Annotated in this window: 83 protein-coding genes and 1 pseudogene (2 of these 84 cut by a window edge); 49 read left to right on the forward strand and 35 right to left on the reverse strand. The window is 70.5% G+C overall.

Annotated features, from left to right (window positions below; translation table 11 throughout):
• A protein-coding gene (locus ACGFT2_RS23505; protein ID WP_393281421.1) for a class I SAM-dependent methyltransferase crosses the window boundary here: on the reverse strand, positions 1-239 show its 5' portion. Its footprint begins 655 nt before the window's first position; 239 of the gene's 894 nt are visible here — the first part of the coding sequence; it begins with the start codon at positions 237-239; its stop codon lies beyond the left edge, outside the window.
• Between the two features lie 289 nt (positions 240-528).
• Between ACGFT2_RS23505 and ACGFT2_RS23510 the strand changes: the two genes are divergently transcribed.
• The gene (locus ACGFT2_RS23510; protein WP_393281423.1) at positions 529-1317 is read left to right on the forward strand and encodes an SAM-dependent methyltransferase; all 789 of its coding nucleotides are present in this window, start codon (positions 529-531) and stop codon (positions 1315-1317) included.
• A 91-nt stretch (positions 1318-1408) separates the two neighbouring features.
• Here ACGFT2_RS23510 and ACGFT2_RS23515 read toward each other — a convergent pair whose 3' ends face one another.
• Positions 1409-2005 (reverse strand): TetR/AcrR family transcriptional regulator, encoded by a 597-nt coding sequence (locus ACGFT2_RS23515; RefSeq protein ID WP_393281425.1) that lies wholly within the window; start codon positions 2003-2005, stop codon positions 1409-1411.
• Positions 2006-2076: 71 nt separating this feature from the next.
• Here ACGFT2_RS23515 and ACGFT2_RS23520 point away from each other — a divergent pair, with 71 nt between their 5' ends.
• The gene (locus tag ACGFT2_RS23520; RefSeq protein WP_393281426.1) at positions 2077-3729 is read left to right on the forward strand and encodes an FAD-binding oxidoreductase; all 1653 of its coding nucleotides are present in this window, start codon (positions 2077-2079) and stop codon (positions 3727-3729) included.
• 189 nt (positions 3730-3918) lie between these two features.
• Here ACGFT2_RS23520 and ACGFT2_RS23525 read toward each other — a convergent pair whose 3' ends face one another.
• A complete protein-coding gene (locus ACGFT2_RS23525) occupies positions 3919-4281 on the reverse strand; it encodes a hypothetical protein (RefSeq protein ID WP_393281428.1) in 363 nt (120 codons plus the stop codon).
• Positions 4282-4741: 460 nt separating this feature from the next.
• Here ACGFT2_RS23525 and ACGFT2_RS23530 point away from each other — a divergent pair, with 460 nt between their 5' ends.
• Complete coding sequence (locus ACGFT2_RS23530; RefSeq protein ID WP_393281430.1) at positions 4742-6571, forward strand: protein kinase; 1830 nt, start codon at positions 4742-4744, stop codon at positions 6569-6571.
• A gap of 32 nt (positions 6572-6603) precedes the next feature.
• Here ACGFT2_RS23530 and ACGFT2_RS23535 read toward each other — a convergent pair whose 3' ends face one another.
• Both ACGFT2_RS23535 and ACGFT2_RS23540 read right to left on the reverse strand, forming a co-directional pair.
• Complete coding sequence (locus ACGFT2_RS23535) at positions 6604-9435, reverse strand: type 2 lanthipeptide synthetase LanM family protein (RefSeq protein WP_393281432.1); 2832 nt, start codon at positions 9433-9435, stop codon at positions 6604-6606.
• A 188-nt stretch (positions 9436-9623) separates the two neighbouring features.
• A complete protein-coding gene (locus ACGFT2_RS23540) occupies positions 9624-9824 on the reverse strand; it encodes a DUF6229 family protein (protein ID WP_393281433.1) in 201 nt (66 codons plus the stop codon).
• Between the two features lie 499 nt (positions 9825-10323).
• Between ACGFT2_RS23540 and ACGFT2_RS23545 the strand changes: the two genes are divergently transcribed.
• Positions 10324-10959, forward strand: a complete 636-nt coding sequence (locus ACGFT2_RS23545; protein ID WP_393281435.1) for a hypothetical protein — start codon at positions 10324-10326, stop codon at positions 10957-10959.
• Here ACGFT2_RS23545 and ACGFT2_RS23550 read toward each other — a convergent pair.
• Positions 10953-11708: a TetR/AcrR family transcriptional regulator gene (locus ACGFT2_RS23550; protein WP_393281436.1), complete on the reverse strand. Its 756-nt coding sequence runs from the start codon at positions 11706-11708 to the stop codon at positions 10953-10955. The genes ACGFT2_RS23545 and ACGFT2_RS23550 overlap by 7 nt on opposite strands.
• 138 nt (positions 11709-11846) lie before the next feature.
• On the opposite strand from ACGFT2_RS23550, the gene ACGFT2_RS23555 reads away from it, so the two are divergent.
• Positions 11847-13070 carry a saccharopine dehydrogenase family protein gene (locus tag ACGFT2_RS23555; RefSeq protein ID WP_393281438.1) on the forward strand — a complete coding sequence of 408 codons (1224 nt, stop codon included), beginning with the start codon at positions 11847-11849 and terminating at the stop codon, positions 13068-13070.
• Positions 13071-13166: 96 nt separating this feature from the next.
• On the opposite strand, the gene ACGFT2_RS23560 is transcribed toward ACGFT2_RS23555, so the two are convergent.
• Positions 13167-13517, reverse strand: coding sequence for a nuclear transport factor 2 family protein (locus ACGFT2_RS23560; RefSeq protein ID WP_393281439.1), 351 nt, complete (start codon positions 13515-13517; stop codon positions 13167-13169).
• 70 nt (positions 13518-13587) lie between these two features.
• Between ACGFT2_RS23560 and ACGFT2_RS23565 the strand changes: the two genes are divergently transcribed.
• Positions 13588-14466, forward strand: coding sequence for a LysR family transcriptional regulator (locus ACGFT2_RS23565; protein ID WP_393281441.1), 879 nt, complete (start codon positions 13588-13590; stop codon positions 14464-14466).
• A gap of 121 nt (positions 14467-14587) precedes the next feature.
• On the opposite strand, the gene ACGFT2_RS23570 is transcribed toward ACGFT2_RS23565, so the two are convergent.
• Entirely contained in the window at positions 14588-15781 is a 1194-nt protein-coding gene (locus tag ACGFT2_RS23570; protein WP_393281442.1) for an acyl-CoA dehydrogenase family protein, read from the reverse strand.
• 344 nt (positions 15782-16125) lie between these two features.
• Between ACGFT2_RS23570 and ACGFT2_RS23575 the strand changes: the two genes are divergently transcribed.
• The 9 genes from ACGFT2_RS23575 to phzG all read left to right on the forward strand — a co-directional run bounded on the left by ACGFT2_RS23575 (position 16126) and on the right by phzG (position 27169).
• Entirely contained in the window at positions 16126-16917 is a 792-nt protein-coding gene (locus ACGFT2_RS23575; protein WP_393281443.1) for a DUF4239 domain-containing protein, read from the forward strand.
• 241 nt (positions 16918-17158) lie between these two features.
• Positions 17159-17902: a beta-phosphoglucomutase family hydrolase gene (locus tag ACGFT2_RS23580; RefSeq protein ID WP_393281445.1), complete on the forward strand. Its 744-nt coding sequence runs from the start codon at positions 17159-17161 to the stop codon at positions 17900-17902.
• On the forward strand, positions 17899-20295 hold the full coding sequence (locus ACGFT2_RS23585) for a glycoside hydrolase family 65 protein (RefSeq protein ID WP_393281447.1): 2397 nt from the start codon (positions 17899-17901) through the stop codon (positions 20293-20295). The genes ACGFT2_RS23580 and ACGFT2_RS23585 overlap by 4 nt, the downstream gene beginning before the upstream one ends.
• A gap of 168 nt (positions 20296-20463) precedes the next feature.
• Positions 20464-21072, forward strand: coding sequence for a lytic transglycosylase domain-containing protein (locus ACGFT2_RS23590; protein WP_393281449.1), 609 nt, complete (start codon positions 20464-20466; stop codon positions 21070-21072).
• 492 nt (positions 21073-21564) lie between these two features.
• Positions 21565-22740, forward strand: coding sequence for a 3-deoxy-7-phosphoheptulonate synthase (locus ACGFT2_RS23595; protein WP_393281451.1), 1176 nt, complete (start codon positions 21565-21567; stop codon positions 22738-22740).
• A gap of 69 nt (positions 22741-22809) precedes the next feature.
• Complete coding sequence (locus ACGFT2_RS23600) at positions 22810-23433, forward strand: isochorismatase family protein (RefSeq protein ID WP_393281453.1); 624 nt, start codon at positions 22810-22812, stop codon at positions 23431-23433.
• Positions 23430-25409 (forward strand): anthranilate synthase family protein, encoded by a 1980-nt coding sequence (locus ACGFT2_RS23605; RefSeq protein WP_393281455.1) that lies wholly within the window; start codon positions 23430-23432, stop codon positions 25407-25409. Before ACGFT2_RS23600 ends, ACGFT2_RS23605 begins: the two co-directional genes overlap by 4 nt.
• 148 nt (positions 25410-25557) lie before the next feature.
• On the forward strand, positions 25558-26397 hold the full coding sequence (locus ACGFT2_RS23610) for a PhzF family phenazine biosynthesis isomerase (RefSeq protein WP_393281456.1): 840 nt from the start codon (positions 25558-25560) through the stop codon (positions 26395-26397).
• The gene (gene phzG, locus ACGFT2_RS23615) at positions 26390-27169 is read left to right on the forward strand and encodes a phenazine biosynthesis FMN-dependent oxidase PhzG (protein ID WP_393281458.1); all 780 of its coding nucleotides are present in this window, start codon (positions 26390-26392) and stop codon (positions 27167-27169) included. Before ACGFT2_RS23610 ends, phzG begins: the two co-directional genes overlap by 8 nt.
• A gap of 225 nt (positions 27170-27394) precedes the next feature.
• Here the strand turns inward: phzG and ACGFT2_RS23620 are convergent, their stop codons facing one another.
• Positions 27395-28492, reverse strand: coding sequence for a methyltransferase (locus ACGFT2_RS23620; RefSeq protein ID WP_393281459.1), 1098 nt, complete (start codon positions 28490-28492; stop codon positions 27395-27397).
• 230 nt (positions 28493-28722) lie between these two features.
• On the opposite strand from ACGFT2_RS23620, the gene ACGFT2_RS23625 reads away from it, so the two are divergent.
• Together ACGFT2_RS23625 and ACGFT2_RS23630 are read left to right on the forward strand one after the other, a co-directional pair.
• Complete coding sequence (locus ACGFT2_RS23625; protein WP_393281461.1) at positions 28723-29214, forward strand: PhzA/PhzB family protein; 492 nt, start codon at positions 28723-28725, stop codon at positions 29212-29214.
• A gap of 63 nt (positions 29215-29277) precedes the next feature.
• Positions 29278-30738 (forward strand): multicopper oxidase family protein, encoded by a 1461-nt coding sequence (locus ACGFT2_RS23630; RefSeq protein WP_393281463.1) that lies wholly within the window; start codon positions 29278-29280, stop codon positions 30736-30738.
• 250 nt (positions 30739-30988) lie between these two features.
• On the opposite strand, the gene wrbA is transcribed toward ACGFT2_RS23630, so the two are convergent.
• Complete coding sequence (gene wrbA, locus ACGFT2_RS23635; RefSeq protein WP_393281464.1) at positions 30989-31597, reverse strand: NAD(P)H:quinone oxidoreductase; 609 nt, start codon at positions 31595-31597, stop codon at positions 30989-30991.
• A gap of 141 nt (positions 31598-31738) precedes the next feature.
• On the opposite strand from wrbA, the gene sigJ reads away from it, so the two are divergent.
• Complete coding sequence (gene sigJ, locus ACGFT2_RS23640; RefSeq protein WP_393281465.1) at positions 31739-32674, forward strand: RNA polymerase sigma factor SigJ; 936 nt, start codon at positions 31739-31741, stop codon at positions 32672-32674.
• 71 nt (positions 32675-32745) lie between these two features.
• On the opposite strand, the gene ACGFT2_RS23645 is transcribed toward sigJ, so the two are convergent.
• The 3 genes from ACGFT2_RS23645 to ACGFT2_RS23655 all read right to left on the reverse strand — a co-directional run bounded on the left by ACGFT2_RS23645 (position 32746) and on the right by ACGFT2_RS23655 (position 35347).
• Positions 32746-33912, reverse strand: coding sequence for an alanine--tRNA ligase-related protein (locus tag ACGFT2_RS23645; protein WP_393281466.1), 1167 nt, complete (start codon positions 33910-33912; stop codon positions 32746-32748).
• Positions 33913-34168: 256 nt separating this feature from the next.
• Complete coding sequence (locus ACGFT2_RS23650) at positions 34169-34906, reverse strand: hypothetical protein (RefSeq protein WP_393281468.1); 738 nt, start codon at positions 34904-34906, stop codon at positions 34169-34171.
• Positions 34907-35062: 156 nt separating this feature from the next.
• Positions 35063-35347 carry a hypothetical protein gene (locus ACGFT2_RS23655; RefSeq protein ID WP_393281470.1) on the reverse strand — a complete coding sequence of 95 codons (285 nt, stop codon included), beginning with the start codon at positions 35345-35347 and terminating at the stop codon, positions 35063-35065.
• A gap of 199 nt (positions 35348-35546) precedes the next feature.
• On the opposite strand from ACGFT2_RS23655, the gene ACGFT2_RS23660 reads away from it, so the two are divergent.
• Complete coding sequence (locus ACGFT2_RS23660) at positions 35547-35948, forward strand: PPOX class F420-dependent oxidoreductase (protein WP_393281471.1); 402 nt, start codon at positions 35547-35549, stop codon at positions 35946-35948.
• A gap of 144 nt (positions 35949-36092) precedes the next feature.
• Here the strand turns inward: ACGFT2_RS23660 and ACGFT2_RS23665 are convergent, their stop codons facing one another.
• Positions 36093-37709: an ADP-ribosyltransferase domain-containing protein gene (locus ACGFT2_RS23665; protein WP_393281473.1), complete on the reverse strand. Its 1617-nt coding sequence runs from the start codon at positions 37707-37709 to the stop codon at positions 36093-36095.
• 187 nt (positions 37710-37896) lie between these two features.
• On the opposite strand from ACGFT2_RS23665, the gene ACGFT2_RS23670 reads away from it, so the two are divergent.
• On the forward strand, positions 37897-38574 hold the full coding sequence (locus ACGFT2_RS23670; RefSeq protein WP_393281475.1) for a macro domain-containing protein: 678 nt from the start codon (positions 37897-37899) through the stop codon (positions 38572-38574).
• Positions 38575-38669: 95 nt separating this feature from the next.
• On the opposite strand, the gene ACGFT2_RS23675 is transcribed toward ACGFT2_RS23670, so the two are convergent.
• From ACGFT2_RS23675 to ACGFT2_RS23685, 3 genes are read right to left on the reverse strand one after another with little or no spacing between them, the layout of a single operon-like run.
• The gene (locus ACGFT2_RS23675) at positions 38670-40133 is read right to left on the reverse strand and encodes an APC family permease (protein WP_393281477.1); all 1464 of its coding nucleotides are present in this window, start codon (positions 40131-40133) and stop codon (positions 38670-38672) included.
• Positions 40130-41701 carry a GMC family oxidoreductase gene (locus ACGFT2_RS23680; protein WP_393281479.1) on the reverse strand — a complete coding sequence of 524 codons (1572 nt, stop codon included), beginning with the start codon at positions 41699-41701 and terminating at the stop codon, positions 40130-40132. The genes ACGFT2_RS23675 and ACGFT2_RS23680 overlap by 4 nt, the downstream gene beginning before the upstream one ends.
• Before the next feature lie 56 nt (positions 41702-41757).
• The gene (locus tag ACGFT2_RS23685) at positions 41758-43224 is read right to left on the reverse strand and encodes an aldehyde dehydrogenase family protein (protein ID WP_393281480.1); all 1467 of its coding nucleotides are present in this window, start codon (positions 43222-43224) and stop codon (positions 41758-41760) included.
• A gap of 601 nt (positions 43225-43825) precedes the next feature.
• Here ACGFT2_RS23685 and ACGFT2_RS23690 point away from each other — a divergent pair.
• The gene (locus ACGFT2_RS23690) at positions 43826-45937 is read left to right on the forward strand and encodes a SpoIIE family protein phosphatase (RefSeq protein WP_393281482.1); all 2112 of its coding nucleotides are present in this window, start codon (positions 43826-43828) and stop codon (positions 45935-45937) included.
• Between the two features lie 108 nt (positions 45938-46045).
• Here ACGFT2_RS23690 and ACGFT2_RS23695 read toward each other — a convergent pair.
• From ACGFT2_RS23695 to ACGFT2_RS23715, 5 genes and pseudogenes are all read right to left on the reverse strand, one after another.
• A pseudogene (locus ACGFT2_RS23695) lies at positions 46046-46383 on the reverse strand (SDR family NAD(P)-dependent oxidoreductase); the annotation flags it as partial.
• A gap of 175 nt (positions 46384-46558) precedes the next feature.
• Positions 46559-47320 (reverse strand): GNAT family N-acetyltransferase, encoded by a 762-nt coding sequence (locus tag ACGFT2_RS23700; RefSeq protein WP_393281657.1) that lies wholly within the window; start codon positions 47318-47320, stop codon positions 46559-46561.
• Positions 47321-47418: 98 nt separating this feature from the next.
• Positions 47419-47826 carry a hypothetical protein gene (locus ACGFT2_RS23705; RefSeq protein WP_393281484.1) on the reverse strand — a complete coding sequence of 136 codons (408 nt, stop codon included), beginning with the start codon at positions 47824-47826 and terminating at the stop codon, positions 47419-47421.
• Between the two features lie 217 nt (positions 47827-48043).
• Positions 48044-48565 (reverse strand): hypothetical protein, encoded by a 522-nt coding sequence (locus ACGFT2_RS23710; protein ID WP_393281486.1) that lies wholly within the window; start codon positions 48563-48565, stop codon positions 48044-48046.
• A gap of 414 nt (positions 48566-48979) precedes the next feature.
• The gene (locus ACGFT2_RS23715; RefSeq protein ID WP_393281488.1) at positions 48980-50038 is read right to left on the reverse strand and encodes a S8 family serine peptidase; all 1059 of its coding nucleotides are present in this window, start codon (positions 50036-50038) and stop codon (positions 48980-48982) included.
• A 909-nt stretch (positions 50039-50947) separates the two neighbouring features.
• Between ACGFT2_RS23715 and ACGFT2_RS23720 the strand changes: the two genes are divergently transcribed.
• The 6 genes from ACGFT2_RS23720 to ACGFT2_RS23745 all read left to right on the forward strand — a co-directional run bounded on the left by ACGFT2_RS23720 (position 50948) and on the right by ACGFT2_RS23745 (position 62758).
• On the forward strand, positions 50948-51868 hold the full coding sequence (locus ACGFT2_RS23720; RefSeq protein ID WP_393281490.1) for an FKBP-type peptidyl-prolyl cis-trans isomerase: 921 nt from the start codon (positions 50948-50950) through the stop codon (positions 51866-51868).
• A gap of 569 nt (positions 51869-52437) precedes the next feature.
• Complete coding sequence (locus ACGFT2_RS23725) at positions 52438-54984, forward strand: LuxR C-terminal-related transcriptional regulator (protein WP_393281492.1); 2547 nt, start codon at positions 52438-52440, stop codon at positions 54982-54984.
• A 162-nt stretch (positions 54985-55146) separates the two neighbouring features.
• Complete coding sequence (locus tag ACGFT2_RS23730) at positions 55147-57813, forward strand: LuxR C-terminal-related transcriptional regulator (RefSeq protein ID WP_393281494.1); 2667 nt, start codon at positions 55147-55149, stop codon at positions 57811-57813.
• Positions 57814-58256: 443 nt separating this feature from the next.
• Entirely contained in the window at positions 58257-59234 is a 978-nt protein-coding gene (locus ACGFT2_RS23735) for a CinY protein (protein ID WP_393281496.1), read from the forward strand.
• Positions 59235-59517: 283 nt separating this feature from the next.
• Positions 59518-60660, forward strand: coding sequence for a GDSL-type esterase/lipase family protein (locus ACGFT2_RS23740; RefSeq protein WP_393281497.1), 1143 nt, complete (start codon positions 59518-59520; stop codon positions 60658-60660).
• Positions 60661-60718: 58 nt separating this feature from the next.
• The gene (locus tag ACGFT2_RS23745; protein WP_393281498.1) at positions 60719-62758 is read left to right on the forward strand and encodes a cellulase family glycosylhydrolase; all 2040 of its coding nucleotides are present in this window, start codon (positions 60719-60721) and stop codon (positions 62756-62758) included.
• A gap of 148 nt (positions 62759-62906) precedes the next feature.
• Here the strand turns inward: ACGFT2_RS23745 and ACGFT2_RS23750 are convergent, their stop codons facing one another.
• From ACGFT2_RS23750 to ACGFT2_RS23760, 3 genes are all read right to left on the reverse strand, one after another.
• On the reverse strand, positions 62907-63242 hold the full coding sequence (locus ACGFT2_RS23750; RefSeq protein ID WP_393281499.1) for a winged helix-turn-helix domain-containing protein: 336 nt from the start codon (positions 63240-63242) through the stop codon (positions 62907-62909).
• Complete coding sequence (locus ACGFT2_RS23755; RefSeq protein ID WP_393281501.1) at positions 63239-63739, reverse strand: hypothetical protein; 501 nt, start codon at positions 63737-63739, stop codon at positions 63239-63241. Before ACGFT2_RS23755 ends, ACGFT2_RS23750 begins: the two co-directional genes overlap by 4 nt.
• 547 nt (positions 63740-64286) lie before the next feature.
• The gene (locus ACGFT2_RS23760) at positions 64287-64625 is read right to left on the reverse strand and encodes a hypothetical protein (RefSeq protein WP_393281503.1); all 339 of its coding nucleotides are present in this window, start codon (positions 64623-64625) and stop codon (positions 64287-64289) included.
• Between the two features lie 273 nt (positions 64626-64898).
• On the opposite strand from ACGFT2_RS23760, the gene ACGFT2_RS23765 reads away from it, so the two are divergent.
• Together ACGFT2_RS23765 and ACGFT2_RS23770 are read left to right on the forward strand one after the other, a co-directional pair.
• Complete coding sequence (locus tag ACGFT2_RS23765; protein WP_393281505.1) at positions 64899-65564, forward strand: response regulator transcription factor; 666 nt, start codon at positions 64899-64901, stop codon at positions 65562-65564.
• Positions 65565-65587: 23 nt separating this feature from the next.
• The gene (locus ACGFT2_RS23770; protein WP_393281507.1) at positions 65588-66736 is read left to right on the forward strand and encodes a sensor histidine kinase; all 1149 of its coding nucleotides are present in this window, start codon (positions 65588-65590) and stop codon (positions 66734-66736) included.
• 202 nt (positions 66737-66938) lie between these two features.
• Here ACGFT2_RS23770 and ACGFT2_RS23775 read toward each other — a convergent pair whose 3' ends face one another.
• From ACGFT2_RS23775 to ACGFT2_RS23790, 4 genes are all read right to left on the reverse strand, one after another.
• Complete coding sequence (locus ACGFT2_RS23775; protein ID WP_393281509.1) at positions 66939-69617, reverse strand: LuxR C-terminal-related transcriptional regulator; 2679 nt, start codon at positions 69615-69617, stop codon at positions 66939-66941.
• A gap of 139 nt (positions 69618-69756) precedes the next feature.
• Entirely contained in the window at positions 69757-71100 is a 1344-nt protein-coding gene (locus tag ACGFT2_RS23780) for an MFS transporter (protein WP_393281511.1), read from the reverse strand.
• Between the two features lie 450 nt (positions 71101-71550).
• Entirely contained in the window at positions 71551-74343 is a 2793-nt protein-coding gene (locus tag ACGFT2_RS23785; protein WP_393281513.1) for an AAA family ATPase, read from the reverse strand.
• A gap of 15 nt (positions 74344-74358) precedes the next feature.
• On the reverse strand, positions 74359-74655 hold the full coding sequence (locus ACGFT2_RS23790) for a hypothetical protein (protein ID WP_393281515.1): 297 nt from the start codon (positions 74653-74655) through the stop codon (positions 74359-74361).
• Between the two features lie 1043 nt (positions 74656-75698).
• Here ACGFT2_RS23790 and ACGFT2_RS23795 point away from each other — a divergent pair.
• The 8 genes from ACGFT2_RS23795 (at position 75699) to ACGFT2_RS23830 (ending at position 89497) form a co-directional block, all read left to right on the forward strand.
• Positions 75699-76031, forward strand: a complete 333-nt coding sequence (locus tag ACGFT2_RS23795; protein ID WP_393281517.1) for an Lsr2 family protein — start codon at positions 75699-75701, stop codon at positions 76029-76031.
• A 355-nt stretch (positions 76032-76386) separates the two neighbouring features.
• On the forward strand, positions 76387-77457 hold the full coding sequence (locus tag ACGFT2_RS23800; RefSeq protein ID WP_393281519.1) for an LLM class flavin-dependent oxidoreductase: 1071 nt from the start codon (positions 76387-76389) through the stop codon (positions 77455-77457).
• A gap of 641 nt (positions 77458-78098) precedes the next feature.
• Positions 78099-80681, forward strand: a complete 2583-nt coding sequence (gene lanL, locus ACGFT2_RS23805) for a class IV lanthionine synthetase LanL (RefSeq protein ID WP_393281659.1) — start codon at positions 78099-78101, stop codon at positions 80679-80681.
• A complete protein-coding gene (locus ACGFT2_RS23810) occupies positions 80678-82036 on the forward strand; it encodes a cytochrome P450 (protein ID WP_393281521.1) in 1359 nt (452 codons plus the stop codon). Before lanL ends, ACGFT2_RS23810 begins: the two co-directional genes overlap by 4 nt.
• Positions 82033-85827 carry an ABC transporter ATP-binding protein gene (locus tag ACGFT2_RS23815; RefSeq protein WP_393281523.1) on the forward strand — a complete coding sequence of 1265 codons (3795 nt, stop codon included), beginning with the start codon at positions 82033-82035 and terminating at the stop codon, positions 85825-85827. The genes ACGFT2_RS23810 and ACGFT2_RS23815 overlap by 4 nt, the downstream gene beginning before the upstream one ends.
• Positions 85828-86088: 261 nt before the next feature.
• On the forward strand, positions 86089-87210 hold the full coding sequence (locus ACGFT2_RS23820) for an LLM class flavin-dependent oxidoreductase (RefSeq protein ID WP_393281525.1): 1122 nt from the start codon (positions 86089-86091) through the stop codon (positions 87208-87210).
• Positions 87207-88499, forward strand: a complete 1293-nt coding sequence (locus ACGFT2_RS23825; protein WP_393281526.1) for an LLM class flavin-dependent oxidoreductase — start codon at positions 87207-87209, stop codon at positions 88497-88499. The genes ACGFT2_RS23820 and ACGFT2_RS23825 overlap by 4 nt, the downstream gene beginning before the upstream one ends.
• Positions 88496-89497 (forward strand): MsnO8 family LLM class oxidoreductase, encoded by a 1002-nt coding sequence (locus ACGFT2_RS23830; protein ID WP_393281528.1) that lies wholly within the window; start codon positions 88496-88498, stop codon positions 89495-89497. The genes ACGFT2_RS23825 and ACGFT2_RS23830 overlap by 4 nt, the downstream gene beginning before the upstream one ends.
• Before the next feature lie 84 nt (positions 89498-89581).
• On the opposite strand, the gene ACGFT2_RS23835 is transcribed toward ACGFT2_RS23830, so the two are convergent.
• From ACGFT2_RS23835 to ACGFT2_RS23845, 3 genes are all read right to left on the reverse strand, one after another.
• Positions 89582-92257 (reverse strand): LuxR C-terminal-related transcriptional regulator, encoded by a 2676-nt coding sequence (locus tag ACGFT2_RS23835; RefSeq protein WP_393281530.1) that lies wholly within the window; start codon positions 92255-92257, stop codon positions 89582-89584.
• 728 nt (positions 92258-92985) lie between these two features.
• Entirely contained in the window at positions 92986-93486 is a 501-nt protein-coding gene (locus tag ACGFT2_RS23840) for an STAS domain-containing protein (protein WP_393281532.1), read from the reverse strand.
• Positions 93487-93603: 117 nt separating this feature from the next.
• Positions 93604-94116, reverse strand: a complete 513-nt coding sequence (locus tag ACGFT2_RS23845; RefSeq protein WP_393281534.1) for an ATP-binding protein — start codon at positions 94114-94116, stop codon at positions 93604-93606.
• Between the two features lie 276 nt (positions 94117-94392).
• On the opposite strand from ACGFT2_RS23845, the gene ACGFT2_RS23850 reads away from it, so the two are divergent.
• Positions 94393-95214, forward strand: a complete 822-nt coding sequence (locus ACGFT2_RS23850; RefSeq protein ID WP_393281536.1) for a class I SAM-dependent methyltransferase — start codon at positions 94393-94395, stop codon at positions 95212-95214.
• Between the two features lie 292 nt (positions 95215-95506).
• On the opposite strand, the gene ACGFT2_RS23855 is transcribed toward ACGFT2_RS23850, so the two are convergent.
• The gene (locus ACGFT2_RS23855) at positions 95507-95821 is read right to left on the reverse strand and encodes a hypothetical protein (protein ID WP_393281538.1); all 315 of its coding nucleotides are present in this window, start codon (positions 95819-95821) and stop codon (positions 95507-95509) included.
• Positions 95822-96206: 385 nt separating this feature from the next.
• Here ACGFT2_RS23855 and ACGFT2_RS23860 point away from each other — a divergent pair, with 385 nt between their 5' ends.
• Entirely contained in the window at positions 96207-96974 is a 768-nt protein-coding gene (locus ACGFT2_RS23860; protein ID WP_393281540.1) for a MerR family transcriptional regulator, read from the forward strand.
• Positions 96975-97694: 720 nt separating this feature from the next.
• Positions 97695-98219, forward strand: coding sequence for a GNAT family N-acetyltransferase (locus tag ACGFT2_RS23865; protein WP_393281542.1), 525 nt, complete (start codon positions 97695-97697; stop codon positions 98217-98219).
• A 159-nt stretch (positions 98220-98378) separates the two neighbouring features.
• Here ACGFT2_RS23865 and ACGFT2_RS23870 read toward each other — a convergent pair whose 3' ends face one another.
• Both ACGFT2_RS23870 and ACGFT2_RS23875 read right to left on the reverse strand, forming a co-directional pair.
• A complete protein-coding gene (locus ACGFT2_RS23870; RefSeq protein WP_393281544.1) occupies positions 98379-100007 on the reverse strand; it encodes an ABC-F family ATP-binding cassette domain-containing protein in 1629 nt (542 codons plus the stop codon).
• Positions 99985-101340, reverse strand: coding sequence for an MFS transporter (locus ACGFT2_RS23875; protein ID WP_393281546.1), 1356 nt, complete (start codon positions 101338-101340; stop codon positions 99985-99987). Before ACGFT2_RS23875 ends, ACGFT2_RS23870 begins: the two co-directional genes overlap by 23 nt.
• A gap of 1540 nt (positions 101341-102880) precedes the next feature.
• On the opposite strand from ACGFT2_RS23875, the gene ACGFT2_RS23880 reads away from it, so the two are divergent.
• The 9 genes from ACGFT2_RS23880 to ACGFT2_RS23920 form a co-directional block, all read left to right on the forward strand.
• The gene (locus ACGFT2_RS23880; RefSeq protein WP_393281548.1) at positions 102881-104611 is read left to right on the forward strand and encodes an alpha-glucosidase; all 1731 of its coding nucleotides are present in this window, start codon (positions 102881-102883) and stop codon (positions 104609-104611) included.
• A 36-nt stretch (positions 104612-104647) separates the two neighbouring features.
• The gene (locus tag ACGFT2_RS23885; protein ID WP_393281549.1) at positions 104648-105970 is read left to right on the forward strand and encodes an ABC transporter substrate-binding protein; all 1323 of its coding nucleotides are present in this window, start codon (positions 104648-104650) and stop codon (positions 105968-105970) included.
• Positions 105971-106073: 103 nt separating this feature from the next.
• Complete coding sequence (locus ACGFT2_RS23890) at positions 106074-106973, forward strand: carbohydrate ABC transporter permease (RefSeq protein WP_393281550.1); 900 nt, start codon at positions 106074-106076, stop codon at positions 106971-106973.
• Entirely contained in the window at positions 106970-107881 is a 912-nt protein-coding gene (locus tag ACGFT2_RS23895; protein WP_393281551.1) for a carbohydrate ABC transporter permease, read from the forward strand. Before ACGFT2_RS23890 ends, ACGFT2_RS23895 begins: the two co-directional genes overlap by 4 nt.
• 150 nt (positions 107882-108031) lie before the next feature.
• Positions 108032-109576: an amino acid permease gene (locus tag ACGFT2_RS23900; RefSeq protein WP_393281553.1), complete on the forward strand. Its 1545-nt coding sequence runs from the start codon at positions 108032-108034 to the stop codon at positions 109574-109576.
• Positions 109577-109944: 368 nt separating this feature from the next.
• Positions 109945-110640 carry a FadR/GntR family transcriptional regulator gene (locus tag ACGFT2_RS23905; RefSeq protein ID WP_393281555.1) on the forward strand — a complete coding sequence of 232 codons (696 nt, stop codon included), beginning with the start codon at positions 109945-109947 and terminating at the stop codon, positions 110638-110640.
• Positions 110637-112031, forward strand: coding sequence for a hypothetical protein (locus tag ACGFT2_RS23910; RefSeq protein ID WP_393281557.1), 1395 nt, complete (start codon positions 110637-110639; stop codon positions 112029-112031). The genes ACGFT2_RS23905 and ACGFT2_RS23910 overlap by 4 nt, the downstream gene beginning before the upstream one ends.
• A complete protein-coding gene (locus ACGFT2_RS23915) occupies positions 112028-113866 on the forward strand; it encodes a GMC family oxidoreductase N-terminal domain-containing protein (RefSeq protein ID WP_393281559.1) in 1839 nt (612 codons plus the stop codon). The genes ACGFT2_RS23910 and ACGFT2_RS23915 overlap by 4 nt, the downstream gene beginning before the upstream one ends.
• 384 nt (positions 113867-114250) lie before the next feature.
• Positions 114251-115343: the 5' portion of an ATP-binding protein gene (locus ACGFT2_RS23920; RefSeq protein ID WP_393281561.1), read on the forward strand. It continues 206 nt past the right edge of the window; the window shows 1093 of its 1299 coding nt (coding positions 1-1093); it begins with the start codon at positions 114251-114253; the stop codon falls past the right edge of the window.

Below are 115343 nucleotides of genomic sequence, written 5' to 3' on the forward strand. Positions count from 1 at the left end.
CCCGGGCCCGCGCCGAGAGCCCGCAGCCGGCGTGTGGTCATGGGGTCGAAGGCCAGCGCGGCGGCGTCGAGCCGCGCGGCTTCCCCCGGGCGGTCCGGCTCGAAGAGGTCTTCTCCGTAGCGCCCGTCCCCGGCGTCCCCGGCAGCCCGGGTGTCCCCGGCATCCCCGGCGCCCCGGCCGCCCGCGTCGTCGTCCCCGGTGTCCGCGCCGTCCGGCGAAGGCGACGGCGACCCGTTCACGACCACACCTGTCGTGCCGGTCCCCGGGCGGGCTGTGGCCGACCGGCCGGGTGGCACCCGCCCGGCCGAGGCCGGCACATGGCTCGCAGGAGCTTCATGTCCCGAACATAGGCCCACCGAACGCCGCTTGCCCGCCGCAGCTCCGCTGCTCGGCGAGTCCCAGCCGAATGGCGCAGCCGGACATCAGCGGCCCCGGACCCGCCAACGGCCTTGCGGGGTAAGGCGAACGGTGTGCGACACTCGTTGATCGCCAACATCCACCGGTCAACGACGCGCGACGGAGCCCGCCATGACGCCTGGCACCTCGATACCCCGGCAGATCGACACGAGCACGGCCCACCCGGCCCGCGTCTACGACTGGCTGCTCGGCGGCAAGGACAACTATCCCGTCGACGAGGCGGTGGGGGACAGACTTCCCCCGCAAGCCCGTGACGCCGCGCGACAGAACCGGGCGTTCATGAACCGCGCGGTCGCCTGGCTCGCCGGACAGGGCATCGACCAGTTCCTCGACATCGGCACCGGCATTCCCACCGAGCCGAACCTCCACCAGATCGTCCAGCACATCGTGCCGACGGCACGCGTCGTCTACACGGACAACGACCCGATCGTCCTGCGGCACGCGGAGGCCCTGCTCGTGGGCCGCCCGGAGGGTGTCACGGACTATGTGGAGGCCGATGTCCGGGACCCGGCCGCGATCATGGGGCACGCGCGCCAGATCCTCGACTTCAGCCGGCCCGTCGCGCTGTCCCTGATCGCGCTGATGCACTTTCTCGGCGACGACCAGAACCCCCATGCTCTGGTGCGCGAGATGCTGGCCGAACTGCCCCCCGGCAGTCACCTCGTGCTGTCGCACGCAGCGTCCGACATCCTCCCCGAACTCGCGGAACAGGTCACGGCCGAGTACGCCAAGGGCGGCATACGGCTGGGATTCCGGACGCGCGCCGGTGTCCTGCGCTTCTTCGAGGGCCTGGATCTGGTGGAGCCCGGGCTGGTGACCGCCCCGGAGTGGTTCAAGGGGACCCCGGCTCCCGCCCCGGAGGAGAGCGGCATCTACGTAGGCGTCGCGCGCGTCCGCTGATCCCACGCCCCTGCATCACGCGTGCGGCCCTGACGCCGCCGGTACAGCCGCGACGCCACCGCACCACCGGTACGGGCCGGCGGGGGGCCGCTCAGCCGGCGCCGAGCGCGGTGAGGAGCCGTACGCACCGGGCCGTCATCTCGGCCGCGCTCTGCTCGGGGTGGTCGGACCACCAGCGCATGACGGCGGTCACGGTGTACTGCCAGACGTGATTGAGCAGTTGGTGGTCGAGCGGGTCGTCGTGCCCGGCACGGCTGAGGAGCCCGGCGGCGCCCGCGGCGCCCATGGCGGCGAGCCGCCCGCGGTAGAGATGCACGGCCTCGCGCAGCTCTCCGGTCGGCGGGAGAGCCGGGTCGTAGAGGACGGACCAGGCGTGCCGGCACCGCTCGACCGTCGTGAAGATCGCCCCGAGGGTGTCCAGCGCGTGGTCCGTCGAGCCGCTGCGGGACCGGGCGGCGGCCACGGCGTCCACCAGTAGCCCGCCGACCCGGTGGACGCAGGCCAGGTACAGGCCGTCCTTGGAGTCGAAGTAGCTGTACACCAGCGGTTTCGAGATGCCCGCGCGCCCCGCGACCGCGGCGACGGAGACTCCCGCGTACCCGTGTCTGCCGAACTCCTCCACGCCCATGTCGACGATCTGTCGCTCCCGGTCCGCCCGGGAGACGCCCTTGGTTCCGGCCTTGCCCATGAGGGCCACTCTAGCCCACCATGTGACCTAGAGGTAATTTACCCATGGGTCAATTGAAGGGGCGCGCCATCGTGACGCGATCGTGGTGGGGATGGGGAAACATCGAGGACGCGGTGTCCGGTGCCGAACTCCGCACGCTGCTGGCCCGGGTGCGAGCGCTGACACCGGGCGACCTCACCGAGCACGAGCCGCCGGACATCGCCTCGCTCGGCCTGCGAGAGCCCCGGGTGTCCGCACCCGCCGCGCTCGCCGGGCTGTGCTCCGCCGAGCCGGCCGACCGCGCCGCGCACGCGCACGGCAAGGCGTTCCGGGACGTGGTGCGCAACCTGCACGGGGATCTGCGCCACGTACCTGACCTCGTCGCCCGGCCCCGCGACGAGCGTGACGTGACCGACCTCCTCGACTGGTGCTCGGGCGAGGGGATCGCCGTCGTCCCGTTCGGCGGCGGCAGTTCGGTGGTCGGCGGCGTGGAGCCGCGCTTCGACGGTCACCCGGCCGTGGTCACCCTCGATCTCGAGCGCCTGGACCGGGTGCTGGAGATCGACCGGACGAGCCGGGCCGCGCGCATCCAGGCCGGCGTGTTCGGTCCGCATCTGGAGGACCAGTTGCGTCCCCACGGGCTGACCCTGCGGCACTTTCCGCAGTCGTTCGAGTTCTCCACGCTGGGCGGCTGGCTCGCCACGCGCGCCGGCGGCCACTACGCGACGCTGTACACGCACATCGACGACATGGTCGAGTCGATGCGGGTGGTCACGCCGAGCGGGGTCAGCGCGTCGCGGCGGCTGCCGGGCTCCGGCGCGGGCCCGTCGCCCGACCGGCTCTTCCTGGGCAGTGAGGGAACGCTGGGCGTCATCACGGAGGCGTGGATGCGGTTGCAGGAACGCCCCCGCTGGCGTGCCAAGGCGTCGGTGCGGTTCGACGACTACCCGGCGGCGGTCGCGGCCACCCGGGCCATCGCGCAGAGCGGGCTGCACCCGGCGAACTGCCGCCTGCTCGACGCGGCCGAGTCGCTGATCAACGCGGGTGTGAGCGTGGGCGGCGGCGTACTCGTCCTCGCCTTCGAATCGGCGGACCACCCGGTTCGCCGGAGCCTGGAGCGGGCCGTGGAACTCTGCCGCGACCACGGCGGAGAGCCGCTCGCCGATCCCCCCGGCGGATCGGGCGGTGACGCGGGCGAGGAGGCCGCCGGGACGTGCGGCGAGAATTCCGCGCGGGACTCCGGCGGGGGCGCGTCCGGTGGGTCGGCCGCGGAGACCTGGCGCTCGTCGTTCCTGCGGATGCCCTACCAGCGGGACGCGCTGGCCCGTCACTCGATGATCGCCGAGACGTTCGAGACCGCCTGCACCTGGGACCGGTTCGACGCGCTGCACCGGGCGGTCACCGAGGCGGCGCGGCAAGCCATGCGCGAGGTCACCGGCGCCGGGGTGGTCACCTGCCGGTTCACCCACGTCTACCCGGACGGCCCGGCACCGTACTTCGGCGTGTACGCACCCGGCCGCTGGGGCAGCACCGTGTCCCAGTGGGACCACATCAAGGCCGCGGTGTCCGAGGCGATCGAGGCGCACGGTGGGACCATCACCCATCACCATGCGGTCGGGCGCGATCACCGCCCCTGGTACGACCGCCAGCGCCCCGACCCCTTCGCCACCGCGCTGTCCGCCGCGAAGGCGGCCCTGGACCCGGCCGGCGTCCTCAACCCCGGAGTGCTCCTGCCTGCGCCGTAGCCCGCCGGAGGCCGGCACCGGGCCGCCGACGGGGTGGTGCGGGGCGCCGACCGGACGAAGCATGGGTGAGGACTGGAGTCGATCCCGGCCGGTGACGCACCGGGCAGGATCACGAAAGAGCACCGCCCCCCACATTCTGGATTTCCGACGTGGGGGGCGGCCCTCTCGTCCACTTCCGGGTGCCCCGGATCACCAGCCCTTGTTCACGGCCCGCCAGTGCCTGCCCGGCTTGCACTTGATGTCGAGCCACGTCGAGGGACTCGGCAGCAGGTTCACGTTCCGACTGGTCCCAAAATGATCGGAGTTGTAGAACGGAAGAGCCACGGACTGGAGTTGGTACCAGCTGGACTCGTCGCCGAACTGCCAGTCGTACACGTAAAGATTGACGTTGTAGTTCCACAAGGCATTGTGATAAACCCCCACTTGCTGCCAGTCACCCGTGCAGGTGCCAGACGGATCCTCTGCATGGGCGCTCACGGAGCCGGCCCCGAGTGCGGCGACAGCCATTGCGGCTGTAGTGACCGCCGCGCGAATCCTGCGTCCTGTAGACATTGTTTCCCTTTCCTGCAGAACCGATTCCCCGTGGGCGGGGAGCGTGCGTCGTATGTTTCCGAAAGTCGGTCCCCCCACGTGTGAGCTGTACGTCGGCGGAATCGTCACCCAGTCGTGCGCGACGGCTCTGGTCTCCCCGTCTACCGTCAGCGCCGTGAACGTGTCGAGCTCGCCCTCCATACAGAAAGGAGCGCCTGCCGAGAAGTAATCGAAGCGACCCGACGATCACTGAGGAAGAACATATTCTTCTCTTTCCCTCGGGGGGGAGTTCGGCTCCAAAATACCCAGAGGTGGCGGACGAGCGAGAGTACTCGTTACTCCCTTTTCGCTGAAGCCGACGACCTGAAGGTGGCCCGGCAGCGACGGAGGACGTGAAACGCCGCCAGGTCCTTCCTGCCGGGGCGTGCCCCCGGGGAGGCCCGTGCCGCCGCTGTCGGCGGCGGCAACTATGCTCCCGCGCATGAGCGGAGCGGGCAGCGACAGCGGCAGACGGGTGGTCGACGGACGGTTCGAGCTGGAGAAACGGCTCGGCGGCGGCGGCATGGGCATGGTGTGGCTGGCCCGCGACCTGGTGCTGCACCGCAGCGTGGCCGTCAAGGAGGTACGGCCCCCCGATCCGGACCTCGCCGAGTACGATCCGCCGGCCGCGCAGTTGCTGCGCGAACGGGTGCTGCGGGAGGCCCGCGCCCTCGCGCGGGTGGACCACCCCAACGTGGTGACGATCCACCACATCGTGGACGGCGGACCGGGAAGCTATCCCTGGATCGTCATGGAACTCGTCACCGGCGGTTCCCTGGCCGACCGTCTCGCCCAGCGGCCCATGGAACCCGGGGAGGCGGCGCTGCTCGGGCGCGAGGTGCTGGCCGCGCTGCGCGCGGCGCATGCCGCCGGTATCCAGCACCGTGACGTCAAGCCGGCCAACGTGCTGCTGCGGCCCGACGGCCGCCCGGTGCTCACCGACTTCGGCATCGCGGCGATCCGTGAGTCGACCTCCCTCACCGCCACGGGTTCGGTCATCGGCACACCGGACTACATGGCGCCGGAGCGGGTCTCGGGCCATGACGGCGGCCCCGCATCCGACCTGTGGTCACTGGCGATGATGCTGTACGCCGCCGTGGAGGATCACCATCCGCTGCGCAGGGGCTCGACGCTGGCGACGCTCGCCGCCGTCCTCAGCGAAGAGATCCCGCGACCGGTCCGGGCCGGCGCACTCACGGAGGTCCTGGTCCGGGTGCTCGTCCGCGATCCCGCGGCACGGCCCGACGCCGCGGAGCTGGACCGGATGCTGGACGCCGCGGCCCGCGCGACGGAACCGCCCACGTCCTACGCCCTCCAACCCCCGTCCACCGCACCGGCCTTCGGCCCCTGGCAGGCAACGCCCGCCGCCGCGGCCCCTGCCGATTCGGGGACGGGGATGCCCGCGGTACCGACGTCCGGCCCCTGGACGGGACCGTCCGCCGCGACACCTGCCGGTTCCGGGACGGGGACGCTCCCGGGCCCGTACGACGCCCGGCCCGCGTACACCGTGCCGTCCGGGCCCGGGGGCGCGCGTCCTTCCTCCACGGGCACGAGCACGAGCGTGGCCGTACGGCCTCGACGCTCTCCGCGCTGGCCGCTGGTGGGCCTGCCCGTCGTGGGAGTGGCTCTCGCCGGCGGCCTCATAGCGAACCAGTGGCCGGACGGCGGCACCCGCGCCTCCGGTGCCCCCGAGCCCTCCGGCTCCACCGCGTCGACCGTGCGCACACCGGCGCAGGGCGCTCACGACGGCTCCGCCACGCCGGCGCAGGGCGGTCACGACGGCTCCGCCACGCCGGCGGAGAACGACACGACCGGCAGGACGGACCTGCTGACCCCGGCCGGGATCCGCACCGCCGTCGCGGCCCTCACGAAGCAGACCGGCCGGGACCGGTTCGGAAGCCTGACGGTGTATCCGGACTACGTCTCCGCCGAACTGATGGTGAAGGGCAGCGACACCAAGTACGACACGTTCACCTACCGGGCCGGGCAGGGCGTGGAGAAGGGCATCATCCGCGGGTCGCTGATCAACACGACCCCGGTCACCCTGGACGGCTTCCACTGGGACGCGGTGCCGGCGCTGCTGCGCGAGGGCGGGAAGAAGCTCAAGGTCGACCATGTGACCACCCGCTACCTGGTGCTGAACCCGCCGGACACGGTCTTCGACACCCCCGCCGGGATGTCCGTGTACCTGAGCAACGCCTACAGCCAGAGCGGCTACCTGCAGGCGGACCCCGAGGGCAGGGTACTCAAGGTCATGCCCTACGACGGCTGAGCGAACGCCTCCCGCCGGACGGCGGGCACCGGTCAGTCGAGGAGCAGGGGATCGGGCAGGGAAGCCGACCGGTGCATGGTCAGAAGGCTGTGCACGACTCCCGAGAGCCCCGACATGAGGCTGGGGGAGAAGGCCTCGCGGGCCAGGCCGCCGACCGGGCCGCGCTCCTCCAGCCCGCTGAGGATCTCCGCGTCGAGATCGTCGGGGTCACCGAAACCCATCGACGTGAGGAACCGCCACAGACCCAGGTCGCCGTGGCACAGCGTGTGGCTCCAGCCGAAGCCCTCGGCGGCACAGGCCCGGGCGGCTCTGCGGGCCATGTCGAGATGGGCCGGATCGCCCGCGCGCCGGTACAGGTCGAGCATGCCGACGCCGACCCCGGCGCTGCCGTGGCACCAGCTGGTGAAGAAGTCCTCCTCGGCGCCGACGCGTACGTCGAGCCAGTTGCCCTGGCCGGGCCGCCACAGGGACTCCTGGAAGGCGAAGGCCCGTTCGGCGAGGTGGTGCCAGTCGCGCCGGTCCGCCGCGGTACCCGCCTCGCTCATCGCGAGCCGGGCCAGTGCCCAGCCGACGCCGGTGGCGCCGTGCGCGAAACCGCCGATGCCCTCCGGGTTGAGCCGGGTCGTCCAGCGGGCCCCGGCGGAGTCGACGCCGGCCAGCCGCGCCAGCCGGCGGCCGATGTGCGCGGCCGCGGCCAGCCAGCGCTCCTGCCCGGTCGCCTCGGCCAGACCGAGCAGCGGGACGATGCCGCCGGCCGCGCCGTTGAGCAGGTCCACCTCGATGTCGTCGTCGACGAGGCGCCCTTCGAGCAGCGCGGCCCGTTCGGCCGCCCGCGCGAGCGGCCACTCCTCGCCGAGCACCCGGTGCAACGCCAGCCACGTCCACACCTGTGATGCGGCACCGCTGAAGGCACCGGCCGACGGCGTGGGTGTCCGCTCCTCGGTGCCGATCAGGACGCGCAGCGCGCCCTCGAAGGTCTCCGGGACACCCGGAACCTCGTCCGCCCGTCCCGCCCGGACCTCGCTCAGGTACTCCGCGAGGGCCAGGGCCACTCCGCCCTGCCCCGTGTAGAGATCGGCGGGCAGCACCCTGATGGACCAGCCCGCCGGCGTGAAGACCGGGCTGATCCAGGTGACCGTGCCGTCCGCGCCGCGCACCGCCCCGTCGCACAGCCGGCGCACCATCAGCGCCGCCAGCCGCCGCCGGCGTCGCTCCCGGTCCCGGGCGTGCGGCCGTTCCGCGGCGGCCTGCACCCGCGCGGGCAGCGAACGCTCGTTCAGGTACGCGCCCACCAGGGCGTCCTGGATCACCGACTCCTCAAGCGTGAAGTCGGCGGTGGACCAGTCCTCGACCGTGTTCCGCACGGCGGCGGCGTCCACGGTGAAGCCGAACATCGGCACGTCACCGGCCAGCAGGTCGGCGATCTCGCCGTCGATGGCGGCGCGGTCCGTCGGTGCGCCCGGCAGCACGTCCGCGTTGCGGCGCAGGATGTCCCGGGCCCGCTCCACGGCGGCGGCCTCGTCGTGCAGCGACGCGGGGTGCCACAGCATCCGGCCGATGTCGACGTAGGCCTGGGTCGGCCGCAGGATCCGGCGCGCCCGGGCCCCCTCGAAGCGGCGCAGCAGGCGGCACGGGTCCACTTCGGGCCGGCGCAGATGGGCGGTCATCTCGCGGAAACCGGCCAGGATCCGGTCCCAGTACACGCTCAGCACCGGGGTCGGACTGGGATGGTTGACCGCGGTCGGCATCGCCACCATGTCCACCTCGAAGCGGGCCGCCGCGGTGCCGCCGTCCGCGATCACCGGGTTGGGGATCAGCGGCTGCTGGCCGGGCAGCGCCCCCACACCGGAGATGTCCACCCCGCCCAGGGCGAACCCGGTGCCGCGCACGGGCAGCAGACCGGTGCGCAGCACCGTCCGGCGGATGGCCGCGGCCGCCACGTCCACCGCGTCGCCCCGGCCGCTGGGCGGGAACGGGGCGGGGGCGTCGAAGAGCGTCTCGGCGTCCACGATCACCGGCACCGGGCCGGCCGCGACCATGTTCTCGGCGTGCATGTCGGTACCGCCGGTGAAGCGGAGTACGGCCAGCCAGTGTCCCATGTTGCGGTAGAAGGCGGCGAGTTCGGCGTTGCCCGCGCAGTAGCGGTGTGCGACGAACTCGGCCCAGCCGTAGCCGTCGCGTGCCACGGTGCGGGGCACCCGGATGCGTGCCTCCGGCGCCGGGGCACCGGGCAGATCCGTGAACACCTCGTCCAGGAGGGCGCCGAGAGCGACGTCCGCCTCCGACGGACGTGGCTTGTACATGACGGTCCCGCCGGTGAGGTCCACGCGGCTGACGGTCTGGCCGCCCCGGTGGCTGTCGCCCGCCCCGAACGCCACGGCACGGATCCGGCCCGCGGGCGCTTCCAGCAGTGGTGCCAGCAGTGCGCGGTCGGTGGCGAGCCGCTCCGCGAGATCGACCGTGGCCGCCACGGACATCCGGGCCACCGTGGCGATCCGCGGACCGGCGGCGGGGTAACGGCCGGCCAGCTTGTCGAGATAGCCCTCGGCACCGGCCTGTTCGATGAAGGCGGCCCAGGTCCCGGTGTCCGGCTCCGCCGCGGGCCGGGCGGGCCGCGGACCGGCGCCCCGGGCCATGCGCAGTGCGTGCAGTTCCACCAGGAAGAGCCGGGAGAGCTTGGCGTGCAGCGACCTGAGCAGTGCGGTGTGGCCCGCCTCCAGCAGCACGTCCCGCTCCTCGCGGTCCAGAGCGTCCACGGCCGTCAGCCGCCGGGCCAGGTCCTCCCGCCACGGGCGCGCGACGGCGCGTACAGGACCGGCGAACCACTCCGCCTGCTGTGCACCGTCAGGTGCGGATCCGCTCACCCTCCACCCTTTCTGCTCGTCGGCGCGGCATCGCCCGGTCGGGCGCGCCGTCGGAACGCGGAGCACGGCACGTACAGCGCATGGCCCCGTACCCGGATGCCCGGGACGGCCCCGCGGCGGCCGGCACGGTGCTCCGGGAACCCGCCGGTGCCGTGGACGACCAGCGGCACCGGCAGGACAGCGAGAGGTCAGCAGCACCAACTGCCGTGCGAACCGCTCGGGCTGGAGCAGAAGCCGTACAGGGAGTCGCTCGGGTCGGTCAGCGCGGCCTCCGCGGCGGCGCCGCCGACGTACAGCGGACCGGCGGGGTTGAGCTGGCCGTACGCGCTCTCCGCGCCGGACAGCCAGGCTTCGAGTACGGCGGCGGTGTGGACGGTGGTCTGAGACATCGGTGGCCTCCGAGGTCGCGAATGGGGGCGGATTGCCCAGCCCGAGTATCGCGGCGTCCGACGCCCCGTCAGCTCACTTATCCAGCCAGAGTGTTCGGCTACGCAGGGTAGATGTGTCCGGCCCGGCGCCCCCGTGACAGCGATCGGAAAGACATCTCACCGGCCCCGACACACCGGCGCCCCGTCACACGGCCGCCCCGTCACGCGGCCGCCCCGTCACGCGGCCCTCCCGTCACGCGGCCGCCCCGTAACACGGCCGCCCCGTCACCCCGCCGCCCCGACACGCGGCCGCCCCGACACGCGGGTCGGCCGAGTACCGGGTCGGCCACCCCTGCACTCGTCACGGCCGGCCGGGCACCCTGCCGGCCACGGCGCCGGCTGCTCCGAACGAGTGCCGGCGCCGCCGGACAGCGGACCGGTCCGGCGGCGGCCCGACTCGCGAGGTGTACCCGTACCGCCGACGATGAGGACAAGATCTCTCCCAGGCAAGGACGACCGCATGCCCTCCCTTCGCCGAAACGGACGTCACGGCGTCCGCCGCCCCTGGGCCCTGGCTTCGATCACCGTGACCTGTTGCTGCCTCGCGGCCGCGCTCACCGGATGCGGCGACGGCGGAGGTGGCACCGGCTCCGCGCCCAGCGCCACGCCCACCGCCCCGGACACGGCCTCCTTCAGCGGAACTCTGCCCTCGGCCCTGGCCTCCTCCGCGTCCTCCGCCGTCGCCTCCGCCCGCGCGTCGGCCTCGGCGGCCGCCTCCTCGGCCTCGGCGCGCGCCTCCGAGTTCGAGGCGTCGGTGTCGGCCGAGTCCGCCCGCAGGACCGCGGCGGCCGAGAAGGAACTCAAGAGCGTCAAGGGCCGAGGCAACGCCGTGTCCGAGGTGAGCATGACCGGCATGCCCAAGGCGCAGACCGGGGGACTGCTCGCCGTCCTGGTCACCATCACCAACAAGACCGACCGCAAGGCGTCCTACGCCGTGCAGGTCGACTTCGAGGACGCGGACCACCACGTCGTCGAGACCAGGTACACCGGCGCGGAGAACCTGGAGCCGGGGAAGAAGGAACAGCCGGTCGTCTTCAGTCACCAGCCGCCCGACGCCCGGCTCACGCCCCGCCTGGCCAAGGCGCAGCGCTACTGAGTCCGGCCGGACCGGTCTCCGGCGGCCCGCTCGGCGGAGACCGTGCACCGGGCGGCGGCCAGCTGTGCGGCGGCGCCGTCCAGCAGTGTGTCGAGGACGACCGGGTACGCACTGTGCGGCATGCGGGCCGCCAGCAGACGGGCGGTCGCGGCGATGTGCGGGTAGGACTCCGCGGGGAGCCGGGCATACGTGGAGGTCCACATCTCCTCGTCCGCCGCGCGCGCCTCGTGCGTCAGGGCCAGCGCTCCGGCATCCAGCGCCGCGAAGGCCAGGCTCAGGTCGATGAAGGCGTGGTAGACGCGGACCGCCGCCTTGTCCGGGAAGCCCGCGGAGCGCAGGATGCCGAGGATCGTCTCGTCGACCGCGATCTCCCGGGGCCGGCCGGTCACCCGGCTGGCGGTCAGTGCGGCGGCATGCGGATGTGCGAGGTACGAGGAGTGGATGGCGAGCCCGAGTGCCCGCAGATCGGCCCGCCACTCACCCGTGGCCGACCAGCTGTCCAGTGCCCGTCCCATCAGCTCCTCGCCGATGGCCCGGGTCAGGTCGTCCATACCGGCGAAGTAGCGGTAGAGGGTGCTCGGGTCGGCGCCGAGAGCGGTGCCCAGCCGGCGCGCGGTCAGACCGGTGCTGCCGTGCTCGTGCAGCACCCGCAGCGCCGTGCGCACGATGAGCGTCTCGGACAGCACGGTGCCCTGCCGGGTGGGCCGGCGCCTGCGCCGCGCCGGCTCGGGCACCACCTGCTTGGCCATGCGAACCACTCCTTCTCGGCGCCGTGCCGACGAGCCTTATGCCAACGCCATTGACTTTACCTTGCGCGGTCCCGTTGCATCAGGTCATCCGCAGAGGTCATCCGCACAGGCGTATGCCGCGGAAGAAAGGTGTCTGACATGCGAGTACTCCTCGTGGGCGCGGGCGGCGTCGGGACGGCCGTCACCCGGATCGCGGCCCGCCGCGACTTCCTGACCCACATGGTCGTGGCCGACTACGACCTCTCCCGGGCGGAGGCGGCCGTCGCCGCGCTGAAGGAGCACGGCGACCGGTTCAGCGCACGGCGCCTGGACGCCTCGGACGAGGACGCCGTACGCCGGCTGCTCGCCGAGGAACGCTGCGACGTGCTGCTCAACGCGACCGACCCGCGGTTCGTGATGCATCTGTTCCGGGCGGCGCTCGCGGCGGGTGCGCACTATGTGGACATGGCGATGTCCCTGTCCGCCCCGCACGCCGAGCGCCCGTACGAGGAGTGCGGCGTCAAGCTCGGCGACGGCCAGTTCGAGCTGGCCGGACGCTGGGCGGACTCGGACCGGCTGGCCCTGGTCGGCATGGGCGTGGAGCCCGGCCTGTCCGACGTCTTCGCCCGGTACGCCGCCGACGAACTCTTCGACGACGTCGAGGAGATAGGCGTCCGCGACGGAGCCGACCTGACCGTGGAGGGCTACGACTTCGCGCCGTCCTTCAGCATCTGGACCACGATCGAGGAGTGCCTGAACCCCCCGGTGGTCTACGAGAAGGACCGCGGCTGGTTCACCACGGCGCCGTTCAGCGAGCCGGAGGTCTTCGACTTCCCGGAGGGCATCGGCCCGGTCGAGTGCGTGAACGTCGAGCACGAGGAGGTGCTGCTGATCCCACGCTGGGTGGACGCACGCCGGGTGACCTTCAAGTACGGCCTGGGCGACGACTTCATCGCCAAGCTGAAGACGCTGCACGAGCTGGGGCTGGACTCCACCGCGAAGGTCACCGTCCCGGGCGAGGACGGGCCGGTGCGGGTGTCCCCGCGCGACGTGGTCGCCGCCTGCCTGCCCGACCCCGCCACCCTGGGCGACCGGATGACCGGCAAGACCTGCGCGGGCACCTGGGTGAAGGGCACGAAGGACGGCGCACCGCGCGAGGTGTACCTGTACCACGTGGTCGACAACCAGTGGTCGATGCGCGAGTACGGCTGCCAGGCCGTGGTCTGGCAGACCGCCGTCAACCCGGTCGTCGCCCTCGAACTCCTCGCCACCGGCGTCTGGACGGGCCGGGGAGTCCTCGGCCCCGAGGCCCTGGAACCCCGCCCCTTCCTCGACCTCCTGACGGAGTACGGCTCTCCCTGGGGCCTGCGCGAGGAGCGCTGACCCCGGTCGGCCGACCCGGAGAACCGGGGTGCAGCTTGCCCGGTCCGCCCGACCGGGAACCCTGGTCGGGCGGACGGGCGCGGTCAAGGAGACTGATCACCGGTCCGTCGCGAGGATCCCCCGTGGGTCGAAGGTGACTCGGATCCTGGTGATTCTCCCGTCCTGAACATGGCTCCAGTTCGCCGTAGGGGTGGGCGGTGCGCCGGCGGTGTGCAGGTCGAACCACGTGATCACGTCGGTTTCGTTCGCCACCCGGGCATGCACTTCGATCCGTTCCAGGATCTGACCCAGTCCGCGCAGGCCGCCAAGGCACTCCTCCACCCCAGAGGCCCGGCCGAGCGTGCCGACGAAGTCGACGTCGTCGGCCAGGAGCCCGCGCAGGGTGTCGAAGTCGCCTGCCTGCCAGGCGGTGAAGTACTTCTCGGAAATCTGTGCAGGAGTCGTCATACGGCCATGGTCGCGAAGGCTCGGCCATCCGTCTAACAGATGATTCAGATACTCGGTATCATCATTGGTTATGGAAGTACATCAGCTGCGCTACCTCGCTGCGGTGGTGGACGAGGGCACGTTCACAGCGGCGGCGGCACGGCTGCACGTCAGCCAGTCGGGCATCAGCACGCAGGTGGGCAAGCTCGAACGGGAGCTGGGGCAGCAGCTCCTGGAGCGCTCGGGACGCCATATCCGGCTGACGGCCGCGGGGGAAGCGGTGTTGCCGCTCGCCCGCGAGGCTCTGGAGACGCTCGACGGCATCGAGCACACGGCGGCCGAGTTCGCGCAGGCCACCCGGGGCCGCGTCCGCCTGGGCATGATCATGGGCTGTTCGATTCCCGGCTTCCTGGATGCCGTGGCCGGGATCGGGGCGACGCACCCGGGCATCGTCGTGAGTCTGCACGAGAACGACTCGCGGGCGCTGCAGTCTCAGGTACTCGCCCGCTCGCTCGACCTGGCCCTGGTCGCGTTCGCCGGGCAGACCGAGCCCGGGTTGGACATCAGCGTGATCGTCGACGAACCGATCGCCGTGGTCGTACCCGATGGCCACCGGCTGAACCGGGCCTCCGTGCGGCTCACCGACGTGCAAGCGGAGAAGGTCCTCTGCCTGCCGCACGGTACCGGCATCCGGGAGGCGTATGAGCGCTCGTGCCTTCAGGCGGGAGTCGAACCGCGTGTGGACATCGACGCCAGTTCACCCCAGACCCTGATCGGGCTTGCCCGGCGAGGGGCCGGAGTCGCCGTCCTGAGCCCGTCCTCGGGAGCCGGCGAGGGCCTTCACAGCGTACCCATCACAGACGCCGCGACGCGCGCCTGCCTCGGCCTGGCCATCCGGCCAGACCAGCGCTCCCCGGCTGCCCGGCTCATGCTGGCGAGGCTACGCGTGGCATTCGCACCCGCGGCCTAGTGGGTGCGAATGCCACGCGTAGCCTCCGTGAGGCCAGACGACGCCTCTTCCGGTACTCGCTCACGCACGCCGCCGGACGGGGGCGAGGGCGGGGGAGCCGGCGGACCTCGGGGAGCACCGGTCAGACGAAGGCGCTCTCGCCGGTGATCGACTTTCCGACGATCAGCGTGTTCATCTCCCGGGTCCCCTCGAAGGAATAGATCGCCTCCGCGTCGGCGAAGAAGCGGGCGACGTCGTAGTCCAGGACGATGCCGTTGCCCCCGAATATCTCGCGGGCCCAGGCCACGACCTCGCGCATACGGCCGGTGACATGGGCCTTGGCCAGGGACGAGTGTTCGTCACGGAACACCCCCGCGTCCTGCAGCCGGGCGAGCTGGAGCAGCATGCCCCAGCTCGACGTGATGTTCCCCAGGCTCTTCACCAGCAGGTCCTGCACGAGCTGGAACCCCGCGAGCGGCCGGCCGAACTGCTGCCTCTCCGTGGCGTAGCGCAGCGCCAGTTCGTACGCGCCGATCATGACACCGAGGGCCTGCCAGGCCACACCGCTGCGCGTGGCGCGCAGGATCTCGGCGACCTCACGGAAGGAGGACACGTTCTGCAGCCGGTCGGCCTCCGGCACCCGGACGCCGTCGAGGGTGACGTCCGCGTTCTCGACGATGCGCAGCGAGGTCTTGTGGGCGATCTTCTCTGCCTTGAACCCCGGTGTGCCCTTGCCCACGACGAAACCCTTGACCTGGTCGTCGGCGACGTCGCGTGCCCACACGACGACATGGTCGGCGAACGTCGCGTTGCCGATCCAGCGCTTGGCGCCGTCGAGCACCCACGCGTCACCGTCACGCCGGGCCGTCGTACGCATACCGGCAGCGATGTCGGAACCGTCCAGCGGCTCCGTGAGGGCGAACGCCCCGACGGTGTCCATGCTCGCCATACCCGGCAGCCAGCGGTCGCGCTGGGCCTGGTCGCCTCCGACCTGGATGGCGTACATGGCGAGTCCGTTGTGGACGCCGAAGAAGGTGGCGACGGAGGCGTCGACGCGGCTCATCTCCATGGCCATCATCCCCGACAGCAAGTGGCTCGCGGCGGGGCCGGGTTCGCCGTAGCCCTCGTACGGCAGCCCGACCAGCCCGCTCTCCCGGAAGCGGGTGATCAGTTCCGCCGGGAACGTGCCCTCGGCCCAGTGCTCGGCCACCAGGGGCTGGACCTCTTCGCGCATGAACGTCCGGGTCCTGTGCAGGACCTTGCGCTCCTCCTCGGTGAGGGCTGCCTCGAAGTCGTAGAAATCCGCGGCGTTCTGGTGTTCCGTCAGCGCAGTCATGGGGCCCTTCTTCCACGTCCGCGCGGTGCGATGCGTGGGGGAGGGCTGAACCGCGGTGTGACGTTGCCCGCCGTCGGGACGGGCTCCACGCCGGACCTCCGGCCATCGCAAGCCCGGACTGCGCAATCCAAACCTGCACATGCGAGTACCCGGAGCGCCTCCAGGCGACCCTCTACCTGGAGCGCCTCCAGGGGCACAGGGGTACTTCGCGCTCGCTTCACCCGTTCGGCACTTCGGCCACACGGCCCACAAGACAGGTGGGAAAGGCTCGACGCGGCGAAAATGGCGGGTGGCTGCATTTGGTATCAGCAATAGAGGCGGTTGTGCCTGGTACAGTCGCCTGCGTGGGACTTTGGCTGCTCAACAACCTGAACACTGCCAGCCTCGCGATTCTCATCGTTGGAGGCGTTGTTGTTCTGTCGCTCGCCGCCTGCCTTGTGGCGCGCCGTGTGTTTCCCGCGTTGATCAACGGGGTCACCAATGATGTGTCCCGCACGGTACTTGAGCTGTTCGGAGCCATCTACGGAATCGTCCTTGCCTTCGTCATCGTGACCTTGTGGACCGAACTCGAGCAAGTGCAGGCGGTGGTGACTTCGGAGGCCACGGATCTCGCCGTGATTTCCCGCAACGCGCATTCGTTTCCAGGTGATGTGCAGAAAAAACTGGACGGCGCGATCGGGGGCTACGTCCACGCAGTCGTAGAACAGGCATGGCCGCTGATGCGCGACGGGAAAAACAGCCTCAGCGCGACATCGGGCAAGTTGGAGGCACTGTATGGAGTCCTTCAGGATTATGATCCGAAAAGCAATTCCGAACAGGCTTTCTACAGCGAGTCGGTGGAGCGGCTGAACGATGTGACCGCACAGCGCAGAACCCGCATTCTGGCCGCGACACAACAACTGCCCATCCTCCTGCAGGTCCTCACCTACGGGGGAGCGCTGGTCGTCATGCTGGTCACCTTGCTCTACGGGGTGGAGAACGCCAAGGTGCAGCTCCTCTTCGTGGGGTCGATCGCGTTGCTGGTAGGCCTGAGCCTCACCCTCGTCCTCGTCCTCGACCACCCCTTCGCCGGCGAAGTGAGCGCGAGTCCGCATCCGTTCATGGAGGGCCAGCTGAGGAAATACTGGAGCAGGTGACGCGGCCGAGCGCACGATCGCGCCGCCACCCCTGAGCGGCGCAACACCCACCCGCATGCGTCCGGTGGCCGGCCGGGCGGTACGACCGCCGCACCGTCAGTGCGAACAGCGCCGATCGGTCGCCGGCCGGGGGGTCGGCCGGCCGACGCTTGTGGTCACACCTCGACCGAGCGGGTGCCTTCCGGCGCGCCGGACCGTGTCTCCCCGGCCGCCGGCACCGGTGCCTCCTAGCCTGGTCCGCATGCTGGGGCTTCCTGCTCATGTCCGTGTCTGCCTGTTCGACCTCGACGGGGTGCTCACGCAGACCGCGAAAGTACACGCGGCCGCCTGGAAGGAGATGTTCGACGACTACCTCCGCGAGCGCGCCGCACGCGAGGGAACCTCGTTCGTGCCCTTCGACGCCGTCGAGGACTACGACGAGTACGTGGACGGGCGGCCCCGGGAGGACGGCGTGCGCACGTTCCTCGCCGCTCGCGGCGTGCGACTGCCCGAGGGAACGCCGCAGGACCCGCCGGAGGCCGAGACCGTGAACGGACTGGGCACCCGCAAGAACGACCTCGTGCTCGACCGGATCCGCCAGGACGGCGTGGAGCCCTACGAGGGGTCGGTCCGCTACGTCCACGCCGTGCGGGAAGCCGGTCTGCGCTGCGCGGTGGTCTCGTCCAGCGCGAACTGCCGTGACGTCCTGGTGGCGGCCGGCATCGAGGACCTCTTCGACGAACGGATCGACGGGATCGTGGCACGCGACCGCCGGCTGCACGGCAAGCCCGCTCCGGACACCTACCTGGAAGCGGCCCGCGGGCTGGGGGTACAGCCGGACGCGGCCGCCGTCTTCGAGGACGCGCTGGCCGGTGTGGAGGCGGGCCGGGCGGGACGCTTCGGGGTGGTCGTGGGAGTGGACCGGGTGGGACAGGCGGACCAGCTGCGGGCGCACGGGGCCGATGTGGTCGTACGTGACCTGGCCGAACTTCTGGAGGGGCCGTGATCACCCATCCCAGCTTCACCGTCGAGCCGTGGTGCCTGCGGGAGACCGATCTGAACCTGGACGTCCTCGCGCAGAGCGAATCGGTGTTCGCACTGTCCAACGGGCACATCGGATGGCGCGGGAACCTCGACGAGGGCGAACCCCACGGACTGCCCGGCGCCTACCTCAACGGTGTCCACGAGCGGCATCCGCTGCCCTACGCCGAAGCGGGCTACGGCTATCCGGAGTCCGGACAGACACTGATCAACGTCACCGACGGAAAGATCATCCGGCTCCTCGTCGACGATCACCCCTGCGATCTGCGCTACGGCCGGCTGCTGGAGCACGAGCGGGTCCTGGACTTCCGCTCCGGTGTGCTCAGCCGCACCGCGCGGTGGACCTCGCCCGGCGGGAGCACGGTCCGGATCACCTCACGGCGACTGGTCTCCTTCACCCAGCGAGCCGTGGCCGCGATCGTCTACGAGGTCGAGCCGGTCGACGGGCAGGTCTCGGTGGCCGTCCAGTCCGAGCTGGTGGCCAACGAACAACTGCCCCGCTTCGAGGGGGACCCGCGGGTGGCCGCGGCCACCGATTCCCCGTTGATCGCCGAGGAGGACTTCGCGCAGGGGACCCGGCTGCGGCTCGTGCACCGCACCGGCGGCAGCGTCCTGCGGGTGGGTGCGGCGGCCGACCACCTCGTCGAGGGCCCCGAGGGCACCGGCTGGACGTCGCAGAGCGAGCCCGACGTCAGCCGCCTGACGGTGACCGCGGATCTGGTGCCCGGGCAGCCGCTGCGGCTAATCAAGTTCGTGGCCTACGGCTGGTCGGGGGAGCGGTCGCTGCCGGCCGTGCACGACCAGGTGGACGGGGCCGTGGCGGCCGCGGTCAGCACCGGCTGGGAGGGGCTGGTCGACGCGCAGCGGGCCTACCTCGACCGGTTCTGGGCCGGCGCGGACGTCGAGGTGGAGGGTGACGCGCAGATCCAGCAGGCGGTGCGCTTCGCCCTCTTCCACGTGCTCCAGGCAGCGGCCCGCGGGGAGAACCGGGCCATCCCCGCCAAGGGACTGACCGGGACCGGATACGACGGGCACTCCTTCTGGGACACCGAGTCCTATGTGCTGCCCCTGCTGACGTTCACCGCGCCGGAGGCCGTCGCCTCGGCACTGAGGTGGCGGCACGGGACACTGCCCGCGGCACGCGAACGCGCGCGACAACTCGGGCTGTCGGGCGCGACGTTCCCCTGGCGGACGATCGACGGCGCGGAGTGCTCCGCCTACTGGCCGGCCGGGACGGCCGCCTTCCACATCAACGCCGACATCGCCATGGCCGCGATCCGCTACGTCATGGTGAGCGGCGACACGGACTTCGAGCGCGGCGAGGGGATCGAACTCCTCGTGGACACCGCCCGGCTGTGGCGCTCCCTCGGACATCACGACGCGGACGGCGTCTTCCACATCGACGGGGTCACCGGACCCGACGAGTACAGCGCCATCGCCCGGGACAACCTGTACACCAACCTGATGGCCCGGCAGAACCTGATGGCCGCGGCGGCCGTGACCATGCGCCATCCGGACCGGGCAGCCGAGCTGGGTGTCGACGACGAGGAGGCCGCCGTCTGGCGGGACGCCGCCGCCCGCATGGCGCAGCCGTACAACGAGGCCCTCGGTGTGCACGAGCAGTCGGCCGGTTTCACCCGATTCCAGCGCTGGGACTTCGAGGCGACCCCCGCCGAGCACTATCCGCTGCTGCTGCACTATCCCTACTTCGACCTGTACCGCAAACAGGTGGTCAAGCAGGCCGACGTGGTGCTGGCGATGGTGGAGTGCCCGGACGCCTTCTCCGACGAGGAAAAGGCCCGCAACTTCGCCTACTACGAAGCGCTGACCGTGCGCGACTCCTCCCTGTCGGCATGCTGCCAGGCCGTACTCGCGGCCGAGACCGGGCATCTGCGGCTGGCCTACGCGTACCTCACCGAGGCCGCGCTGATGGACCTGGGCGATCTTGAGCACAACACCCGTGACGGGCTGCACATCGCCTCCCTCGCCGGGACGTGGATCGCCCTGGTCGCGGGCTTCGGCGGCCTGCGCCGCTACGCCGGCGAGGACGGGCAGCAGGACCTGCTGGGCTTCGCCCCCCGGTTGCCCGAGGCGCTGTCCAGGGTGGCGTTCACGGTGCTGGTGCGCGGACGCAGGCTGACAGTGGATCTCGAGCAGACCCGGGCGCGCTACCGGCTGGTGGAGGGCGAACCGCTGGTGGTGCTGCATCACGGGGAGCCGATGACCGTGACCGCCGATGCCGCGGTGGACCGTCCCGTGCCGCCCGCACCGGTGCGCCCCGAGCCGCAGCAGCCACGGGGCCGCCGCCCGGAGGGCCTGCGCGACGCGGATGAAGCCGCGCCGGAGACGCCGGAGTAGCCCGCGGCGCCCGAGGGGCCGCGCCCGCCGCGGGGGACCGCCCCCGAGGCGTCCGGCGGAGCACGGCCCGGCTGATTGAGACTCGCCCGCGGGGGCACGAGACGTCACGCCGGTGCGTGCCCCGGCGGGCCACCGTGCCGGTGGTGGCGAACAGGGAGGATGGGCCGGATGACCGAGGATGTGACCGAGACGGTGGCGGAACGGCCGGGGCCGGCCGAGGGTGACGGCGTCCGGACCCCGCCGCTGCGTCCGGGTGGGTACGACCCGGCCGACTACGCCCCTCTCGTGCTGCGCAGCGCCGCGGAGACGGGCGTGTCACCGCTGCTGCTGATGGGCGTACTCCACAACGAGGCGTACAAGCCGCACCATCCCCTGCTGGAACGGCTGTGGCAGTGGTGGAAGCCCGACGCGTCCTTCGGCATCGCCAACATGCACCGTGCGACGTTCGAGCAGGTGCGGCGGGCGCACGGCCTCGACGGCCGGTGGGAGGACCTGCGCGACGACCCCGCCTTCGCCGTCCACGCCGCGGCCCTGCACCTGGCGGATCTCGACCGCAGGCTGCCGGAACGCCGCACGCGCCGCTACACCCGGGACGAACTCCTCGCCCTGGGCTACAACGCCGGGGAGCGCAACATGCGGGCCTTCGCCCGGGGCGTTCCGCCGGGGCCGATGGCACGCTCCTACCTCCGCCGCCTCCGGCTCGACCGGCACCGGGCGGCCGAGGCCCTGACGACCGGTGCCGGCTCGCCCGGGAGCCGTACCCGCGGAACCCGCTGAACCGGCCCCCTCGCCCCGCCGGTGGCGGGGGGTCCACCGTGCGGCCGGTGAGGAAGGCGGCGAGGACCCGGCACGGCCGGGCGTCCACCTCGCATGCCGACGGGCGCGCCGATGTCCGTGAGGGGGACTGCCGCGATCGTGGCCGCAGTGGCCCGCGGCTGTGGCGGACGGCGTCGGCAGCGCACTGAACAGGGCACCACCGAGCATAATTTACCAACGGATTACCCACGGCATTCCGGAAAACCAGTCAGCCGGTTTTCATATCCACCGATGGGGTCCCGATCGAATACGCCTCGAGTGTTCGTCGACCGTTCGTAGATGTTCATTGCGGACGCTTGTCTCCTGGTGCAGGATCGCGTTCGGGATCATGCGTGCCGAGAGCAACCTGCTGGGATCTTCTCTCCTGTCATTCAGTTGCCTCGAAATCGGAAGACAAGCAGAACCGTGAGTTCATGAACCCCTTCCGGCAGCTGCTCGGTATCGGAGATCGTCATGGAAGACGTCGTACGGGAGATTCGTATCCGCGGGGCATTACAACAGCCCGAATGGAGCGACCTCCGGCAAGTGAGCCGGGTGGCCGAAGCACTCGGGCAACGCCCCACGCTCGTCAGAGCCGACGACGTGGCCGCGCTGAGGTCCCTGCTGGGCAAGGTGGCGCTCGGCGAGGCCATGGTGCTGCAGAGCGGGGACTGCGCCGAGGACCCGGGGGAGTGCACCCGCGACCACGTCGCACGCAAGGCCGCGCTCCTCGACGTGCTCGCCGGGACACTCGGCCTCATCACCGGCAAGCCCGTCCTGCGCGCGGGACGCATCGCGGGGCAGTTCGCCAAGCCCCGCTCCAAGCCCACCGAAGCAGTCGACGGAGTGGAACTCCCCGTCTTCCGCGGCCACATGGTCAACGGCCCGGAGCCCGACCACGACAGCCGCCGCCCCGACCCGCTGCGGATCCTCACCAGCTACATGGCCGCCTGCGACATCGTCGAGCACCTCGGCTGGCGCCACCGTGCCGCACGGCCCGACACCGTCGAGCCGGTGGTGTGGACCAGCCACGAGGCACTGCTCCTCGACTACGAGGTGCCCATGCTCCGCACCGACGAGGCCGGAAGACCGTTCCTCGGCTCGACCCACTGGCCGTGGATCGGCGAACGCACCCGCCAGGTCGAGGGCGCCCACGTCGCCCTGCTCGCCCAGGTGGGCAACCCGGTGGCGTGCAAGGTCGGTCCCGCCATGGAACCCGGCGAGCTGCTCGCCCTGTGCGAACGGCTCGACCCGTGGCGCGACCCCGGCCGCCTCACCCTCATCGCCCGCATGGGAGCCGACCGCGTCACGGACCGGCTGCCCCGCCTCGTCGAAGCCGTGCGCGCCGCGGGCCACCCCGTCATCTGGCTCACCGACCCCATGCACGGCAACACCGTGACGGCACCCGGTGGCCTGAAGACGCGGCTCGTGCCCACCGTCTCGCGTGAGGTCTCCCGCTTCGTGCGGGCGGTGCGCGGCGCGGGCGGCGTCGCCGGCGGACTGCACCTGGAGACCACACCGGACGACGTCACCGAATGCGCCGCCACCGAGGCCGGACTCGACACCGTGGGCGAGCGCTACACCTCGCACTGCGACCCCCGGCTCAACCCGTGGCAGGCCGTCTCCGTGGTCTCGTCCTGGAACACCTGACCCGGCCCCGTGTGCCCGACGTCGCTCTGCGCACCCTTCTTCCGACCAGGCGAGCCAGGAACTGGAGCCATGACCGGCATACCCCCCATCAGCCCGTACCCGCTGCCCGCCGAGGGCGACCTGCCCACGCCCGTCGTGCACTGGAACGCCGAGCCCGGACGCTCGGTCCTTCTCGTCCACGACATGCAGCGGTACTTCCTCACCCCCTTCGCCGACGGCATGCGCCGGGAACTGGTCCGCAACGCGGCCCTGTTGCGCGACCGCTGCGCGGACCTCGGCGTCCGCGTCGCCTACACCGCGCAGCCCGGCGGCATGAGTGACGAACAGCGCGGCCTGCTCAAGGACTTCTGGGGCCCGGGCATGCGCCCCGACCCCGCGGACCGCCAGGTGGTCGACGCCCTCGAACCGGCACCCGGGGACTGGCAGTTCACCAAGTGGCGCTACAGCGCGTTCTTCCGCACCGACCTGCTGCAGCGCATGCGCGCCGAGGGCCGCGACCAGCTGATCCTGTGCGGTGTCTACGCACACGTCGGTGTGCTGGCCACCGCCGTGGAGGCCTTCACCCACGACATCCAGCCGTTCCTCGTCGCCGACGCCACCGCCGACTTCACCCCCCACCACCACCGCCGGGCACTCGACCACGCCGCCGAGTGCTGTGCCCTGGTCACCACGGTCAAGGGGCTGTTCGCATGACATCGCGTCCGCGCCGGGCCCCCGGCGACACAGAGGCCGGTGATCTGCTCGAACAGGTGCTGACCGGGAAGCCGCAGCCGTACGCCCTGCTGCACCGGCCCGCCACGACGGGATCCGGCGTCGTGGAGGTCGTCGCCGGCTCGGTGTCCCTGCCGGCCACCCTCGCCGACATCCCCCTGCCCCCCGCCCCCGAGCCGGGCACCGGCGCGCACCACGAGGTCCTGGTCGTCGTCCCCTACCGGCAGCTGACCGAGCGCGGCTTCGCCTGCGCCGACGACGCCACGCCGCTGGTGGCCATGACGATCACCGACCAGCAGCAACTGCCCCTCGACCGGGTGCTGGCACGCATCCCCGATGTGCCGACCCCGCTGACGGACGCGGACTTCGATGTGGACGACGCGGCCTACGAGGACACCGTACGCCGCATCGTGAAGGAGATGATCGGCACCGGCGAGGGCGCGAACTTCGTCATCAAGCGGACCTTCGTCGCCGACATCACCGGCTACGGCCCGCACAGCGCGCCCGCGCTGTTCCGCCGGCTGATGGAACACGAGTCGGGCGCCCACTGGACGTTCCTGATCCACACGGGTACCCGGATCCTGGTCGGCGCCTCGCCGGAGCGGCATGTCAGCCTCGAAGGCGGTACGGCCGTGATGAACCCCATCAGCGGCACCTACCGCTATCCACCCTCGGGCCCGACCCTGCCGGGCGTGCTGGACTTCCTCGGTGACCGCAAGGAGACCGACGAGCTGTACATGGTCCTCGACGAGGAACTGAAGATGATGGCCCGGATCTGCCCCGAAGGCGGCCGCGCCGTGGGCCCCTATCTGAAGGAAATGGCCCGGCTCGCGCACACGGAGTACTTCATCGAGGGCCGCACCGACCGCGATGTGCGCGACATCCTGCGCGAGACCATGTTCGCCCCCACCGTCACCGGCAGCCCGCTGCAGAGCGCCTGCCGCATCATCCACCAGTACGAGGCGAACGGCCGCGGTTACTACAGCGGCGTCGCGGCGCTCATCGGACGGGACGCCGCCGGACAGCGGTCCATGGACTCCGCCATTCTCATCCGCACCGCGGACATCTCTCCGCAGGGACGCATCGGCATCGCCGTGGGCGCCACCATCGTGCGGCACTCCGACCCCGCCTCCGAAGCCGACGAGACGCGCGCCAAGGCGGCCGGACTCGTCGCCGCGCTGGGCGGCGGCCACAAACAGCGCTTCGCCGAGCACCCCAGCGTGCGCCGGACACTCGAGCTGCGCAACGACTCCCTCGCCGGTTTCTGGCTGTCCGACACCGAGGCCCGGGCCTGCGAACTGCCGGAACTGGTCGGGCGCAGGGTCCTCGTCGTGGACGCCGAGGACACCTTCACCTCGATGATCCACCAGCAACTCAGGTCCCTGGGACTGCACGTCACGGTCCGCCGCTACGACGAGCCGTACGCCTTCCCCGGCCACGACCTCGTCGTGATGGGGCCGGGGCCTGGCGATCCGCAGGAGACCGCGCACCCCAGGATCCGGCACCTGCACAACGCCGTCGACACGCTGCTCGCCGAGGGGCGGCCGTTCTTCGCCGTATGCCTCAGCCACCAGGTCCTCGGGCTCCGGCTCGGACTGCCGCTGCGCCGCAGGACCGTACCCAACCAGGGGGTGCAGAAGGAGATCGACCTGTTCGGCGCCACCGAACACGTCGGCTTCTACAACACCTTCGCCCTGGTCGGCGAGGGGGACACGTTCAACGCGGACGGCGTGGGGCCGGTCCGGGTGAGCCGTGACGCGGCCACCGGGGAGATCCACGCCCTGCACGGCCCCCACTTCGCCTCCCTGCAGTTCCACGCCGAGTCCGTGCTCACCCGGCAGGGGCCACGCATCGTCGGCACCCTCCTGTCCCAGCTGCTCGTCCCGGACCGCATGCCCGACCGCGCGCCCGACCGCATGCCCGACCGTGCGCCCGGCCGCGTCCCGGACCCGGCCTGATCCGCGAGACCCGACCGGAATCCCCCAGACCGCCGGGCCGGTGGCCACCCCCGTACACCGGCCCGGCACCCGCCCGTTCCGGCACCCCTAACGGTGCCGGGACGCGGCGAGGCCCGCACCCGTATCACGAGTGGGAGAACGAGAACCGATGCACACCTACGTCGTCGTCGACGCGTTCGCGCGAGTGCCCCTGACCGGCAACCCGGTGGCGGTGTTCTTCGGAAGCGACGACCTGACCGCCGAACAGATGCAGCGCATCGCACGGGAGATGAACCTCTCCGAATCCACGTTCGTGCTCCGCCCCAGGCAGGACGGCACCGACGCCCATGTGCGGATCTTCACCCCGGTCAACGAACTCCCGTTCGCAGGGCACCCGTTGCTCGGCACGGCCATCGCCCTTGGCGGGCGCACCGACGCCGACCGGCTGCGGATCGAGACCGCCATGGGCGTGATCCCCTTCGCACTCGAACGGGCGCACGGCAAGGTCGTCGCGGCGAGCATGCGCCAGCCGGTGCCCGTGTGGGAACCCTTCGACCGGACGGCCGAGCTGCTCGACGCACTCGGAGTCGGCGCGTCGACGCTCCCGGTGGAGATCTACCGCAACGGCCCGCGGCACGTCCTCGTCGGCTTCGAGAGCATCGAGGCCCTGTCGAAGGTGGACCCCGACCACCGCGCCCTGGCCGGCTTCCCCGACATGGCGACCAACTGCTACGCGGGCTCGGGCGGTGCGTGGCGCAACCGCATGTTCTCGCCCGCCTACGGAGTCGTCGAGGACGCCGCCACCGGCTCAGCGGCGGGGCCCATCGCCATCCATCTCGCCCGGCACGGCCTCGGCGCCTACGGACAGCGCATCGAGATCACTCAAGGCGTCGAGATCGGCCGGCCCTCTCCCATGGGCGCACTCGTGCACGGGGAGGGCGACCGGGTCGACTCCGTCGAGGTCTCCGGCCACGGCGTCGTCACCATCGAAGGGGTGCTCCATGTCTGACCCGTCCCGCGCGAACGACACCTCCGCCGCCGCGCCCGGCGGGCGGGAGGAAGCGCGCAAGGCCTCCGCCGTGGTCGGCGTGCCCGAGGGCGCCGGCGAGACCTCCGCCGCGGCCGGCGGCCGTCCGGGCTCCACCCGCTCCGAATCGCTCACCGCCACCATCACGGTGGACTTCCCCGAATTCCTCGCACCGCCCGCCGAGCCGATGCCGCTGCTGGCGGCCTGGCTGGAGGCCGCCGCCGGCCACGGGGTGCGCGAGCCGAGGGCGCTGGCCCTGGCCACCGCCGACACCCGGGGCCGCACTTCCTCCCGCATCGTCGCGCTCACCTCGGTCACGGACGCGGGGCTGGGTTTCGCCACGCACGCCGACAGCCAGAAGGGCCGCGAACTGGCCGGGAACCCGTGGGCCTCCGGCGTCCTGTACTGGAGGGAGACCAGCCAGCAGATCACCGTGGCGGGCCCCGTGCAACGGCTCTCGGACGCCGAGGCCGAGGCCCAGTGGTCCGCGCGGCCCGTCTTCACCCACGCCATGACGACCGCCTCCCGGCAGAGCCGGCCCGTGGACGACCTCGACCACCTCGCGGACCTGCGGTCCAGGGCCCTCGCACTGGGGGAGTCCCAGCGGCCGCTCCCGCGGCCCCCGGCCTACGCCGTGTACCGGCTCGCCCCCGCCGTCGTGGAGTTCTGGGCCAACGGCACCGACCGGCTGCACGAACGGCTGCGTTACGACCGCACCGACCAGGGATGGCGGTTCAGCCGGCTCCAGCCCTAGCGGCACACCGTGCGCGGCCGCCCGCTTCCCCTGCGGCCGCGCACGGTGTGCGACGGCGGCCCGGAGCGGCGGGAGCGGCCCGCCCGGCACGCGTTGACGCACACGGGGCCCCGGCACGCGTTGACGCACATGGGGGCCGCCCGACACGCGTTGACGCACAAAAGGGGCGACCCAGGGCACGGGGCCAGTGGGGTCCGGTGGCCCATGAGCGCGGGTTCCGGTGGCTCAGGCCGCCGCGACCGCTTCCATCACCGATGCGTGCGGCGAGGGCTCCAGCACGCGGGTGACCGTGAAGCCCGCCTCCGTGAGCAGCGCCTCGTACTCGGCGCGGGTGCGGCCCTTTCCGTTCAGAACCGTCATCATCAGCATGTCGATGGTCTTGCCCGGATGCGGGTCGTTGCCCGCCGGGATCATGGCGTTGACGGCCAGCAGCCGAGCGTGCGCGGGCATGGCGGCGCGGCACGTCCGCAGGATCCGCACGCATTCCTCGTCCGGCCAGCTGGCCAGCACGTGCTTGAGGAGATAGACGTCGCCGCCGGCGGGCACGGAGGTGAAGAAGTCTCCGCCCGTCGCGCTCCACCGCCCTGCCAGCTCGGGCACGTCCAGGACATGGCCGGCCACCACGGACTCGAGGTCGAACAAGGTGCCCGTCATGTGCGCGTTGCGGCGCAGGATCGCGCGCAGCAGGCCACCGCGCCCACCTCCCACATCGACGGCGCTCTTGACCTCGGAGAAATCCCAGGCCTCGGCCACGTCGTTGCTGAGTGTCTCGGAGAACGCCGCCATGCTGGAGTTGAAGGCCCTGCCGAGTGCGGGGTCCGCCGCGACATGGTCGTAGAAGGGGACGCCGTACAGGCCCTCGAAGGCGGTCGTGCCCGTGCGGACCGCCTCGTGGAGCCGGCCGGCCGACTCCCAGAAGACCGACTCGCCGCGCACCATGATGTAGTCCCGCAGCGATCGCTCTCCGTCCGTGCACAACGGCCGGGCGAGCGGGGTCAGATGGAAGCGGCCCTCGGCGTCCTCACGGAAGACACCCTTCGTGGCCAGGAACCGCAACAACCGGTACAGGTAGGGACCGTCGGCCCCGGCGGCCTCGGCGAGTTCGGCGGCCGTCCGGGGACCGTCCACCAGGTGGTCGGCGATGCCGAAGCGCGCCGCCGTGTGCAGGGCCGCCGAGTACAGGTAACCCAGGGCCAGTTCGAGCAGCTCACCCGACTCCGACTCCGACTGCGTGGCGGCGGGATCGGGCACCGGCCCGTCCGTACCGTGCGGGTCGGGAGTGGTCTTCGAGACCGCTGCGGCCTCCGGACGAGCGCCTGCCATCGGTAAGGTCCCCTTTCTCGTGCCCCGCGAAGTCCAGGGGCGCAAACGATCCCGCACACGGCTCGGCATGCTGTGCCCCAGCCTGCACCCGAGACATCGTGTTCCGCTCGAGACTGGCGGGAGCCATACCCCGGCACGCCACAGGCCCTCGAACACTTCTCGACCCGGTCCCGAGCCACAGTGACAACACCCGTGCCTGCTGAGGGCCTTGACACGCTGCTGGGGGAGACATGACCGACGACACACCGCAGGGCTTCACCGACGCCGCCGCCGAACTGCGGCGCAAGAACCGCGCCACCGTCGAGAAGTACCTCGCGGACACCAAGGGGCCGGCCCGGCTGAAGCGGCACGAGCTGTTCGTCGAGCACGGCAGCGGCGGTCTGTGGACCAACGACACCGGAGAGCCCATCGTCATCAAGGGCCGCGACCGGCTGGCCGAGCACGGAGTCTGGTCGCTGGAGTGCTTCCCCGACTGGGAGTGGTACAACATCCAGGTCTTCGAGACGCAGGACCCGAACTTCTTCTGGGTCGAGTGCGACGGCCACGGCAAGATCCGCTTCCCGGGCTACCCCGAGGGCCACTACGAGAACCACTTCCTGCACTCCTTCCAGCTCGATGACGGAAAGATCGTGCAGAACCGCGAGTTCATGAACCCCTTCGAGCAGCTGCGCGCGCTCGGCATCGCCGTCCCGGAGATCAAGCGCGAGGGCATTCCCACCTGAACCGTCGCGCCCCGGCACGCCCGATCGGTACGACGAGGCACCACCCAAGGAGGACGACACATCATGGCCACCAGACGCCGTGTGCTGGCCGCGGGAATCGCGGCCGGATCCGCGGCAATCACCGGGGCGTCGCTGGTGCCCCTGCTCTCCGCCCGCGCCGCCGAGGCCGCGGACGCACCGGCGACCGGCACCACGCCCCTGGCCATAGAGCTCTTCAAGGTGCCCTTGCCCTTGATACCCGTGGCACGGCCCGTCTCCACCGCCGGCGGCGTGGACACCTACGAGGTCACCACGCGCAAGGTCACCAAGGAGATCGTGCCCGGCATCCAGACCGAACTGTTCACGTACGACGGCCAGTTCCCGGGCGCGACCTTCAAGGCACGCAAGAACCGCCCCGTCCGCATCATCCAGCGCAACGGGCTGGACGTCCCCATCTCCCGCCATCTGCACGGCGCGTCGGTGCCGCAGGAGAGCGACGGCGGCCCGATGGACACGATCGAACCGGGCGGCAAGCGGGTGTACTACTACCCCAACAGACAGCCGCACGCCTCGCTCTGGTACCACGACCACGCCCACCACCAGGAGTCGGAGAACGTCTACCGGGGGATGCAGGGCAGCTACCTGATCGGCGACTCCACCGAGGACGCCCTGCCCCTGCCCAAGGGCAAGTACGACGTGCTGATCCAGTTGCGCGACGCGGACTTCGACACCACGGGCCAGCTGCTGTACGCCATGAGCGACCGCAACCGCAACACCCTCCTGGCCAACGGTGTGCCCTACCCGTACTTCGAGGTCGCCGCCCGCAAGTACCGGCTGCGCCTCGCCAACACGTCCAACATGCGTTTCTTCGAGCTGAGCCTCGCCGACGGCAGCGACATGATCCAGATCGGCTCGGACGGGGGACTGCTCCCGAGCCCGAACACCACCAAGTCGGTCTACCTGTCCTCGGGCGAACGCGCCGACGTCGTCATCGACTTCTCGCGGTACCCGGTCGGCACCCAGATAGTCCTGCAGAACACCGCCGGCCGCGGTCCCGTCGAGCAGGTCGGGCAGGTGATGCGCTTCGACGTGACGCACACCGCCGACGACCCCAGCTCCGTTCCGTCGGTGCTGCGCACGCTGGCGCCGCTGCCCACGCCAACCGGCAGCCGCACCGTCGTGATGCGCATGGACGAGGACGGCCGCCCCGACCCGCAGGCCTTCATGGACGAGAAGCTCTACGATCCCGCGCGGATCGACGCCAACGTCCGGCACGGCGCCAGCGAGATCTGGACGGTCACCAACACCAACGTCAAGGCCGCGCACAACTTCCACATGCACCTGGTCCAGTTCCGGGTGGTCGAACGCAACGGGAACGCGCCGGGGCCCGCAGAGTCGGGCCTGAAGGACACCGTGGTGCTCCAGCCGGGGGAGACGGTCAAACTCCAGGCGACGTTCGACACCTACGCCGGGGACTTCGTGTACCACTGCCACATGCTCGACCACTCGGCGATGGGCATGATGGCGACCATGAGGATCCGCTGACCCTCCGCCGAACGCAGTGCGCCGGCGAACGGGCATGGGCCGGCAGCGGATGGGGGCGGGGCCGGACCATGCCGCAACTCGCTGTGCAACCTCGGAATCTCCGCGATTGCACAGCGACGCACACCACGTGCCGCGGCCCCGACACCATAGGGGTGACGAGCGGCGACCGCACGCAGTGAGTGCCCTCACCACGGGCTTGTGGTGAGGGCACTCGACCTGTGGGACGGGCGGGGGTGCCGCCCGTGCCGGGTCAGGCGGGGCGGCCCGCCTTGAGGGCGGCTGCCGTGTCCACGACGCGGCGGGCCTGGTAGCGGGCCGCCTGCAGGGGCACCTCACCGGGCGGGCCGTCGGTGGCCACGTGCGAGGTGCCGTAAGGGTTGCCCAACTGGAACTGGATGGGGTCGGTGTAGCCGGGCGGCACGATGATGCCTCCCCAGTGGTAGAACGTGTTCGTCAACGCCAGAATGGTGGATTCCTGCCCGCCGTGCATGGTGTTGGAGGCGGTGAAGGCCGAATACACCTTGTTCGCGAGCTTGCCCTGGAACCACAGAGGACCCGTGGTGTCGATGAACGCCCTGAGCTGGCTGGCCGGATTGCCGAAGCGGGTCGGGGTGCCGAAGAGCACCGCGTCGGCCCACTCCAGGTCCTCGTGGCCGACCTCGGCGACGTCGGCGGTCTCCTCCAGGTGCCGGGCCCACTCCGGCCTGGCGCCGACCGCCTGCGGTGGGGCCGTCTCGGCGACCTTGCGCAGCCGGACGTCGGCGCCGGCCTTCTCCGCGCCCTCGACGGCGGCCTTGGCCAGGGCGTGGATGGTGCCGGTGGAGCTGTAGTAGATGATCGCGACGTTCACGGGTGACATGAATGTTTTCCTTCCTGGGTGGTTCTGACGGGTACGACGACAGAGCCCCGCGAGATGTGAGGTCGCGTGCCGGCCTGACAGTCGGATGCGACGGTTCGTCGTACAGAGTGAGCAAGAACGACCGAGGGAGCCGGTGACACCATGACCAACCCATCCGAGCCGGGACAGGGCCGGCCCGATCCGGGGCTGAGCGCGATCATGAGCGAGCGGCGTCAGCTGACCAACCTCGCGTACCGGCTGCTGGGCTCGCTCGCCGACGCGGAGGACGTCGTGCAGGAGACGTACGCCCGCTGGTACGCCATGACCGAACGGCAGCGGGAGGCCATCGATTCTCCCGGTGCCTGGCTGACGACCGTCGCCAGCCGGATCTGCCTCGATCTGCTCGGCTCGGCGCGGGCCAGGCGCGAGCGCTACGTGGGCGAATGGATCCCGGAACCGCTGCCCGACCGCACGGAGTGGATCAGCGGGCGGCCGGGCGCCGGGATCGTCGACCCGGCCGACCGCGTCACCCTCGACGAGTCGGTCAACATGGCCTTCCTCGTCGTGCTCGAAGCGATGACCCCTGCCGAGCGCGTCGCCTTCATGCTGCACGACGTCTTCCGCTATCCCTTCACCGAAGTGGCCGAGATCGTCGGCCGGACCCCCGCGGCCTGCCGCCAGCTGGCCTCCTCGGCCCGCCGCCGCATTCGCACGTCGCAACCCGACGCGGTCTCGGCGGCCCAGCGCGCCGATGTCGTCCGAGCCTTCAAACAGGCCTGGGAGGCCAAGGACATCGACGGCCTCATCGGCCTGCTCGCCCCCGACGCCACGGCGACCGGGGACGGCGGCGGGCTCGTCACGGCCGCGCTGCACCCGGTCGAGGGCGCGGAGCAGGTCGCGCGCTTCTTCGCCGACCGGCGCGGTGCGGCACCCGACCTGACCCTGGTGGAATGCACGGTCAACGGCCAGCCGGGCCTGGTGACCCAACTGGACGGCGTCACCGTGTCGGTGATGGCCTTCGACATCACCGGCGATCGGATCAACCACGTCTGGGCCGTACTCAACCCCGACAAGCTCCGCGCCTGGACGGCACACTGACGCCCTGACGCCCTGACAGTACGGCGGCCGCTCGCAGTTGACGGGACGGGCCGACTCGTCCGCCCGCTCCGTCACTCCTCGCGCAGGCTCGTCACCAGCTCGCGGGGCAGACCGTGGGTGTCGTGCAGGTAGTGGAAGTCGTCGTCCGTCAACGGGCCCCGGAACCGGGGCCGGGAGAGCACCTGCCGGCCGCGTTGCAGGAGCCGGGCGAACCGCCCCTCCTCGGCCAGCAGTTCCCGCCGCACGTCGCCGGGTTCCACGGGCTGCCGGAAGTGGTCCAGGGTGTGGGGGACCAGTTCGTCCGGCAGGTCTCCGAGGCTGCGCGACGGGTCGTCCCGCCACAGCACGGTGAGCAGCCGTCGCACCAGCCGGCGCAGCACATAGCCCTGACCGGTGCTGGCGGGGCGCACTCCGTCGCCCAGTACCACGACGGCCGAGCGAAGGTGGTCGCAGACCAGGCGGAACGAAGGCTCGTCCAGCGGCCACACGGCCGGCACGAGGCGCCGCCAGGGGTCGAAGAGGTCGCATTCGAACACCGACGATCTGCCCTGCAGCAGGGACACGAGCCGCTCCAGGCCGAGCCCGGTGTCGATGTTGCGTTGGGGCAGCGGGACGAGGGAACCGTCCTCCAGCCGGCGATGACGCATCATCACGTGGTTCCACACCTCGACCCAGCGGTCGTCACGGGTGGGCGTCGACCGGGGCGGCCCCTCACCGCTCCACAGGAAGATCTCCGAATCGGGGCCGCACGGACCGACCGGACCGTTGGACCACCAGTTGTCCTCCACGGTGAGTTCCACGGGAACGCCGCGCTCCTGCCACAGCTGCAGGGAGTCGGTGTCCGGCCCGATCCGGTCGTCGCCGCCGTAGACGGTGGCGTGCAGCAGGCCCGGGTCGACGCCCAGTCCCTCGGTGAGCAGATCGTAGGCCCAGCCGAGGCTCAGGGAACCCTCGTAGTCGCCCAGCGACCAGGTGCCGAGCATCTCGAAGACGGTCAGATGCGTGGAGTCGCCGACCTCGTCCAGGTCCGTGGTGCGCAGACAGCGCTGTACGTTGACCAGCCGCCGGCCCTGCGGATGGGCAAGACCCTCCAGATACGGGGTGAGCGGATGCATGCCGGAGGTGGTGAACAGCACCGGGTCGCCGGGTGGAGGAAGCAGCGTGGAACCGGTGATGCGGCGGTGTCCGCGCTCCTCGAAATACTCGATGAACGTACGGACCAGGTGTTCGGTGTTCATGGGGGTGGCTCCTTCGCGGCAAGCGGGGGAGGCACCGGACAACGGGACCGCGGGTTGATCACACCAGGGCAAGGACGCCTGGGAACCACCGGCGAGCCGTTTCCGGTCGCCGGTGGGAAGAGGAGAAGGTCAGGCGGCGGCAACCGGCGAGCTGGTCGCTCGCGCGGTCGCGCTGGTGCTTTCGCCGATGACGTTCATGCGAACGACCCTAACCCACCCGGCTCACCGGCACACATGATTTACGACCCGGACGCCATCAGGTGGTGCGGCCGGTCAGGGTGTTGATGTCGATGACGGCCCGCTGAAGGTCACCCTGCGGCCGGCCGCCCAGATCGTCCACGGCCACGATGTTCATGTTGCGGGCCAGTGCGGGCGCCCGCCAGTCCGTGCTCAGCTTGGTGACGAGCTGCGGATTCAGGCCGTTGGCCAGGTACATGAGGTAGTTTTCCCGCATGGAGGCGGGAAAGAACGGCGAAAGCAACCGGATCAGGAACAGCTGGGGTATCTGCAGATCGGGCTGCACGACGCTCGACAGCACGAAGAACCGGCCGGCGTCCGCACCGGGGTCGCGGGCGAGGGCCGCCTGGTTGAGGGACAGCGTCTGGTCGTAGATGCGCTGCGGCGGACTTCCTTCGAAGAAGGACTTGAGGATCTCCCACCAGGACGGGTCGCCCGCGGGGTAGCTGCCCCGGTCGGAGACGCTGTCGGCGTGCCAGGCCCAGGGCTGGTCGACCGCCGCCGAGGCGTCGACGAGCACGATGTTCTTCCCGGCCTTCACGAAGTCGCCGTAGGAGGAGCCCGGGGACAGCTCGGTCCGGCTCGCGACGTGGTCGCCGAACAGGTCCCGGAGTCTCATCAGCGGCTCCTGGGCGTCCGCCCCGGCGGGTACGGCGGTCGACACGCTGATGATCACGACCTCCGACGGATGCTCGTCGGCCCAGCGCTCGAGCGAGGGCGCCTCGCCGGTGGCATCGTCGAAGAACGGTCCGCCCATCGGGGCGCCGTGGAAGGTCCTCCACTGCCCGCCCTCCAAGCACAGCCTCAGGTCGAGATAGCGGGCACCCTGATCGAGCTGTTCGGTGAGGCTGCCCCGCTGGGACCGCGAGATGCTCGCGGCCAGCCGCGGGTCGGCAGAGGCGACGTTGTAGGATCAGCCGCTGGTGCACAGCGCAGGGTCGGCCGGGATGCTCCAGCTCCCGGAATCATGGCTGCCGGGCATCGCGATCCGGTTCAGCGGCAGACCGTCGAGGTAGCCGTGCATGTCGCCCATCCATCGCGACAGGTCCACCGTCGCGGCTAAGGCCCGTCCCGCCGGCGCCACCGGGGCCGCTTGCGCGCCGCCGCCGCCCATCACCAGTGCCACGACGGCGAGGATCAGGGCGACCGGGCCGGCCGCCGAACGCCGTGTGCGGGTGCCGTGCGTTCCACGTCTCATCGTCGTACGCCCTCCTTGGGGGAAGAGGCCGAGGCCGGGCACCGAGGGTAGAGGGCGGCAGCCGCCATGCCCAGGCGAACTCCGCATCCGACGGCGCCCGCCGTGAAAGCGGCTGGTGTCGAAGGGTCCCGCGAGGATTCGTGGCCGGAACCCGACTATCGTGACGTGCTCTCTTCGAAGATCGAAAAAGGAGGACTCCGTGCCCGTGCCCCTCAGCGAGGACCTCGTGGCGCTGCTGCGCCGGCCGAGCACCTGCTACATCGCCACCGTCATGCCGGACGGCTCCCCCCAGCTCACCCAGACGTGGGTGGACACCGACGGACGGCACGTGCTCGTCAACAGCGTGGAGTCCCACCAGAAGACCCGCAACATCGCCCGCGACCCACGCGTCGCGGTGGCCGTGGCCGATCCCGCGAACCCGACGTCGTACACCCAGATCCGCGGCCGCGTGGTCAAGGTGACGACCGACGGAGCCGTCGAGCACATCGAGGCGCTCGCTCAGCGTTATCTCGGCGGCCCCTACCCGTGGTTCGGCGGACGGGACCAGGTCCGCGTCATCTACGTCATCGAACCGGACCGGATCAGCAGCCCCCGAGGATAACCGGAGCCCCCGAGGATAACCGGATCAGCAGCCCCCGAAGGCAGTCGCGCCCGCACCCCCCGGCGGGGCCGGGCCGACCGCCGCCGGGCACGACCGGAGACCCGCCCGTGCGACGGGCCCCTACGTCGGACTGCCGACGTCCCGTCACGACACCAGCGTCTGCTCTTCGAGCTCGGTCAGCTTCACCGTGCACAGGCCACCGCGTTCGGCTCTGACGTCCGTCACCTTCAGCTGGGTGCCCGGCGGGAGGATGAACTCCTCCTCCCCGGTGAACGCGGAGAACGCGCGAATGCCCACGGCCCGGGCGGGAGTCACCTCGAACAGGGTCCGCTTGCCGCGGCTGCCGAGGAACGCCTTGGCCACGCCCAGCTCGGAGGTGCACGAGGACACACCCCACCAGGTCACGGTCCGACCGAGCGGGTACTGCGCACGCAGGTCGAGCGAGACGCCACGCCACAACGGCTCGGTCCGGGCCGGGAGTTGTGACACCGCCGAGAACAGCAGCCGCAGATACGGCAGGTAGGGCTGGAGCTTGGTCCGGTCCGGGGAGCGCAGGATGGCGTTGATCTCCCGGTAGAACGCGGACTCGCAGGTGTACAGGTACAACGCGGCGATCGCGTCGGCGGACAGGCCGCCGTACACATCGTCCGAGCGCAGCTTGCCGAAATCGTGGGATCTGTCGACGTGCCGGCCCAGACCGGAGAGCAGTGCGGTCACCGGGGCGACGGCGTCGCGGAAGTCCATGAGGGGGGTGTCGAACACTCCCGTGATCGCGTCTAGGACGAGGCCCTCGTCTTTGACGCCGGCGAGCCGGTCGAGATAGAGCTGGTGAAGCTCCATGGTGGACGCGATGAAGGCGCCCATACGGTCGGCGACGCCGCCGCCGGCTCCGTCGGTCCCGGCCGCAGGCTTCTTCCAGCCGGTGCTCGGCAGCCAGTCGACTTCGTCGGCGCCCAGCGACGCGAGGGCGGCGTTCACCGTCGCGAAGTGCTCGCCGTCGCAGAAGAGGTCACCCTGCGCCGCGGGGTTGGCGTGGTCGATGTGCCGCACCTCGACCTCCGGGTACTTCTTCTGCAGTTCGAGAACGACCTTCTTGAGTCCGCGCGCGTGCGCTCCCCACCACGCGAAGACGACCCCGCGGTCCGCCTCTTCGGCGTTCTGCTTGGCCTTCAGGATCTCCTCGACGATCCGCTCGGCGACCGGCCGCCAGAACCGGGTGTGCCCGTCGGTGGCTATCGCCCCGTCACCGCTGGCCGTCAGCGCCGCGTTCAGCAGGAGCACGCCCTGCGTCAGCATCGCCTGGAACCACTCCGGCGGCTGGACGGTGTCCTGCTTCTTCAGCAGCGCACGGAGATCGGCCATCGGAGTCTTCTTGGGGATGCCGTACTTCCACATCGCCGCCGCCTTGATGATGCAGCGGATGCTGACGACCCTGCCGAACCGGCTGTCCTTCCAGTCGTGGAAGGTGTTGTCGAACATGGCGATGCCGGTGGCGCTCTCCGGCCGCGGGTAGGGGTTCTGGCCGAAGACGACGACCTTCCACTTGTGCGGCGCGTTGGGCTTGAGCGCCTGGAAGGTCAGTTCGCGGACGGGGACGACCTCGGGTCCGCGGCCGGGGCCGATGAAGGCGGCCGCATCCGGCTGGGTCTCGATGACCGGCTTCAACAGCGGAAGCCACGGTTCACCGCCGCCCTTGAACAGCTCCGTGAGTGCCAGCGGGTCGTTCGGGTCGGGGGTGGCGGGGGTGCGGGCATCGCTCATGGCGGACGAACTCCGATGTGCTCGAACTGTGCAGGTGGAAGGCCTGATCGGCGAAGTCCTCAAGAGAGTAGGACAGCCCACTGACAGCGCCGTCGGGTTCGTCCGGACAGCGGATGGGCGGGGCGTTGTCAGTGGGCCGCGCTAGCGTTTCGATCAGTTGAGTGACCGCTGCTGATCGGAGTGGACCATGACCGTAGACCGCGTGCAGTCACCCCTGAGGGTGGTGCTGACCGACATCAACTCCGCAGTGGTGGAGGCCTGGCGGGCGGCGTTCGCCGACGACCCCGGGATCGAGGTCCGCAACGGCTCGCTGCTCGACGAGGACGTCGACGCCTGGGTCAGCCCCACCAACTCCCGGGGCCGGATGGACGGTGGGGTCGACGCGGTCGTCAAGCGGTATCTCGGCGCCGGCATCCAGTTGCGGGTACAGAAGGCGATCCGCGGTCAGTTCGCGGGAGTGCTGCCGGTGGGCAGTGCGGTGTGTGTTCCGTCCGGGGCGGTCAAGCCGAGGTTCCTGATCTCGACCCCGACGATGGAGACGTCGTCGGAGAACGTCAGCGACACCTTGAACGTGGCGTTGGCCTGTGCCGCGGCGTTCCAGGCGATCCACCAGCAGAACAGGAAGGCGCCGGGCAGCATCCGGTCGGTGGCCCTGGTGGGTATGGGTGCCCAGACCGGCCGGGTGCCGGCACGGGTGTGCGCCAATCTGATGTGGACGGGCTACACCCTCTTCAACGACCACTCCTTCGACGACTACGACACCCTGCGCCACGCGATCGTCGCGCAGCTCGACGACCTCGAGAACGCGCCCGCGGAGACACCGGTCCGCATAGCACCGCCCACGCGAGCGGCCTCCCGTCGCTGACGAGACCGAGTGCCGCCCTGCCGTTCCCCGCGCTGGCGTTGCCGGCCGCCGGGGCGGTCGCGGGCGATCAGCCGCGTCGGCAGGCCGTCACCCGGTCACTGCGTCGATACGGCGTCACCGGCGGGTGAGGTCCCTCGCCCGTAATGGTGGGTGGTGAACATGTAGAGGAGACCGGTGGCCACGACCACCGCACCGCACAGCAGGACGATCCAGTTGTCGTACCAGGGCTCCTGCGGGGTGCGGGCCCAGGCGATGTTGACGATGGCGAAGATGCCGTAGGCCAGCGCCGCGATGTTCACCGCGAGGCCGTAGCGCCCCATGGTGAACTTCCCCTGCGGCCGCCATCCCTTCAGCCGGGCACGCAGCGCGGCCAGCACCACCATCTGGAACGAGCCGTAGATACCGAGGATGGCGAAGGAGACGATCTTGGTGAGGGCGTCGGCGGAGACCAGCGACCCGAAGGCGATGAGCATCGGCACCAGGGCCGCGACGAGCAACGCGTACCCCGGTACGGCGCGGGCGTGGGAGAAGCGCCGCAGCAACTGGTGTCCGACGACCATCTCGTCGCGGGCGTAGGAGTAGATGAGCCGTCCGGCGGCGGCCTGCAGGCTGATGGTGCAGGACAGGAACGAGATCAGCACCACCGCCATCACCAGCCTGGCGCCCACCTCACCCATCGCGTCGTACAGCACGCGCACCACCGGATCGCTGTCCCTGCCCGAGATGACCGCGTGGTAGTCCGTGACCGAGAGCAGCAGGGACAGACAGGTGAAGGTGGCCGCCGCGCCGCCGACGTAGATGGTGCGGCGCATCGCCCTGGGGATGACGCGCCCGGGGTCGGCGACCTCCTCGGCGGTGTCACCGCACGCCTCGAAGCCGTAGTACTGGTAGAAGCCGATGATGGCCGATGCCAGGAACACCGGAATGTAGGAGCCGTTCCCGGCGGTGCCGTAGGAGTCGAAGATGACGCCGATGCCGTGGGCGCGGTGGGTGGTCAGCAGGTAGACGCCGACGACGAGCGCGCCGACCAGCTCCCCGGTGAAGCCGATCACCGCGGCCGCCGAGAGCGCCTTGGTGCCGGCGTAGTTGATGAGGACGGCGACCAGGATGAGCACCACCGTGCACAGCACCGTGGTGTGCACGGTGGGCCGGAAGCCGAAGAGGATGGCGATGTAGGGGCCGGCGCCGTATGCGACGGAGGTGATGGTCACCAGCAGCGCCCACATGTACACCCAGCCGGTCATCCACGCCCAGCGTTTGCCCCACAGGCGCCTGGCCCACGGGTAGACACCGCCGGCGATGGGGTACTGGGCGACGATCTCGCCGAAGACGAGCGTGACGAGGAACTGGCCGCAGCCGGCGAGCAGGAACGCCCAGATCATCGGCGGCCCGCCCGTGGCGAGCGCGGTACCGAAGAGGGTGTACGTGCTGACCACGGGGGAGAGGTAGGTGAAGCCGAGCGCGAAGTTCGCCCAGGGGCCCATGTCCTTGCGGAACTCCGAGCCCGCTTCCCCGGGCGGGGTACCGGCCGCCGGTGCGGGAGGCTGAGGACCGGTCACTTCCCGCCCTCCTGACGCGCGGACCCGGGGCGGCCGGTGATGAGATCGGCGGCGCGTTCGGCGGCGAGCAGGACGGTCACCATGGGATTGATGGTGGGCATCGTCGGGAAGACCGATGCGTCGACGATGCGCACACCTTCGACGCCGCGCAGCCTCAGCCGGGAGTCGCAGACGGCCATCGGATCGTCCTGGGCCCCCATGCGGCAGGTGCCCGCCGGGTGGTAGACGGTGTGGGCCGCACGGCGCCCGTACTCGGACAGGTCCGCGTCGGACGTGACGTCCGGGCCGGGCGCGACCTCGCGCACGAGCCAGCGCCGCAGCGGGTCGGTGGCGGCCACCTCGCGGGCGACCCGCAGGCCGTCCACGACGGTGCGCTCGTCGTGGCCGTCCGGATCGGTGAAGTACCGGAAGTCCAGGGCGGGATGTACGGCCGGGTCGGCGCTGCGCAGCCACATACGGCCGGTGGAGCGGGCACGCGGCACGTTCGGCGTCATGCACACCCCGTGCTCGGGAACGGGAAAGCCCAGGCGCTCGGTGTTGACGGTGAACGGCACCTGGTAGAAGTGGAACATCAGGTCCGGGCGCGGCTGACCGGTGTCGCGGCGCAGGAACAGACCCGCGTCGGAATCCATCGCCGAGTTGGGCGGCAGCGGGCCTGCGGTCTCCCAGACGATCACGGACTCGGGGTGGTCGAGCAGGTTCTCCCCGACGCCGGGCAGATCGGCTCGTACGTCGAGGCCCAGGGCGCGCAGGTCGTCGGCCGGCCCGATCCCGGAGAGCATCAGCAGACGCGGGGTGTCGATGGCGCCGGCGCACAGGAGGAGTTCGCGCTCGGCGCGCACGGTGGCCGTCCCGCCGCCGACGTCGCGGACGGCCACGCGGGTCGGCCTCCCCGACTCGTCGTCGAGCAGCCGGTGGGCCCAGGTCTCCAGACGCACGGTGAGGTTGGGCCGGTCCATGACCGGGTGCAGATAGGCGACCGACGCGGAGGAGCGCAGGTTGCCCTCCGGCTGGTAGGCCAGCGAGAAGAAGCCGGTGCCGTCGGCGAACGGCTCGGCGTTGAAGTCGTCGACGACGGGGACGCCCAGGGCGCGGGCGGCCGCCGTGACGAAGTCCCTGGCGATGGGATTGCGGTCGGCCTCCGCCACCGGGACGATGCGGGTCAGCAGCCGGTCGCGGTAGGGGAGGATCGTCGCCGGATCCCAGCCGGTGCAGCCGCGAGCCACCCAGTCGTCGAGATCCTGCGGCAGCGGCAGGAAACTGATCAGCGTGTTGTGGGAGGAGCAGCCGCCGAGTACGCGCGCACGCGAGTGCAGGATGTGCGAGTTGCCGCGCGGCTGCTCGACGGTGGTGTATCCGTAGTCGAACTCCGAGCCGAGCAGGTTGATCCAGTTGCGCAGGCGCAGGATGCGGTCGTCGCCGACATCACTGGGGCCGCCCTCGATGAGGCAGACGCGACAGTCGGGGTCTTCGCTCAGACGGGCGGCGAGCACGCAGCCGGCCGTGCCGCCGCCGACGATCACGTAGTCGTAGGCGGGCTCGGCGCCGTACGGGGTGGTGGGGGCCATGCGGTGCCTTTCTTCGGTGACCGTCGTGCCGCGGGCGGGCGGCCGGCTGCGGACGGTCAGCCCTTGAACCAGCCGGAGGGGGCGGGGGCGAGGTTCTGGTAGATGTGCTTCGCCTCCTGGTACTCACGCAGTCCGGTGGGGCCCAGCTCGCGGCCGACACCGGAGCGGCCGAAGCCGCCCCACTCGGCCTGCGGCAGATAGGGGTGGAAGTCGTTGATCCACACGGTGCCGTGCCGCAGCCGCTGGGCGACGCGCTGTGCGCGACTCGCGTCGGAGGTCCACACACCGCCGGCCAGGCCGTAGCGGGTGTCGTTCGCCAGACGCACCGCTTCGTCCTCGGTGCCGAAACGCTCGATGGTGACCACCGGGCCGAAGACCTCCTCCTGGACGATCCGCATGGACCGGTCGCAGTCGGCGAAGATCGTCGGCAGCAGGAAGAACCCGCGGCTCAGGTCGGGGTCGTCGGGCCGGGTGCCCCCCGTGACGAGACGCGCGCCCTCCTCCCGGCCGACGGCGATGTAGCGCTCGACCTTCTCGCGGTGCTCGGCCGAGCTGAGCGGCCCGCTCTCGGTGCCCTCCGCCAGGCCGCTGCCGAGCCGGATAGCCCGCGCACGCAGAGCGAGGGCGTCGACGAAACGGTCGTGCAGGGAGTCCTGGACCAGCAGCCGTGAACCGGCCGAGCAGACCTGCCCCGAGTGCAGGAAGGCCGCGTCCAGCGCGTGGTCCACGGCGGCGGCGAAGTCGGCGTCCTCGAAGACGATGTTGGGGTTCTTGCCCCCCAGTTCCAGGGCGATGTTCTTCGGTCCCTTGGCGGCGCCGGCCATGATGGTCCGCCCGGTGGCCAGACCGCCGGTGAACGACACCAGATCGACCTCCGGGTGGTCGGTCAGGGCCGCGCCGACGGTCGCCCCGGATCCCAGGACCAGGTTGGCGACGCCGGGTGGAGCGCCGGCCTCCGCGATGAGCCGGACCATGGCGATCGTGGAGAGCGGTGTGATCTCACTGGGCTTCAGGACGAAGGTGTTGCCGGCGGCCAGCGCGGGGGCCACCTTCCAGGAGGCCTGCAGCAACGGGTAGTTCCAGGGGGCGATGAGCGCGCAGACGCCGATCGGCTGATAGACGACGCGGCTGAGGACGTCCGGACCGACGTCCACGACCCGGCCGCCGTCCTTGTCCGCGATCTCGGCGAAGTAGCGGAAGGCGTTCGCCACGTCCTCCACGTCGATCCGGGCCTCGGTCAGCGTCTTGCCGGTGTCCAGTGTCTCGGTGCGGGCGATCTCCTCCCTGTCGCGCAGCAGCAGGCCGCTGACGCGCAGCAGGAGGTCGGCGCGGTGGCGGGTGGGTGCGTTCGCCCAGTCCCCCTCGTCGAAGGCGCGCCGGGCGGCGCGCACGGCGCGGTCCACGTCGGTGGCGTCGGCCTCGTCGACGGTGGTGACGACGGAGGCGTCGTACGGATCGACCACCTCCCGCCGGCCGCCGGCCGCCGCCTGTGTCCACTCGCCGTCGATGTACAGCTCACCCACCGCGGGCCTCCCTCGGATCCGGCCGGTGCCGATCGCTTCGACGGTCAGCAAGATGGCCCACCGCAGGGGTGGCGGCCACGGGGGCGCACCGCCGCGATCGTGTCCGAGGGGTCCAGGGAACCCGGGTGGGCTAACGGGAGGGCCGGGGCCCGGCGCCTTCCACGGCTGACGCCGCCGGGGCCCCGGGGCGGCGCCCGCTCCGGGCCGGCGACGGCGCCCCCTGGCCTCTGCCGCTCCACCCCCGCGTCGTAGCCCCGGGAATCCCGGCGTCCGCGACTCCCGCGCCCCCTCCCGGTCCGCGTGTCTCCCTTCGCCTCGCGTCCGGGGCTCCAGATTTCCTGGCGTCCGGGCTCCGAAACCGCCGCTCCGCGGGTAGACGGGTGGTGATGACGGGCCCGGCGAGATGGGACAGTATGGATCTTGTACGGGCCGTCCGAGAACATGAGAGCCGACTTCAGACGCGCTTCCCGGTGGCTCCCCGGCCGTCGACGGTCCTTGCCGCATCCCGTACTGGCCGCTGACCTGCCGGAAGACCGCTCGCGCACCTCGCGCGCCGTGCCGGGTGCGCCGGTGAGGCCGGCAGGCGGAAGGAAGGCGTGCGATGAGCCCGGCTGAGCACCGCCCGGAGCAGTCGGACCCGACGTACGACGAGGCGTCGGGTCCGAGCGGATTGATGGATCTGCTGGGCGTCGCCGCGGTGCTGGTGGAGACCGACGGCCGGATCGACATGTGGAGTCCGCAGGCGGAGGAACTGTTCGGCTACACCTGCGACGAAGCGGTGGGGCAGTACGCGGCACCCCTGCTCCTCCGCCCGGAGAACCAGGAGGCGGCGATCCGGCTCTTCGCCGAGGTGATGGAGACCGGCCGGGACTGGGCCGGGGCGTTCCCCGTCCGGCACAAGGACGGCAGCACCAGGCTCGTGGAATTCCGCAACATGCGCCTCACGGACAGCATCGGCGACCACTACGCGCTGGGCCTGGCCACGGACCGGTCCACGCTGCGCCAGGTGGAGCGCAATGTGGCCCTGTCCACCCGGCTGGTCAGCCAGGCGCCGATCGGGCTGGCCATCCTGGACACCGACCTGAGGTACGTGGTCGTCAACCCCGCTCTGGCAGACATGCACGGCGTTCCGGCGGCCGACCACGTCGGCCGTGGCTTCCGGGAGATCCTGCCCGGTGCGCCGTTCGCCGGCGCGGAGACCGCGATGCGGCAGGCCCTGGTCAGCGGCGTCGCCGTGGTGGACGAGCAGGTGGTGGGCCACACCGCCGCCGACCCGGAGCACGAGCACGCCTGGATGGCCTCGTTCTACCGGCTGGACGACCAGAACGGTCATGTGCTCGGCATCGCGAACGTGGTGGTGGACGTCACCGACCGCTACCAGGCGGCCAAGAAGGCCGACCGAGCCCAGCAGCGCCTGCGCATGGTGGCGAACGGCTCGACCCGCATCGGCACCACCCTGGAAGTGGAGCGGACCGCGCGGGAGCTGGCCGACGTCCTGGTCCCCGACGTGGCCGACATGGTCGCGGTGGACCTCCTGGACTCCGTCCTGCAGAGGGGGCGCACGGACCTGGGCGAGGGATCGGCATTGTTCCGTGCCCTGGCGGTGAAGACCGCCTATCCCACGGACGCCGCCCAGGCGATCGTCCAGTCCGGCCGCCTGGCCACCTACCACCCTGACCACCCGGCCGCCCACTGCATCCGCACCGGCCGGCCCCTGCTGACCAGACATCTGGACCGGGCGGATCTCGGCCGCATCGCCTCCGACTCCGACGGCGCCCGGCTGTTCGCCCAGGCCGGTGTGCACACGAACCTGGCCGTGCCGCTCATCGCCCGCGGGCAGGTCATCGGCGTCATGGGCCTGGCGCGCGCCCGCAATCCCCTGCCGTTCGACGAGGACGACCTCACCCTCGCCTGCGAGCTGGCCTCGTCCGCCGCGCTGAGCATCGACAACGCCGTCCTGCACCAGCACGTCCGCAGCGCCGCCGAAACGCTGCAGCGCAGCCTGCTGCCGCAGCTCTCGCCCCGCCACCCCGGCCTCGAGGTCGCGGCCCGCTACCGGCCCGCGCAGGCGTTCAGCGAGGTCGGCGGCGACTGGTACGACGTCATCCCGCTCGACGGGGACCGCACCGCACTGACGGTGGGCGACGTCATGGGAAGCGGTATCCCGGCCGCCACGGCCATGGGCCGCCTGCGCACCGCCACCTCCACCCTCGCGGACCTCGATCTCGACCCCGTCCGCATCCTCACCCACCTCGACAAGATCACCCACGGTCTGGACCCCTACATCGCCACCTGCGTGTACGCGGTCTACGACCCGCACCACGGCCGCTTGCACGTGGCCTCCGCAGGCCATCTGCCCCCGGTCCTGGTGCGGGCCGACGGCCGGCCCGAACTGCTCGACCTGCCCACCGGCACCCCGCTGGGCGTCGGCGGTGTCCCCTTCGAGGCCGCCACCCTCGACCTGGATCCCGGCGATCAGCTCGTGCTGTACACCGACGGGCTGGTCGAGACCCGTGACGACCCCATCGACGAGCGCCTGGACGAGCTCCTGCGTCTGCTGTCGGCGCCGTACGACTCCGTGGAGAAGACCTGCGACCGGCTCCTGCAGGCGCTGCGCCACCCCGCCGACCACGACGACGTCGCCCTCCTCATCGCCCGCGCCCAACCACTGACCGCCTGTGAAGACCCGGGGCCGTGCCCGGCCCCGGGGTGACCGGACGTCGCCTGCGCGACGGCATCGCCCGCCGCCGCGGTCGCAGGGATCGGCAGCAGCTGCCGTACGCAGCCCTCGTGCCGCATCATCCGCCCACTTCCGGACAGATCATCGGGCGCAGGCGGCGGCCCGAACGACGATCTCGGTGACATCGACATCGACATCGACATCGACATCGGCCGGCTGCGACACGGCGGAGGCGATGGCCCCCGCGACGGCGGAGGCGGGCACGGTCTCGGCACGGTAGGCCCGCATGACCTCCCGGGTGGGGGGTCGGAGATCCCCTCGGCGAGTTCGGACTCGGTCACCCCGGGGGAGACGAGAGTGACCCGGATGTCCCCCGGGGACTCCTGGCGCAGCCCCTCGAAGAGCGCGCGGACGGCGAAGTTAGTGGCGCAGTAGACGGCCGCGATGGGGGAGACCTCGTACGCGCCGACGGAGGCGAGTCTGGGCTGCCCGAAGAGCACCGACCAGGACGTGGTTCTCGTGGGTGCACGGCACCCAGGCGACACCCGGACGCCGAGATGGTGGATCACGGCTCTGCGGCACGGCCGCTGCGGGCTCCGTCCTTTCGCGTCGCCGCACCGCCCGGCTCCCACGGGGCAGGTCGATGAGGGCGGCTCAGCCGATGGGGTGCTCGGTGAAGCGGCCGCAGGGCACGAAGCCCAGTCGCCGGTAGACCCGTTCGCCTTCCGGTGAGGCCTGCAGTACCGCGATCCGTCGTCCCTCCTCGCGGGCCGAGTCCAGCGCGGCGAGGGTGATGGCACCTCCGTATCCCCGATGGCGGTGCGTGGGCAGGGTGCTGACGTTGTAGACCCCGGCGACGCCTGCGTGGTGGAAGATCTCGGCAGAACAGACCGGGCGGCCGCGGTGGTAGCCGATCAGGTAGCGGCCCGGGCAGCCGGGAGCGAGCATCCGGCGGGCGGCCCGGCCGAAGAAGCGGACGACCGCGGGGGCCGGCGGGTCCCAGTTCGCGGCAAGGACGGTGGCGTAGTCGGCGATCTGTGCGGGCGTGGCGACTCGCCGGATGTGGAGTTCGGGCAGAGACGGCCTGCTGGGCAGGCCGTCGAGCAGGGCCCACATGGCCGTCTCGCTCTCCGCCGCTTCCAGCCCGGCGGCCGCCAGACGGGCGGAGAGGCCGGGAGGTGTCGAGGCTGGGCCGACCCACCAGGAGAACGGACGGCGGGTGGTGGTGAGGGCCTGGAGGGTCTGGGCGATGCGGGCATCAGCGGTGCGAGGTGTGAACCGTGCGGCTGCGACGATGTTGAAGGTGTCGTCGGCCAGTCCACTGTCGGCGATCAGGAGGTCACCCGTCTCCGTGACCGTCGCGCCGGCCATGTGCCGGTGCAGGTGGCATGCGCGCTCAGCGAGGTTGGACTCCATTTTGGCCAGGAGGTCGCCGTGGTCGGTACCGGAGCATGTCGGCATGGTCATTGGGGTTCGAGTTCATCACGTCGGAGCCACCGACTTCGGCTCGTCCGCTACTTATCGCAAGTGGATGGGGAGCCCGGCGGGATGTCGCAGGGCCGGAAGGGCTCGATGTCCACCGGACCGTCGCCCATGAACATGTTCCGGCCCGTCCTCGGTGCTGACACGAAACTCGCCTTTCCGAAGGCCAGCACTCCACCGCGCACAGGGGAATGCTCCGGGTCCACGACGTAGGTGAACCTGGCGGCGGTTGAGGTCGCGGACTTCAGCGTGATCGCCTCCTGCGCCGGACTGGTCTGCAGGTCGACGTCGTTGTTGGTCTTCCCGACGTTGATGAAGGTGCCGTCCAGTAGCTTCGGCAGTACACACGGCTTCGACGACCAGTTCTCGATGACGACCTCGCCTTCACCCCGCCTGCCCTTCTCGGACAGCACCCTGACGTGAGCGGTGAGGTTGCTCATCCTGCATGGTGACGAGGACGCCGACGCAGCAACCCCCGTGTGCGCAGAGGTCGAACCCTTCCCGGATCGGCTGACGAACTCACCGCCGTCTCCGCCGGCACACGATGTCAGAGCGGTGACCGCGGACATGAGGACCAGGACAGTGGCGGCAGTCCGAGGGCAGTCGGAGAACACGACTTATTCGTCTCCTTGTCATTGCGATGGCGGGCCTCGTACGTTACCTGCAGGTAGCGAAGCCGCGGCCGGTCAGCCGTCGAAAGGAGCAGTGACTACTCACCTCCCCGCGCGAGGAGTCGAGCCCCCGCCTGCACCGACCGTCGTGACGTCGCCCCATCGAGGCACAACGGCTCGATCGATGTCTCCCGCCGTCCAGGGCCAGATCCACGCGTACGAACAGGGGGGACTCGGATGACGGGACAACGGCCCGCGCAGCCGACACGACGTTGATCTCCTCGTCGGTCGGGTGATGCGAGGTCACGTCAGGGTGCGGGATCCGCCCTTCGTCGATCACACCGGACTCCGTCAGCACAGGCCCCTCCCGTACCGCGCGGCTGAACGCGTCGGCGATGAAGACCAGCGCGCGTTCTCCCTCCTCCACCGGAGGCAGGTAGCGCTTGACCATCGCTACACGGCCCTTATAGAGGAGCATCCGGGCATGACGCCCGGCGTCGGCGTGCCGGCTCGGCTCATAGCGTGCGGTGTCGAGTGCGCCCGCCGAGACCGCGTGCTCGACCACCACCCCGTGTCCCTGCGGAAGTCCTCTGCCAAGCGGTCAGGGTGAACAGTCTGACAGGTGTCCTGCGATCGGACCTCTCCTCGAGTGGGATCGCGGGGTCGTCCATGTGCCCGCGCAGCAGGTCGATCGTGTCGCGGCCGAGCCGTCGCCTACTACCGTCCTGATCGGCGGTCTGTACCGTCCGGTCCACGGAAGGGCATGTACCACTCGAACTCGCCGGCCTGACCCGGCTGCCGTCGGGTGACGGCCGCTCCGTCACACGGAGAGCACTTGGCCCCGCCGGGCTTCCGGCGGGGCCAAGTGCTGCCGGTGGAGGCAGTCGGGCCGGCGGTGCCTGCCCGTGCCCGCTGCCGTGAACCAGCAGCCCAGGTGGCTCGGGAAGGGCCTCATCCGGTGGGCGGCCCGTCCCGGCCGGTGCTACTTGGTGAAGGCGGCCACGCCGTTGGGCGTGCCCAGACCGGTCGGACCGTCATAGCCCGTCCCGGCCTTGCACAGGTACGAGTCACAGGACCCGTTGGCGCCGTCGGTGACGTCGTTGAGCTCGTCCGGGTGGGCGTACGGGTACGCGGCCGGCACGTCGTCGGATCCCGGAGTGCCGGCGAGGGCGTACACGCCGGCGATGAACGGGGCGGAGGCGCTTGTGCCGCCGTAGACGTTCCATCCGTCGGCCTCGTACGTGTCGTAGACGGCGACGCCGGTGGCCGGGTCCGCCACGGCCGCGACGTCGGCCACGGCACGCTTGTCGCAACCGGTGTCCTTCTGCCAGGACGGCTTGGCCGAGTACTTCGAGCAGCCCGAGCCCGCTCCGTCCCCGCCGGCCGACGTGCCCCAGACGGACTCGGACCAACCGCGGGTGCTGTCATCCTTCCTGAGCGATGTGCCCCCGACCGCCGTCACGTTGGGGGAGGCGGCCGGGTACTCGGTGCCGTAGCCGCTGTCGCCGGAGCTGGCGGTGATGGTCACACCCGCGTGGTTGAAGTACTGCTCGTCGGCGGAGGTGTCGCCGGCCTCTTCGTCACCCCCGTAGCTGTTGGAGACGTACTTGGCGCCCTGCTTGACGGCCTGGTTCACGGCCGCGCCGAGGTCGTCCATGTTCGCCGACTTGGACTCGACGAGCAGGATGTGGCACTGCGGGCAGGCAGCGCTGACCATGTCCAGGTCCAGCGAGATCTCGCCGGCCCAACCCGCGTCCGCCTCGGGGTAGTCGGTGCCGCCGTCCTGGTCGATCTTCTGGAAGCAGCCGTTGTCCGTGCTGCATTCCGGCAGCCCGTACTGGGCACGGTAGGCGGCCAGGTCCTTCTCGGCGTTCGGGTCGTCGTAAGCGTCGACGATCGCGACGGTCGCGTCCTTGCCGCCGTCGTCGGGGAGGTTGTAGGCCGACTTGAGGTCGGCCGGTCCGAGCCCCTTGGGATCGGCGTCGCGGCTCAGGCTCCTCCGCGACTTGATGTCGGTGCGAACGACGGCCTTGCACGCCATGTGACCAGGCTTGCTCGGTTGCGAACACAGCTCGCGGGTGTGCACCGGCGACGCGGTGGACGGCGCGACGTGCGATGTGGCGACGTGCGACGTGGCGAAGGCGGCCGACTGTGCGGAGACGGTCAGGCCGCCGGTGATCAGGGCTGCTGCAGCAAGGAACGTCGACGCATTGCGGCGTGCCGGGGTCCATCTGCGACGGGACTGCAATGAACTGCCCTCCGTGGGGGATATGGGGGCTCCAGGCCGGCGACCGAAAGGCGATATGGGTATGTCAGATGCATGACAACCACCTTCGGATGGGGGTGACGGAATGGAGCCGGTGATCAGGCGTCGTCGTGTCGATGCCGTGGATCGGACGTCGTCATGACGAGACGGCCACTCGATGTGCGGTGGCTGGTGATGAGGCTATGGAACATTTCCCGCCGTCAGCAAGGGTAGTTGGCCAAAACGATTACTCAACTCCGTGACAGATGACGGGTATTACATCCGGAATGTCTCACCTGGGTGGCGGGTGGCGGGTGGCGGGTGGCGGGGGCGGGGTGACCGGGTGACCGGGTGACCGGGTGGCCGGGTGGCCGGGTGGATGACGCGTGTGGACGGCCGGACGCGCGCGCCGTGCCGCGGTCGCCCGGACAGGCCTTCCGGGGCTGCGCAGCCTCGGTCTCCGATCCGGAGCGCTTTCCAGTGCGCGGCGCTGTGCTGGAGGGGTGCCGGCCTTCTCGGTGCTCGCGGCCCACACGCTCAGGGCCTGGGTATTGATTACTCATGCGGCCCGCGGGTGCTCACCTAGTCTGAGAGAAGAAGTGGTGCCTCGCCGTAGATGTCCGAATTGTTTGGCTGCCCCGAGGCCCCTTGCGCGTATTCGTTCGCGGCGCGCTTCTGCGCCAGGGCAAGGAAAAGGTTCACTGAATGCTTCACCGTAAGGCAGCTGCTGCAGCAGCGCTCCTGATAGCTTCCCTCACCGCCTGCGGTGGTGAACATTCCGCATCTTCTCCCCATGTCTCGGGAAAATTCGGCGTGCAACCGCATGTGAGTTTTGGTGATGGAGTGCCCGACGCGCGCTATCACGAAAGCGTCGTGACATCGGGCAGTGGGCGTCGAATCGGTGCTCACGACTTTGTGAAGTTTCATATCACGTCGCAGGTGTGGGGAAAAGGTAAGCCCGTCAGTACGTACCAGGGGGCGAAGGCCCCCAATGTCCTGCACCTTGGATCCGCGCAGTCGCCGCCGGTGCTCGCGAAGGGGTTGTACGGGAAGCGGGTGGGCAGTCGCCTCCTCGTCACCGAGCAGGCCGGCAAGGCATTCGGGTCGCAGCTCCCGCCGGGTATGAAGAAGTCCGATGTTCTGGCGTTCGTCATCGACGTCGTAGGGGCCACCTCGGTGGACGAGAACGTCATTTCCCGCGGAAAGTCCGCTGCGCCCCCTGCGGATATTCCCGGTCTCAGGCAGCCCAAAGCCACGGTCCCCGAGGTCGAGATCCCCAAGAATGCCGCGACGCCCAAGGTGCTTCGCAGCTTCGCCGTCGTGCATGGTTCAGGGGAGGCGGTGAAGGTGGGGCAGACCGTCATAGCGCAGTCTCGCGGCTGGTCACTCAACAGTGGCAAGGAATTCCAGAACACCTACAAGTCGAGTGATCCGGGCCTGTACCCGCTGGGTTCCGGAATGCTGATCAAGGGCTGGGAGCTGGGCCTGGCGGACAAGCACGTGGGTGACCGTGTGGAAGTCGTGATTCCTGCGGACCTGGCCTACGGTGACAAGCCGCCGCCCAACAGTGCCATGGGGAAGAACGCCTCACTGGTGTTCGTCGTCGACATCCTCGGTGTCGTCTGAGCGCGTGAGAGTGCCATGGCCGTGCATGAGGGCCTCCGTCGACGTCTCCCCGAAGCCGACGCGACGACGGACCCCGAAGCCGACGTAACGACGGAACAGGAGGAGAGCGCTCCGTATCGCTGGCGCGACGGGGCGGCTCCGGTGCTGGGCCTCGCCGCACTTTCGCCGACGACGTGACCGAGCTGGGCGGCACCGCCGCACGGCGGTGCCGGCCGCCCATCAGTGGGCCGGGCCGGGTGCGTGCGGAGTTGAGTAGTAACTACCCATGCGGTCCGTGGTGGCCCTGCCGAGACTGGTGACGACGAGATGATCAAGTCGTGTAAACAGGCAGAGAAGGAAGACTGAATACGCCGGCGAAAGAAGAAAGCCATCGTTCCGATGGCTGTCGCCCCGAGTCGTGTCCCCGGACAATCCCCCCCACATCTGAGCAGCTGAGAGGACGACACACCGTCATTCCCATCAGGCGCACGCCGGATGGTTTCGGCTGGCAGTGGTCATCACCAGAGAACAGCATGCAGCGTTCAAGTCGTCTCCCGCACCCGTCCCTCGCGCAAACCGGCCCCGTCTTCGTGGGCAGAAAGAAGGAACTGGACCAGATACACCACGTACTGGCGACCCAGCGCGGAGCACGTGGCGTCCTCGCCGTCGGACCGGCGGGAATCGGCAAGAGCCGGCTGCTCGACGAGGCGCAGGCCGCAGCTCCTCAACGGCGCGTGGTGAGTTTGCATCCGCGGGCACAGATATCGGTGACCGCCTCCAGGGGTGGTCCACCGTCGGTGTCCTCGCTGACCCAGCTGCGCAGCGAACTGGCCCGTTACAGCGCGATGCCCGTGTCCGACTCCTCGCTGTTGATCGTCGACGACGTCGATCACCTCAGCGCGGAGGTGATCCCACTCCTCTTCCACGCCCTGCGCAACCCCGGCATCAAGCTGCTGGTCTCCGCGACCAGCAACGGCGGAGCGCTGCCCTCGGCCGTACGAGCGTTGCTGAGTGACACCTCGTTCAAGAGGCTCGACCTGTGTCCACTGGCGATGACCGACGTCAGGGAGCTGACCAACTCCCTTCTGAACGGGGGCATCGAGCACACCGGCGCAGCGCGGCTCACCTACATGTGCGACGGGAATCCCAGACTGCTGCTGGAGATCGTCCGCACCGCCGTGGAGCAGCGAGCGCTTCGGCTCGTCGACGACTGCTGGCACTTCGACCCCGCGCAGTTCACCGTCCCGCCCTCGCTCCTGGAGATGACGGCGCCGGAGCTGGAGAAGCTCGACGAGTCGGACCGGCTCGTCCTGGACCTGGTGGCGCTCGCCGACGAGCCCTCACTCGACTCGATCGAGAAGTTCTGCGACGTCGGGCGCCTGGAGCGCCTGGAACACCGGGACCTCATCCGCGCAGTCCACGTCGACGGCCGGGCACGAGTTCGCATCGTTCATCCGCTGGTGCGCTACGCACTCTCCCACGGGCTTCCGGCGCTCCGGCAACGTCGGCTGCTGCGGGACTGGCTGAGCGCGCATGGCGGACTGCAGGCTCTCCTGCCACACGCCGACTGCGGACGTCTCGCCGAGTGGCATCTGGACGCACTGGAGGTGCCACCGAGGGAGCTGCTGGACCGAGCGGTCAAGCAGAGCTTCCGTGCGCAGTCCCTGCCGAGAGCGGTCCGCCTCACCGGCGCCGGCTGGCAGCACTATCCGGCCGAGGACACGGCATCGCTGCATGCGCAGGCCCTCACCGCCGTAGCCGATTTCGCCGGCCTCGCCTCGTTCGCCGCCGATGTCCGCCGCTGCGAGCCCGCCTACACACGCGCGATGCAGAAGAGCGAGGCGCATGCGCTGCTGCTCCAGGCGCGCTACGAGGAACTGGACGAGTCCCTGCCCGCGCTCCCCGTCACCGAGCAGGACTACTACCGGATGACGACCCACTACTTCCGAGGAGACTTCGTCCGCGCGTACGCCGAGGCCGAGGGCCTGCGCCGGAACGGGCCGCAGCACCAAGCCCTGGAAGCCGGTCTCATCATGATGGGATCGCTCTGCCACATGGGGCTCCCCGAACAGGCACTGGCGCTGTACCAGCGCCTCGGCGAGGAACTGGAGCAGAGTTCGGACCACTCGTATCGCTTCCACGCGGATTCGCTCGAGGAGCTGCACGCGACCGCCCTGCACTACTGCGGTCGGCTCGACGATGCCGAGAGGATCTACCGCCGTGAGTACATCGAGGCCTCGGAGAGACATCACGTTCGCATCGAGGCTCAGCGCGGCCTGGCCCTGGCGCAGCTCCTGCACGACCGTGGGGAGATCGAAGCCGCTCTGAAATGCGCGGACTTCGGCCCGAGCTACCGCGTGGGCTGGCGGCAGTGGCAGATCAAGGCAGGCATCTACGTCGCCCTCGCCTCGAGTTCGCTGCCCCACACGCTCCGCCCGGCCGATCCGCTGCCGGAGACGCTGTCCCTGGACGACGCCGGACACTGCGCCGTTCTCCTGGCCGTGGTGAAGGCCCGGCGCTATCACGAGCAGGGTGAGACCGAGGCGGCCACACACATCCTGCACGAGATGGTGGCGGCCGCCGTGCGCAGAAAGGCACATGCCGACGCCGTCGTCGGCATGCACGAGTGCGCACGGCTCTCCCTGCCGCTCCCAGCCGTCGATCACCATGGGCTTCGCCTGGAGGGCGGCTTCCTCCAGGCGCGCGTGGACTACGCCCTGGCGCAGAGCGCCGGGGACGCCAAGAGGCTCGGACGTGTCGCCCGCCTCTTCGCGGACATGGGGGCGTTCCTCTTCGCCGCCGAGGCATACGCGGAGCAGGCGAGGCTGCACCAGCGCTGTGGAGCGTCCAAGGCGGCCAACGCCGCGACCGTACAGGCCCGGGAGCTTCTGCGCCGGTGCGGTCCGGTACAGACCCCGCCGCTGCACTTTCTGGGAGAGTCGGTGTTGCTCACGGACCGTGAACAGCAGATTGCGAGGCTGGCGGCTCGCGGGCTACAGGACAAGGAAATAGCAGGCCGGCTCTGTCTGTCCGTGCGTACTGTCAGTAACACCCTGTACCGGGTGTACCGGAAGGTGGGTGCGGCCAACCGCCGGGAGCTGCAGGCACTCATGAACCGCGGGGGGCACCCGATCTGATCATCCGGTCCGCGGAGGGTGTACCGGGAGCCGGCCGGCCCCTGACCGCCTCGAAGCGAGCCGACGGCAGGCCGCGCATCGCGGGCCGTCCTGAGAAGATGAGTCAAGGGCCCGGGAGACGAGCTGTGCGGCCCAGGAACCGACGGCGTCTGGAGGATCGGCGTGGATGCTGCGGTCATTGCCCGAGAATGGCCGTTCGTGGCCAGGTCGCGGCAGATCGGCGAGATCAGGTCTTTGCTCGCCTCGCCTCGGGCGGAGGGTTGTGTCATCCACGGCCCCGGGGGCGTCGGCAAGTCGAGGCTCGCCGAGGAGATCTGGCGGACGGCGAGAGAAGCCGGCCTCGTCTGCAAGAAGGCGGTCGCCACGGCCGCGGCGTCGAGGATTCCGCTGGGTGCCATCGCTCATCTGCTGCCACGGGACATCGACGTCAGTGATCCGGTTTCGGCGTTCCGTGCGTCCGTGCGAGCGCTGACCGGAGCAAGGGAAGAGAGGGTCGCGCTGTGGCTCGACGACATACACCTTCTCGACACGACGTCCGCGGTACTCGTACGGCAACTGCTCGACAGCGGCAAGGCGTTCGTCATCGGTACCTTCCGGAGCGGATTCGAGGCCAACGACGTCACGACGACGATCCTGCGGAACCTGCGACGCTTCGATCTCGAGGAGCTGACCCTGCCCGAGACGGGCACACTTCTCGAAGCCGCGCTGGCCGGCCGGGTCTCGATCTCGGCGAGGCATCACATCCACGCCGCCAGCCAAGGAAATCCGCTCTACATCCGAGAGATCGTACTGGGTGCCGCCAAGAGCGGAGCGCTGGAATTCGACGACGGCGTCTGGAGTCTGCGAACCGATCGTCAGCTCGCTGTGACGCCGGGAATCAGGGAACTTATACATGAGAGGTTCAGTACCGTCGACGACAGGTCCAGGGAATTCCTGGAATCGTTGGCGCTCTGCGAACCGCTTTCCCTGAGCGATGCCCAGGACGTTCTGCCGCAGGAAAGCCTCCAGGATCTGGAAGCGGCCGGGCTGATCGTGGCGTCGTACGCGGATCGCCGTATCGCGTTGACACTCTCCCATCCGTTGTACGGGGAGGTGATTCGCGATGGCATTTCGCCCGGCAGGCGCCGAGAACTTTTCGGCGCGCAGTTCACGCGCGCACAAGGTCACGGCGCCCGGCGCAGCGGCGACGCGCTGCGCATGGCGTCGTGGCAGCTGGAGGCGACGGGCACCGCAGAGCCGGCGCTGCTCGTGCGCGCCGCCTCGTTCGCCTCATTGGCGAATGACAACACTCAGGTGGTGGCGTTCCTGGCCGCCCTCCCGGAGGAACACGCGACCTTCGACACGTGGATCATGCTCGGGAACGCTCTGCGTGACCTGGGGGACTGGCGGCGGGCGGAGGACGCCTACGCGTCTGCGGCCGAAGTGGCCGGTCCGGAGGCCGAGACGATGGAACTGGCCGCGACGCGCACGATGAACCTGTTCTGGGCCGGTGCCCAGGTGGCACGGGCGCTCGAAGTGAACCAGGAGGCGCGTGCACGCGTCACCAGCGGGTCGGCGCTGGCGATGCTCGACGCCAACGAGGGGATGATGCGGGCAGCGGCGGGCGAACCGGCCACGGGGCTGGAGCTTCTCAGCAGAATTCCGGACGATTACGACAAGGAGCTCAACCCCGCCCTGTGGTCGATCTGCGCTGCCTGGAAGGCTTCCGCCGCTGCGGCGACCGGTGATGCGGAAAAAGGCGTCGGACTGGCCACGTCCGCTCTCGAGCAGCATGAGAACCTTCATCGGACTCATATTCTTCCGCATCCGTCCGGCCAGAGGATATCCCTGGTCCATGCCCTGGTCGAAGCGGGCCGACTGCGCGATGCCTCGGAATTCGGAAGACGTGCTTACGCCGAACTCATCGAATCTCCTCAGCCCATGAACAGAATCTGGCTCTCGGTGCAGATAGGCCGGGCTGAATGGCATGCCGGCAGGATGGAGGAGGCTCGGCACTATTTCGCGGAGGCCGTGTCACTGGCCCGCTCCCACGGATATGTGAAATCCATGCGGCTGGCTTTGTCGGGTCTGGCGGCCGCGGCTGCGGTGATGGGTGACCTCCACAATGCGCAGTCGGCCTGTGAGCAGGCGGAGAGATACCCGCACATGGGCTTCTTCGCCGGCGAGGAAAGGCTCGGAGAAGCCTGGCTGCTGGCCGCGGACGGCAGGTACCAGGACGCCCGAGCCGTGCTGAGGGGTGCCGCCGAACGAGCCGCCCGGACCGGCCAGGTGATGTCCGCGAGCGCGCTCCTCACAGACCTCGCGAGGCTGGGCGGCGCGAAGGAGGCCGCCGTGGCGCTGCAGGAGTCGACGGCGGCGAGCGACAGCCCGTTCATGGCCGTGCGCGCCGAATTCGTGACCGCGCTGGCGGAGCAGGACGCTGAAGCCTTGATGCGCGTGGGTGACGGACTGAACCGCCTCGGCGCCTCGCTGCTGGCCGCCGAGGCCTACACCCAGGCGGCACAGGGGTACGGCCGTTCGGGCGAGCAGCGCAGGGCCACGGAGTGCCTGAACCGGGCGCACACGATGACCCAGAGGTGCGGCAAGGCCGCCACCATGCTGCTGGAGACGTCCCGGCAGGTGATGAACCTGACCGCACGGGAGGTCGAGGTGGTGACGCTGGCGGTCTCCAGTGTGCCGAACCGGGAGATCGCGGATCGGCTGAACCTGTCCGTGAGGACCGTGGAGAACCACCTGCAGCGTGCTTACGTGAAGCTGGGGGTGAAGAATCGCCGGGAACTGGCCCGCGTGATGCGGACAAGTGGGTTCCTGGCGCGATCCGAGGCCTGAGTCGACGCGCTCCCGCAAGGCCCCGGGCCGGCGGACGGAACCACCGGGGCAGGACGTGGGCCCTGCCGGAAACGGCCCGCGGGCGGCCCGCACCGGCGACCACCGGACCCGGCCGTGCTGCCGCGCGGGCCTGCCCAACGCCGGTGCGAATCAATTGAGTCGCGACTACTCACGTCGCACAGCCCAGCCGATGGCATGGTTCTTGCGAACACGAGAGGTATCGCTCGTCGCGGCGTTACCGGATGCCATCTGCAGTGACGTTCGATCGTGCGATCAATGACGCCGAGAATGGCCTCCGGCTGCCGGACGACTCGGAGAGTTTCAGGAATTCACCATTGTTCAGCCACGATCGGTTGGGGCAGTTACCAATGCATCGAAGATTCCGACGTTCGATCCTCTGCGGGCTGTCGGCGCTCCTGGCCGTCGCCGCCGGGGGATACGGAGTGGACAGCGCGATCGCCGCGCAGGACCGACCGGCCGCGTCGGCCGTACCGACCCCGCCCGTCGCCGACTTCGGCACGATCAACGGCTTGGGGCAGTCGGCGGAGCACGAGAAGATCACCCGCGCGGCACTCGCCTGCAAGGGCGGCGAGACGGACAACTCCTGTTTCGAGCCCGGGTCGTTGAATCAACTGGCGGGAGCGGCCGGCACCTTCGGCGCGGTAGGTGCGCCCGACTCCGACCAGACATTCCTCCAAGCCGCCCACTGCGACGGGGCGGACTTCCTCAACACCCCGGACTATCCGCAGACCCGAGCGCAGGCCACGACCGTGCTCCTGAACTGCATCGGTCATCTCACCTCCGAGTTCAAAGCGGGTGTCGGCAGCGCCAAGGGCCTCCTCTCCGCGGGGCGGATAGTCTCGTCCGAGGTCGATCTCTCCTCGAGCTGCACCTTCACGCTGGGCGTCCCCGGGCGGGCCAAGTGCAACGCCATCGAGGGACTCGGTCGTGCCCTGCACGGCACACAGGACTTCTACGCCCACAGCAACTGGGCCGACGCACCGGATACTTCCAGGCCGATCGGCGTCGGCAACCCCCCTGGCCTCGCGCACTCGACACCGGCTCCCTTCATGAGCCTGGGCGCGCCGTCACCCGCGGCGTCCAGCATCCCCGTGCAGCTCAGTACCGACTGCTTCACCGTCGCTCCCTTCGGGTGGGGCTGCGGTGACAGGGTGACCCACGAGACGATCAACAAGGACACGGGGACCATCGACCCCGTCACCGGTGCGACGTCGAACCCGACCACCCCCCGAGGCAAGGTCGCCGGGAACTTCGCCCGGGCCGTGCAGACCGCGGTCCAGGACACGCGGGCGCAGTGGAAGAGCTTCCGCGACGCTCTCGCCGCCACCTACGGCCCCCAGCAGGGCACCCTGCTCGCCTGCGCCGTCACGCATGACAACCCCGTACGCGACTGCGCCTAGCGTTCCCGCCCCAGGCGCCCAGCGGCCCCGACGGCGAACACCGGCGTCACACCAGGGCCGGTAGCCGGATCCCGCGCTGCCGCTCACCTCGCGGACCCGCGACTCGCCCCTTCCCCGACCGCGCGACTCCTCACCTCACGGATCGACGCCGGCCGGCCGCACGCGCCACGACTCCAACGGGCACGCCGCCTTCCCGGCCACGTCCCTGGCCGCCGGCATCCGCCACCGCCGTTTCCAGGCACGGCGGATGCACCTCCCATCCCAGCGACCCCGGACAGCACACATGGGCACACTCGATTCCCCTTCCCTCCCCGCACGCACTCTCGCCGTCATGCTCTGCGCGGGTTCGTTGCTCCTCACACCGGTCGCGCACGCCGATGCCGCACCGGCCAAGCCGACCGCCATCGTGTCCCTGGGGGACAGCTTCATCGCGGGCAACGCAGGCAGGTGGCGCGGCAACAGCGACGACCCGTTCGGAGACCGCAGCGGCACGGACCGGGCAGCGGTCCCCAACGGCTACGACGTGGGCAAGGTCTACGGAGACACGGACGGCGGCTGCTTCCGGTCGGACGTCGCGGAGATCCGCAGCACCGGCATCGCGGTGGACCAGGCGATCAACCTCGCCTGCTCGGGCGCCGAGTCCCCGAACATCTGGCGTGCCTCGCACGGCGGACGGTCCTGGGAGGACGAACAGCCCCAGGCCGACGCTCTGGCCAGCGTGGCCCGCACCAGCAACGTCCGGATGGTCGTCCTGTCGGTGGGCGGCAACGATCTGGGCTTCGGAGACATCCTCCAGTCCTGCATCACCGGGTACATGACCGGCGGTGGTTCCTGCCACACCGCTCAGCAGGCACAGGTGCAGACCGCCTTCGCCGGGGCCATGGCCGCCGTCGACAAGTCCATCAAGGAGATCCGCGGCGCGATGGCCTCCGCGGGCTATGCGTTCACCGACTACCGGCTGGTCGTGCAGTCGTACTCGTCACCGCTGCCGCGCGGTGGGGAGATGCGCTACCCCGAGAACGGGTCCCGGACGTACGAGGGCTGCCCCATGTACAACTCCGACCTCGACTGGGCGCGTGACAGCCTCATGCCGCGCCTCACGGACGGCCTCCGTACGGAGGCACGGAACAACAGCGCGGACTTCCTGGACCTCAGCGACGCCCTGCAGGGCCACGAGGCCTGCTCCAAGAGTTCCCGCATGGCGGACGCCACTCACCCGCCGTCCGCCGCGTCCAGTGACTGGGTCCGTTACTTCAACACCGGAGCCCTGCAGGGAGAGCTGAAGGAGTCGCTCCACCCCAACGCCTACGGCCAGTTGGCCCTGGGCCGCTGCCTGGCCCGCATCTGGACCACCGGCGGCGGCACCTGGAAGTGCCACAACACGCCTGGGCAGGGATACGACGGCATGTACGTCACGAACGGCTGAGCCCCCTCCGGACGCTCCGACCCCCCGCAACCGAACACAGCAGACAAGGCTGAGACACATGCACGCAAAGGCAAGGCCCCTCACGCGCTTCCGGCGGACCTCGGCGCTCGCCGCCGCCTTCGTCGCGATGGCCGCCGGTATGGCCGCGACGCCCGCGGACGCGGCCGACACAGTCCACCACAGCCTGGACTACGAATGGCAGCCGGGCGCGGCCCGTGTCACCGTGGGCGACAAGACCGTCACCGCCGGCGGCGCCACCGTGACCGACAAGGTCTTCCGCGACGGCACCGGACGCGAGGTGACGCTGCGCGGCTGGAACACCTCCGGCGAGACGAAGATCGCCGAGGCCGGTTTCAAGCCGTTCAAGACGACGGCCGACGCCGCGGCCGCCTTCCAGCAGATGCGGAACCTCACGGGCACCAACGTGGTCCGGTTCCTCATCTCCTGGGAGGGCGTCAACCCGAAGCCGGGCGTCATCGACCACGCCTACCTGGACCAGGTCGCGGCGCAGATCAAGGAGGCGACCAGCCGAGGCATCTATGTGCTCCTCGACTGGCACCAGGACCTCTACTCCCGCCACCTGTGGAAGAAGGACTCCTGGTACACCGGCAACGGCGCGCCCGCCTGGGCGGTGCCCAAGGGTGACGAGTACTGCGGAATCGTCTGCGCCCACTGGGGGCAGAACCTGCAGACCAACGAGCTGATCCGGAGCGCCTACCGCAGCTTCTGGAACAACACACCCATCAAGGACCTGGGCCAGACCGGCACGCTGCCGGCCGAGCAGTCCCGGGTGCAGGACGCCTTCCTGTGGCAGATGTCCCAGGCACTGCAGTACCTGAGCCCGCAGCTGCACGCCGAGGACCGGGACCACTTCCTCGGCGTCGACCCCTTCAACGAGCCCGCCGACGGTGGCCTGGTCGGCAGCGACTGGGCGAAGATGGACAACGACTTCCTGTGGCCCTTCTACAAGAAGGTCCGCAAGGTCATGGACGACACCGGTTTCAGCACCAACCAGGTGTTCGCCGAGCCCCTCGTCTTCTGGAACTCACAGGCCGGGATCTTCGCCCCCGCCACCGGTGGCCACTACCTCAAGCAGAAGCCCGGTCCCGGATTCGTGTTCAACACCCACTTCTACGACTCGGGCCGGATGGGGCCGAACCCCGACGGAGTCGACAACAACACCTATCTTCCGCAGCTCCAGGACGTCCGCAAGGAGGCTCGCTACCTCGGCATCCCGATGTTCATGTCCGAGTTCGGCATGTGGCTGAACGACATCGGCGCATCCGACACGAACCGGATGATCAAGGCCACCTACCAGGGCATGGAACAGAGCGACCAGGACAAGGCCGCCAACGGTGCGAACCGTATCGATGCCTACACCCCGCTGGTCTCGGGGACCCAGTGGCACTGGGACATCTACCACGACAAGCACCACGAAGCCATGAACGGCGACCAGGACAAGATCATCACGAAGGGAGACGCCTGGAACGACGAGAACTTCTCCGTCGTCGACAAGGGCACCAGCGGGCCCGTCTCGTTCAACATCGACCCGAACAACGCCCAGCGGGTCTACCCGCGGGCGATCCAGGGCGACCTGATGAACTTCACCTACAACGACATGTCCAAGGACGGCTGGAACACCCCGCTCGACTGGTACGGCCTCGCACCCCAGGGGACGCAGGACCACTACTTCCAGGGCAAGAAGTTCGCCCTCGTCACCTGGCGGAGCCGGCACTCCGCCGCGCCCACGGAGATCGCCCTGCCGCCGGGCTTCAACCCGGCTTCCACCGCTGTGATCACGGACAGGATCACGAAGTCCGGGTTCGGTGACCAGGAGACGCCGAGCAACACGCCGAACGAGGTCCTGATGACCCAGGACTCCGGGACGGACGGATCCACCTCGCGTGGTCACCGGCTCATGGTCTGGGACGACCCCGACGCGGGGGAGACCGACGACACCTGGCACTACGCGGTGGTGGTCGCCGACGCCGGCGCCGCCGACAAGGCCAACCTGACAAAGATCCAGAACCAGCTCAACCAGAGCATCGTCCGCGATCACAAGAACCCGGTCGAGCTGCTCGGCAAGCTCGACCACTGAGAAACAGGAAGTGACCGCCACCGCCTGCGGGGTGGCGGTCACTTCGTGTTTCCGAGGAGCCGGTACCGGCCGTCGTGCCGCCGCACCGGGAGGCCAGGCTCCCGTGGGGGAGACGAGCGGTCCTCGCGCCGGCCCCGCGGCGTCACGGTCAGCCGGGTTGATCCGCGCCGGGGCTGTAGCTCTCGCCGGTACGCCGGGAAGCGGCGACGATGTTCTGGAGGGCCGAGAGGTGGCTGTCCAGGGCTTCCCGGCCGGTCTTCGTGAGGGCGAGCCAGGTTCTCGGGCGCTTTCCGACATAGCCACGCTTGGCCTCGACGTAGTCGCGGCCCTCCAGCTTCGCGATCTGCTTGGACAGCGCCGAGTCGGAGAGGCCCACGGTGTCGCGGACGAAAGCGAACTCCACCCACTTCGTCGACGAGAGCAGAGACACGATGGCCAGGCGGGTGGGATCCACGAGCGCCGGATCGACCTGTGCTTCTGTCACTTGCTCCCCTGCTTGTGAGTGCGTGTGGCAAGCCGTTCCCGTCCGCGGCGTTCGAGCGGCGCCAGTGCGAACGCCACGGCGATCAGCACGAGCATGGCAAGCGTATGCCAGGCGGGAACGTGCGCGTTCAGGTATCCCCTGGTGAGCCGGAGCCCGACACCCTCGGCCGCGATCAGCGCGGCGCCGGCGGCCAGCATGACGGCGGTGTACGCCGCCGGCAGGTCACGCAGGCCGGTGGACGCGTAGCCCAGGGCCGCGGAGCCCCGGCGCGTGCGTACGGCCCAGAAGTGGCCCAACTGGATGGCGGCGGCAACGCATATGGGTGCCATGCCCGGATCGTCGAAGACGTCGTAGCAGGCGGCGGTGGCCAGGCCCAGCAGAGCCGCCATCACCTTGACCCGTCCCGGTTCGGCGCGGGTTGCCGGCCCCTGTCGCCGCATCCGGTCGGCCAGTAGCAGGTCCGAGGTCGCTCGGTCGGTGGACGGGCGTCCGGTCATGGGGGCCTCCTGTGCGTCTTGAGAGCAACTTGCCCGAGGAGAACGTAGTTACTGGTTTCCCTGCGGGCAAGTAGTTGCCTGGCGGTTGAGTACTGCTACTCAGGAGGATGAGGGCTGCTGCAGCCGACGTCAGGCGCACACGCGCCACGCGACCGGGATTGCAAGACCCTATGCCGTCGGCAAGGGCGGATCGCCGGGCGCCGATCCGATCCCGGGACGCGAAAAGGGCCCTCATTCACAGGGGCGCGAATGAGGGCCCAGGGTTCAGCCCTTTGTCTTGCGTTTCTTCGGGGGAAAGCAACGGAAGACGTGGTCAGGGCCGACCCCGGTCACGGATATCTCCCCACGAGTAAAACTCCGTGACCTACACGAAACCCCCGCCGTCGCGGAGTCCGTGTCGATCTCCATTTAACCGCCCCCACGACTCCCCCGTGTGAGTACCGACTACCCAAGCGCGCCGATTGGCTACTGCCACAGCGAGGTGATCCGCTACTCGGGCGTCCGGATGACGACGGTGCAGACGGTGGGATCCGGGCGGTGGCCGCCGTCAGCGGCAGGCCGCGACGTCCTCGTGCGACGCCCCCTCGACAGACATGCGCCGCCCCGCGCCCGAGCCGCTGACGCTGATCTTCACGCCCTTGTCCACCAGGCACACGACCTGACGGCTGTAGCTCTTCGGCGAGGCCTTGACCAGGTCGGAGACAGAGGTCCACGACCCGTCGGACCGTGCGGCGCCGGCCGCGCGCCCGACGGCCGTATGAGTGGACTGGGCCGCCGAAGTGGTGGCCCAGGCGGTGCCCATCGACACGCCGCCGACCGCGACGGCGACACCCGCGCCCACCCCGACGAACACGCCGAAGGCCCGCTTCCTGCTGAGACGGCTCATGATTCCTCCTACGGATGGCATCCGGACAGTAGGGCAGCCGGCACATCGCCGGCTGCTCGAACACTTCTTACGCCTGCGGGTGTTGCCGGAATGTAAATCGCCGAAAACCGTGGTTCTCCGCGACTTCGCGGTGGACGGTGTCCGCACCGAGGTGGCAACATCGGCTCACGCCCGATCCGGCCTCGATGCCCCATGCACGTGTCGGACGGGACCCCCACCCGTCATGAATCCCGGACGTCATCCGCGGCTCACGGGAAAACCTTCGGAAGTGCGATGCGAGTTCTGATCGTCGAAGACGATGTGCTGTTGGCCGAGCTGATCCGCGAGGGACTGCGCGAATACTCCATCGCCGCCGACATCGTCCACGACGGTCACGAAGCGGTGTTCAAGCTCGACGTCAACGACTACGACGTGATCCTGCTGGACCGCGACATACCCGGGATCCACGGGGACGAGGTCTGCGCTCGGATGGCCGAAGCCTCCCTGCGGACCCGGATCCTGATGGTGACGGCCTCCGGCAGCGTCACCGATCGCGTCCACGGACTGACGCTCGGGGCGGACGACTACCTGGCCAAACCGTTCGACTTCGCCGAGCTGGTGGCACGCGTACAGGCTCTCGGGCGCCGGTCCACCCGAGCGGTTCCGCCGATCCTGCGCCACGGGGACCTGGTCCTGGACCCCAGCCGCATCACGGTGACACGCCGGGGCACCAATCTCGCCCTGTCGCTCAAGGAGTTCGCCGTCCTACGGGTCCTCATGACCGAACCCGGCAGGATCGTCAGCAGCGAAGAACTGCTCGAGCGAGCCTGGGACGAGAACATCGACCCGTTCACCAGCACGGTCCGGGTGACCGTCTCCAAGCTGCGCGCCAAGCTGGGTGCACCGCCGCCGATCGTGACGGTCGTGGGCGTGGGCTACCGCATGGCCGACCTCGCATGAGGACGGCGGTCGGGAGAAGGGCCGTGGTGCGGCTTCCGGCGAGGTCCCGGCTGGCGATCCTGCTGGCCGCGACGTTCCTCGGCGGCGGAGCGGTGCTTCTGGCACTCGTCTACGTGATGGTCGCGCGACGCAGCGCCCGTGTGGTCCCCGTCGAGATCCATCTCGTACCCGACGGCGTCACCGGGCCGAGCCGAGCGGGGCACCCACGTCTTCGCCCGGCGGATGGGCAGACGGCCCGACTCGACAGCATCGTCCACGCCCTGTCCCGGTCCTTCATGCGGGAACTGCTCGGTGCCTCGCTCACGGCACTGATCCTGCTGGCCGTCATGTCCGCCCTGCTCGGATGGTGGGTCTCGGGCCGCCTGCTGAGTCCCGTGGCGCACATGGCCAGGGTCGCGGGACGACTGTCCCAGGACGATCTCCATCAGCGCATCGCGCTCACCGGACCGGACGACGAGATCAAACGCCTCGCGGATGCCTTCGACGGCCTGCTGGAGCGGCTGCAACGGGCCTTCGAGGCCCAACGGCGCTTCATAGCCCAGGTGTCGCACGAGTTCTGCACCCCGCTGGCCGTCCAGCGGACGATCCTCGAGGTGCGACTGCGACCGTCGGATCCGGCCGCGGTCGAGCGGGTCAAGGCACTGTTGCTGGACGGCAACCGGCGCCTGGACCGCCTGGTGTCAGGGCTCAGGACCCTGGCCGAGAGCGACTGCGGACTCGACCAGACGACGCCGACCCGGCTCGGCTCGGTGGTATCGCAGACGATCGCCCAGTACGGCGAGAGGGCCGCCGAGACGGGCGTACGGGTGTCCTGCTCCGCCGACGACACCCGGGTGCAGGCGCACCCCGTCCTGTTGCGGCATCTCATCGGCAATCTGCTGACGAACGCGCTCGCCTACAACACCGACGACGGCTGGGTGACCGTCACCGTCTCCAAGGGCGTTCTGCGCGTCGCCAACAGTGGCGCGCCCGTCGAGGAGGACTGCCTCGGCTCGCTCTTCGAGCCGTTCCGGCGCCACGAGGCGACACACCCCCGGCCCACCCCCGGTGCCGGCCTCGGGCTGTCGATCGTCCGGTCGATCGCCCAGGCACACGGCGCGACCGTCGCAGCCGAGCCCCGCTCCGGCGGCGGCCTGGTGTTCACCGTGCGCTTCGAGCCGTGCACCGGCTAGGTGCGCAGTCCGTACGGCCTCCGCCCTCGACTCGGCGGACCTGCCCGAGAGGGATCCGGTCCGGCCGTTCGAGCACGGGCTCGTCGGCCTCGGCGACGCCGCTGGAGCGAGCGCGCATCCGTGTAGGACGTGCCGTGCCGGTGCCCGTGCGGCTGCCGGTGTGGGTACGGGTACGGGCGCACGTTCGCGGAGCGGGCCCGCGTCAACCGCCGCGCACACCCGTCGGGCTGACGCCCAGCGCACCGGCGAGTTCGCGGCGGGTCGTGACGCCCAGTTTGGCGTACGCGTGCTGCAAGTGGTTGTTGACCGTACGCACCGAGAGGTGCAGGGTCTCCGCGATGTCCTTGCTGGCATGGCCGGTCGCGGCGAGCAGGGCTATCTCCCGTTCACGGGGCGTCAGCGCGGCGGCCGCCTCCGTGGACGTCAGCAGAGGTGTACGAGCGCCCTGGCAGCCGGCCGCGTAGCCCTGGGCCGTCTGCTGAGCCGCAGCGGCCCTACGCGGGTAACCGGCCCGGCGAAAGCCCTCGGCGGCCACCGTCGCCGCCTCGGCGGCCAGCAAGTGGGCACCCACCGCCTCCAGTTCCCCGGCCGCGCGCACGAGCCGTTCGGGATCGTCGGCCGCGAGTGCGGCCGCGAAACCGGCTCTGGCCGGTGCGAACGCCCCGTCGCAGCGTGCGGCGAGTTCGGCCAGGCGGTCGGCACAGCCCGCGGCGCCCCCGAGTCGGGCGAGATCGGTGAGCAGCAGCGCTTCGGATGCCAGGTGACCGGCCGCCCGGGCACTCTCGGCCGCCTCCGTGAGGATCGCCCGGGCCTGGGCCAGTTGACCTCGTGCGGCATGCAGCCAGACGTCGGCCAGGCGCTCCTCGCCGACGAACAGCTGGGGCTGTGCGGAGGAGCGGACGTCGTCCCGTTGACGCTGGATGCGGGCCGCCGCGTCCAGGTCTCCCAGCAGCGCCGTCGTGGAGATCAGGCCGGTCAGGGCGGGGGCGAGGGCTCGAGGCTGGCGGTGGATCCGGGCCAGCGTGGCCGCCTCGGCATACCAGCGCCGGGCGTCGCCGACCCGGCCGGCCAGCCACTCCGCTCGTGCCAGGTTGATGGCCGTCCAGACCCGCGGGACGGGAGCCCGCGCGTTCAGCAGGTCGCCGAAGGCCTGCTCGCCCGTCGAGCGGGCCCGGTCGAGTTCACCGGCTTCGGCCAGAGCCAGGACCAGGGACGTCAGATGGGAAGCCGCGTGCGGTGCCAGAGCTATGTCATTGCTCGCCAGGTGCGTCGTGTAGGCGGCCTCGGCGGCCGCGACCGCTTCAGCGGTGCGGCCGACCATGGCCAGGGCCGCGGGCCGGAAGATCGCGCCAAGGAGCCAGGCGGTGACGTCCGCGGCCTGGTGGACGTCGGGCTCCAGCGCGTTCAGGAGCGTCACGGCACGTGTGGGCCGTCCCGAAACGGCGTACATCGACCCCTCGTTGACGTCCAGGGCTCGGCGGCTGGCCGGAGTGGCCAGCCGCCGGCGCGCGGCGTCGTTCACCACCAGTGCCTCGTCGGTGCGGCCCGCGAGCCAGAAGAGGTTGAAGGTCCGGGAGATCGTCACGGCGACGATCTCCGCGTCACCGACGGCCTTGGCGTCGGCTTCGGCGAAGATGCCCTCCGCCTGGTCCCAGTTGCCCAGCTCGGTGAGGCACTCTCCGTACAGCAGGCGCGATCTGGTGGTGTGGTGCCGGTCGGGCAGCGCCTCCAGCAGGGTGACCACCTGCTGGTAGTCGTGCGCCTGGCGGGCCAGGGCCGCCGCCTGGACGAGCAGAGCGGGCTCGGCGCTGCCCGTGGCGGCCAGCCGCCACACCGCCAGATGCAGAGCGTCGTCGCGCCGGCGGGCACCGGCCGCGCTGGTGCGCTCGGCCTGGGACATCAGCAGGCTGCGCCGGCGCAGCACGGATATCCTGTCGCGGAGCATCTCCCCGTAGAGGGGATGGGAGAGAGCCAAGGTGACCCGTCGCCGGTCGGTGCGCGACTCGATCAGCCCGGCGTCCTGGAGTTCCGCGAGCACGGCGGCCGTGCAGTGCTGCTCGGCGTCGGCCAGTGAGACCGGGCCACACAACGCCAGCAGTTCCAGCAGCGGACGTGCCTGGGGACCGGCGCCGTTCAGCCGTGCCTGGATCAGCTCCGTCAGCTTCTGTGTGCCGAGCGTCCGGCCCTCCGTCAGCTCCCACAGGTCGTCGCCGTAGCGCAGGGCACCCGACTGCAGGGCGCCTGCCACCAGTTCACGCAGGTAGAGCGCGTTCCCCCCGGAGGCGGTGTGGAATTCGTGCAGGGTGTGCCGACCGACCGGGCCGCCCAGGGCCGCTTCCAGAACGGCTCTCGCCTGTGCACGGTCGAAGGCCGTCAGATCGATCCGGAGCACGGAGTCGCCGCCGGAGAGCGTGTCGACCGCGTCGACGGGCGGCTCGCCCGCGCGGACCGTACCGATCAGGCGCACCACCGCGGCGTCCATGAGCTGGCGCAGCAGCATCGCGGACGTGGCGTCCAGCAAGTGCACGTCGTCGACCCACACGGCCCATCGACGCTTGCGCTCGGGGCCGGCCAGTGCCGCGGCCACCTGCGCGAAACCCTTCACCGGGTCGGTCAGGTCCACCTCCGGGGGAAGGAGGTGCGCGATCGCTCCCAGCGGGACGGCTCCGGCTGCCGCGCTGGCGGTGGCCCGCAGCGGTCTCCAGCCCTGCCGCACCGCCTGGGCCAGGCATTCTTCGGCCAGACGTGACTTGCCGACGCCGGCCGGCCCCCAGATGAACGCGCCCGTACAGCCCGCCGCCGCCCAGGCCGAGGTGAAGGCGGACAGTTCCCTGTCGCGCTCGGTCAGCGGCCAACGTGCCAGCCCGGTCTGTTCTCCCATGACAGCCTCCCGGCGGCGCTCGGGGCGATACGACGGCGACGTCATGCGTCATGGGCCGGTTCGCAAGTGGCCGGTTCTCAGGCTACAGATTACCCACGCGACCCCGTGCGGGCGCGGTCGTGGGAGGCGGGAGCCGGGATCAGCCCCGGACCTGCACCCGGCTGTGGGCGGTGGCCGCCACGGCCGGGAGGACGGACAGCGCGAGCACCCCACTGCCCAGGGCGAGCGCCGGGTAGCTGAGGGTCGCCACCACGATCCCGGACGCCAGGCCACCGGTGGCGCCGGCGATGGCGATCGCGACGTCGACCAGTCCCTGCGTCCTGGCGCGGGTCGCCAGGGGTACGGCATCGGTGACGATCGCCGTACCCGAGACCAGACCGAAGTTCCACCCGATGCCGAGCAGGCCGAGGGCGACGGACATGAGAGCGACCGAATCTCCCGGGGCGAAGGCCGCCGTGAGCCCCGCGGCCAGGAACGTCAGGCCCGAAGCGGCGGCCATGGTGAGCCGCCCGAAGCGGTCCACGAGATGACCGGTGAGCGGCGAGGGCAGGTACATCGAGCCGATGTGGACGGCGATGACCAGTCCGAACGATCCCGTGCCGAGCCCGTGATCGTGCATGTGGACCGGGGTCATGGTCATCACGGCCACCATGATGAGCTGGCTGAGCACCTGCACCACCGTGCCGAGTACGACGCCGCCCCGCGGCCCGGCAGCCTCGGGTGCCCGGGCGGCCTCGTCCTTTCGTGCGACCCCTTCTCGTCGTGGGTGACCGTCCCGTCGCGTCGGATCGTCCTGACGTGAGGACTCGGGGCCGGCCTCCGCCGCCGCGGCGTGCAGGGCCTGGGCCAGGAGCAGCGGGTCGGGCCGCAACCACAGGGCGAGCACGAGGGCGGCCGCCGCATAGGCCGCGGCGGCCAGCAGGAACAGGCCGGACAACCGGGGTATGCCGATCGCCGCCGCCATTGAGCCCGCGGGGGTGGCGAGCGCGGGGCCGACCACCCCTCCGACCGCGGTGGAGACGAGTACGGTCGACACCGCGCGGGCACGGTGGCCGGCCGCCGCGAGATCGGCACCCGCGTAGCGTGCCTGGAGATTGGTGGCGGTGCCCGAGCCGTACAGGAACAGGGCGAGGAACAGCAGCGCGGGACTGTTCACGACCGCGGCCAGGACGACTCCCGCCCCGCCCACCGCGCCCACGACATACCCGGCCGAGAGACCGGGCCGCCGGCCCCGTGCCTGGGACACACGGCCCACCACGATGGCGGCGACGGCGCTGCCGGCGGTGAACAGGGCGCTGGGCAGACCGGCGAGATCCGTGCTTCCCAGCATGTCCTGCGCGAGGAGGGCACCTACGGTGACGCCGGCGGCGAGTCCGGCGCCGCTGAAGATCTGGGAGCCGACCAGGACCCGCAGGGTCCGCGCCTGCGCGTGCTCCACGTGGCGATGGTCGGTGTCCGGCAGGACGGTGGCCTTCGGTGACATCTCTCGTTCCCAAGCGGTGATGGCTGGTTGCCGTGCTGTCCGTCCGCCGGTGGCGTGGCGCTGCGGTGCGCGGTCGCGGCGGGCAGGAAGTGCGGGGCGGTGCACGAGCGGTGCGACACCGCCTCGGGTGGAGGGCCTCCACCCGCAGGGGTACGGGTGAAGGCCCTGGTGAGGGCTCGGGCGGCGTCATCGACCCTGGGGAAGGGACAAGAGGCGATTTCCGGGCCCTCGGCGGGCGCGGCTGCTGGTTCGAACCGCGACCTCGACGAACCTCATAGCGGCATGTGGTTCGTGATGTCCCTATAGAACAGGATTCGCCACCCTGAGCACATGAGTAACGGGTACCCATTCCGTGCCGCCGGTGGAGGCTCCGGCGGGGCGGGGGCGGGGGCGACGCGGCGCCGGGCCCTCGCGCGGCGCGGAACCGCGTTGTCGGTGTTCGCGGCATCGTCACAGCTCCAGGTGGCCCGCCTGCAGATTCCGGCGCAACTCCTTGCGTCCGTCGAGGCCGAGCTTCGTGTAGACCCTGCCCAGATGGAACTCCACCGTCTTGGGACTGATGTACAGGTTCTCGGCGATCTCACGGTTGGTGGTGCCCAGACCCACGTATCGAGCGATCTCCCGTTCGCGCTCGGTGAGTTGGTCGGCGCCGATCCCGGTCCCTGCCGTGCTGCGCACGCCGCACCGGGCCAGCAGCGACTCGCAGAGCCGTACGCCGGGCGCGGCGCGCAGGCGCGTGAGGGTCCCGTGGGCACTGCGCAGATGGTCCGCTGCCGGTCGTCTGTGACCGTCCTCGAGCAGCAGCCGTCCCGCGTGCAGGTGCGTCAGGCCGCGGAAGGGGGCGGAATCGTTCTCCGAGGGCGGAGCGCCCAGGGCCTCCTGGTAGGCGGCGAGAGCGGCGGACCTTCTTCCCCGTCCCTCCAGCAGCCGGCCCCTGAGCTGAGCCACCTGCATGCGCAGATAGGGGACGTACGACGTCGGCGCGAGGCGTTCCAGCGTCTCTTCCGCCATGTCGAACCGGCCCGTTCCGACTTCGGCTTCGGCGAGCAGGGGCCGCCACCAGCGCTCTGTCATCACGATGTCGATGTGGTCCGGTGACTCGTCGTGCCAGGGGCACAGGGCCGCGTACATGGCCGGGTAGTCCGAAGTGGCCTGGGCGAGGAGAGCCTTACCGGTGGCGTGGAGCAGTGCCCCGGCCTCCCCGCCGGCCTCGGCCATTTCGCCGAGAAGGCGCCCGGCGAGGTCCACGTCTCCCCGGGCGGCCGGCACGAAGATGCGGATCAGTTGCTCGAAGGGGTAGTCGAACGCGTAGCCGCCGGCCAGGGCCTCGTCCACGGCGGTCTCCGCGAGCAGCAGTGACTCGTCCCAGTCGCCGAGGAGGAAGTGCCCCCAGGCCGCGTACCCCCACATCCTGCGGCACCCGGTGACCGGCGCACCCTCACGCGCGGACTTCATGGCGAGACGAAGGTCCGCGAGACCGGACGTCAGATCCCCCTCGATCACCCTCCAGACCCCGCGGGTGCCCAGGGCGTCCGGGTGCTCCGCCGACGCCTTCGGGTCGGGGCCGGGCATGCTCGCCAGGGAGCGGAGCGCTTCCGCCGGCCCCTCCAGCGTCGCCACGGCACCGCTCACGAGAGGCCAGGCACTCGAAGCGGTCAACGGGTCTGTTCCGGGATTGTCCAATATGAGGTGAGCCGCCTCGATCGCCTCCCTGGCCGCGCCGGAGACCAGCAGCCCCCACGGCAGCAGATATCCGGCCTGTATGGCTATGTCTGATCTCTCGGTCGCATTCTTCAGCTCAGCGAACAATTGCTTGGAAATCCTCCCGGCATGCTCGTGCTCACCGGTGAAGATGTGCAGTGCCAGCAGAATCAGATCCCGGTTGAAGTGCGACTCGCATGCTTCGATGTCCGATTTTCTGCGTAGTACTCGCACCACCTGGTTGGCGGCTATCGACTCCAAGGCCGCTGAAAGGAACCTGCGCTCCCGGACACCGCGGGTCCCACTGAGTTCGGACGCCCAGAGCAGGTGGGTGCCGGCCATGGCGTGTTTCCCGAGTGCGCTCTCCTCGGTTGCCAGTCGCTCCAGCTCGTCCGCAAGCACCGCATCGGGGCCGGCCGCCGCGGCGACCCGGTGACCCCAGGCGGCGGCGCCGTGCACGATGTCCGCCGCACGGGAGTGCAGTGCGTGCCGCCGCTGCGCCGGCATCAGCCCGTAGACCGCCTCGCGCTGGAGACTGTGGCGCAGGGCGACGGGCGTGGTCGGTTCCAGGGGCCACCACTCGGCCAGCCCTGTCTGCACGGCGGCGTCGAGGGCGCGGGCGACCGCCTCCGCGCTCGGCAGCTCCGCCAGCTGCGCCACGCGGGGCAGGGGTGTCGCTGCGTCCAGTACGGCCAGCGCGTCGATGAGCCCGCGGGCGTCCGGGGGCAGAGCCGCCAGCAGCTGGTAGATCGCAGAGGACAACGACGGCGGAACCGCGAGCCGGTCGCCGCTTCTGAGGCTTTCGAGGGGCATCTCGGTCAGGAGCGTTCTCGCGAACATGGCGTGCCCGCCGGTCTGCTCCTGCAGTCGGGAGACATCGGCGTGGGGCAGGTCCTCGCCCAGGACGGCACGGGCGAGTTCGGCCGTCTCCGCGCATCGCAGGCCGGTGACCTCGATCTCTTCGGCGCCGGGGGAGGCGCGGACGAAGGAAACGACATCGGCGAGATTCGAATTCTGTGTCTCGTGCCGAGCGGTCAGAACGCTGATCACATTGTCGACGCGCAGGCGCCGCCACATGAACAGAAGCACCCGCAGGGAGAAGTCGTCGATCCATTGCAGATCGTCGACCGAGATGGCCACCGGACCATGTGCCTGAAGCTCTCCCATGAGTGAGAGCAGCTGCACTCCTGCGGCGAACGGGGTGGTGCGGCCCGCGTCGGGAGAAAGGTGCGGATGAGACCGGACGGCATCGGCGTCCAGAGCCGAGAGCAATTGAGTGAGAACCGCGCCGGGGTAGTCCGTCTCGTGCCGATCGGCGGTGGCGTTCAGCACGCGGAAGCCGCGCAGCCGGCCGATGCAAGTGTGCAGGAGGGCGGTCTTGCCTATTCCGGGCTCTCCCCGGATCAGGACCATGGCGGGCTCGCCGTCCGCCGCTCGGCGCGCCAGGCCGGCGATCAGGGCCAGTTCCTCCGTGCGCCCGACGAACACCCGGTCGGCAGGTGGGGAGAGCCCCTGTGACGATGCGCCGGATTGTTTCGCCATCTCACCGTCCCGCCGCTAGAGCCGGACGAACGCCTCCAGAGTCGTCCTGCCCCGGACCGTGGCCGCTTCCCAGTGATCGACGAAGCAGGTCAGCAGCCGGAGGCCGAACTCGGGCTCGTGGCTCGTCGCCTCGGCGCCACGGCGCGTGTCCGGCGGGCATCCCGGGCAGTGGCCGCGGTAGCGCACTCCGAGAACCACAGTGTAGGCACGCCGGTCCACCCACAGCAGGACGGAGGACCGGGCGCACGGAGCCACGTTCGCCAGGATGTCGCTGCAGGCCAGCGCGATCCGATCGACGGCCTGGGGATCCACGCCCCACAGCCGTAGCTGCCTTTGCACGAGGCGGCGAACCCGGGGTGTGCACGAGGCTCTGCCGTCGCAGAGGTAGGCCCGGTGCGCTTCCGTTGCGATGCGTGACTCGGCGACACCATGCGTCATCGGGTCGGAGAGACGGCTCATCTTCTGCGTTCCTCTCGCGTACGTGAGGACGATCTGCGTGTACCTCTCAGAACCGACAATTCATGATGATGCTCCCCGATGCATGAGCAATGGGTACCTAGAAGCACGAGGAGACGCGGGGCGTCGGCGCGACCGCCGCGGTGGCGTCGGCATGATCGTCCCGACCCCACCGCCCGTACCGGACGAACTCCGCGGAATCCGGTCGGAGGCATCAGTGACGCCCGGGATGTACACCCCGCCGGCGTTCTCCCCGGCGGAAAGGGTGGGAGCATTCGGGGGGCCGTCGGCCGTTGCCGGTGTTGCCGCATTTCCGGTCAGCAGACCGAACGCTGCGACAGCGGTGGCAGCGAGTCCGCCGCCGCGTCGCACATTCTTCTTCCTCATCCGCCCATCGGTAAGAATTCTGACCGTCGACGGCCCCCGTCCCTTAGGTCGGCAAAGGCGTCGTTTCCTCGGACGTGCACGGTGACGCACGCCGGGCCGGCCGGCGGTCCGAGTACCCGCTACTCAACTGCGCGGGACCGGCGGACCGCCCGTACGCCGACGTGCATCGTGGAGCCGGCCGTCCCCGGAGGTAAGCGGAACGGAGCCGCCCACGCGGCAGGCAGGTGTCCGGCGCCGAAATACTTTCCCGCCTGAATCGGTCCGGCGGCGGCCGATTATCGACGGTTGGGAAAGCGGAACCGGCGGGCGGATGCGGGCCCGGCGCGGCGCGCGGAAGCGAAGGAAGATGCCGGGCCGGTGCACGCGCCGGGGTGGTGATCGGCGCATGGCCGGGCGCCTGACCGGCAGCGGCCGAAGCCTGTGGAGGCCCCAAGGAGAAGGGCGTAACCCGTGCCGGATCGAATATCGCTTACCGCTTTCTTCGGCCCCGACCGTGTGGGTACTATCCGAGTATGGCTAAGAAGATCATGACGGTATACACCGATGACCTCACCGGGCAGGAATCCGAGGAGGTGCAAACGCACACCTTTTCGCTGGACGGGGTGAACTACGAGATCGATCTCGTGTCCGATAGTTACGACCAGTTGTACGAGGCGCTCGCGCCGTTCATCGACGGTGGTCGCAAGGTCGGCCGCACGAAGGCCGTGCGTGGCACCCGCAGGCCGAGTGCGGTGGGGCCGAGCGCGGAGGAACTGCGGATCTGGGCGCGCGACAACGGCCTGCAGGTCAGCAACAGGGGGCGGGTGCCGGCCAACATCCGTGAGGCGTACGAGCAGGCCCAGTGAGGGACTGAAGGAGCGGCGACCGGGCCACAACGGCTCTGGCGCGCTTCCGTCCACGAACGCCGGTTTCTTCGGGAAGGGCGCTGTCGCGCCGGCCGGAGCAGCGATTGTCCTGCCGGCGAACCGGACCGGGAAACGGGACCGGACCGGGACCGGCGTCTTGCCGAATGCCGGCAATCCGACTTGGCGGACCCCGCGCGGCACATCCGAACGTGAGACCGGAGTCCGGCGCCGGCGACTCCGTCCGCGTCGCCGGTCGGGCCAGCCACGGATCTCTGGCCGGGATCCGTGTCACCGGGCACCTGACCGCCGGATTCCGCACAGCTCGCACGGTCCGATCCCGGACAGGAGCGTGAAGATGAAGTTCGGAGTGCACTTCCTTCTTCCCGGAGGTGAGGTTCCCGGGAGCGAGGACCAGACTCCCGCCGCGCGCTACCACTCCGCTCTGGAACAGAGCGTGCTGGCCGACGGGTTGGGATTCGAGTCGATCTGGCCGGCCGAACAGCACGGCAGGCCCTCCCAGTCGCTGCTGTCCTGCCCCGTCGTGTTCCTCGCCGCGGTCGCCGCGCGCACCCAAAACGTCCGCCTCGGCACGGCCATCACCCAGGTTCCGCTCTCCCATCCCATGCGTTCGGCCGAGGAGATCTGCACGCTGGACGTCATCAGCGGCGGCCGGGCCGAGTTCGGCGTGGGCCGGGGAACGCACCCCGACCACTTCGCCGCCTTCGGGGCACGGGCCGAGGAGAGCAGAGGGCGGCTCGAAGAGGGCCTGGCCTACCTGCGGGCAGCCCTCCCTGGTGCCCCCTTCGACTTCGAGGGGCGCTACTACCGGGCCAGGAAGTCGCGCGTGGTGCCGGCCCCGATCCAGCAGGGCGGCCCGCCCGTCCGCCTGGCGGCCAACAGTTCGGACACCTTCCGGCTGGCGGGCAGGCTCGGGCTGCCCGTCATGACGGCCACCCACATCAACCCTCCGTCCGTGCTCACGGGCCTGCTGGACGAGTACCGTGCCGCACGCGCCGCGGCCGGGCACCCGGACGCCACGCCCGACGACATCACCGTCCTCGCACCGGCGTTCGTGGCGACCGGCACGAAGGCCGTCGAAGACGCCATGGCTCCGGCCGTGCGCCGCTATGCGGCGCTCATGCGCGCCAACCTCGATGCCATCATCGGCCGCGATCCGCAGAAGGCGCCGGCCTTCCAGCGCATCCTGGACGGCCTGCACCGGCTCGACGTCGCCGGTATGACGCGCGACCGTGCGGCCGTGTTCGGGACGCCGGACGCCTGCTTGGAGATGCTCGGCTCACTGGCGCGGGACCTCGGCATGGGCAGGTTCGTCGCATGGTTCGACTTCGTCGGCACCACCGCCGACCGAGACGTGCGCGAGGCGATGGAGGTCTTCGCCGAACTGGTCGCACCCGGAGTGCTCTGACCGGCGGTTCGCACAGCGGTACTCGATCGGCCCCCAAGTCCGCGACGGAGCGGGACGGACCCAGGGGTGACCACGTCTCGGTCACGGCCGACCGCGCTGGATGGCTGACTGGCGATGCCGAACGTGGATCTCGGGCGGCCGGTCCCATTGCGCGAACGTAACCGGATTCCGCCGTTCCGGACCATGATCGTCTATGAAGTAGCCGATACTCACGGCGGATCACCAAGCGGCTTTACGATTGCTTCACACCTTGATCACCGAACATCCCGGTGCTCAAGTCGTCTTTATTCGCGGACCAGTTGGACCGCGGAAATGTCGTAAGGAGTTTTCCATGGATGCGACCGACGTCATCGGCCTGCAGGCGCTCATCTCCGAGGAAGAGGAGGTGGCGATGATTCCGCCCACCGAGATCGTCAACCCCTGGACGAAGAAGTGTGACGGCTGACAATCAGAGCGTCATGATGTGAACCGCCTGGCGCTGCCGTCTGATTCCGGCAGCGCCAGGCGCTTCTTTTCGACTTCACCGACGACGAACCCACGAAATCTCAGGGCCCCAAGTGAACAAGGATCTCGGCACGCGCTCGCTGACCGGCATCGCAAGCGCCGCGCTCGAACAAGGCGGATCGCCGGACCAGTGGCTCGTGAGCGAGGGCGACTTCTGGTGTGCGTACCTTCCCCGGGACGGCCACCTGCCCCACCAGGGCTGGAAGTTGCACGTATCCGCCACCCCGCTGTCGTGCGCCGCTGTGCTCGCCAGGGCGCTGCCCGTCCTGCTGCGCGCCCGGTGCGCCTTCAAGTTCGCCAGGACAACCGAGGGTGTGGCCCTGCTGACATCCTCCAAAGCCGACCGGGTCGGCGGAGGGAAATTCATCACCGTCTACCCGGCCCGAAACGTTCGGGAACTGGCGCTGGAACTCGACGAGGCGACTCGGGAATTCTCCGGTCCAGCCGTTCTGTCCGACCGTGCGGTGCGGTCAGGGGGAATCGTCCATTATCGCTACGGCGTCTTCACCGGCCGTTCTGCCGTGGGGCGTTCGGGGGGTCGCCGGTCCTTTCTCCTGGATCCGCAGGGGCGTCAGGTGGAGGACTCACCGAAACCCTATTTCACCTGCCCGGACTGGGCCCGCGATCCCTTCGAGACGTCGGAGCGCATGCGCTCCCGTCCGGCGGAAACACCTTCCGCCGTTCACCTTGCCGGACGATTCCGCGTCTCACGCGCTCTGCGGCAGTCCTATCGCGGAGGCGTCTATGCCGCTCATGACGAATCGACCGGCCGACAGGTGGTCGTCAAGCAGGCGAGACCCCATGTGGACTGCGGCCCGGACGGCACCGATGCGAGAGATCTGCTCCGTCATGAGGCGGAGATGTGCGAAGCCCTGTCCGTCCACGGACTGGCGCCTCGCGTTGTCCGGGTGTTCGAGCAACAGGGCGATCTGTTCCTCGCCCGTGAACACGTACCGGGGGAGACCCTGGAGAGGTGGGCGCAACGGCGCACGGACACACAGCAGGCACAGGCACTGCCTCTCGCCGCCGCCCTCGCCACCGCGGAGACACTGACCGCGATGATGTCCGCGGTCCACGAACAGGGTTTCGTCCTGCGTGACTTCAAACCCAGCAACATCGTCCGCCGGCCTGACGGCGAACTCCGGCTGATCGACCTCGAGCACGCGCACCGTTCCGGCACGACGGCACAACGGGCGGTCTTCTCACCCGGATTCACCGCACCGGAGCAGGACCTCCCGGCCGGCTCCGCACCGGCCCGGACGTGCGTGGCGTCCGACCTCTTCAGCCTGGGCATGACCATCCTGTTCGCGGTCACCGCTGCGCCACTGTGGCACTCGTGCCCTCGTGACGGCGCTGACACCTCCGAAACCCTCGCCGCCAACGTGCGTCGGCTCCTGGACGGCATCGGTGCGACCGAGCCGGCGGTACGGCATCTCACGCCCCTGATAGCGGGCCTCACACACCTGGATCCCGAGCAGCGGTGGGATGCGCGGCAGGCCTTGCGTCACCTGCGCGGAGACGGTCCGGACGCGGACCGGCGCCGTCCGGCGCCGACCCGTTCGCCGCGGGCCGCTCGCGCCGCTGAGCCCGATCCCGGGCGGATGGCGGCCGACGGAGTGCGACACCTGCTCCGGGCGGTCCGGCACATCGGCGAGGGCGGCCGGACGAGGGACACCGACGCTGCGGAACTGAGCGCCGGAACCGGCGCAGCGGGCGCTCTCAGGGTGCTCTCCCGTGTCGCCGCCACGTCGGGTGACACGCCCATGCTGCGCGCGGCCGGCGGGCTGGCCCGGGCCCTGCTCCCCGCCCGCCCCGGCACTCCGCACGCACCAGGGCTCTTCGACGGCCACGCCGGAGGGATCTGGGCGACCTACGACGTGGGTCGTCAGCTGGACGATCAGTCGCTTCGTACCGCCGCCGCCGAGGCGCTGGTACCCCCGCCGTCCGACGGCGAGGACGCGGACGTGTACCGAGGCCTCGCGGGCAGCGGCCTCGCGACGCTCCACCTGTGGCAGACGTCGCACGACCCGCGACTCCTGCAAGCCCTGACGGCCAGGGCCGACGCCGTACGGGAAAAGGTGGCCCGGCAGGCATCCGCCGGGTTCGCACACGGAAGGGCGGGGATGAGTGCCTTCCTGCTGGAGGCGGGACACGCCACGGGCTCATCGGCGTACTGGGACACGGCACTGGCCCATGCTGACGAGCTGGCCCGCACGGCGCGGTCCCGAGTGCCCGGCATCTGGTGGTCCGCGGACGCGACCCGGCCCCATGTGGGCTGGTGCAACGGCGCCGCCGGGATCGCCGGCTTCCTGGCACGAGCCGGTGAACTCGCCGGACGGGACGACTGGGTGGACCTGGCCCGGCAGGCGGCGGACGCGGCGGTGGCGCTGCGGTGGCAGCAGGCCTCCACGGCGTGTTGCGGGCTGGCCGGGCTGGGCGAGTTCCTCCTGGACCTCGAACGGACGACACAGGACGGCACGCACCGGGCCGCGGCCGAGTCACTGGCAGCCGTGCTGCGGTCGCGCCGCGCCGGGGACGGTGTGGTGATCACGGGCGCGTCCCGGACGACGAGCCGTCCACCGGTCGGCTTCAGCCACGGTGCGTCCGGGATCGTCGCCTTTCTCTGGCGCCTCGCCCACGGCGGCGACGGCTGGTGGTCGCCTGGCGCACCGAACAGGAGCGGCGTTCCGGCCGGCGGAGCGGGGGCGTACGCCCGGTGAACACCCACCACGTGCCGTCCCCACCGGCACCCGCCACCGAGCCGGGCCGCGCCGTGTTCACCCCCAGCTTCCTCGCCGACCCGCACCCCGTCGTCGACGGGTTGCTGGCGAGAGGCTCCTTGCACCGGGTGACGCACCCCACCGGCCGGACCGTCTGGCTCGTCACGCACGACGCGGATGTCCGGTCCTGCCTTCGTGACACGCGCCTGTCCCTGTCGCACACAGCGCCAACGCCGGGCTCGGATTCCGCAGCGCCCACGCAGTGCCCGGACACCGCCACAGCTCTGGCGGGCCAGGGCACCGCCGCGCCCGTGGCGGGCCCCGGCACCCGCACACTGCTGGAGATGGACGGCCCGGAACACCTGCGTCTGCGCCGGCTCGCGGGGCGGGCGCTCTCCCTGCGTGCGGTGCGTCACCAGAGAGCCGCGGTGGAGCGGCGCGCCGAACGCATCGCGCGTCAACTGAGGTCCGTCGACCACGTCGACCTCGTACGGGACTACGCCGTCCCGCTCAGCTTCCACACCATCTGCGACACGCTCGGGCTGCCGCCACGCCATCGCGCGAGCCTGTTCCGCTCGGCGTCCGTCCTGCAGAACCCGGCGCGTCACCCGGGCCACCTGGTCGATCACCATCGGGCACGAGTACGGGCCCGGCTCGGCGAGGAACTGCGCCGACGCCGCAGGCACCCCGGAAGTCGTGACGGCATGGACCGCGTCGCCCAGGCCTGGTCCGCCGACCCCGGTCTGGGGGAGGACCTCGTGGTGACCCTGTGCGAGACCATGCTGCTGACCGCCTCCGGGGTCACCGCGCACATGATCGGCACCGGTCTCCTCGCCCTGCTGGAGCGCCCCCACCTCGTCGACGAGCTGTGCCGGGGCGACCTCCCGGCCGACCGGCTCGTGCACGAACTGCTGCGCTGGGAGACGGTCACCCCCTTCAGCACCCGCCGCACCGCGACGGCCGACGTGCCGCTGACACACGCCACCCTGCCGAAGGGCGCGGAGGTGTACCTCTGCTTCGCTTCCGCCAACCGGGATCCGAACCGGCACGCCGATCCGGCGACCTTCGATCCGCACCGCTCCACCACGACCGGACACCTGGCCTTCGGTCTCGGACCGCACTACTGCCCGGGCGGCGCTCTCGCGGTACTGGAGATCGAGGTCGCCCTGTCCTCGTTGTTCCGGCTCTTCCCCAAGGCCAGGATCCTCGACGACCCCGCCACCCGCGTCTGGAACGGAAGCTTCCTCGAGCGCGCGCCCGGTGCCCTGCCCGCCCGTCTCGCCGGGGCCCTCCCGATCGCTGTTCCCCGTGCCGGAACGGGAAGCAACGGCCCCGCAGCAGGCGCCACCCGATGAACGCGAACAGCAGCATCGGGCACCTCGCCCGCAGGAGGCTCGGGGAGTGGCAGTGGGTCGCCGAGGCGTGCGGCCGGCAGAAGTACACCCTGGCAGTGGCCGCGGTGTCGGCCGTGGGGGAGGCCGCCGCGCTCGTCGCCATGCCCCTCGTCGTCCGGTTCATCGTGGACACGGCCGTCACGGCGCAGCACCGCCGGGCGACGCCATGGCTCGGATTGCTCGTCTGCCTCGGCCTGCTCGCCTACCTCTGCGGCGTGTCCCGGCGGTACCTCAGCCGACGAGCCGCGCTCGCCGTCGAGCACGGCCTGCGCACCCGGACCTACGAGGCGTTGCTTCGCGGCGGGGGCCCCGCCGCGGCCGAGATGGACACCGGAGACGTCATCACCCGTATGAACTCCGACACTCGCCAGGTCCGGGGCATGCTCACCCTCCTGCCCCAACTGGCCACCGCCGTGGTCAGCCTGACCAGCCTCCTGGCGGCCGTGACATGGCTGTCGCCACTCCTCGCCGCGGTCGGCCTGCTCGTCTGCCCCGCCCTGTGGTGGGCGATACGCGTCAGCCGCCCGCACACCGTCAAGGCGTTCCGCGACGCCCAGGCAGAGTCCGGCGCGATGGTCAGCACGGTGGACCGGACACTGGCCGGGCGCGAGGTGACCACCGTCTTCGGTCAGGAAGAACGGGAACTGCGACGGTTCACGGCCGCCGCCCGCCGCCATCTCGCAGCCCGCCGGCGCATGGTGACGGTCGGTGCGCGATACGAGCCGCTGATGCGGGCCGTCCCCGCCCTGGGACAGGTCGCCGTCTTCGCGGTCGGCGGCCTCCTGGCCATCCGGGGCGACATGACACTGGGCACGTTCGTGGCCTGCTCCACCTACCTGGCCCGGATGGACCACCCCGTATGGCTGCTGGCTCTCGGCTCGTCGTCGTTCCAGGAGGCCCGGGTCAGCATCGAGCGACTCCGGGCCTTCGCGGCGCCGCATTCCCGGCCGGGTCCCGGCACGGCGCGGCCCCGGCCCGACGACTCCCGGCCGCCCACGCTGGAATTCGACGCCGTTCGCCTCCCCGGCACCTGCTCGGCCGGTGGGGGCGGGCGGGGCGCCGACCTGAACGTACGGGCCGGCGAGACGGTCGTCGTGGTCGGGGCCACGGGATCCGGCAAGTCCGCGCTGTGCGCCCTGGCGGCGGGGCACGAGCACCCCGCCGCAGGAACCGTCCGCATCGCGGGGTACGACCTGCGGGAACTGCCGGCCGGCAGCCTCGGCGCCCTGGTCGCCGCGGTGTCGCAGGAGGACTACCTCTTCCGCGGGAGCATCGGCGCCAACATCGCCTACGGCCGGCCGGACGCCACCCGGCACGAGATCGAAGCGGCCTCTCGGGCCGCGGGAGCCGACGCTTTCGTCGAGCGGTTGCCCGCGTCCTACGACACCCGGGTCGGCGCCGGTGGCCACACGCTCTCGGGCGGGCAGCGCCAGCGCATCGCCCTGGCCCGGGCGCTGCTCTCGCCCGCTCCGGTCCTGGTGCTGGACGACGCCACCTCCGCACTCGACGCCCCCACCGAGGCCCGGGTTCTCGAAGGCCTCCGCACCTTCAAGGGGCGCAGGACGATCATGTGGAGCACCAATCGGCTCTCCGCGCTCTCCCTCGCCGACCGGGTCGCGGTGATGGACCGGGGCCGCCTGGTCGACGTCGGCACCCCGGCCGAGCTGGCACGCCGCTGCGACGTCTTCCGCCGGCTCACGGCAGGCCGGCACGACCACCCGGCGTCGCCGCCCGCCACGCCGGGAAGCCGGGACGGGGATGAGGATCTGCCCACCCGGTCCCGGCCCGCCGAGCAGGCGGGTTACGCGGGGCACGCGGGCCGAGAGGAGCCGTCCACGGTCTCACCGTGCACCGCGGCGGAGGCATCACGCACAGACGTTTCGCCGGAGCGGTTGCCGGCCTCACCGGGGACTTTCCCGGCTGGGCGTGCGTCGGCAACCTCGCCCGGATCCTTGCCGGCGGCCTCGACGGCGACGTCTTCGGTGCTGTCCCGGCTCAGGGTGCTGGACCTCGTCCGATCGATCAGAACCGCAGTCGTGGTGGGCGTATTGCTGTCGCTGCTGGACTCGGTTCTCCAGCTGGCCTTCCCGCTTCTCCTCCGCCACGGAGTCGACGCCGGCGTCGACGCCGGCGTCGCCGCCGGCGCGCCCGGGACCGCGCTGGCCACCGCCTCCATCGCCTTCGTGCTCACCACGGCGCACTGGGCTGCCCAGGCCGGCGCTGTCCGGGTCGTGGGGCTGGCCGGTGAAGGGCTGCTGTTCCGCCTCCGCGTGCGCGTCTTCGGCCACATGCAGCGACTGCGCCCCGCCGCGCTCGCCTCACTCGGCACCGGAACGCTCGTCAACCGCCTGACGACGGACCTGGACCTGGTGTCGGCCTTCGTCCAGCAAGGCGTCGTGACGGCACTCGTCGGCGCCACGACGCTGCTGGGCGTGGTCGGCTGCCTCTGCCTGCTCGACCCGCATCTGCTGATCCCGGCACTCGCCGCCGTGATCCCGCTCGCCGCCGCCGCCCGTTGGTTCAGCAACACCACGCGAAAGCTCCAGAACCGGGCCCGCCACGCGGAGGACGAACTGACCGACGACCTGCACGAGAGCCTCGGCGGACTGAGGGTCATCCGAACTTTCGGCAGGCACCGCCACCACATCACCCGCTACACCGAACACAGCCGCGCCTATCTGGGCGTGCAGTCCCGGGCCGAACTGGCGTCAGCCGCCTACGCCCCGCTGGCCGACGCGATGACCTGCCTGGCCACCGCTCTCACGCTGTACTGCGCCATGCCGGGGGGCTTCGCGCCGTCGATGACGACCGGCAGCCTGGTCGCGGCCCTGAGCTACCTCACGCTCGTCTTCGCACCGCTGGACACACTCTCCCAGACCCTGGAGTCGTACCGGCTCGCCGCATCCGGGTTCGGCCGTGTGGCCTCGCTGCTCGACACGCCGGCCGAACGTCGCCGCAGCGGAGTCGGCACCGCGGGACTCAGGGGCGAGGTCACCTTCCACGACGTCCACTTCCGCCACCCCGGCGCCGCGGGCGGGGCGAGCCTCGAGAACGTCTCGCTCCACGTGCCGGCGGGACAGACCATCGCCCTGGTCGGCACGAGCGGCGCAGGCAAGACCACCGTCCTGAAACTCCTCGCAGGACTGCACGACGCCGACTCGGGCACGATCAGGATCGACGGGCTGGACATCCGCCACTACGCCGGCGACGGCCTGCGCACACGCATCGGGTACGTGCCTCAGCACGCCTATCTCTTCCCGGGCACCGTCGCCGACGCCATCGCCTACGGACGCCCGGACGCCGCCCAGGCCGAGATCGAACAGGCGGCCAGGGCGGTCGGGGCCCACGACTTCATCACCCGCCTGCCCGCGAGGTACGGACACCGCCTCGACCCGGGAGGCAGCCGGCTCTCAAGCGGCCAGCGACAGCTGCTGACCCTTGCGCGCGCCGCTCTGACACAACCGGTCATCCTCCTGCTCGACGAACCCACGGCCACTTTGGACCCCGAGACCGGACACATCGTGAGCCGGGCCGTCCGCCACATGTCGGCGAACCGGACCACCTTCATCGTCACCCACCGGATCGACACCGCCGACCGCGCCGACCGCGTGGTGGTCATGGAGGAGGGGCGCGTGGTCGAAGCCGGGCCGCCGCACGTCCTGCGCGACGCGGCCGGACCCTACGCGCGGCTGGCCGCGGCCGACTCGCCCACCAGCCCGTCACCCGGCGCTCTCACGGGCCCGTCTCCGTGACACCCCCCCTGCCGGCCGCGTGACCGGCGCCGCACACGGCCGCCCCAGCCCGCACACCGGGCCGACAACCCCGGGCACGGGGCCCCCTCCGCGCACTCACCGTCTGGTCCGCACCGCACCGTCCCGTCCGCACACTCCCCGTCCCGTCCGAACACTCCCCGTCCGGTCCGTACCGCACCGTCCCCTCCGCACACTCCCCGTCCCGTCCGCACCTCACCGTCCCCTCCGCACGCCCACCGTCCGAACCAGAGGTTTCCGACCATGCACGACCAAAGGCTTCCGACCACGCACGTCCCACTCGCCCGCGCGACCGCGGCTACCGCACCCGACCGCGCACCTCACCTGGCCGTCTCCCTCACTGCGCAACACGGGCCGCACCACGCCTCCGTCCGGCCGGGCGCACACTGGGCGGCACTGGCCCGCCAGGCCGAGAGCGCCGGGGCCGACTTCGTGACCGCCGGCCCCGTCACCGGCGACGACGCGGGACTCGATCCCTGTGCAGCCCTCGCCTACACGGCGCCTCTGACGACCCGGCTGGGCCTGGTCCCCGCCCTCACCCCCACCCACGGCGAACCGCTCCATCTGTCCGCCGCGATCGCCACCCTGGACCACATGAGCGCAGGGCGCGCCGGCTGGTACGTCACCCCCGCATCCCTCTCCACAGCACTCGCGTCCCCGGACGACACGGAGCTGTGGAACGAGGCCCGTCACGTCGTCAGCGCGGCCGCGCAGCTGTGGGAGAGCTGGGAGCCGGACGCGGAGATCCGGGACACGGCCGCCGGCCGGTTCATCGACCGGGCGAGGATCCGGCACATCGACTACCGCAGTGACCTCTTCTCCATCCGCGGACCGTCCTACGTACCCCGGCCCCCGCAGGGCCGTCCGGTCATCGTCACGGGCCTGCGCGAGACGTCGCCGCCCGAACAGTGGGCCACCGCGGCGGAACTGGCCGACGTCATCCTCGTCCAGGCCCACACCGCCGCCGCCGTGGACGCCGTCCGCCGGCAGGTCGTACGGCGAGCCCGCGGCGCCGGCCGCCCGCCGGGACAGCCCCGCTGCCTGTGGTCGGTCGACATGACCACGGCTCGCCCCGGATCCCCCGGCGGCGTGACCGGCTCGGCGCCGGAACCTGCGTCGTCGAACGCCCTCGGCCTGTCCGGCACCGCGCTGCTGGAGCAATTGACGGAGTGGCATCGCGAAGGCATCGCCGACGGTTACCACTTCGTCCCGGCCACCCCCGACGACCTGCCCGCGATCCTCGCGACCCTTACCAGTGTGCTGCGCCGGCTCCGGCCGCTGTCCACGCTCAGCACGGCCACGACACTGCGCGGAAGACTGGGACTTCCCGCGCCTCACGAGATACGGACCGCCCCCACCCCATGAACGACCACCCCTTCCACCTCGCGGTGATGTATCCGCACGGGCACGACGCGCAGTGGAGCGCCTCGTCGCCGGGCAGCCAGACGGACCCGGCGGCCCTCCGGCACATGGCGGGCACCGCCGAGCGCGGACTGTTCGACTTCTTCCTGCTCGCCGAGAGCCTGCGACTGCCCGAACACCACGGCCTCCTGGAGGAGTACGGCCAGGTCGGCAGGCCGGAGCCGATCACCGCTCTCTCCGCCCTCGCGGCCACCACCCGGCGGATCGGGCTCGCCGCCACGCTCAGCACCACCTACAACGAGCCCGGCGACGTCGCCCACCGGCTCGCCTCGCTGCACCGCCTCTCCGAGGGACGCTGCGCCTGGAACATCGTCACCGACCCGTCACCCGCCATCGGGGCGAACTTCCGCTGCGGTCCCTACCTGCCGCCCGAACAGCGCTACCTCAGGGCGACCCACTTCACCCGGGCCACCCGGCGCCGGTGGGCGGCCGGAGACCTGGCCGCCGGCGCACCCCCCGCCGACCCCTCCGCCACCGCGCTCCGGCCTCCGCGGCAGCCCCGGCACCCCGTCGGCGACGACGGGCCGGGGGACCCCGTGCTGATCCAGGCCGGCAACTCCGGCGAAGGGCGGGACTTCGGCGCGTCGACCGCCGACGTGGTCTTCGGTCTGCCCGGACCCCTGTCCTACGCCGCGGAGTTCGCCGACGACATCAAACGCCGAGCACGCGCGCACCGCCGCGACCCCGGCCACGTCAAGGTCATGCACGGTGCCGGCTGGGCCCTCGGAGCCACCCGGGAACAAGCCTGGGAGAAGGCCCGGGAGACACGGCGGGCACAGACGAGTCCGACCGCCGCAGTCGCGTTCCTCGAACGGATATGGCAACGCGACCTCTCCGGCCTCGATCCCGACGGCCCGCTGCCGTCGCAGGAGCCGGCCGACCCGGCAGACGGCGAACTCGTCCAGCGCTGGCGCTCCCTGGCCGAGGCGAGGCGGCTGTCCGTCCGCGACCTCGTCATCCACCTGAAGGGACCGCTCACCTTCGTCGGCACCCCGTCCGGCGTCGCGGACGAGATAGCGCGCCACGCTCGGAACACCGCGGTCGACGGTCTCGTGCTCCTGCCGTCCACCGCCCCGGAAGGACTGGACGACTTCGTCGACGACGTGCTGCCACTCCTGCAGGAACGCGGCATCTGCCGGTCCGAGTACACCGCCACCACACTGCGCGGGCACCTTCGCCTGCCGCAAAGCCTCCGGCACCGGACGCTCGACCAGGAAGGGAACCGCTCATGACACCCCGCGGTGACCACCGGACCGGCGCGCACCGGACAGGACACCTGAACGTCCCCCTGTCGATTCTGGACAGCTCGCCCATCGACCCGGGGACGACGGCCGCGGACGCGCTACGGGAGACGACCACCCTGGCGCGCAGGGCGGAGGACTGGGGCTACCACCGGATGTGGGTCACCGAGCACCACGCCAACAGGGCCGTGGCCGGCAGCTGTCCACCGGTGCTCATCGCCCACCTGGCCGCGATGACGTCCACCCTGCGGATAGGTTCCGGCGCGACGCTGCTGCCCAACCACGCTCCCCTCGCGGTGGCCGAGCAGTACGCCACCCTGCACGCGCTGCACGGCCACCGGATCGACCTGGGAATCGGCCGGGACCCCGGCACCGATCCCACGCTCGACGCCGCCCTGCGCCGGCAGAGCGGTGACTACGAGGAACAGATCCGGGAGCTGACGGGTTTCCTCACCGGCACCTTCCCCCCGGGGCACCGCTACCACGGCATGTCGGTCGCGGGCGCGGCGGACGCGGACGAGAACGCCGGCCTCCCGCTGTGGATCCTCGGCGCCACCCGGACGAGCGCCGGCATCGCCGCGCGGTTCGGACGGCCCTTCACCTTCGCACACCACCTCAACCCCGACGACGCCGTGGCGGCGATCGCGCACTACCGCGACCACTTCCGCCCCTCGTGTGCCCTGCGGGAGCCTTATGCCATGGTCTGTGTCCGAGCCTTCGCCTCGACGTCCCACCGCGAGGCCACGCGGGTGATCCGCTCGGTGCTCCGCAGCGACATCACGGCCGGCTCCCCGGCGAGCCGCGCCACGGCGGCGATCACCGCGAACCTCGCGTGGGGATCGGCCGAACACGTGGTGGAGCGGCTGGAGCACACCCGGGCGCGGACATCGGCGGACGAGATCATGGTCACCGGCAACTTCCTGCCCGACGCGGGCCTTCGGCAGGAGTCCCTCAGGCTCATAGCCCGGGCGGCGGGCACAGGGGCCTGACCCGGATCCGTCTCGGACGCGGATCCCGGCGGCGGCCGGTGCGGAGGACGGCAGCGGTCACGCGGGGCGCCGCGTCGCGGGGCGTCATCCGGCGGGGGAGACCGGCGGCGGGTTCAGTACGTCGGCCAGCTCGCGTCGGGTGGTGACGCCCAGTTTGGCGAAGACGCGCTGGAGATGGTTGTCGACCGTGCGCACGGACACGTGCAGGGCCGTGGCGATCTCCTTGCTCGGTGTACCGGCCGCCGCGAGGAAGGCGACCTCCTTCTCCCGGGCGGTCAGTGGGACGGTCGTCTGAGCCGTGGTCAGCAGCGGGGTCCTCGCCCCCTGGCAGAGCGGCAGGAAGGCATCGGCCCGCTGTCTCGCGGCCGCCGCGCGCCGGATGTCGCCGTTCCGCTGCCACGCTGCCGCGGCCGCGGTCGTGGCCTCGGCCACCAGCAGGTTCGCGCCGATGGCGCCCAGTCGGCCGGCCGCCGCGAGGAGCTGCTCGGCGTCGTCGGTGACCAGCGCCGAGGCGAAGAGGCTTCTGGCCGGAGCCAGTTCGCCGTCGCACACACCTGCCAGCACGGACAGGCGCGGGGCCGCCTCCCGGGCCCCGCCGAGGCGCGCGACGTCGGTGAGCAGCAGCGCCTCGCTGGCGGAGTGGCCGGTGCTCCGGGCGGCTCCAGCCGCGTCGAGGAGCACGGACCGCGCCCGCGCCAGATGGCCGCGGGCGACCAACAGCCAGGCCTCGCCGAGACGTTCCTCCCCCGCGGACAGGAAACCGGGCGGCAGCTCGGCGAGCGAGCGCCGCTCGGCCAGCGCGGCCTCGGCCGCGTCGTGGTCCCCGAGCACCGCTGCACAGGCGGCCAGGTAGCCGAGCAGGAGACGCAAGGCCATGTCGAGGTGGATGGAGCGGGCCAGGGCAGCGGCCTCCGCCCACCAGCGTCGCGCCAGGACGGGGTGGCCACTCAGCCATTCCACCCGCCCCACGAGTACCGCCATCCAGACCCGCACCAGGTTGCCCGCGGCCGCCAGCTCGGTGTAGGCACGCTCGCCCGCGGTACGGGCATCGGCGAGCCGGCCGGCCTCGCTGAGTGCGAGGACGAGGGGGATGGTTTCCACCGCGGGATGGGAGACCAACGCCCGTTCGTCGATGCGGCGGTGGACGTCGTAGGCCCGCCCGGCATCTTCCATGGCCTCACGCGTGCGGCCGACCAGGGCGAGAGCCGTGGGCTTGGTGAGGGCGCCGCGCAGCCACGCGTTGATGTCCGGTGCCTCGTCCACGTCGGTCTCCAGGTCCGCCAGCAGCTCCAGTCCCCGCACGGGCTGGCCGACCGCGACGCGCATGTAGCCCTCGTTGGTGCGCAGTGCGCGTCGGCCGGCCGGGCCGGTGAGCCGGCCCAGGGCGTCGTCGTTGACGGCGAGAGCCCGCTCGAAGGGAGCGCCGCTCCACAGCAGGTTCGCCGATCTGGCCAGGACGACCGAGAGCACGTCCGTCTCGCCGCGGGCACTGCCGTCGGCGCGGGCGAGGACCACCTCGGCCTCGTCCCAGCGGCCCATCTGGAAGAAGGCCTCCCCGAGCATCAGGTCGGTGGCGATGGTCCGCCGGCCATCGCGCAGGGCCGCGAGCAGGGTCACCACCTGAGGGTAGTCGTGTGCGTGACGCGCCAGGGCGGCGGCTCGGACGAGCGAGGCCGGATCGGCGGTGCCGGTGGCGGCCAGCTGCCAGGTGGCGAGGTGCAGGGCGTCGTCGCGGCGGCGGGCCCCGTGTGACCGGACCCGGTCGGCCTGGGCCAGGAGCAGGGCGCGGCGGCGCAGACCCGAGATCTCGCCGCGCAGGACCTCTCCGTACAGGGGGTGGGCGAGACGGACGACGGTGCGGCGCCGGTCGGTGATGACCCGGACCAGTCCCGCCGCTTCCAGCCCGGCCAGCCCGTCGAGCGAGGCCGTCTGCCGGATGTCGTCGAGGGAGAGCGGTTCACACAGGGCCAGCAGTTCCAGTGCGGGCCGGGCGCGTGCGTCCGCGGTGGCCAGCCGGCCGCGGATCAGCTCGGTCAGGCGTGGCGTGCCCATCGGCCGGTCGTCGGCCAGATGCCAGATCTCTCCGTCGCTCGTCAGCGTCCCGGCGCGCAGCGCGCCCAGGACCAGTTCCCGCAGGAAGAGCACGTTTCCGCCGGAGGCGGAGTGCAGTTCCCGCAGGGTGCGTCTGCCGACGGGGCCGCCGAGAGCCGCCTGGAGCACGGCTTCCGTGTTCTGCGCGTCGAAGGCCTCCAGGTCGAAGCGGTACACCGTGTCACCGCCCGCCAGGGCGGCCACGGCGTCGGTCACCGGTTCCCCCGTGCGGACCGTACCGATCAGGCGCACCACGCCGGCGTCCATCAACTGGCGCACGAGCATCGCCGATGCCGCGTCCAGCAGATGCAGATCATCGACCGACAGCGCCCACCTGCGTCGTTTCCGAGGGTGTCCGGCCAGCGCCCCGGCCACCGCGGCGAACCCCCTGACGGGGTCCGACAGGTCCACGTCGGCCGGGATCAGATGGGCGATCGCGCCGAGCGGCACCGTGGCGGCGGCCGCCGTCGCGGTGGCCCGTGCCCCCTCGAAGCCCTCGGCGACCGCTCTGGCCAGGAAGTCTTCGGCCAGCCGCGTCTTGCCCACTCCCGCCGGACCGTAGATCACCACCGCCTGACAGCGGCGGTTCGCCCACACGGCGGTGAACGCGCTCGTCTCGCCGCTCCGTCCGGTCAGCGGCCATGGCGCACCCGGATCCGCCCCTCTCACGGTGCCTCCCGACGGCATTCGTCTCCAGACGGCGGGGGCCCGCCGTCCAGGAGCGATCACATCACTCGATTCTTGTCACAGCTCTTGTGACAGCACGGACCTCGGCACACCGGGCAGGGGAGCCGGCCGGCGTATGGAAGTGTCCGGGCGGGGTCCGGCCGAAGAGTACTGCCAGGACCGCGTCCGTACGAAGCTCAGGCCCCCGGCCGGGGCCCTCGGCGGGGTGCCACCGGCGCCAGGCTGCCGATCACGCTGCCCCACGGCGGCCGCGGCCCCGGGACGTTCGGTTGCTCCGGGGGCGACCGCGGGAGCGCCGACCGCTCAGGTCCGGGTCCCGCTCCCACCCGGTCACCTACGGGGGAAATCCCCCGGAAGTACTCGACGGGCAACTTCATTCCCAGTGTCCACCGCGGGGGCACGATGAACGTACGCAAGACCGCTGACCAGCGGACCCGACGCACAGGCGGACGAGACATGCACCGTACCCACGGCGGGCAGGCCCCGGCCGCGAAGCCTCACCGCCGGCCGGGCCGGTGCCTTCGGCTGCTGATGTCCGCCGCCCAGGGCACGCGTGCCCGCACACTCATCGTGCTCAAGGACCGGGAGGTCCCGGCGCGTCGGCCGGGAGCGGGGCGGTGACGGGAGCACCGCCGTCCACGGGGAGAGCGCGGTGAGTAGACCGTACTCACGCGCATCCGGCCACCCGGCGGCAGAATCGTGTGTGCGGCTCACGCCGGCGGCTGACCGCAGCCGTCGCAGCGGGACACGCCGCGCTCCTTCACCGGCGGGCCCGGCCCACGGAGCCGCGGTCCGAGGCCCGCGTCCACGGCCCGACCTCCTCGACGGAACCGAAGCCGTGCCGGACAGCCGTGTGCGGCCGCCGTGCCCGCGGTCGAGGTATGGGGGAGGGGGACCCAGGAGGTGGGGGCGGTGTCGTGCAGGTACGGGAGGACGCGGCGCAGGTGGGGGTGGAGGGCGATGAGGTGGAGCACGGCGTGCGTGGCTGCCACGCCGGAGCACAGCCGTTGCAGGGCTTGATGGCCGGTGCTGTCACAGAACCTGAGCCGGCCCAGGTCGAGGCAGAACGTCTCGACCTGGGCGTCCAGGCACGAGGCGACCGCATCGTCGAGCAGGGGAGCGCTGAGTATGTCCAGTTCCCCCGAGACGCGCAGCAGTACCGCACGGTCGCAGCGGACGCTGTGAGTCTGGAGCAGGTCCTCCGCGCGCATGACCGCCTCCGTATCGTCGTCCGACCCCGATCGACCGAGTGGACGGCGTGCACCCGGCCCGGCATACCAGGGCGAAAAGTACTATCCATTACCTTTCGCCCATAGTGCCCGATCGGGTCAGGCGAGGGGAAGGTCGGCCCAGTGGTCGATCGTGCCGTCCGCCGCGTCGGTGATGCCGGCCCGATCGGCGAGGGCGTCGATCAGTGCGGTGCCCCGGCCGTGTTCGCTCTCCGGCCGGGTGGCTGCCCAGGAGCGCGAGGCGGGCCGGGGTCCGCCGTCGCTGACATGGACCCGTACGTGGCCGCCGGCGGGGTCCAGGACGAGGTGGAGGGCGAAGGGCGGGAGGGCGTGGGTGATCGCGTTGGTGACCAGCTCGGAGACGACCAGGAGGAGGTCGTAGACCTGGTCGTCGTCCAGCCCCCACGACTCCAGCAGGGGGCGGCACCGCCGGCGCGCGGTGGCCGGAGCGGTGGTCGCCTCTTCCAGGTGAAGATCGAGCACGCCACGCTCGTGCGTCCCGGCGGCACCGTGCAGACCGGCCGAGGGCCGGCCGGCGGGGTCGTGCCGGGGTACGAGGGTGATGGTGCGGCTCATGAGGATCACCGCCTGTCTCGGTGTCTCGGAAGTCATGCGTCGGCCTTGTAGCCATGTCACACCGATGGAAGTCGGACAGGGTGAGTAATGCGTACTCAAACCCGCCAAAACGGCCGTTTTGCCTGGTCAAGGGGGAGGGGAGATCTTGGGTACCCGGTGTGGTCCAGGCGGCCGGGTGGCCGGGCAGGTGCCGGCCGAACCGACGCGGACCCACCGCACGGGCCGCGATGAGTAGAACTTACTCATCCGCCGCCGGACGGCCCAGGACATGATCAAGCGTGTTCATGTCGACCGCACGCGGAAGTACCTGTGATGAATGAAGAGACAGCAGCGAACCGGGCACTGTGGGACGCACGCGCGCGCGTTCACGGGACGACCGCCGAGGACCGGTTCTACGACGTGCCGTCGTTCCTGGCCGGCCGGCAGACGCTGTACGGGATCGAACGGGACCTGGCGGGGGATGTGAAGGGGCGGGATCTCCTGCATCTGCACTGTCATTTCGGCATGGACACCCTCAACTGGGCACGTCTGGGAGCGCGGGCGACGGGAACGGACTTCTCCCCGGCGGCCATCAGCCGGGCGCGCGAACTGACCGTCCGGGCCGGGCTGCGGGCCGACTTCGTCGAAGCCGACGCCCAGCAACTGCCGCAGGAACTGGCGGCGCGGTTCGATCTGGCGATAGCCACCTACGGGGTGCTGTGCTGGATCGCGGACCTCGACGCGTGGATGCGGAGCGCGGCCATGACCCTGCGCCCGGGCGGTGCGCTGATCATGGTCGATCTGCATCCGCTGTTCCAGACCGTGGCCACGTTCGACCCGTTCGTCGCCGACTGGCCCTACGGTGGCGGGCGGCAACAGCAGGAAACGGTGGTCGGCACCTACGCCGACGCGAACGTACACATGGAAGCGCTCGACGCGGCCCAGTATCCGTACTCGCTGGGAGAGATCGTCACCGCTGCCGTGCGAGCGGGCCTGCACATCGACAGTCTGCGGGAGCACACGGAGGCCGAGTTCGATCCGCGCGGAATCCTGCCGCGCCGTGCCGACGGGCTCTACCATCTGCCCTTCAGCGCCACACACCTCCCCGTCCTCTACTCGCTGAAGGCCACACTTCCCGCGTCACCGCTCAGGTAGGCGCGGCGAGCGCGGCCGTGACCCACCGGCGGGTGGCCTCCGTTACCCCCCGGGCGGCCCGGTGCCGACCTGTCACCGATCGCCGTCCTTGCCCGAGGTGTGGCGATGAGCGGCTGCCGCACCCTGTGCGACGGCGGCCCTGCGACCTTCGAGGACAAGGGACTTGAGGACGACGAGGCCCGTGCCCCCGGGCCTCGAGCCGCTCTGCCGGCGGCCTCCCCGCCCGAACGACCTGGGGGAGCGCGGTAGTTGCGTCGGCCTTGGCACTCCCCACCCCGGCACCGGCCGTTCCTCAAGCGGTGAGGCAGCCGAGCGCGGTCTCGGCCAGGTGCGGCCACTGGTCGGCATGTGTCCGGGGAACGGCGACCCAGTCCTTGAACGGGCGGTGCTTTCCGGAGGGATCGAAGAGTTCGGCGCCTGGAAGGGCGAGTGCTCGCGTGTGGGCGGGTGTGCCGTCGCCCAGTCTGAAGGCAAGGCGGTCGTCCTTGAGGCAAGCGAACGCCTTGCCGTGTGCCTTGAGGGCGCGTTTGCCGAACATCGCCCCGGCCGTCACGCCTCGGACGGCGAGGTCGTCGGCGATGTCGTCGAAGAGTTCATCGGGGTTCACAAGCGGTCCTGTCCCTGTGGTCGGCAGTCGTCCTGCTCCGCGCACCAGACGCCCGCTCTCGGCGTGGGCCGTCCAGTCGTCGGCGCGTGGTCACGTACGGCCGGTCGCGGGGCCGCCGATGTTCCGGCACCGGAGGCCGCCGCCCGGTCCTCGGCATGGTAGCCCGCGGCACTGACAGCGCGCCTTGCCGCGGCTTTCGGGGACCGGCCCGCATGTGTTCCGTCGCCCGGTGGATCGACCTTCAGGACGGCGCCGCGGCATGTGGCGGGTGTCACCTGGAAGGACCCGGATCCCGGGGTTGTGGTTGCCGTTGCGTCAACTTCTAGCGTTCTTCTTGTCGGCCGAGAGGGCCGGCACCGTCCTGAGAGTGTGAAACGGGTGCCTGGTGAGTGGTGAGTGGTCGATCGCCGAGCTGGCGAAGTCGTCCGGTCTGACGTCGCGGACGCTGCGCCACTACGACGAGATCGGTCTGCTTCCCGCGACCGCGGTCAGCGGCAGCGGGATGCGTTTCTACGACGCGGATTCCGTGTTGCGGCTGCAGCGGATTCTCGTACTGCGCGAGCTGGGCCTGAGCCTGTCCGAGATCACGGGAATCGTGGACCAGGAGACGGACGCGGTGGTGGCCCTTCGCAGTCACCTCCTGAATCTGCTGGCGCAGCGTGACCGGTTCGACCGGCTGGCGGCCACGGTGGCCAGAACCATCGCCCATCTGGAAAGGGAGAACGAAGTGAAGCCGGAAGAGCTGTTCGAGGGTCTGTCGCCCGCCGACCAGGCGCGATACGAATCGGAACTGATCGCGAAATACGGTCCGGAGGCCGAACGACACATCGCGGAGAGCAAGCGCCGCATGGCCTCGTGGGGCAAGTCGCGGACGAAGGAGATCACCGCCGAGTACGCCGCCGTCGAGGACGCGGCGGTCGAGCTGATCAACGCCGGTGTCCCGGCGACGGATCCCGTGGCACTCGAACTGATGGAGCGCCAGTTCCAGGCCGTCGCCGCGTTCTGGACGCCCGACCGCCAGTCGTTCACCGAACTGGGCGGTACCTACGTCCAGCACCCAGATTTCCGGGCGCGATACGACGCCAAGCACCCGGCACTGGCCGAGTACCTGCGCGACGCGATGACCGCCTACGCCGACCGGAACCTCAGCTGACCACCCTGCCCGGCACGGACCAGCGGCCGCCGCCGTCCGTGCCGGGCGGCTGCGTCCGGCCACGCTACGAGACCGCTCGGGCGGGGGCACATGTCGGCAGGTGCGACGAGGTGCCCGGCCGGACGACCGGCGGCACCCCGCACCGCGGCTCAGAGATCGATGCGCACAGACCGGTCTACGTCGGCATCTCACGCGGCACGGGAGCGAGCCGGTCCCAGCGAGCGGGCGGCTGTTCAAATGCTGGTCGTCGACAGCATGCGGCGACGATGAACTGCACGCCCACCGACTACGAGAGGAGATGGGCGATGCGTGCCAGGGCGCCGATGAGACCCTCGACGGCAACGTCCCAGACGCGCCGCTTCAGGAAGCCGCGGACCGTCACGCGCATGTCCTTTCCCTCTTGGCCAGATCGATCCAGGGTAGGGGCCTGAGGATTGGCCGGTCTGAGTAGTCCCTACTCGGATGCAGGGCGTGAACGTGTCGCCCTGCCGGCTCGGGCCCCCGCCACCGGCCCACCCGGCGCGGCGACCGGTGACTCCCGTACGAGGGTGTGCGGCCCCGGCCGTGAGGCAGGTCGCGGTCAAGGAGGCTGTGTGGTAGGAAACTGTCTCCAACCCGTGGACGCGGAACCGGACCCAGTGATCCGAGTCGCGCGCGCTTTTCGGAATCAGATGAGCCGTGGCATTCTGGCGTCGCAGAATCGGCCTACCTGGAGGATCCGTGCGTATTGAATCGATGCCGGAGCATGAAATATATGCGCAGCTTCACGAACAAATTCACGGGCTCCTTGACGAATGCTTCCCCGAGTATCCCGGGCGGGACTACTTCAAGCAGCTTCCACAGTTCAGGTACCTGGCGTGGGGGGATGGCGGACTGGTCGGGCATGTCGGCGTAGAGCATCGGATGATCAGGAACGGGAGCACTCCGCTCCGGGTCTTCGGGCTCGTAGATCTCTGCGTCACCGCGTCAGCGCGCTCCCAGGGTCTGGCAAGTCGTCTGATCTCGGAGATCGAATCCGACGCCCGATCCTCCGGAGCCGACGCGGTCATCCTCTTCGCGGACGATCCTCGCGTGTATCTGGCGAATGGCTACCGGTGTGTCCGGAATGACGGAAGATGGCTCATGATCAATGAGCACGAGACGCTGGGTATCGCCGAAAAGCCCCTGGACGCCCTGATGGTGAAGACACTTTCCGGGAAGCGGTGGGAGTCGGGCGTCGTCGACATGCTGGGATACCTTTTCTGAGGCGGTGGCCCGGATCCGTCCACTCGAGCGGGGCCGCCTCTTCGGTGAGACCGCCGGCACCGCCGACCATCTCGTCGCCCTCCACCACGACCGGGTGGCGTCCCGCCCCGCACCGGGCCGAGGGCCAGGGGCGGCGGAACGGTCGGACCCGGGCGCCTGTTACCGCGTCCGCTCCACCCTGCGCTCGTCCCACACCGGTTCGGCCGTCTCCCGGACCCGGCCGTCCGCACCGAAGACCAGATAGCGGTCGAAGGACTTCGCGAACCAGCGGTCGTGCGTCACCGCCAGCACGGTGCCCTCGTAGGCCCTCAGCCCGTCCTGAAGAGCCTCCGCGGACTCGAGGTCCAGGTTGTCCGTGGGCTCGTCCAGCAGCAGCGCCGTGGTCCCGCGCAGCTCCAGCAGCAGGATCTGGAAGCGTGCCTGCTGTCCGCCGGACAGCCGGTCGAACGTCTGGTCGCCCTGCCCCTCCAGCTCATAGCGCCGCAGCGCGCTCATCGCCCCGCCCCGCTCTTTGGCGTGCTCGGACCACAGGATGTCGACGAGGGTGCGGCCCATGAGTTCCGGGTGGGCGTGGGTCTGCGCGAAGTGCCCGGGTACGACGCGGGCGCCCAGCTTCCACTCGCCGGTGTGTGCCACGTCTTCGCCGGCCAGCAGCCGCAGGAAGTGCGACTTGCCCGAGCCGTTCGACCCGAGCACCGCGACCCGCTCCCCGTAGAAGACCTCCAGGTCGAACGGTCTCATCAGACCGGACAGCTCAAGACCCGTGCACGTCACCGCCCGTACACCCGTACGCCCGCCTCTCAACCGCATCCGGATGGTCTGCTCGCGCGGCGGCTCCGGTGGCGCACCGGCCTCCTCGAACTTTCGCAACCGCGTCTGCATCGCCCGGTAGCGGGACGCCATGTCGGGGCTGATCGACGCCTGCTGACGCAGCTTGTGGACCAGTGCCTTCAACCGGGCGTGCTCCTCGTCCCAGCGGCGCCTCAGCTCCTCGAACCGGGCGAATCGTTCCCGCCGCGCCTCGTGGAAGCTGCCGAAGCCGCCGCCGTGCACCCACACCGTGCTGCCCGACGGCCCCGGTTCCACCGCCACGATCTTCTGCGCGGCCCGCGCCAGCAGCTCCCGGTCGTGCGAGACGAACAGCACGGTCTTCCGGGTCTCGCGCAGCCGCTCTTCCAGCCACCGCTTGCCCGGGACGTCCAGGTAGTTGTCCGGTTCGTCGAGCAGCAGCACCTCGTCCGGCCCGCGCAGCAACGCCTCGAGGACCAGACGCTTCTGCTCACCGCCCGACAGAGTCCGCACGAGTCGCCACTGCGCCTTCTCGTACGGCACTCCGAGCGCGGACGTGGTGCACATGTCCCAGACCGTCTCGGCCTCGTACCCCTGTACCTCGGCCCAGTCGCTCAAGGCCTGCGCGTACTTCATCTGCGCGGCCTCGTCGTCGACCGTCATGATGAGGTGCTCGGCCTCGTCGACAGCACGCGCCGCCGCCCGGATCCGCGGCTGGGACACCGAGACGAGCAGGTCCCGGACCGTGCGGTCGTCCCGCACAGCGCCCACGAACTGCTGCATCACCCCGAGGCCGCCGCTGCCCGCGACGGTTCCGTCATGCGGTGCGAGTTCCCCGGACAGCAGCCGGAGCAGTGTGGTCTTACCGGCGCCGTTCGCGCCGACCAGGGCGACCACCGCCCCTTCCGCGACACGGAAGGAGACGTCGCCCAGCAGCGGCCGCCCGTCCGGCAGGTAGTACTCCAGATGCGCGGCCTCAAGATGTCCCATGGCAGGCATTCTCGCCACCCGACATGTTCCCGTTCAACATGATTTCAGGGATATGAGTAGTGCATACCGTCGCGAGAGCGGCCTCGGTGGACCTTGAAGCGGGGTGGACGCCGTCACTGCCGCCTGCCGCGCCAGGGTTGTGAGCCGGGAGGCGCCGTACGGCCGGGACGCAGAGAAGCGCGAGGGCGGCGGGGACCGCGAGGACCGTCATCGCGTACAGGGTGGGGCGTACACCGAAGGACTCGGACACCGGACCGGCGAGCGCCAGGCCCAGGGGCATGAGGCCGGCCGACAGCAGGTAGTCGTACGAACTCACGCGGGACAGGGCGGCTTCGGGTATGTGTGTCTGCAGCGTCGTCTCCCAGATGACGAAGAAGAGGGAGACCGCGACACCGGTGACCGCCTCGAGGATCGTGATCAGGGCGAGCGGGGCGCCGGACCCGATGATGACCGCCTGGCAGGAGCCGACGGCGAGCGCCGCAGCGGCGAGCGCCATCGGGCGCGTGGCCTGGATCCGGTAGGCGCACACGTCGCCGAGGATGGAGCCGACACCGAATCCCGCGGTCACGACCGACCAACTCGCGGCACCGCCCCACTCGCGCTCGGCAAGGACGGGTCCCAGTACGAACACCGACGGCAGCACGACGATGTGGTAGACCGACATGGCGCCCATGCCGGACCACACCCACGTCCGACTGCGCACGTGTGCCCAGCCGGCGCTCAGCTCCGCGAGGAACGGTGCACCGGAGGGGGAGCGCGGCGTGCCGGACGCAGTGCCGCGAGGTCTCAGCCGAGCCAGAACCGCCGCGCTCACTGCGAAGGTCAGGGAGTCCAGGGCCAGGGCGCCACCGGGGCCGGCCAGCGCGACCAGGCCGCCGGCCAGGGCGGGACCGAGTACCAGGCCGGTCGACTGGGCGAACCCACGCAGGGCGTTGGCTTCCCGGAGCCGGTCCTTCCCGACGATCAGCGGCATCAGTCCCGTGGCTGCCGGCATGAAGAACGCGTCCGCGGTGCCGAACACGATCATCAGCACGACCAGGTGCGGAACTTCGGCAGCGCCCGTCAGCAGGAGTGCCGCGGCCAGCCCTTGGACGGCGAACCGCACCACGTCCGAGACCAGCATGATGCGGTGCCGCTGGAAACGGTCGGCCCATACGCCGCCCGCCAGGGTGAACAGCAGCATGGGCACCAGTCCGGCGGCCGCCACCAGGCCGACGTCGGAGGCGGAACCGCCCGTCGACAGCACGGCGAAGGGCACCGCCACGAACGACACACGATCGCCCAGCACCGACAGGGACTGGCCGACGAAAAGACGGGCGAACTGGGGCTCATCACGCAGCACGCGGGGAATGAAGGACTTCACGCGGTGACCGATCAGGGACGGGCGACAGGAACTGCAGCGCACGATGGTAAACAGGGCCGTCCGCGCCGGTCACCTGATTTCTGCAGGATCGGAAGCCGTTCCGGGAAGTCGCTCGCCGGGCGCAGGATACGTGCGGATAGTGGATGGCCGCCGTGAACGTCGGCAAGAGCCCACGGTCGATCGGAGTACCCGTTACTCATCCGGCCCCACGGGGAATCCGGGCGCCGCGCTACCGGGAACAGCCACGGGCGGATCACTTTCGGGGCGCTTCAAGGGGTGCGGAGACCCGTCTTCCGCCCCACAGCGGAGAGTCGGCGCGGTGTGTCCCGTGCGGCCCGCGATCGGGTGGTGAGCTCGGCGCCGGCCGGCTCCGGGCCCATGCGGCCGCCCTGGATCGCGGGTGATCGACTGGCCGTGGGGGAGCAGGACGACAGCGCCGTGGGCGAACCGTCCCTGCTGTCACTGGGCGCGTACACCCGGATGTTCCGTGTGGATCGGAGCGCTCGGCGTGACGGCCGGATGACGTCTGCCGCGGGTGCTCGCACGGGCCGGCATTGAGTATCGGATGCTCTGTCCCGAACGAGGTGGCCGTGGTCTGCTGATGTGGGCACCGTGGTGTCGCGAAGGGGCATGTGGCCGCTACCCGCCATGTGCCGCGCACCCGTTGCCCGAATGCATCACGCGTTGCGGTCTGTCTTCCATTCCCCTGCCATGGCAGGCCGTACCGAGGTGCGGAAGGGAGTGCTCCTGCGCCGGCGAGACCGGTGCGGGGGCCTTCCGAGGCGTTCACCGGAACCGGCTGTCGAGGTGAGCACGACTCGAGCTGCGGACAACGATGTCACGAAGGCGTCAAGAGTATTTCCTGCTCCACTCGAGAATTTCTGCGGACAATGCAGAGGTTGCACGTCACGCTTTTGCAAACGGTCCATTTGATTTCTTGACGCAGAAAAAGACGAGGGAAGAGACTCGCTGCACGGCAGGCAACCGATCGAGCCGCATCGGCCTTGCTCATCACGTGTGGAGCACGGCATGGCGCTGATCGGAGGGGCACTCGGCCCAGGCGTCAGGACCGCTGACGACGCATCAGGCATATCGCTCGCCATTCCGGACATCGGGGCTGTACCCGAGATCGGCATTGGCCGGCGGGACGCGAGAATTGCCCGTGCCGCCGAAGCCGGAGATCGTGCCGACAAGGACGTCCGAGGTTGTGCGCACTACTTAAGGCCTACGGTGTTCCCTGTCTGCGTGCCGACTATCCGCCGCGGTACGAAGCCGATTTTCCGCAGCGGTACGAAGACCGCCCAGGTTCCGAGCACCGCGCCGGTCAGTCGCCCGACGGAAGCTGGGCCGTCGCGCTGAACCACCTGGACGCCGACAGCGGCCGGACGCCCGACCGCGGCGCATGAGACCAGCAGGGTGAGCGGTGCCCTCCGTGCCCGCACGGACGGCGTCCGCTCCGCCCTACCCAAGACCCGTCAGCTCGACATCGTCTCCGTTCACCTCTCCGCAAGGACGTGCCGTGCCATTGAACGTTCCCGACACCGCCGACTGGTGGAAGACCGCGGTGGTCTACCAGATCTACCCGCGTTCCTTCGCCGACTCCGACGGGGACGGCATCGGCGATCTGCGAGGGCTGGCCGGGCGTCTGGACCACCTGGCCGAGCTGGGCGTCGACGTGCTGTGGCTGTCACCGGTGTGTCGCTCACCGCAGGACGACAACGGCTACGACATCAGCGACTACCAGGACATCGACCCGCTGTTCGGCACCCTGGACGACTTCGACCGGCTGATCGAGGCCGTGCACGAGCGCGGCATGAAACTCGTGATGGACCTGGTCGTCAACCACACCTCCGACGAGCACCCCTGGTTCGTCGCCTCCCGTGACGGCGGCCCCGGCGGACCGCAACGCGACTGGTACATCTGGCGGCCGCCGCGCGCGGGAGTGGAGCCGGGCACACCGGGCGCGGAACCGAACAACTGGGGTTCTTGGTTCTCCGGCCCCGCCTGGACGTACGACGCGGCGAGCGGCGAGTACTTCCTGCACGTCTTCTCCCGCAAGCAGCCTGACCTGAACTGGGACAACCCCGAGGTCAGGGGGGCGGTTCACCGGATGATGCGCTGGTGGCTGAACCGCGGCGTGGACGGCTTCCGCATGGACGTCATCAACCTCATCTCCAAGGATCCGGCCCTGCCCGACGGGGAAGTCCGCGACGGTTGCCGCCACGGGGACGGCAGCCCCTTCTTCCTCTGCGGCCCCCGGGTCCACGAGTACGTGGCGGAGATGCACCGAGAGGTGTTCGCCGGGCGGCCGGGCCACTTCCTGACCGTCGGCGAGATGCCCGGAGTCACGCTCGAGGACGCACGGCTCTTCACCGATCCCGGCCGTCGCGAGCTGGACATGGTCTTCCAGTTCGAGCACGTCGCGCTCGACCACGGCAGCAGCAAGTTCGATGCCCGGCCGCTCCGGCTCACGGACCTCAAGGCCAGCCTGGGCCGATGGCAGACCGGCCTCGCCGAGACCGGCTGGAACAGCCTCTACTGGAACAACCACGACCAGCCGCGTGTCGTCTCCCGGTTCGGCGACGACCGTCCCGAACACCGGGCGCGGTCGGCCAAGATGCTCGCGACCGTCCTCCACCTGCACCGCGGCACCCCGTACGTCTACCAGGGCGAGGAACTGGGCATGGCGAACGCCCCGTTCGGCACGATCGCGGACTTCCGCGACATCGAGTCGCTGAACCACCACCGCGAACAGGTCGCGCTGGGCGTACCGGAGGAGGAGGTCCTCGAGGGCCTTCGGGCGCGCGGCAGGGACAACGCTCGTACGCCCATGCAGTGGAACGCCGGCCGGAACGCCGGCTTCACCGAGGGCGAGCCGTGGATCCCCGTGAACCCGGACCACGACCTGGTCAACGCCGAGGCACAACGGACCGACCCTGATTCGGTCTTCCACTACTACCGTCGCCTGATCTCGCTGCGTCACACGGAACCGGCGATCAGGGACGGCGACTTCCGGATGCTGCACGCCGACGACGAGCGGGTCTACGCGTTCACGCGCAGCGGCGCCGGCACGGAGCTGCTCGTGCTGGCCAACTTCACCGGCCGGCCCGTCGCCGTCGCCGTCCCGTCCGGCTGGCAGGGCACGGAGACGCTGATCGCCAATGTGCCCGGGGCCACCCCGCTGGGCTTGCACCACACCCTGCAGCCGTGGGAAGCGCGCGTGCACCGCCGTATCCCCGCCCGCCCCTGACGGCTGCTACCCACCCCCCCCACAAGGAGCCACCCCATGAAGAAGCGTCTCGTGCCCCCCACCGCGGCGACCCGTCGCCATGTGCTGGCGGCCGTGGCAGCCCTCGCCGTGATGGCCCCGCTCACCTCCGCCTGCGGCGGGTCCGAAGCGGGAGCCGAGGACGGCAGGACACTCCGCCTCTGGCACTACGAAGACCCCGACGGCGCGCTGGGCAAGGCGTGGACGGCGGCCATCGCCGAGTTCAAGCGCAGCCACCCCGGCGTCAAAGTCGTCTTCGAGCAGAAGACGTTCGACCAGATCCAGCAGAACGCCGGAATGATCCTGAACTCCGACAAGGCGCCGGACGTCCTGGAGTACAACAAGGGCAACGCCACCACGGGTCTGCTCGGCAAGCAGGGCCTGCTCACCGATCTGACGCCCGTCGTCAGGTCGCGCGGGTGGGACAAGAAGATCGCGCAGAGCGCATCCGTCACCGCCCGGTACGACACGAAAGGTGAGATGGGGGGCGACAAGTGGTACGGGGTGCCCAATTACGGGGAGTTCGTCCTCGCGTACTACAACGACGACCTCTTCGCGAAGCACGGCATCGCCAAGCCGACCGACTTCAAGTCCTTCGAAGCGGCCCTGGCGAAGTTCAAGGAGGCGGGTGTCACCCCGCTCGCCAACGCGGGCAACGACTACCCGGCCTCGCACTGGCTCTACCTGCTCGCGCTCGCGAAGGCGAACCGCGCCTGGGTCGACGACTACCAGCTCTACAAGGGCAAGGTCGACTTCCACGGCCCCGAGTGGACCTGGGCCGTCGCGAAATACAAGGAGTGGCTGGCCAAGGGCTACTTCGAAAAGAAGGACGTCGGTCTCAAGGGCAACGACATGGGCGAGCAGTTCGTGTCCCAGAAGCGTCCCATCATGGTCAGCGGCAACTGGTGGTTCGGCGGACTGACCCACGACATCAAGAACTTCAAGTGGTCGGTCGCGCCCTATCCGGGGGCCACGATGACCCTCGGCTCCGGTGGCAACCAGTGGGTCGTCCCCACCCGGGCCAAGAACAAGAAGCTCGCCGAGGACTTCATCGGCATCACCATGTCGGACAAGATCCAGAAGCTCATCGGCGAAAGCGGCAACATTCCGCTCGCCGTCAAGGCGGACCGGATCGGCAACGCCCGGTCCAGGCAACTGATCGACGCCTTCGACGCGTACCAGCACTCGAACGGTCTCGCCTTCTATCCCGACTGGCCGGTCCCGGGCTACTACGACGCCTTCGTCGCCGCCACGCAGAACCTCGTCAACGGTGCCGGCGCGGACTCGGTCCTGGACCAGCTCGCCGCGCCCTACGACAAGTACATCTCCACCCGGCACTGAGCCCCGACCCGCACGACCGGCCCGTATGAGGGCGATCGACCCCGACGGCGGCAGCGACGCCTCACTCGGGCACACCGCTGCCCCGCCACCCCCTGGAGCCACCGTGAAAACCCCACGCCGCCCTCGGAGCACCGGCTACGCCGTGTTCCTCGTGCCAGGCATGCTGTTCAGCCTGCTGTTCCTGGCCGTGCCGCTGGTGATGACCTTCGGCTACAGCCTCACCAGATGGACCGGTATCGGGCCGGCGGCCTTCACCGGCCTGGACAACTACACCCGGCTGCTCGGCGACGCGGACTTCTGGGCGAGCTTCCGCAACATCGGCTTCGTGGTCCTCGGCATGGCCGTCGTTCCCACCGCGCTCGGGCTGTTCCTCGCCGCGCTGCTCTTCGACCACGTGGGGAAGAGGCACGGCGACCGTTTCGTCGGCTTCTTCCGCTCGGCCCTCTACCTTCCCCAGGTCGTACCCGTCGCCGTCACCGGACTCATGTGGGGCTGGATCCTCGCACCGGAGGGCGCCGTCAACACCGTCCTCGCCAAGCTCGGACTGAAGTCCCTCGCCCAGAACTGGCTCGGTGACCCCCACCTCGCCCTGTGGGTCGTGCTCGGCGTCCTGGTCTGGATGCAACTGGGCTATCCGCTGGTCCTCTTCCTCGCCGGCCTGCAGCGGATCGATCCGGAACTCTACGAGGCAGCCGACATCGACGGAGCCACGTGGTGGATCCGTTTCACCCGCATCACGTTCCCTCTGCTGCGGCCGGAGGTCTACGTCACCCTCGTCACTACGACCATCGCGGGACTGAAGGTCTTCGCCCAGATCTACGTCCTGACCGGGGGCGGGCCCGGAAACGCCACCCTCGTCCCCTCCTACTTCGCCTACCAGAACTTCTTCGAGCGTGCCGACGTCGGCTACGGCTCGGCGATCTCCAGCACCATGACACTGCTCGTGCTGTGCACCGCCGGCGCTCTCCTCACCCGACAGGCACGCGAGGACGGACAGTCATGAGCACCAGGTCCACCACGCCACCACCGGCCGTCGTCGGAGCCCCGGCCCGGGACCGGACCCGCGACCCCCGGCGTGCCGTCGCGTCGCGCCCCACCCGCGGCTCCCGAGCGGTCCTGCTCGCGGTGACACTCTTCGTCCTCGCGTTCCTCGCGCCGTTCGCGATCATCCTGCTCAACTCCTTCAAGTCGACCGCTGACTACCGGGCCCACGGGTCGCTCTCGTGGCCCGCCAGCTGGAACTGGGGCATCGTCGAACATGTCTGGCAGCGCGTCGACTTCACGCAGAAGCTGGTCAACAGCGTTCAGACCAGCCTCGGTGTCGTCGTCATCGCCGTGGTGCTGGCCCTGTTCAACGCCTACGCCCTCGGCATCGGCCGGATCCGCTGGCGCACGGCCTTCCTGATCTTCTTCCTGGGCGTGAACGTGCTGCCCCAGGAAGGACTCGTCTACCCGGTCTACTACCTCTTCAAGGAACTCGGCCTCTACGACGGGAAGCTCGGCTACACCGTCCTCGTCGGCGTCACCTACAGCGCCTTCGGGACGTACCTGCTCTCCTCCGTCTTCAGCAGCTTTCCCCGTGAACTCATCGAAGCGGCCTCACTGGACGGCGCGGGCCGCTGGACCATCCTGTGGCGCATCGTCCTGCCCATGAGCTGGCCCACGCTGTCGGTGATGTGTGTCTTCTTCTTCGTCTGGAGCTGGAACGAGTTCCTCTACCCGCTCGTCCTGCTCATATCCAACGACAACCAGACCGTCCCCCTCGGCCTCGCCGCCATGCAGGGGCAGTATTCGAGCGACCCCACCTCCATGAGTGCCGCCGCGCTCCTGGGCGTCATCCCCATGGTCGTCTTCTTCCTGCTGTTCCAGCGGTCCCTCACGCGTGGCGTGGCCGCGGGCGCGGTGAAATAGCGGGTTGATGCCGTTTCGTGACCGGTCTCCCCGGCGAAAAGCTTGCGATCCGGGCCGCCGGCGTAAAAGGTGTCCGGTCACACCTTCATCGAGGCGGGGGGAACGCGACGCCGGACGTCCCGGCGGCGGCCTGAGCCCAAGGAGGCCCGTATGTCCACCGAAGAGTCGATACCCGGCCGAGAACAGCAGAGCCCACATCTCGGCGACGCCCAGCGCCTGCACGAACTCGGATATGCCCAGGAGCTGGCGCGCTCGATGTCGGGCTTCTCGAACTTCGCCATCTCCTTCACCATCATCTCCGTCCTCTCCGGGTGCCTGACGCTCTACGGGTTCGGCATGGTCACCGGCGGCCCCGCCCTGATCACCTGGGGCTGGCCGGTGGTCGGCGCGATGACTCTCCTGGTGGGTCTGGCCATGGCCGAGGTCTGCTCCAGCTACCCCACCGCGGGCGGTCTCTACTACTGGGCGGCCAAGCTCGCTCCGTCCCATGGCGCGGCCTGGGCCTGGTTCACGGGGTGGTTCAACTTCCTCGGCCAGGTGGCCGTGACCGCGGGCATCGACTTCGGCGCCGCGTCCTTCCTGAACGCCCTGCTGGACCTGCAGTTCGGGTTCTCCGCCACGCCCGGTCACACGATCGTCCTCTTCGCGCTCATGCTCGCGGCGCACGGTTTCCTGAACACCTTCAACGTGAAGCTGGTCTCCCTGCTGGGCAACGTCAGCGTCTGGTGGCACATCCTCGGTGTCATCGTCATCGTCGGGGCGTTGGTGATCTTCCCGGCGAAGCACCAGTCCGCCGATTTCGTGTTCACTCACTTCGTCAACGCCACCGGCTGGCACTCCGGGCTGTACGTGGGTCTGCTCGGCCTGCTGCTGGCGCAGTACACACTCACCGGATACGACGCCTCGGCACACATGACCGAGGAGACACGTGACGCGGCCCGGTCCGGACCGCGTGGCATCGTCATGTCGATCCTCGTCTCCCTGGCCGCAGGGTGGGTCCTGCTGCTCGGCATCACGTACGCCATCCAGGACTACCAGGGGGCCCTCCACAGCTCCACCGGTGTGCCCCCGGCGCAGATCTTCATCGACGCCCTGGGGGCGACCGGAGGCAAGCTGCTCCTGCTGATCGTCATCGGCGCGCAGTTCTTCTGCGGTATGTCCTCGGTCACCGCGAACTCACGCATGATCTACGCCTTCTCCCGGGACGGTGCCCTGCCCGGCTCGCGCGTGTGGCACCGCATCAGCAAGCGCACCAAGACCCCCACGAACGCGGTGTGGCTGGCGGCCGGTGGGGCCTTCCTGCTCGGGCTGCCCTACCTGTGGAACACGACCGCCTACGCGGCCGTCACCTCCATCGCGGTGATCGGTCTGTACATCGCCTACGTGCTGCCCATCTTCCTGCGGCTGCGTCAGGGGACCCGCTTCGAGCGCGGTCCCTGGCACCTCGGCCGCTGGAGCCGGCCGGTCGGCATCGTCGCCGTCGGGTGGACACTCGTCATCACCGTGCTGTTCATGCTGCCCACGACCGCTCCCGTGACCGGCAATACCTTCAACTACACGCCCGCCGCCGTGCTCCTCGTCCTCGGATTCGCCGGAGTCTGGTGGATCCTGTCGGCGCGCCACTGGTTCAAGGGGCCGAAGGTCCAGGGGACGACCGAGGAACTCGCGGCGATCGAGCACGAACTCGATTTCTGACGTGCTCTCCTGCCGGTAGGCGAACCGCGCCGCCGCTCCCGCCGGCAGCGGTGGTCCAGACCGGGGTGATCCTCGGCGCCGCAGCGGCCGTACTGGTCATCGTGGGCCGACCGCGGCCCGCCACGCGCCCGGCACTTGCCCGCGCCGCTTCCGTCCGTGCGCCAGCAGCTGCGGAGGCGCTGGGTCGCGCCAGGGGGTGAGCCCACTCCGGCCGCCCGGCGCCGGTTCGGCCTGTGCGGACATTTCCGCCGCCACCCGCCCGCAACGGCCCAACCCGACCGGTTCCCTGCACTGCGGGGCTTGTCTCCGGCGCACACCGCGTGGTTCGGTGGATCAGCCACTGAGCCACTGACGAGAGGGGGCGATTCGTGGAGACGCTGCCGCGCGAGACGATCGTCGACATACTGGAAGCCCGGCTGCGCGAGGACATCTTCGCGGGACGCCACTCCCCAGGGAGCTACCTCCCACCGGAACGCGAGCTGGCGGACGGCTACGGCGTCAACCGCACCACGCTGAAACACGCCCTCGGCAGACTCGTACAGGCCGGACTGCTGGAGACCCGGCACGGAGTCGGCACCCGCGTCCGTGACTTCGCCCGGTCCGGCGGCGCCGACCTGCTGCCCATGCTGGTACGGCACAGCCCCAGCCTGCTCTGCGAGGTCTTCGAGGCACGCCGCGGCGTGGGGGAGATGATCGCCGAGCGCGCAGCGGTCCAGGCCACGTCCGGGCAGCGGGACGAACTGCAGTCCCTGCTCGCCGCCGTGGGAGACGCCGAGGGCGGTGACGCGGCACAACTGGCGGACGCGGAGGTGCACCGGGCGCTGGCCCGAGCCACCGGCAACCGCGTCTACACGCTGCTCACCAACACCCTCTTCAACGCCTACCTCCCGCTGCGTGCCCACCTCGTCGCGCCGTTCCTCGATCCGCGCGCGGCGCGCGGGCGGCTCGAACCGCTCGTCACCGCCGTCGTCGCCGGGGACCCGGTCGCGGCCAGGGCCGCCGCCGGCGCCTATCTCCGCAAGACCGAACGGTCGATGCTGCGGCACCTGGGGGGCGACCGATGAGCCGGGGCACGACGTTCGACGAGGTCATGGTCGGCTCGGTGCGACTCGACGGGGAGGACGTCACCCGGAGGATGCGGATGGATCTCTCCGTGCGGGCCGACCGGTTGATGCTGCTGCACCGGACCACGGACGCGCGGCTGACCGGACGCATACGCATCCAGGGGGTCGCGGACGATCCGCTCGCCTCCGGACGGATCGAGATCTCCCCGCTCGCGCGACGTCGCATCCGCTACCGGCTGACCTTCACCGCCGAGGGCCGCCGTTACCGGCTGGACGGCTGGAAGTCCGTCGAGCCGTCGCGGCCGGCGAAATCCCTGACGGTTCTGCCGTTCAGCCTCTTCCAGGAGGACGGCAAGCGGGTCGGGGAGGGGACACTGCGTTTCCCCGTCACGACGGCGCTGCTGCCCTTCCTCGCGAGCTTCCGGTTCCCGCGCCCCGAAGCGGCCGACCGTCTGCTGGCTCCGCGCTGGGACGGCACGGCGGGGCGGACGGAGGTCTGGTACACCACGGTCACGGACCCCGCCACCCGTACCGGCCTGTGGCTGCACCACGAGCTGGTCGCGCCCAGCGACGGATCCCCGCCCTACGCGCACGGCTGGGTGGCCGTCTTCCCGCCGGACGGACCGGTTCGGCACGCGCGGTTCGGCCCCGAGGAGTGGCAGCCGGACCTCCACGGCTTCCGTACCGAGCACGTCTCGGCCGCGCCCCGTGAACTCGTCGGCAACGTCGGCGACTTCAGCTGGCAGCTCACCGAGCACCACGAAGACCCGAACCCCCTCTACACCTTTCCCCGCTGGTCGTGGCGGCGGGAACTGCTGCCCGCCGCCCAGATCCTGCCGTCGCCCCGGTCGTCGTACACCGGCACGGTCGTCCACCCGGGCGGCGAACTGCGGCTGTCCGGCGCCCCGGGCGCGTCCGCCCGGATCTACGGCCACGGCAACGCCCGCCACTGGGCCTGGCTCCACGCCGACCTGGGCGGAGGCGACACCCTGGAGATCGTGGCCGCCGTGTCCAGCAGGAAGGGTCTGGACCGGCTGCCGCCACTGGTGTTCCTGCGGCTGCGCAAGGACGGCGAGACGTGGCCGCGACGGGTCGAGCGCGGCGCGTTCGGCTGGGCGGGCCTCGGCCGCTTCGAGGCCCGCCTCGGCTTTCCGGTCTGGACCGTGACCGGCCGCGTGGGAGAACGACGCATCCAGGTCATGGTGACGCTGCCCGAAGAACGCACGCTCGTCCTCGACTACACCAACCCCGACGGGAGCACGGTCGTGTGCCGGAACAGCGAGGTGGCCGACGTCCAGGTCCTGCTCGAACACCAGCGGGACGACACCTGGGACACGGAGGCCCAGTGGAGCCTGCGGGGCACCGCCCACGCGGAGGTGGGCAGCCGATGAGCCCGATCGAAGGCCTCGTCGCCGCTCTCCTCGCGGACGACGGCACCGCGTCCTGGACGGCGGGCGTGCCCCAGAGGCTGGAAAGCCTGCTCGGCTCGATGCCGGCCCCGGTGCGCACGGGGGTCCGGGGCGCGGCGGCCGCACTTGAGGCGTACGCCCGGCTGCGTACCGGCCACGGTCTGCGGACCCTGCGCCCGCACCGCCGCGAGGAGTTGCTCGCCTCGCTCTCCCGGCGCGGCACGCTGCTGCCGCTGCTCGACGCGGTCAAGGTGCCGGTGATGCTGGCGGCCGGCACCGAGCGGATGCTGCACCAGCAGCCGGCGGCAGCCGTCCGCTCCGCCGCCGATCCGCCGCTGGACTGCGTGCCGTCGCCCGAGTGGCCGGCCCGGGCCACCGCCGACGCCGTGGTCATCGGTTCCGGAGCCGGCGGAGCCATGGCGGCCCGGACACTGGCCCGCACCGGCATGAGCGTGGTGGTGCTCGAGGAGGGCAGGCACCACACCACCGCCGAGTTCGGCCGACGTGCGCCGCTGGACCGGTTCGCCGACATGTACCGGGACGCCGGGGCGACGATGGCCCTCGGCAATCCGCCCGTGGTCATCCCCACCGGCCGCGCCGTGGGCGGCACCACGATCGTCAACTCGGGCACCTGTTACCGCACTCCGGACCACGTGCTGGCCCGGTGGCGCGAGGAGTTCGGCGTCGGCACGGCCGACGGCGCCTTCTTCGGGGAGCAGCTGGACGAGGTCGAGCGCACCGTCCGCGTGGCCACCCAGCCGCTCGACGTCCTGGGCTCCAACGGCCGGACCGCACTGCGCGGCGCCGAGGCCCTCGGCTGGGCAGCGGCTCCGCTCCGACGGAACGCGCCGGGCTGCAAGGGTTCCTGCCAGTGCGTGGTCGGCTGTCCCACCGGTGCCAAGCAGAGCGTCCAGCTGTCCGTACTGCCCGACGCGTGCGCCGCCGGGGCCCGCATCGTCACCGACGCCCGCGTCGTGCGGATCCTGGTGGACCGGGACCGCCCGGGTGGCCCCCGCGCGGGCGGCGTCCTCGTGCGACGCCCCGACGGATCCTCCTTCGAGATCCTCAGCCCGCTGGTCGTGGTGGCGGCAGGGGCGCTCCAGTCGCCCCAGCTGCTGCGCCGCTCGGGTCTCGGGGGCCATCCCCGTCTCGGCCGGAACCTCGCCATCCATCCGGCGGTCAGCACCGCGGGCCGCTTCGCCGAACCGGTCACGGCGTGGCGGGGTGTGCTGCAGAGCGTGGGCGTCGAGGAGTTCCACGCCGAGGGCATCCTCATCGAGGCGACCGCGGGGCCGCCCGGCATGGGCTCCTTCGTATTGCCCGGCGTGGGCGGGGAGCTGCGCGCGGAGCTGGAGGACGCCGAGTCGCTCGCCACCGTCGGCGCGATGATCGCCGACCGTCCCTCCGGCCGTGTGCTGGGCGCCGGCCGGGGCGTCCTGCGCTACGACGTGCACCGGGACGACGCCCGCAAGCTGCTCGACGCCGTCGAAGCCTGCGGCAGGATCCTCTTCGCCGCCGGCGCGCAGGAGGTTCTCACCGGCATCCCGGCCGCACCACGGGCCCGGTCGGCAGACGAACTCGCCCAGTTGCTCACCGGGGTCTCGGTCAGGCAACTCCACCTGTCCGCGTTCCATCCGACCGGCACGGCCGCGATCGGAGCCGACCCGCAGACCGCCCCAGTGGACGTCTCGGGCCGGCTGCGCGGGGTGCACGGTGTCCTCGTCGCGGACGGGTCCGTGCTGCCGAGCTGTCCCGAGGTCAATCCGCAGATCACCATCATGGCGATGGCACTGGCGATCTCCGGATCCGTCAAGTGACCGCATGCGCCCCGGCCGGCCGGGGCGCACGCGCGCCCGACGCCACGGGCGCCGTTTCCGGCGAACGCAGACGAATCGAGTCGGTGAATTGCCTCCACTCCGCCGTTGTGACACTTCTGTGGAGGAGGAGTGCTTTGTTCGTGTGAGCGTAGTGGCCATCGCTCACCTTCTCCGCAATTCTGTCTCTTCGTGGGATTGCCGACCGAACCGCAGACAGGAACTGCGCCCGATCGCTTATCCCGGTCGTGGTGAATGCGCCGTGAGTAATTGCGCTGCTTTTTGAGTACCGTCCGGACGCCTTTTGGCCGTCACCGCATTCACGCACTCAATAAGCTGATGGCGCCCTCGATCCGCGGGCCTTCGCCCTGTTCTCACGAGGATGAGATGTCCCTCCAAATACCCGACGCGGTGTCGTGGTGCCTCGTGGCAGGTGCCCCGGTCGGCGCGGCGCTCCTGGCGCGTCAGCGACGCATCACCGGAACCCTCCGCAGCCGAGTCGGCCGCCTCGAGAACTCGCTCCAGGCGCGGGACGCCGAGGCTCGGCATCTCGCGACCGTCCTGGTCCCCGCCCTGGCGGCGGGCGGCCCCGTGCCGGAGCGCGTGCCTGCCGACGGCCGGCTGGCCGGCACCGAGTACGCGCGGCACGTACACAGCGTCGTGGAACAGGTCGGCCATGCGGCGGACCGGGCCCGGGCCCGCGCCGACCAGGCCGCCCGGATCGCCCTCATGGGCGCCGTACGCTCTCTGCAGGGGCTCGCCAACGAACAGCAGCTGGCCATCTCGGCCATGCAGGACCGGCACGACGATCCCCGGATCCTCGGCGACCTGCTGGAGATCGACCACACCAACTCGCAGTTCGGCAGGCGGGCCCAGGCCATCGCCGTGCTGTGCGGTTCCTGGCCCGGACGCCAGCGCCGGGCGTCCCCGCTGAGCGACGTGGTCCGGGGAGCCAAGTCCCGGGTTCGCGACTACCGGCGCGTACAGCTCGGCGGCGACGTGGACCTCGCGGTGACGAGCCGGGTCGTGGAACCGGTGGTGCTCGCGCTCGCCGAGCTGCTCGACAACGCCGCCCGCCATTCCCAGCCCAACACCACGGTTCAGGTGAACCTCGCGCCCGCCCACAACGGGGCGTGCATCGTCGTCGACGACGCCGGGGTGGGGATGGAGGCGCGCGAGGTCGAGCGGGCGTCGCACCTGATGAGCGGGGCCCGTCCCGCCGAGGTGACCCTGCTGGGGGACCCGCCGCAGTTCGGCTTCGCGGTCATCGGCGTCCTCGCGGCCAAGTACGGGTTCCACGTGTCCGTCGACACCCGCTCACCGTACGGCGGCGTGCGGGCGGTGGTGTTCCTGCCCGGGCGTCTGCTCGTCCCCCTCGACCACCCGGCCGAATCCATGCCGGTCGGCGCCGGGCACGGGACCGATCCGGCAGCCGGATTCACCGGCACCCCGCCTCCGCAGCACCGACCGACACCGGGCG

It is taken from the genome of Streptomyces sp. NPDC048514, assembly GCF_043199955.1.
Lineage (GTDB): Bacteria > Actinomycetota > Actinomycetes > Streptomycetales > Streptomycetaceae > Streptomyces.

Coding starts and splice junctions, on each gene's coding strand:
- ACGFT2_RS23590 (WP_393281449.1), top strand. CDS start 20,464: ATGACCGAGGATGTGACCGAGACGGTGGCGGAACGGCCGGGGCCGGCC.
- ACGFT2_RS23650 (WP_393281468.1), bottom strand. CDS start 34,906: ATGGGCGGACCGTTCTTCGACGATGCCACCGGCGAGGCGCCCTCGCTC.
- ACGFT2_RS23825 (WP_393281526.1), top strand. CDS start 87,207: ATGAACGACCACCCCTTCCACCTCGCGGTGATGTATCCGCACGGGCAC.
- ACGFT2_RS23800 (WP_393281519.1), top strand. CDS start 76,387: ATGAAGTTCGGAGTGCACTTCCTTCTTCCCGGAGGTGAGGTTCCCGGG.
- ACGFT2_RS23740 (WP_393281497.1), top strand. CDS start 59,518: ATGGGCACACTCGATTCCCCTTCCCTCCCCGCACGCACTCTCGCCGTC.
- ACGFT2_RS23775 (WP_393281509.1), bottom strand. CDS start 69,617: ATGGGAGAACAGACCGGGCTGGCACGTTGGCCGCTGACCGAGCGCGAC.
- wrbA (WP_393281464.1), bottom strand. CDS start 31,597: ATGTCACCCGTGAACGTCGCGATCATCTACTACAGCTCCACCGGCACC.
- ACGFT2_RS23870 (WP_393281544.1), bottom strand. CDS start 100,007: ATGCCTGCCATGGGACATCTTGAGGCCGCGCATCTGGAGTACTACCTG.
- ACGFT2_RS23555 (WP_393281438.1), top strand. CDS start 11,847: ATGCGAGTACTCCTCGTGGGCGCGGGCGGCGTCGGGACGGCCGTCACC.
- ACGFT2_RS23700 (WP_393281657.1), bottom strand. CDS start 47,320: ATGGAGTCCAACCTCGCTGAGCGCGCATGCCACCTGCACCGGCACATG.
- ACGFT2_RS23820 (WP_393281525.1), top strand. CDS start 86,089: ATGCACGACCAAAGGCTTCCGACCACGCACGTCCCACTCGCCCGCGCG.
- ACGFT2_RS23580 (WP_393281445.1), top strand. CDS start 17,159: ATGCTGGGGCTTCCTGCTCATGTCCGTGTCTGCCTGTTCGACCTCGAC.
- ACGFT2_RS23845 (WP_393281534.1), bottom strand. CDS start 94,116: ATGACTTCCGAGACACCGAGACAGGCGGTGATCCTCATGAGCCGCACC.
- ACGFT2_RS23670 (WP_393281475.1), top strand. CDS start 37,897: ATGACCGTAGACCGCGTGCAGTCACCCCTGAGGGTGGTGCTGACCGAC.
- ACGFT2_RS23525 (WP_393281428.1), bottom strand. CDS start 4,281: ATGTCTACAGGACGCAGGATTCGCGCGGCGGTCACTACAGCCGCAATG.
- phzG (WP_393281458.1), top strand. CDS start 26,390: ATGTCTGACCCGTCCCGCGCGAACGACACCTCCGCCGCCGCGCCCGGC.
- ACGFT2_RS23900 (WP_393281553.1), top strand. CDS start 108,032: ATGTCCACCGAAGAGTCGATACCCGGCCGAGAACAGCAGAGCCCACAT.
- ACGFT2_RS23600 (WP_393281453.1), top strand. CDS start 22,810: ATGACCGGCATACCCCCCATCAGCCCGTACCCGCTGCCCGCCGAGGGC.
- ACGFT2_RS23715 (WP_393281488.1), bottom strand. CDS start 50,038: ATGGCGTGCAAGGCCGTCGTTCGCACCGACATCAAGTCGCGGAGGAGC.
- ACGFT2_RS23815 (WP_393281523.1), top strand. CDS start 82,033: ATGAACGCGAACAGCAGCATCGGGCACCTCGCCCGCAGGAGGCTCGGG.
- ACGFT2_RS23620 (WP_393281459.1), bottom strand. CDS start 28,492: ATGGCAGGCGCTCGTCCGGAGGCCGCAGCGGTCTCGAAGACCACTCCC.
- ACGFT2_RS23515 (WP_393281425.1), bottom strand. CDS start 2,005: ATGGGCAAGGCCGGAACCAAGGGCGTCTCCCGGGCGGACCGGGAGCGA.
- ACGFT2_RS23560 (WP_393281439.1), bottom strand. CDS start 13,517: ATGACGACTCCTGCACAGATTTCCGAGAAGTACTTCACCGCCTGGCAG.
- ACGFT2_RS23720 (WP_393281490.1), top strand. CDS start 50,948: ATGCTTCACCGTAAGGCAGCTGCTGCAGCAGCGCTCCTGATAGCTTCC.
- ACGFT2_RS23530 (WP_393281430.1), top strand. CDS start 4,742: ATGAGCGGAGCGGGCAGCGACAGCGGCAGACGGGTGGTCGACGGACGG.
- ACGFT2_RS23610 (WP_393281456.1), top strand. CDS start 25,558: ATGCACACCTACGTCGTCGTCGACGCGTTCGCGCGAGTGCCCCTGACC.
- ACGFT2_RS23550 (WP_393281436.1), bottom strand. CDS start 11,708: ATGGCCAAGCAGGTGGTGCCCGAGCCGGCGCGGCGCAGGCGCCGGCCC.
- ACGFT2_RS23645 (WP_393281466.1), bottom strand. CDS start 33,912: ATGAACACCGAACACCTGGTCCGTACGTTCATCGAGTATTTCGAGGAG.
- ACGFT2_RS23680 (WP_393281479.1), bottom strand. CDS start 41,701: ATGGCCCCCACCACCCCGTACGGCGCCGAGCCCGCCTACGACTACGTG.
- ACGFT2_RS23625 (WP_393281461.1), top strand. CDS start 28,723: ATGACCGACGACACACCGCAGGGCTTCACCGACGCCGCCGCCGAACTG.
- ACGFT2_RS23665 (WP_393281473.1), bottom strand. CDS start 37,709: ATGAGCGATGCCCGCACCCCCGCCACCCCCGACCCGAACGACCCGCTG.
- ACGFT2_RS23795 (WP_393281517.1), top strand. CDS start 75,699: ATGGCTAAGAAGATCATGACGGTATACACCGATGACCTCACCGGGCAG.
- ACGFT2_RS23705 (WP_393281484.1), bottom strand. CDS start 47,826: ATGAGCAACCTCACCGCTCACGTCAGGGTGCTGTCCGAGAAGGGCAGG.
- ACGFT2_RS23830 (WP_393281528.1), top strand. CDS start 88,496: ATGACACCCCGCGGTGACCACCGGACCGGCGCGCACCGGACAGGACAC.
- ACGFT2_RS23910 (WP_393281557.1), top strand. CDS start 110,637: ATGAGCCGGGGCACGACGTTCGACGAGGTCATGGTCGGCTCGGTGCGA.
- ACGFT2_RS23745 (WP_393281498.1), top strand. CDS start 60,719: ATGCACGCAAAGGCAAGGCCCCTCACGCGCTTCCGGCGGACCTCGGCG.
- ACGFT2_RS23780 (WP_393281511.1), bottom strand. CDS start 71,100: ATGTCACCGAAGGCCACCGTCCTGCCGGACACCGACCATCGCCACGTG.
- ACGFT2_RS23755 (WP_393281501.1), bottom strand. CDS start 63,739: ATGACCGGACGCCCGTCCACCGACCGAGCGACCTCGGACCTGCTACTG.
- ACGFT2_RS23540 (WP_393281433.1), bottom strand. CDS start 9,824: ATGTCTCAGACCACCGTCCACACCGCCGCCGTACTCGAAGCCTGGCTG.
- ACGFT2_RS23595 (WP_393281451.1), top strand. CDS start 21,565: ATGGAAGACGTCGTACGGGAGATTCGTATCCGCGGGGCATTACAACAG.
- ACGFT2_RS23630 (WP_393281463.1), top strand. CDS start 29,278: ATGGCCACCAGACGCCGTGTGCTGGCCGCGGGAATCGCGGCCGGATCC.
- ACGFT2_RS23565 (WP_393281441.1), top strand. CDS start 13,588: ATGGAAGTACATCAGCTGCGCTACCTCGCTGCGGTGGTGGACGAGGGC.
- sigJ (WP_393281465.1), top strand. CDS start 31,739: ATGACCAACCCATCCGAGCCGGGACAGGGCCGGCCCGATCCGGGGCTG.
- ACGFT2_RS23545 (WP_393281435.1), top strand. CDS start 10,324: ATGCCCTCCCTTCGCCGAAACGGACGTCACGGCGTCCGCCGCCCCTGG.
- ACGFT2_RS23760 (WP_393281503.1), bottom strand. CDS start 64,625: ATGAGCCGTCTCAGCAGGAAGCGGGCCTTCGGCGTGTTCGTCGGGGTG.
- ACGFT2_RS23765 (WP_393281505.1), top strand. CDS start 64,899: ATGCGAGTTCTGATCGTCGAAGACGATGTGCTGTTGGCCGAGCTGATC.
- ACGFT2_RS23785 (WP_393281513.1), bottom strand. CDS start 74,343: ATGGCGAAACAATCCGGCGCATCGTCACAGGGGCTCTCCCCACCTGCC.
- ACGFT2_RS23850 (WP_393281536.1), top strand. CDS start 94,393: ATGAATGAAGAGACAGCAGCGAACCGGGCACTGTGGGACGCACGCGCG.
- ACGFT2_RS23840 (WP_393281532.1), bottom strand. CDS start 93,486: ATGCGCGCGGAGGACCTGCTCCAGACTCACAGCGTCCGCTGCGACCGT.
- ACGFT2_RS23885 (WP_393281549.1), top strand. CDS start 104,648: ATGAAGAAGCGTCTCGTGCCCCCCACCGCGGCGACCCGTCGCCATGTG.
- ACGFT2_RS23605 (WP_393281455.1), top strand. CDS start 23,430: ATGACATCGCGTCCGCGCCGGGCCCCCGGCGACACAGAGGCCGGTGAT.
- ACGFT2_RS23690 (WP_393281482.1), top strand. CDS start 43,826: ATGAGCCCGGCTGAGCACCGCCCGGAGCAGTCGGACCCGACGTACGAC.
- ACGFT2_RS23895 (WP_393281551.1), top strand. CDS start 106,970: ATGAGCACCAGGTCCACCACGCCACCACCGGCCGTCGTCGGAGCCCCG.
- ACGFT2_RS23570 (WP_393281442.1), bottom strand. CDS start 15,781: ATGACTGCGCTGACGGAACACCAGAACGCCGCGGATTTCTACGACTTC.
- ACGFT2_RS23655 (WP_393281470.1), bottom strand. CDS start 35,347: ATGAGACGTGGAACGCACGGCACCCGCACACGGCGTTCGGCGGCCGGC.
- ACGFT2_RS23915 (WP_393281559.1), top strand. CDS start 112,028: ATGAGCCCGATCGAAGGCCTCGTCGCCGCTCTCCTCGCGGACGACGGC.
- ACGFT2_RS23510 (WP_393281423.1), top strand. CDS start 529: ATGACGCCTGGCACCTCGATACCCCGGCAGATCGACACGAGCACGGCC.